This is a genomic window from Aeromonas sp. 601039, assembly GCF_049174415.1.
Taxonomy (GTDB): domain Bacteria; phylum Pseudomonadota; class Gammaproteobacteria; order Enterobacterales; family Aeromonadaceae; genus Aeromonas; species Aeromonas veronii_A.
In genome coordinates this window covers 173,015-288,357 of record NZ_JAAKTL010000002.1, presented here as the reverse complement: position 1 = coordinate 288,357, position 115,343 = coordinate 173,015, and the positions used below count along the sequence as shown (strand labels likewise).

Genomic DNA, 115,343 nt, shown 5'->3' with positions numbered 1-115,343 from the left:
GGCAACACGGTGGCCAGTGTGCTGTTGGCCCGCATTAATCGGGGCTGGGAGGGCGAGCATGCTGTTTAATCCGCTTCCCTCCATACTGCGGCTGGGTTTTGCCCTGCTCGGATTGGCGATGCTGGCCACTTACGGCTGGAGCCTCTCTCATCAGGATGTGCCGATGGATCTGCTGGCGCGCCAGCAGCCCCCCTCGCTGGCCCACTGGTTCGGCACCGATCAGATGGGGCGGGATCTCTGGTTGCGGGCCTTTCAGGGCACCCTCACCAGTCTGGAGCTGGGGATCAGCACGGCGCTCTGTAGCGGGTTGCTGGCCATGGTGGCGGCAAGCGTATCGCTCATTCACCCCAGATGTGATGCGGCGGTACGAATGGTGATCGACGCCATGCTGGCGCTGCCCCATATGCTGCTCTTGATCCTTATCTGCTTTACCGTGGGGGGCGGTATGCGCGGGGTGATCCTGGCGGTGGCGCTCACCCACTGGCCCAAACTGGCGCTCATTCTCCGCGCAGAAGCGCGGCGGATCGCCTGCAGCGACTATGTGGTGCTGGCCCGCTGTCAGGGGATGGGGGCGCTGCGTCGCTGGCGCACCCACCTGCTACCGGGCCTGTTGCCCCAGTGGTTTATCGGCACCTTGCTGATGTTTCCCCATGCGGTATTGCATAGCGCGGCTTTGAGCTTTCTCGGCTTTGGCCTAGCGGCCCACGAGGCCTCGCTGGGTCTGCTGCTGGCCGATGCGCTGCGTTATCTGGCCGGTGGCGGCTGGTGGCTGGCCCTCTTCCCGGGGCTGATGTTGCTGCTGCTGGTATTGCTGTTTGATCAGGCAACCCGCGCTCTGCAACAGCTGTTGTGGCACAGGAGTGAACCATGCTGAGTTTTGATCAGGTGACCATAGAGGCGGCCCACTACTCTTGGCTGGGACGGCGCAGTTGGCAGCCATTGCTGACCGATATCAGCCTGCAACTGGCGCCCGGCGAAATCGTGGCGCTGGTGGGGGGGAGCGGCGAGGGCAAGAGCCTGTTGCTGCAAAGCGCCCTGACCCTGCTGCCGGACAACCTGCGGATGCGCGGCACCATCTCCCTCGATGGCACTCCTCTGTGCGATGCCAGCCGGGCCAGTTTGCGCGGGCACACCCTCTGCTATGTGCCACAGGGGGTAAGCGCCCTCAATCCATTGCTGACGGTGGAGCGCCAGCTGGGCCGGGCGGCGCGCCTCTGCGGCCAGAGCGGTTCTCGCGAGCGGCTCGGCGAGCAGCTGCTGCGCTATCAGCTGCCCGCGACCACCCTGGACAGGTACCCGCGCCAGCTCTCCGGCGGCATGGCCAAGCGCATTCTGGCCTGCACCGCGGCCCTTGGCGGTGCTCGCTACATTCTGGCAGACGAGATCACCGCCTGGCTCGACGAGGGGCTGGCCTGTCTGCTGCTCGGCCAGTTGCGTGAATTGGCCAATCAGGGCAGCGGTATCCTCTGGGTGACCCACGATCTGGCGCTGGCGGCCCGTTTTGCCGATCGCATCGTGGCGCTGCATCAGGGCCAAGTGAGCGATACCTTGAGTTGCCACCATCTGCGCCAGGGGCAGGGGAGCGAGATGCTCCGCGCCCACTGGCAGGCGCTGCCGGAGTTCAACGCGCTCTTCTCTGTGCCGGAGGTTTCCTGATGTTTGAAGTACGAAATCTCACTATCGCCCAGGGGGAACGTCCCCTCTGGCAGGGGTTATCGCTGACGGTGAAAGCGGGGGAGCGGCTCGGCATCTCCGCCCCGAGCGGTTATGGCAAAACCACGCTGGGACGGGTATTGGCGGGTTGGCAACCGGTTGGGGCTGGCGGGCAGATCCTGCTGGATGGGCAACCGGTGCCTGAACAGGTAAAAGGTTATAACCCCATCCAGCTGGTGCCCCAGCACCCGGAGCTCACCTTCAATCCCTATCGCACCACCGGGCAGGCGTTGTGGGACGTATGGCGCCCCGATGAGGCCATGCTGGCCCGCTTTATGGTCAAGCCTGAATGGCTTGGCCGCAAACCCGGTCAGCTCTCCGGCGGCGAGCTGGCCCGCATCGCGCTGCTGCGCGCCCTCGATCCCCGCACTCGACTGCTGATTGCCGACGAGGTGACCGCCCAACTGGATCCGCAAATCCAGCGCCAGCTCTGGCAGGAGTTGATGATTGAGTGCGAACAGCGTGGGCTTGGCATGGTGATTTTCAGCCACCAGCAGGCGCTGCTGCGCCAGATCTGCCATCGGGTGCTGCGCTTTGGTGAGGCGCCTGCGGAGCAGGAGGCGATGGCCCGTAGCGTGGCCTGAGGATTGGCTTCCCCCTCATCCCCAGCCCTTCTCCCGCAAGGGGAGAAGGGAGCAGAAGGTGCCATTTCGCCAGGCTCGGGGTTTAGGGTTTGGAGAACCTTGGGGTTTGAAGATATGGCTGGTTGTTATGCTCGAAGCCCCCTGAGGGGTTTGAGGGCGTCGTATAGCCGCGGCATCCACAAACCGGTTCCCTCTCCCTGGGGAGAGGGCCAGGGTGAGGGGAAGCGAGTGTGGGATGCTGGCCATTTTGGACGGATAGCATGACCGACAAGGTCTACAGATAAAAGAGAGGGAGGCATCAGCCTCCCTCTCTTGCTATCCGCCGTTGGTAACGGCATTTAACCGGTTCTGGTTCAGGCCGTGGCCAGCCAGTTAAGCCAGGCATCCATCCCTTCGCCGGTGGTGGCGCTGACCTGGATCACCTGGATATAGGGGTTGACCCGTTTGGCGTTCTCGATGCAGCGGGCCACGTCAAAGCTGACGTAGGGCAGCAGATCGATCTTGTTGATCACCATCAGCTGGGCGGCGGCGAACATGTCCGGGTACTTGAGGGGCTTCTCTTCCCCCTCGGTGACGGAGAGGATCGCCACCTTGTACTTCTCGCCGAGATCGAAGCTGGCGGGGCAGACCAGATTGCCCACGTTCTCGATAAAGAGGATGCCCCCTTCATTGGCGGGCAGCTGGTGGCAGGCGTCGTGAACCATCTTGGCATCCAGATGGCAGCCCTTGCCGGTGTTGATCTGCACGGCAGGGACGCCGGTGGCACGAATGCGATCCGCGTCGGCACTGGTCTGCTGATCCCCTTCGATCACCGCGCAGGGGCGCTTGTCGGCCAGCTGGCGCAGGGTTTCGCACAGCAAAGTGGTCTTGCCTGAACCCGGGCTAGAGACGAGATTGAGCACCAGCTGGGCCGCCTCGTCGAAGTGCTCGCGGTTGTGGGTTGCCAGCGCATTGTTCTTGGCCAGCACATCCATCTCAATGGCGATCAGCTGACGCTGCCCCATGCCGGGCACCGACAATCCCGCTTCCCCTTTGCCGTAGTGCAGATCACCGTGCTGATGGTCATGGTCATGGCTGTGATCATGGGGGTGTGCGTGGGAATGGCCGTGGTCATGAGACTGGGCGTGATCATGATGATGGTCGCGGGGGTGATCATGACCCTCATGGCTTATGGGGGCTCGCACCCCGTGGTAGTGGTGATGGACATCTCCCTGATGGTGGTAGTGGTGGTGAATGATCAGGGTGCGTGGCGCACTCTGCTCGTGATCATGATGGTGATGGGCGTCATGAGCATGATGATGGTCGTGCTTATGATCATGTTCGTGATGATGCTCATGATCGTACTCATGGCCGGCAATCCGCGCCTGGCCGCATCCGCATACGCTACACATATCAACTAACCTCGATGTCGGTGATGCGCAGGCTATCACCCTGCGCGACTCGTAATTTGTATCCGCCACACCCGGGGCAGGCCTGCCCGCGCTCGGTGAGGGTGACCGTCTGGTTGCAGTCGTAACACCAGGCCTCTGCCGCCTTGTGCTGAAAGTGCAGTTGGGCCCCTTCGACGGCGGTGCCCTTGGCGGCTGCCTCGAAGCAGAAGGCAATGGTGTCCGGGTCGACGCAGGAGAAGCTGCCAACCTCGAGCCAGAGGGCGGTCACCCTGGTAAAGCCCCGCTGGGTGGCCTGCTCGGCCGCCAGATCGATGGCAGCCATGGCCAGAGACATTTCGTGCATGGTGACTCCTTAACCGATATGGGGAGGAGCAGTGACTCCTCCCTGTAATTGACAGAACGGCATGGCCGCTCAACAGATCCGCGGCAGCAGCTCCCCTTGCGGCAGCTCCAGATAGCGGCGGCTGCCCCAGGGGTTGTTGAGGATCACCTTGTGGCGATCGCTCGCCTGCACCACGCCGATCTGGCTGGCGGCGGGGTTGAATTGCCGCAAGATGCCCAGCGCGTCCTGCGCCTGTTCGGCAGGCAGGGCCAGCACCATGGTTCCCTCGTTGGCGAGATCATGGGGCTCGAAACCGTAGAGCTCGCACAGGCCGCGCACCGGATCGCACACCGGAATGGCTGATTCCTCCAGCTCGATGGCAACACCGGAGGCGCTGCTCCACTCGTTGAGCACGGCGGCAAGGCCACCGCGGGTGGCATCGCGCAGGGCGTGAGGGGTAATCCCCGCTTTTAGCAACGCTTCTACCTGCGGCCAGAGGGTGGTGCAGTCGCTCTTGAGATCGGAGCCCAGTTGCAGGGCGTCACGGGCCATCAGGATGCAGGCGCCGTGGCTGCCGATATCCCGCGACACAAGAATGGCGTCACCGGCTTTGAGGTTGCGTACCGAGATGCCCCGGCTCTGCTCAGGCCGCGGAAAGGTGCCGACCCCGCTGGTGTTGATAAAGATCTTGTCGGCCGCCCCCTTGGGCACCACCTTGGTGTCGCCGCAGACTATGCGGGCACCGCTCTTGGCAAGTTCGGCCGCCATCGACTCGACGATGCGGGCGAGATCGGCGTAGGGGAAGCCTTCCTCGATGATAAAGCTGCAGCTCAGATACTCGGGCTTGGCCCCCATCATGGCGAGATCGTTGACCGTACCGGCGATGGCCAGCTTGCCGATATCGCCCCCCTCGAAGAAGAGCGGCGAGACGGTAAAGCTGTCGGTGGTGAAGGCGACGGGGCCGTTTACCGGCAGCAGGGCGGCATCTTCACCGCGCAGCAGGATCTCGTTGCCAAAGTGGCGAAAGAAGAGCTGATTGATCAGCTGGTTCATCTCCACACCGCCGCCGCCGTGGCTTAACTGAATTTCTCTCATTGGATCCCCATATATCGGTAGTAGGCATTGCAGGCCCCTTCGGAGCTGACCATGCAGCTGCCCATGGGCTGGGTCGGGGTGCAGCCCCGGCCAAAGACTTTGCACTGGTTTGGCTTGGCCAGGCCGCGCAGGATATCGGCGCACTGGCACGCCTTGTGGTCATCGATGGGAGTCTGATTAAGCGCAAAGTGACGCTCCGCATCGCGCTTGGCGAAGGCATCGCGCAGGCGCAGGGCGGAGGCGTTGATATCCCCCAGACCTCGCCAGCGAAAGTGCTCGCGGGTCTCGAAAAAGCGCTCGACCAGCCGCTGGGCGGCTTTATTGCCACTGGCGGTGACGGCGCGGCTGTATTGCACCTCCAGCGCGTAACGACCCTCCACCTTCTGGCGCACCATCATCAAGAGCGCCTCCATCACATCCACCGGCTCGAAACCGCTCACCACCACCGGCACCTGATAGCGATCGACGATAGGCAGGTAGATATCGGCGCCGGTGATGACGCTGACGTGGGAGGGGCCGATAAAGGCGTTCACCTTGGCGACCCCGTCGGCCATCACCGCATGAATGGCGGGGGGCACCAGCACATGGTTGATATGAAACAGCAGGTTCTCAATCCCCTCAGCTTCAGCCGCAGCCAGCAAGGCGGCGGTCATGGGGGTAGAGGTCTCGAAACCGATGGCGAAGAAGACCACGGTTTTGTCCGGGTTCTCACGGGCGATGCGCAGGGCATCGAGGGGGTCATAGACCGGGCGGATATCGCTCCCCTTGGCCCGTTGCTGGGCCAGCGTGCCTTTGGAGCCCGGCACCCGGATCATGTCCCCCAGGGTGACCAGAATGACATTCGGTTGACTCGCCAGCTCGATGGCCTGATCGATGCGTTCTTTCGGCATGATGCAGACCGGGCAGCCGGGGCCGTGGACGAACTCAATGCTGGCCGGCAGCAGCTGGTGCAGGCCGTACTTCATGATGGTGTGGGTATGGCCGCCACACACCTCCATCACCCGCAGCGGTTCGGGCAGATCTTTGGCCAGTTCGGTGATTTGGGCGGCGAGGGCGCGGATCACCTCGGGCTGGCGAAAGCCCTGAAACAGGTCATTGAGGGTCAGCATGGCAAGATATCCTGTTTGGGCATCAGGGCCACCATCTGGCGGAAGCTCTCGAGGCTGGCCTGCGCCTCCTCTTCGTCAATCTTGCTCATCACAAAGCCGATATGGAGCAGCACATAGTCGCCAATGTTGAGAGGCTCTTCGAGCAGCATGCAGCTGACGCGCCGCTGCACCCCCAGGGTATCGACGGTGACGCAGTTGTCTTCGGGGTGCAGCTGCACCACCTGAGAGGGGATGGATAGACACATGAATTTCAGGACTCCGACAAGGTGGCACAGCCGGTGGTGACAGGCTGATGCGTGGCAAGATGGTGGATGGCAAACCAGAGCTGACCGGCGGCGATGCCACCGTCATTGAGCGGCAGGGTTTCGCTGGTCAATACCTGCCGACCGGCCGCTTCGAGAGCGGGAACAAGTTGGTCCATCAGCACCCGGTTTTGAAAGACGCCGCCCCCGAGCGCCACCGGATAGTCGGGGAGGCGCTCGGCCAGGGCAACCACCAGATTGCTGATGGCGCGGATAAAACCGGCGGCCAGGCTGGCGGTGGCGGTGCCTTGGCGCCGCTCGCTGACAAGGGTATTGATGAGCTCGGCCCACTCGATCTGCAGCGGCCCCTCTGTTGATTGGCTGAGATCAAAGGCAAGGGGTAAGGGCTGTTCATCAGGGGCCAGCTGCAAGGCAGCCGCCTCCAGCAATAGCCCCGCTTCGCCCTCGTAATCGGGGGTGTCGATCACTCCCAAGATCGCTGCCACCGCATCGAACAGTCGACCGATGGAGCTGGTGTAGGGGGCGTTGCGACCGAGATGCCAGAGCTGGTGCAGGTTGCTGATCCGCTTAAGGGGCAGTTGCTTGATCAACGGAATATCGAGGGCACTGATCTCCTCAGGGCTGTGCGATTCAAACAGCAGCCCCAGCAGCTGGCGCACCGGCTCGCGAATGGCAGCCTCGCCGCCGATCAGCTTGAAAGGCGCGAGGTGGGCAACACGATCGAAGCCCTTAACGTCTGCGATCAGCAGCTCGCCGCCCCAGAGGGTGCCGTCATCGCCAAGGCCGGTGCCATCGAAGGCAACACCCAGCACCGAGCCCGTGATGTTGTGCTCGGCCATCACCCCCAGCAGGTGGGCGTGATGGTGCTGCACCTCGAGGTGGGTCGCACCCTGATCCTGGCAATAGCTTTTGGCCCACTGGCGGCTGAGGTAGCCGGGGTGGCGATCCGAGACCAGAACTTCGGGTTTGAGATCGTAGAGATTGCGAAAGGTGGCCAGGGTCTGCTCGAAGTGCTCCTGCATCGGCAGGCTGTGCAGATCGCCGATATAGGGGCTGTAGATGCGCTGGCGGCCGAAGGCGAGCGCCAGCTGGTTCTTCTGCTGCGCCCCGACCGCCAAGAGCGGCACCCTGACCGCCTCTTTCAGGCTGGGGGTGCAGGGGGCATAGCCTCGGGCGAGGCGCAACGTCTGGCGTCGCCCGCCCGCCCACTGCACCAGACTGTCGTCGCACGGGTGCAGGATTGGGCGGTTGTGATCCAGGATGCCGTCAATCTCGCTGCCGAGTTCCCTGACCACCGCCTCGCACTCGATGAGGATTGGGCTGCCACGACCATTGGCGCTGGTGGCCACCAGCGGCATGGCGCAGGCGTCCAGCAGCAGCTGATGGAGCGGGGTATAGGGGAGCATGATGCCAAGGTAGGGGATGCCGGGGGCGATCCCCTCGGCCAGCGGCGCCGTTGTCAGTTGGGATTCTGACGGCCGATCATCGCTTTTTCGCTTGCGCAGCAAGGTGATGGGTCTGGCCTGAGAGGCGAGCAGTTGCCACTCGTCTTCGCAGCCGGTGACATGGAGCTTGGCCTCGGCAAGGGAGCCCATCATCACCGCCAGCGGCTTGCGTGCGCGCCGCTTGAGTGTTCGCAATGTAGCCACACTCTGTTCATTGCGAGCATCACATATCAGGTGATACCCCCCCATCCCCTTGACCGCAATCAGCGCCCCCGCCTGCAGGGCGCTTGCAGCTGCTTGCAGGGCATCCTCGCGCTCGGCCAGCGCATCGCCGTGGCCGCTGCGCCAGCTGAGATGGGGCCCGCACTCGGGGCAGCTCACCGGCTGGGCGTGGTAGCGTCTGTCCAGCGGGTTTTCATAGGCCGCCGCACAGCGCGGACACATGGCAAAGCCCGCCATGGCAGTGTGGGGTCTGTCGTAGGGGAGGCGGTGGATGATGGTGTAGCGCGGGCCGCAGTGGGTGCAGTTGGTAAAGGGGTAGCGATGGTGGCGATCCGAAGGGTTGGCCACGTCCGTGGCGCACGCCTCGCACATCCCCTGATCCGGCGAGATGGCGACCGTGGCCGCGCTCTGCTGCTGGCTCGCTTTAATTCGAAACTGGCCATGAAATTGGCCATCAAAGTCGGGATCATGAGCAAGGGGCAGCTCCCGCTCGCTGAAATGATCGATGCGGCTAAGCGGCGGCGCCAGTTCCCGCAGTTCGCGGGCAAAGGCTGTGAGCTGCTCAGGGGATCCTTCGGCGCCAATGGTGACGCCGTTGGCATCGTTCAAGACATAACCGGCAAGGCTGTGGCGCAGTGCCAGCCCATAGACGAAGGGGCGAAAGCCGACCCCCTGAACGATGCCGTCGATATGAAATTCGCGGCGCAGCCGGTTGGCCACAGGATTGGCAGAGCCAGAGGGGGCGATGGTGGCGCTCATGCCAGCTCCATCTCATCTTGAGTGGCTGGCAGACGCAGCACCCGGCGCTCGTTCTCCTCGCGCCGTACCCAGCCATCCATCTCCATGCGCAGGCAGAACGGAATGGCGTATTTACGCGACAAACCGGTGATCTCCTTGAGGGATGCCATGTCGATCAGATCTCCCACCTGCTGGCCCGCCAGCACGGCGGCGACCATCTGGTTGTAAAGCTCGGCGTCGTAGTAGATGGGGCCATCGAGCTGCACCAGATACTTGAGTCGCGCCAGATTGCGCAGCTGCTTTTGCAACGCGCCTTTTTGCAGCAAGCCCTGCTGCAGGGCCGCGGGCAGCTTGCGGGTGATAAAGGGATCCAGCTCCACGCCGCCGGGGCCCAGTTTACCGGGCTCGTACCCCTCCTTGCCTTGATCTCGCACCACCTTGAGCACCAGCTGTGCCTCCTCCCCCAGATCATCTTCCGACTCGCCGTTGCCCGGTTGCCACTTGTCATGGTGCAGGCGAATAAGCTGCTCGCTCTTGAGCTGCTGGAGCAAGGCCTGAGTGACCGGCAGGACGATGCCAAAGCGGGTTGCCAGCTCGGCGGCACTCAGCGGTTCGCTGGCCAGCGTGGCCAGCAGTTGATCGCGGCTCTGGGCCAGCCAGCAGTTATCCAGCAGCCACTCACCGAGGGGAGTGACCAGCTCTGGCCGCTGGTCAAAGCGGCTGGCCAGCACATAGCCGTTGAGCCCCAGTTGCAGGGTGGCCGGGTTGTAGTGTTCGAGCTCATCTGGCAGCTCGCCCAGCAGGGCGTGCAGCGCCTTGCGTCTGGCGGGGTGGATGTCGCCGCACCAGACGATGCGGGCGCCGTGCAGCAGTTCGCTACTGCCGTGGCGAATGATGGCGAGTGGCTGGCCGAAGAAGCAGGGGATGGGGCTGGTAAAGATCAGCCGCGCCAGCCGGGTATCCTTGATGGGCACGAAACGGGCCCGGCCATGCCAGCTGCCAAGGGCCACCTCGACCTCCTTGTTGTGCAGAGAGGGGCGCAGTGTCTTGCTACTCAGGCTCTCGGCGTTGAGTCGCACGATAAGGTGGGTTGCCGCCTCGCACTGGCCAGTGGCGCTGGTGAGGCAGTGACCGCGTGCCACCTCCTTGTGAGGCACTTTTTTAAGGCCCACCGCCACCCGGCAGACGGCGCCAATCTCGTCGACGCTCTGGTGATAGGCCTGCAGGGAGCGCACCTGCACCTCCCGATCGGCGGGGTAGAGGCGCAGCTTGTCTCCCACTTTGAGGCTGCCCTGCTGCAAGGTGCCGGTCAGCACAGTGCCGGTACCGTTGGCGGTAAAGACCCTGTCTACATAGAGGCGCGGGGCGGCCTGCTCGCGGGGGACATGATGCTCGGCCATATCCCCCAACTGGCGCACGATGGCGGCGTGCAGGGCTGCCATATTCTCGCCGGTTTTGGCGCTGACGCTGACGATGTCGGGCACCATGCCGCTCTCGTCCATTACCCGCTCCAGCAGGCTCTCTTCCAACAGCAAAAGCTCGTCAGGGGAGACCAGATCGCACTTGTTGATGCAGACCAAGAAGCGCGGCACCCCCATCGCCTTGAGCAGGCGCAGGTGATCGCCGGTCATTGGCATCCACCCCTCGTCGGCGGCAATCACCAGCAGCACCAGATCCAGACTCCAGAGCCCCGCCACCATATTGCGGATATAGCGCTCGTGGCCGGGCACGTCGATGACGCCTATGGTGTTGCCCTGACCGTCGTCGAAGTGGGCAAAGCCGAGATCCTGGGTCATGCCGATGGCCTGCTCGTGGGCACGGGCGGTGGTGATGCCGGTGAGGGCCTTGATCAGCTGGGTCTTGCCGTGATCCACGTGGCCGGCAAGGCCGATAACGGCGCGATAGGGGGTCATGGGATCAGGGCTCCTCGGTCGCATTTGTTGCATTGAACGGGGCGGGCAGCAGCAATTCCATGAGTTGGGCGATCAACAGCTCCATCTCCGCCGGCAGCAGGGTGGCCATATTGAGCAGCACCTTCTGCTGGCGTACGGTGGCGATGACCGGCACCGGCAGTTCGCGCAAATCATCGAGCAGCTGCTGGGCCGGGCGCGGGTCGGTGCACTCCAGCGCAGGGGCCGGGTAGAACTCGTCCGGCAATGTGCCGCCGCCCACCACCAGCTGGGCGGGGACGGGTACAAAACAACCGGGCAGGGCGGACATCAGCTGGTCGGCTCTCGCCTGCATGGCGGCCGGATTGCTCAGGGTGCGCTGGGCGATACCCTCGCCGACGGGAGATTTGTTGAGCTTGTGGATGAGCAGGCGTTCGAGCAGGGAGTAGACGATGCGGCTCGGGCGGAAGGTGCGCATCATGGGGTGTTTTTCCAGCCGCTTGATAAGGTCGCTGCGGCCACTGATGATGCCTGATTGCGGGCCACCCAGCAGCTTGTCGCCGGAGTAGCAGACCAGATCTGCCCCCGCCTTGATGTACTGACGCACCGAGGTTTCATCCGGCGCAAACTCTTCGCTGGTCAAGCCGGAGCCCTGATCCACTGCCAGCACCACGTGCTCGGGCAGGGCGCGGGCCACCTCGCCGATATCGGGTGATTCGGTAAAGCCGCGAATGGCGAAATTGGATCTGTGCACCATCAGTACCAGCGCGGTCTGATCGGTGATGGCATCGAGGTAATCTTTGGCGGTAGTGATATTGGTAGTGCCTACCTCCACCAGTTTGGCGCCGGAGAGCGCCAGAATATCGGGGATGCGAAAGCCGCCGCCAATCTGGATCTGCTCGCCGCGCGAGACGATCACCTCGCGCCCCTTGGCCACCTCCTGCAGCAGCAAAAAGAGCGAGGCGGCGTTGTTGTTGACCACCAGCGAATCCTCGGCCTGGGTGAGGCAACGGAGCAGGGGCGCGATCAGCCCCTTGCGCCCGCCGCGCTTGCCGGTGGCGAGATCCAGCTCCAGATTGTTGTAGCCGGTGTTGAGGTCACGCACCTCGTCCCACAGCTCGTGACTTAATGGCGAGCGCCCCAGATTGGTATGCACCAGGGTGCCGGTGGCGTTGATCACCCGGGTTTGACGCTGGCGCAACTGCTGTCGGCAGCGCTTGGCAATCAGCGCCTCGATCTGCTCGGGGGCAACGCCATGATGGCGAAAATCTTCGCTCTGGCGCAGCTCGCTCAGGGTGTCGCGCACCGCCTGAGTCACCAGCGGGCGGCTCAGCGTTTCGATAAAACCGGCGAGAAAGGGTTGCTGCAGCAGCTGTTCCACTTGCGGCAAACGGCGCGTTGGTTGCTGGCCGGGCTGTTGCTGTGAATCTGGCAGTGAATCGTCGGCAGCCGTACCTGATGCGGGCTGGCGGTGGGGGATGGCTGACGCGTGAGACGAGTTCGGCATGGGATTACCAGTGCAGTGCGTGGGTTCGGGATGCGCACCGGTTTGCCGATAGAGAGGCCGAGCTGACGGGTTATGGCACTGCTGGCGATTTGCGGATGAGTGCAAACTGGGTGCATAAATGAGCGGGTATAAATTAATGCTGCATCGATGCTGATAAATTAATTTTTGGCCAGCGAGATAACCTGAGTTCGGATTATATTGGCAAGCGGCAAGCACCTTTTTTAAGGTATTACTTCAAACATGTTGAACAAACAATGGAAATAACATCCAGGCCAAAAAATTCAGCGGGAGAGTATTTGTTCAATAGATAAATTTGGCGGAAGAGGCAGGAATCGAACCTGCCAAAGCCTTCTCGGCTCACATCGGTTTTGAAGACCGAGGAGGCCACCAGACCCCATCAACTTCCGTAACGGTCGCCATTTTGTGGCAAATTTCTGTGACTGGCAACGCTTTTTTTGTCATAAAAAAGCGAGAGTTAGCGATTTTTTGAAAAAATCAAAGAACCTTGTTTTATATCAAATTCAGCACAATTAGCCCGATGTTTTTAATTTAACATCGGGCCTCGATCACATTGCCGGAACCGTCGGTCAATAACGGTCGTTAACAACTCGATAAATAATCACCGCTTGGCGTTGGCAATATTCCACGGATCCAGTTTATCTATTAACAGACTGGTGTCACTGGCGGCATCAAGATGCTGATAAAGATAATCCATCGCCTCGCTCACCATCTCGGTCATCGGGAAGGAGAACGCTACGATGGCCGGTTGTACCCCGACAAAGATCACCTCGGGGACAAAGGTCTTGAGCTCGTCGATCAGGAAATTGAGCGGCATATTGTGGGTCGAGAAGATAAACATCTCGGCGATGGTCTCGGGGGGGATCACCTGCAGGGTACCCGCCTTCTCGCCGATCTCGGCGGCATCCACCAGCACCACCCGCTCAGGTTGCAGCTCCCGCACCTTGTAGACCACATTTTCCGGCGCGATGCCGCCGTCGATATGGATCCAGCCGGGCAGGGGGGCGGCCTGCAGTTTGTCGGCGAGATAGGGGCCGGCACCGTCGTCCCCCATCATGGCATTGCCCACGGTCAACACGAGATTGCAGCCCATCAGCGGCTCCTTACCATCAGGTACATATGGGGGTCGTTAAAGAGGGCGGTGAGCTGATCCATAAAGGTATTGGTCCAGCCCAGCTCCTGCTCATCGAGCAGATTGTCGGCTTTGCGCAGTCGGTCGAAGGCGCAGGCCAGCATATGGCAGTGCTCGCGATAGATGGTGATCTCGCCAAAGGTGAGAAACCCCTCCATCTTGCGGCGCGCTTCGCTCCCCTCTGGCAGCTTGGCCACCCAGTCGCGATAACCGGTCAGCGAGCAGACCAGGTCTGCTCGCAGGCAATCGACGATGCCGAGGTGATGGCCGATGGCGAGGCTGTAGTACATCACCTCCTTTGCTTCCTCGGGGACGTCGAACTGCTCGTCGACGAACTTGCGCGAGAGGCGATAGAAGAAAACCTCGTCAGCCATGTACCGCCTCTCCCTTGCCGGCTGCCCGGTTAAGGCAGGCGTTTGCGAGGTTGTTGACGATCTCCGCCAGGCGCGGATCGTCGTGCTGATCGAGGTAGCTCTGGATGCGCAGATCCACATCCTGCTGGGTCGCCCCTTCGAGCAGGGCCATGAACTCGTCGGCGATGATCCGCCCCTGCCGGTAACCGGCCATGCGGCGCGCCTCGCGTTCGATCATCACCCGGATTTCATTGGGGATGCCGGTGTGGCGCAGTTCGACCCGCTCACCCGGTTGCACCTCGTGGCTGGTGGCTTTGAGTTTCTGCTCAAGCAGACCGAGCGCCACCGCAAAGCCGTAGATGGTGGCTGCCGGTGTGGGGGGGCAGCCGGGGATATAGACATCCACCGGCACGATCTTGTCGGTGCCGCCCCAGACGCAGTAGAGGTCGTGGAAGATGCCGCCGTCACAGCCGCAGGCGCCGTAGGCGATGCAGATCTTGGGATCGGGCGCCGCCTCGTAGGCGCGCAGGGCCGGTACCCGCATTGCCCGGGTCACAGCGCCGGTAAAGAGCAGGATGTCGGCGTGGCGGGGGGAGGCAACCACCTTGATGCCGAAACGCTCGGCATCGAACAGCGGGGTGATGGTGGCGAAGATCTCGATCTCGCAGGCGTTGCAGCCGCCGCAATCGACCCGGTAGACATAGGCCGAGCGGCGAATGTCCTTGAGCAGGGTCTTCTTGAGTTTGGTGATCTCGGGATCCTGTGCCAGCGGCACGGCGCGGGTATGGGCATGGCCGACAACCGGTTCTATGCCTTTGATCTTGCTCATCACATCCACTCCTGTTGTGTGGCTATCGGTGTGATCAGGGCCGAGTCAGGCTGGCTCAGCATGCTCTGCTTTCGTTTGCAGTCGGGGCAGTGGTGCAGCCGCTCCGGGTTGGTCAGCGGTGTGCCCGCCTGCTTGAGGGTGTCCTCCACCAGCGTCACCAGCTTGCTCGGGGCAAAGTAGGTGCCGCACAGGGTGCAGGGGGCCAGCGCGAAGCGCGCCTCCTCATAAAGATCCGCCTTGTTGGTCACCGCCAGTTCGAACTCGGGGGAGAGGGCGATGGCGCGGGTCGGGCAGACCTCCTCGCAGCGGCCGCAGAAGATGCAGCGCGCCATGGAGATCTCCCAGCGCCGTTCGCCGGTCTCCATATCCACTTCCATCACCAGCGCGTTGGCCGGGCAGGCCTTGGTGCAGGCGGAGCAGGCGATGCACTGATCCGCCTGATATTTCGGTTTGCCGCGAAAATCCCGATTTACCTCGTAAGGGGCGAAGGGGTACTTGGCGGTCGGGGTGCCAGCCTTGAGGATGGTCTTGAACAGCTTGATCATGATGACCCCTTATTTCAGCGGAGAGTTTTTGCGATCGATGCCGTAGCGCTCGATCTCCTTGTAGGAGACCACGGTGGATTTGCCCTTCTTGGGGTCGACCAGAGTGACCCGGTCGGTACAGGAGTAGCAGGGATCCAGACTGCCGATGATGAGCGGTGCATCCGCCACGGTATTGCCGCGCAGCATGTAGCGCAGGGCGGGCCAGTTGGCGTAGGTGGCGGCGCGGCAGCGCCAGCGGAACAGTTTCTGGTTGTCCCCGGTCATGCTCCAGTGGACGTTCTCGCCGCGGGGCGCCTCGGTAAAGCCCAGCGCAAACTTGCCCGGCTGGTAGGTGAAGCCTTCGGTCAACAGCGGCCCCTCCGGCAGGTGCTCAAGGCCGAACTCAATCATGTCGAGGGAGTCGTAGAGCTCGTGGATCCGCACCAGCACCCGGGATTGCACGTCGCAACCCGCCTTGGTCTGGATCTCCATCGGCAGCTCGCGGTAGCCGGCAAAGTCGTGGACCCGGCGCACGTCACGTTTGAAGCCGCTCGCCCGCACCATGGGGCCGACGCAGCTGAAATCGCGGGCAATCTGTGGCTCGAGCTTGCCGATACCGATGAGGCGGGAGGAGATGTTGGCGGTATCCAGCAGCATGGCCACCAGGGGGTTGAGCTCATTACGGAGCTCGCGCACCAGCTGGGCACCCTTGATGCGATCTTCCTTGAAGATATCGCGGCGTACCCCGCCAATCAGGTTGAGGCCGTAGGTCTTGCGGGCGCCGGTCAGCAGCTCGGCCAGGGTCATGGATTTCTCCCGCACCCGGAAGAACTGCATAAAGCCGGTGTCGAAACCGGTGAAGTGGCTCGACAGGCCGATGTTGAGGATATGGCTGTGCAGGCGCTCCACCTCCAGCAGCACGGCGCGGATCATCTTCGCCCGCTCCGGCACCGGAATACCCATGGCGTTCTCTACCGAGGTGGTATAGGCGACGCTGTGGGTAAAGCCGCAGATGCCGCAGACCCGGTCGGTCAGAAACGCCACTTCGTTGTAGCCCATGCGGGTTTCCGCCAGCTTCTCCATGCCGCGATGGACATAGAAGAGGCGGTAGTCGGCATCGATGATGTCTTCCCCATCGACGAACAGACGAAAGTGGCCCGGTTCATCGGAGGTGATGTGCAGCGGACCGACCGGCACGATGCGGTTGGCATCACTGCCCAGCTCGTTGACGAAGGGGTAGGTCTCGGTGTCGGTGGTGGGCATCGGGCGCTGGCGGTAATCCATGGCGTCCTTGCGCAGTGGATGGATATCCTCCGGCCAGTCATCCGGCAGTACCAGACGGCGTTCGTCCGGCAGGCCGATGGCGCGCAGGCCGTACATGTCGCGGATCTCCCGCTCGCCCCACACCGCCGCCGGAATGGTCGGGGTGATGGAGGGGTACTCCTGGGTATCGGCATCCACCAGCACCTTGACGGTGATCCAGCACTTGGGGTCGCCCTCCATGGAGAAGACGTGGTAGACGGCGAAGTGGCCGTTGAGGCTGCGCTCGTCATTGGCAAAGGAGAGCGGAAGCCAGCCCCCCAGCTGATGGAAGATCAGGCTGGCGGTCTCGACCAGACTGGTGGGTTTGACGGTGATGGTGGCCTGATCGGCGGTTTGCCACTCCTCGTCGACGATGGCGTGGGGCAGTTGTGCTCGCACCTGCTGGATGTAGTCGCAGCCGATGCGATCCGAAATGGCGATGGTCATGCAGTTCTCACTTTAATGTTCGGGAATGAGCATTCGGTAAAGGTGAAATCGGAAAAAGTTGCTGTGCTGGCGGGCATGATTCAGATCCCGACCAGATAGGCGAGCAGCGCCAGCAGGGCCAGCCCCAAGCCGTAGCGGGTGAGCTTGTGGGTGCGCACGAACTGGGTACGGGCCATGGCGTTTTCGATGATGCCGGCCAGCAAAAAGGCCACCAGCAGCTTGCAGGCGAGGATCAGCGCCGCGCCGATGAGCGCAGGCAGACTCCAGTTGGCCGCCTTGCCGAAGGGCAGGAAAATGACCAGAAAGAGCTGCACCACCACCAGTTGCTTGAGGCCGATGGAGAGCTTGAGCAGGGCCAGGCCCGCACCGGAATACTCGGTGAGCGGCCCCTCTTGCAGCTCCTGCTCGGCTTCGGCGCAGTCAAAGGGCAGCTTGCCCATCTCGACAAACACCGCGAAGGCGCAGGCGGCACCCGCCAAGAGGGTAGCGATGGGGGCGGCCAGTGGCTGGGTCGCTACATAGCTGCTGATATTGCCCAGATCCGAGCTGCCCACCATCATCGCCATGATGAAGCAGGCGAGCACCAGAATGGGCTCCACCAGAATGCCGAGGGTCAGCTCGCGGCGGGCGCCGATCCCTGCAAACATGCTGCCGCTGTCGAGCCCCGAGAGGGAGAAGAAGAAGCGGAAGATGGCGAACAGATAGATATCGGTGATGAGATCCCCGGCAATGGGGAAGGGGGACTCATGAGTCAGGGTCGGCAGCGCCATCCCTACCAGCAAGAGGGCGGCAATGAGCAGCGCAGGCATCAGGTTGAAGATGATGCCGGCAGGCTCGGGGCTCACCTCCTGACGGCGCAGGAGCTTGGCGATATCCCGGTAATCCTGCAGCAGGCCCGGCCCCTGACGGGAGTGCATCTTGGCCCGCAGCACCCGGTTGAAACCGGTGGCGAGCGGCGCCAGCGCCAGCATGGCGATGGCCTGGGTCAGGGCGAGGGCAACCATGCCCCAGCTCGGCATTTCAAGAACAGGCATATCAGACTCCTACAGCCATCAGGATAAAGAGCGCCAGCACAAGGCCGTGCAGCAGCCAGCCGGTTGTCCCGCTGGTATCGCTCACCCCGTGCAGGGCGCTGGCCAGATCGAGCTGCGGTTGCTTGCGATAGAGCGGCGCGCAGAGTTGGCGCAAGGTGTGGGTGACACCGCCCGAGGTGAGGCTCATGCGCTCCTCGTAGGCGTAACCACAAGCCCACGGGGTGCCAGCGTGACGACGACCCAGCTTGGGCCCCTTGAAGATGGCCAGTACCAGCAGCGGGATGAGGAACAGACCCAGCAAGGTGATGGCGATAACGGGCGGGGAGAGGATCGCTTGACTGCTATCGAGCGGCAGCAGGGTGGCGCCGGTGGCGACACTCATTTGGCTGGCAACCAAGGCTTGGCCATAGCTGGCGATATGGGGGGCAATCCAGGGGGCGCCCAGACCCAGCACCAGACAGACCGCGGCCAGCAGCAGGGTGCCTGCCACCATGGCGCCCGGCACTTCGCGGGCGTGACTCGCTTTCTCGCTGCGCGGGGCGCCGCAGAAGCAGATGCCGTACACCTTGACGAAACACATCACCGCCATGGCGCCGGTTACCGCCAGCATCACTACCGCGAGCGGCGCGACGACGGAGGTGCCGAGCTTGGTCATGGAGAGCAGGGATTGGTAGATAAACCACTCGCTGACAAAGCCGTTGAGCGGCGGCAGCGCCGAGATGGCCATGGCACCGATGAGAAACGCCAGCGCAGTCCAGGGCATCAGCTTGGCCAGCCCCCCCATCTTGTCCATGTCACGGGTGTGCAGGCGGAACATCACAGAGCCGGTACCCATAAAGAGCAGGCTCTTGAAGATGGCGTGGTTGAGCAGGTGATAGAGGGCGCCGAGCAGCCCCAGCACCACCAGCGCCGGTTGCTGGTTGGCGATGCCGATCATGCCGATGCCCATCCCCATCAGGATGATGCCGATGTTCTCCACCGTGTGGTAGGCGAGCAGCCGCTTGAGGTCGTGTTCGGCCAGCGCAAACAGCACCCCGAGCACCGCCGAGCAGGCACCGAAGATCAGCACCACATAGCCCCACCAGAGCTGGCTGGCGCCGAGAAAATCGATGCAGACCCGCAAAATGCCAAAGAGACCCAGCTTCACCATGACGCCGGACATCAGCGCCGAGATATGGGACGGCGCAACGGGCTCGGCCACCGGCAACCAGCCGTGCAGCGGCACGAAACCGGCGCGCAGGCCAAAGCCGCAGAAGCTGAGCAGGAACACCAGGGATGCCAAACCGCCCGCCAGATGGTGCTCGCGCAGCGCGGCGAACTCCAGCGAGCCGCTTTCGCGGCAGAGCAGCCAGAAGGCGACCAGCACCAGCGCCATGCCGATATGGTTCATCACCAGGTAGAGGCGGCTCTGTTTGGCAGCCTCCGGGTTGGTCTTGACCAGCCAGTAGGTGGTGAGGGTCACCAGCTCGTAGCAGAGCAAGAAACCGAGCGCGTTGTCGGCCAGCACCATGCCCACCATGGCAAAGAGGAAGAGGTTCATCAGCGCGCCGATGGCCACATCCCCCTTGCCCTGATATTCGCGGATATAGGCAAAGGAGTAGAGGGCGACGGCGACGCCGACGGTGCTAATCACCAGCAGCATCAGCGCGGCCAGCATATCCAGATGCACCGAGCCCAACAGCCAGAGCTGGCCGTCGACGGGCGCGCCTTGGGCAAAGATCTGGATGGCGGCGACCAGACCCGCGAGCGAGCCCAGCAGGGCAAAGCCGCTATTGAGACGGTTGGCCAGTGCGGGCAGTTTTTGCAGGAGCAAACCGGCGGCAGCGCCCAGCAAAAAGAGCAGGAGCGTGGCCATGACAAGGGGGGACAACATCAGCGAACTCCCTCTGTGGTAGATAAATCGGATGCAGGGAGCGCCGTGGCAGGCGCCGAGAAGGCAGAGGCCCCTTGCGGGTTGGTGTCGGCCGCTTGCTGGCGACGGATACGGGCGGCGCGTTCGGTGTCGCCGTCATTGACCAGCTTCAATGCCTGGGAGGGGCAGGCTCCGACACAGGCCGGGCCATCGGCGCGAAACTCGCACAGGTCGCACTTGACGGCGATGCTGCGCACCCCCGGCTCCCAGCTCAGCAGATCCTCGCCAAAGCAGCGCAGGCCAGCGGAGGTGGAGGGGTTGCTGGAGCGGATGGAGCAGGGGATATAGGTGTCGTAACTGGTGGCCACGGCCACCGGACGGCTGCCGCCGCTCTGGATAGCGCCAAAGGGGCAGGCCACGGCGCAGAGGTTGCAGCCGATGCAGAGCGACTCGTTGAGTTGCACGCAATCGCCGGTCTGGCGAATTGCCTCGACCGGGCACACCTTGATGCAGGGGGCATCGTCACAGTGACGGCACTGAACCGGCATGGTCGCCTGCTCGTGTCGCATAACGGTTAAACGGGGGGCTTGCTGCAAACCTTGTGCCTTGTGTACCTCGCTGCAGGCCGCCATACAGGTGCCACAGCCGATACAAAGCTTGGGGTCAGCGATAACGAAGCGGTTCATAGCCTACCTTGTCGTGTCGCGAACGGAGAAAGTAGGGGCAGGTTGGCAAGATACGGGCCAGAATGGTTTTTGCTGCGAAATTGGTTTTAAGTGGCTGTTTTTAAATAAATAAAAATCTTGGTGTGGTTGAGTGAAGGTGCGAATGTGGCTGTCGAACTGTGACGTTCGTCACTTGTGACGAAGCCGCCCGGAGGGTTCGTCACCTTGGAAAACGCAGCATAAGTAGGGTGCAAAGAACGCAGTGAATTGCACCGCTTTCAAATATGTTCGCGGTGCACGGCGCTGCGCTTGTTGCACCCTACGGTGGGATGTCTGAGGGGGCGATGTGGTTTGCTCCCTTCTCCCCTTGCGGGAGAAGGGCTGGGGATGAGGGGGGAGGTCAGCCATATGTTCGCGGTGCACGGCGCTGCGCTTGTTGCACCCTACGGTGGGATGTCTGTGGGGGGCGATGTGGTTTGCCCCCTTCTCCCCTCGCGGGAGAAGGGTTGGGGATGAGGGGGCCGGTAACTGAGTTAACGGAAACAAGAGAGGGAGGCCCATGCCTCCCTCTCTACTTGCTGAGGTTTTCTATGCCTTTAAGAGGCCATCAACACGCCATCAGATATCCACCTGCGAACCCAGCTCGATAACCCGGTTGGGCGGGATCTCGAACTGATCCGGGGCGCGCAGGGCGTTGCGCTGCAGCAGCATAAAGAGCTTGCCGCGCAGATAGAGATACCAGGGGCGGTCTTTCATGATGAGTGACTCGTGGGCCATAAAGAACGAGGTCTCCATCATCCGGCAGCTGAGCCCCTCGGCGTTGCAGCGGTGGAAGATCTCCTCCACGTTCGGAGTTTCGCGCCAGCCGTAGCTCGCTACCACCCGCCAGAAGGTGGGGGAGAGCTGCTCGATGCAGACCCGGCGCACATTGTGGACGTAGGGCACATCCTCCACCCGCAGGGTGAGCAGGATGATCCGCTCGTGCAGCACCTTGTTGTGCTTGAGGTTGTGCAGAAGCGCATGGGGGATCACATTGACCACCCGCGACATATAGACCGCAGTGCCGGCCACCCGGGTTGGCGGGGATTTCTCCAGCGAGGCGATCATTGGCTCCAGCGAGTTGCCGTGCTCGTTCAGGCGACGAATAAGCTGAAAGCGCTCGCTCTTCCAGCTGGTCATCACGGTGAACATCACCGCGCCCAGGGTGAGCGGCAGCCAGCCGCCGGAGAAGATCTTGGCGAGGTTGGCGGCAAAGAGCGGCACATCGATACAGAGCAGCGCGGCAAACAGGATAGCCACCAGATACTTGTTCCAGTGCCAGCTGTTCTTGGCTACCGAGCAGGAGAGAATGGAGGTGAGCACCATGGTGCCGGTTACGGCGATGCCGTAGGCCGCCGCCAGATTGCTGGAGTGCTCGAAGCTCATGATGACGATCACCACCGAGATATAGAGCATCCAGTTGATGACCGGAATATAGATCTGGCCGGACTCCTGCTCGGAGGTGTGAACGATGCGAATGGGGGAGAGATAACCGAGGCGCACCGCCTGCCGGGTCAGCGAAAAGACCCCGGAGATCACCGCCTGCGAGGCGATCACCGTCGCCATGGTTGCCAAGAGCAGCAGCGGCACCAGCGCCCATTTCGGCGCGAGCAGGAAGAAGGGGTTGGCAATGGCGGCGGGGTTGCTCAGCAGCAGCGCCCCCTGACCGAAGTAGTTGAGCACCAGGGAGGGCAGCACCACGATAAACCAGGCGAGGCGGATTGGATTTTTGCCAAAGTGACCCATATCCGCGTAGAGCGCCTCCACCCCGGTGATGGCCAGCACCACGGCGCCGAGGGCAAAGAAGGAGGTGGTCTGGTACTGGACAAAGAAGCGCACCGCCCAGACGGGGTTGAGCGCCCCCAGCACCTCGGGGTTGTGGATGATACCGCGCAGCCCCAGCACCGCCAGCGTCATAAACCAGATCAGCATGATGGGGGCAAACAGCTTGCCCACCATGGCGGTGCCATGTTTCTGGATGGCAAACAGCAGGGTCAGCACCAGCACCGAGAGGGTGACGATATAGGGGTCGAGGGCGGGGGTGAGAATGCTCAGACCCTCAATGGCCGACATCACCGACATCGCCGGGGTGATCACCACCTCGCCATAGAAGAAGCTGCCGCCAATCAGGCCGAGGATGATCAGCAGCGGCGTCCAGCGGGTGGAGGCGTTGCGGGTCGCCAGCGACATCAGGGTGAGAATGCCACCCTCGCCGGCGTTGTCGGCCCGCATCACAAAGGAGAGGTACTTGACCGACACCACCAGGATCAGCAGCCAGAAGATCAGCGAGAGAAAGCCGAGAATGGAGGCCGGCTCGACGCCGAATCCGAATTGACCTGACAGGCACTCGCGCAAGGTATAGAGCGGGCTGGTGCCGATATCACCATAGACTACGCCAATCGCCGCCAGCATGACGCCGGACATGGCTTGTTGTTTATCACAGTTCATGAGTTCATCTTGTCAGTTTGATGTTTACACGTTTGCCAACGCACAGCTGCCCGACCTACCAAGAGAGTCGTGATATTTAATCGGGAGAAAATTAATGGATTGCGATGGGAAAGGGCGCTAACGGAATAGTGATCTGCTTGTCATGGAACACAGTCTGTTCATCTGTCATTAAGCTTATAATGACACACACTTTGCGGGAGTATGCTCAGTTATAAATAATCAAAAGTTCAATTTGAGTAAGGGAATTAATTATCCGGCGATTGAAATATATGGCGGGGAATCGGGCAACTGTTTGTTTTATCTAGCGAAGTGGTTTGGCTGGAGTCTTTTTCCAAACGGATAATAAATAGACGATAAAGTAATCGCTAATTAATTGCTGGCAGGATGGCAAAGGGGATGCTGTTAAGCCGCGATGGAGTCTTTATGTGTCAGAGGAGAAAGGTAGGGTGCAATGAACGAAGTGAATTGCACCGCTAATTAAAAATGCAAGAGGTGCAATGCGCTGCGCTTATTGCACCCTACAGTAATTACTACTCTCCATGATAGTGCTTCAATAAAAAGTAGCGGTCAGGACTATTTTTAACGCCGCTTACTTTACCGACTATTTTAAATCCCATTTTTTCATAAAATTTGGGTGCCTGAAATGAGAGGGTGTCGACTTGAGCAGCAATACATCCCCGTTTTTGTGCCTCGCGTTCAGCAATCTCCATTAATTGAATGCCGAGCCCCTGTCCTCTCTTCTCATTGTGTACCCAAAGTACTTCGATCAACAGTTGATGATAAATAGTACGTCCGGCAATACCACCGACAACTTCGTCATTATCATCATGAATGGCAACAATTAAAGGTTGGGAGCGCTCCTCTCCCATTTTATCAAAGTTAAATTGTCTAAGGTTATCAACGAGTACATTGAATATGTCATCTTTATGTTCATTATGGATTTTTATATTCATCAAATCTTACTCCATTAAAATGTAATCGTAGGGTGCAATGAACGAAGTGAATTGCACCAAATACTAAAAGAGGCAAGAGGTGCAATGCGCTGCGCTTATTGCACCCTACGGTACTATATAATAATTTAATCAGTTCTTATAAGTGCTGTTGCAATATGGATGTGTAAGTTGCGCATTATCATAGTTTCCCATCCCGCCATCTTCTTTTCTAACCTTATGATCAATTGAAATTGACTTTGAATGTAGAAGTCCACCACATATCTTACATTTTGGTGCTAAAGATATAGCCTCAGAGATATATGCAGCACTCTTCGTTGACTTTGAGAATGATGCTGATTCTGTATCTGATTGGTATACTTCATCTATATTTATATAGGAAAACTCAGTTGACTTCCCTAACTCTAGTAAAACGTCGTCCACTTCTGTTTCGGTTGATAACTTTTCTAGTATTACATGTAAAAACCTAACGAGAGGTATTACGGCTTTGTTAGCCTGCCTTGCTTTTCTAACTATTTGCTGAATCAAAACATCTGATTTTACAATTATACTTTCAAATTCTGAACGATATTTTGTAAAAATATTTAGTTTATTGTTTTCAGAAAGCTCTTTTGTGAAAATAATCACTGCATGGAAGCAACTAACTCTGAAATTTCCTGATTGACTGTATATGTATATAGCTGGATGAAGTCCTAATGATGAGGGATGGTTATCATTAACTAGTTGGAGGGATTTTCTTATGTCAATTAATGCTTTCAGTGTTTCTTCACCGGTTTTATCTTCATCATTGCTACTTGCGCCAAGTAATTTCACCAATTCGAAAACCATAGATAGTGAATTACTAGCATGATTTTTTCCACCCAGTGGCAAATCAAGAGTTTTTATCGGTGTTAGTAGCTGGGGCTTAAATATTAGATCATTAATCACTTCCGCTTCATGCTGAATTTTTTGTGATAAATCTGGCTCAAAAACATTCCAGTATTTATATCCTTGACCACCTCTTAAAATAGCTCTGGAGCATAGGCCTACAGGCTTTCTTCTTGCCTCTAGTATTGATATTTCAGTATCGCTGATGGGTGTGGATTTTTGATTTATTTTAAAGAAGCTACTTTCTGCTTTCTTTGAATCACCATCAACCCACTGCAACTGCAATGCTCTAGTTCCGAAGTTTTTAAGTCTTTTCCTGACGTGTTCTGCTGCTACGTCTGGTTCATATAGCGCGTCTTTAAAGTCTTTAAAAGAACCGATTTCATTATTGATCAGTTGACGAGCCTTTTTAGCAGCTTCAATTTGTTGCTCAGGAATTGCGTTATCAAAAAATTTTCTTGATATTTTACCATCACCATAGTCATCATTAACCCATGCTGCTATAGCACTAATCCTGTGCGCACCATCAATTACAAAAGTATAACTATCAGCATACTTCCAAAGAATTATTGCAGGAACCAAATCACCATCAAGAAAACTTTCAACCAAGTCTTTTACTTTTTCGACATCCCACTCATTTGTTTCCCGTTGAAAATCTGGTTTGCGTAATGATGAGAAAAAGAAACCTGGAATTTCAAAATCCCCATAGCTGAGAGTAGTTTTATGTGGGCCTTGAGAATTATGTGCTTGATCTTGCACTTCAAAATCATCCCTTCCTATTAGGGCATCCAAGAACAGCTTTTGAGACATATTTATTCCCTTTTTAAAAATTACAAGAAAACCTATTCGAATTATATTGATCACAAGTACTATCTCTAGTTCTTGTGAGGTCTAACAACCGCTGTTGTATTCACCAAGAGGAATTTGAGACCAATAGAGCTGGTTGCCAAGTGAGCCATAGTAACTGGACAGTAGAAAAACTGAAGGAGCAGGAGTTGAAAATCCGCGCTGGCTCAATAAATTTATCAATATGTGCTGGTTTATTATTCAGCCTAGCTTGATGCTGCTGGACTGGCGCGATAGTAAAACCAAGCAACTAGCGGCCTCGACATCCTTTTTGATGGTGTTGTTTATTCCCCGCGTTTATCGCGTGGGGCAGGGGTTGGTCAGCCGGTGTCGAGCTCGTCACTTTTGTCGTGTCGATCACACTTCCCATCCCGTCGTCACCTTCGTCAGGGGCGGCAATCCGCACGTATTCCTTTCTGATTACTCCTTTATTTTCAGTTGCTTGTAAATTTTTATCGCACCCTTTGCCCGTTTTGGTCTGATAAATGCTTTGTGGGGGGCTGGCCGCCTCTTTGCCTGTCGGCGGGCGGCCCGGTGTAACGAACCATTTAGGATCCCTCTCTATGAACAGCTTCGTGATTGCAGATCCCAGTCTCTGTATTGGGTGTCGTACCTGTGAGGTGGCCTGCGCCGTTTCACACCAGTCAGGGTCTTGCAGCGGGACCCTTGAGCGGGAGGGCGGCCTGCATCTTGCCATCGAGGATGGACATCTGGTCTCCAAGGACAGCTACTTTCAGCCGCGCCTGAAGGTGATCGTGGGCAGCAAGGTGACCACGCCGGTGCTCTGCCGCCAGTGTGAAGACAAGCCGTGCGCCATGGCCTGCCCGAACAATGCCATCGTCAGCGAGGATGGTTGCGTCAAGGTGTTGCAGGAGCGCTGCATCGGCTGCAAGTCCTGCGTGGTGGCATGTCCTTACGGCGCCATTGCGGTGGTGCTCAAAGAGGTGCCCCCGGCTGTGGATTCGCTCTTCAAGCGTCCACAGACCAAGGCGCAGGCGCTCAAGTGCGATCTCTGCCGTCACCGCGAGGCGGGCCCGGCCTGTGTCGAGGTCTGCCCGACCCAGGCGCTGCGGTTGGTCACGCCGGAGCATCTTGAAACCCTGAACCGGCAGAAGCAGCTGGCCAGTGCCGAGGCACTGCTGGCGATGCCGGCGCGGGTGTGAGCGGGCTTGCCGAGCCGTTTTTCGTTAACAAACAAGAGTGTGAGTCATGAAAAAAGTCATTACCGTGTGCCCCTATTGCGGCACCGGTTGCAAAATCAACCTGCTGGTTGAAAACGACAAGGTGGTGGGGGCCGAAGGCGCCAACGGCCGGACCAACGAGGGGCAGCTCTGCCTCAAGGGCTATTACGGTTGGGATTTTTTGAACGACACCAACCTGCTGACCCCCCGTCTCAAGAGCCCGATGATCCGCCGCGAGCGCGGTGGCAAGTTCGAGGCCGTCTCCTGGGATGAAGCGATCGCGTTCGCCAGCAGCCGTCTCTCCGCCATCAAGGCGAAATATGGCCCGGACGCCATCATGACCACCGGCTCTGCCCGTGGCCCCGGCAATGAAGCCAACTATGTGATGCAAAAATTTGCCCGTGCGGTGATTGGGACGAACAACGTCGACCACTGCGCGAGGGTGTGACACGCACCCTCAGTCTCCGGTCTGGAGACAACTGTAGGCAACGGCGCCATGAGCAACGCCATTCCCGAAATTCAAGAGACCAAGTGCCTGCTGGTGTTTGGTTACAACGCTGCTGACTCTCACCCCATCGTCGCTCGCCATATCCTCAAGGCGAAGGCAAACGGGGCCAAGGTGATTGTGTGTGATCCCCGCATGGTGGAGACCGCCCGTATCGCCGATCAGTGGCTGCCGCTCAAAAACGGCTCCAACATGGCGCTGGTGAACGCCTTCGCCAACGTGTTGATCAATGAAGGGCTCTATAACAAGGCCTTTGTCGCCAACTACACCGAAGGGTTCGAGACCTTCAAGGCGACGGTGGCCAAGTACACCCCGGAATATGTCGAAGGTATCACTGGCCTCAAAGCCGCCGATATCCGCGCCGCCATTCGCACCTATGCCGAGTCGCCTGCGTCCATGATCCTGTGGGGCATGGGGGTGACCCAGTACGGTCAGGCGGTGGACGTGGTCAAGGGGCTGGCGGGTCTGGCGCTGCTGACCGGCAACTTCGGTCGCCGCGGCACCGGCTGCGGGCCGGTACGTGGTCAGAACAACGTGCAGGGCACCTGTGACATGGGGATGCTGCCCCACCAGTTCCCGGGTTATCAGTCGGTGGCCGATCCCGCCATCAGCGCCAAGTTCGCCAAGGCGTGGGGCGTGGAGTCTCTGTCCCAGAAACCCGGCTATCGCCTGACCGAGCTTGGCCATAAGGTAGAGGAGGGCAAGTGCAAGGCCTTCTACATCTTTGGTGAAGATCCGGCTCAGACCGAGGCAGATCTCGGTCAGTTCCGTCGCACTCTGGCGGGGATGGAGCTGGTGATCGTGCAGGATATCTTCATGACCCAGACCGCCGAGATGGCCGACGTCATTCTGCCCGCCACCAGCTGGGGCGAGCATGAAGGGGTCTACAGCTCGGCTGATCGCGGCTTCCAGCGCTTCTACAAGGCGGTGACGCCCCCCGAGAACGTGAAACCGGACTGGGCCATCTTCTCGCTGATGGCGACCGCCATGGGTTATCCCATGGAGTACCACAACACCGAAGAGATCTGGGACGAGATGCGTGCGCTCTGCCCGCTCTACGCCGGGGTCAGCTACGACAAGATGGCCGATCTCAAGAGCGTGCAGTGGCCTTGCCCGACCGAGGATCACCCGGGCACCAGCACCCTGTTCGAGGGAAATGTGTTCACCACCCCGAGCGGCAAGGGTCAGCTGATTGCCTCCGAGTGGCGGCCGCCGCTGGAGCAGCCCTGTGCCGAGTACCCGCTGGTGCTCTCCACCGTGCGCGAGGTGGGTCACTACTCCTGCCGCTCCATGACCGGCAACTGCTCGGCGCTGCAGACCCTGGCCGATGAGCCGGGCTATGTGCAGATCCACCCGAGCGATGCCAAAAAGCTTGGGGTGAAGGATCAGGCGCTGGTCTGGATCTCGTCGCGCCGTGGCAAGGTGATCACCCGCGCCAACTACAACGACCGGGTCAACGCCGGGGTGGTCTACATGACCTACCAGTGGTGGATCGGGGCCTGCAACGAGCTCACCATCGAGCACGTCGATCCCGTCTCCCACACGCCGGAGTACAAGTATTGCGCGGTGAAGATCGAGCGCATCGACAATCAGCCTGAGGCGGAAGTGTACGTCCAGACTGAATACAGCGCGCTCAAGGCGAAATTGCGCAGCGCAGCCAAGGGCTGATCGCCCTAAAAACGAGGTTCTGCACAAATAAGGGAACCCGACTCGGATTTATCGAGTCGGGCACCCTTTTATTACCCAAAAAAAGGGGAGTAAATGATGCAACATGAAATTGGTCGCTTATTCGGACTTTTCTATATTGGCACCTATCTGGCGGCGATATTGCTGGGAATAGGTTGCTATATTTGGCGCGACGAGATGATATTTCTGCTCGGCTTCGGTTTTTTCGGCTGTTTTATGGCGGCACGGCTCGCCATGAGCAGCGTATTTTCTGCTTTGAGTATTTCCAGTGCCTGGCTGATCGGGTTTATCTCCACCACCTTGATCAACGGCCTGCTGCTGGGGGTGATCACCCTGCTGGTCTACCTCACGCATCAGAGCGTCACCGCCGAGCTTGCCGACAACGCCAGCTGGCTGCTGATGGCCTTCCAGAGCTTGTCGGCCCTCTTTATCTTCGGTGGCCTGAAGTGCTGCCACAGCCGGATCATCACCTCGTAAATTGCCGATGGATGGGCAGCAAACGCCATCTCGAAACCCGCAGCCAGCGAAGAGGAAAGGGCAGATCTGACAGTTGACGGCGGCCCACTTTTCAGGCGCCTTAATTGAGATCAAGAACTGATGAAATAACCGGTTAAATATGGCCATCAGATATATTAAATCGGATTGTAATGAAATTTGAGCTCATCTATGATGAGTCGCCATTCCAATATATCCCCCGATAACGATGTTACTTTTTGTTGTCGTTCGTTAATAACAACTCTGGAATTGCAACATGCGACAATTTTCGTCACCGCTTTTCTTATTGGCAGCCGTTTTTACGGGCTGCGGCTATTTATTTTGGTGACGGGTGCTTGTCGTGATGCGATGGCATGGACAGCCTGACTGGTGACTAAATCGATATAACGTGAGGCCGCAATGCTAAATGTGAGTGCCATCCCCCTGGACGAGATCTCTCCCATCTGGGACGACGGTTTCCTCCTGCTCTCCAAATCCCTCCTGTCGGCCGTGACGCTCGATGATTTTATCCACAAACTCAACAAGATAGATGCCAGCTTCGGCGGCGTGACCCGGGTCAACCTGATCCTCAACATGGGTGCGGACGAGGAGGCCATCTTCTACTTCATGGGACATTCCGGCCCAAAGCATCTGGTCTGCCCCAAGGCAGAGCTGCACCTCTCCCCCCGTCCTGCCAAAGAGACCCCGGAACAGGCCATCATTCTCGCTGCCGCCCGCTTTGAGAATCGCTGCCCGGCGCTGGATCGCGAAGGGGTCTACGGGGGGCTGCGCTCCTACTGCCAGCTCCCCATCACCACCGCCCGCAGCCACCTTGGCGGGGTCGAGTTTATCAACACCCAGCTCGACAGCTTCACCATGGAGACCCTGGCCAAGCTGACCCAGCTGGCGGCCATTATCGCCATTGCGCTGGAGAACGTGCTCGACAAGGAGCGCACCCTGGAGCAGGCCAACTCCCTGCGCCTTGAGCGCGACAGCTGCAAAATTCTGGTGGATGTGACCAACGCAGTGATCAAACTGGTGCGTATCGCCGAGCTGCCCAAGAGCCTGTTTACCATCCTGCACCACCACTTTGGCATCAGCAGTTTGTGTCTGGCGGAGTACAACGCCACCTCCGACAGCTTCAAGAGCTATCTGGTCAACCAGCAGCAGAGCGATCAGCCGGGCATCATCGATCACTCCTGTTTTGAAAAGAAGTGTCTGCAGGGGGCCCTTGGCCACAGCGAGCCGTTTTTTGTCTATCGCGAACACGGCCACGGCTGCAGCAATCGCTGCCGTTTTACCTCCCAGATCCTGCCGCCCGAGGCCGACAGCTCCTGCATTTTGCCGCTGCGTTATCGGGGCAATCTGCTGGGGGTGTTGATCCTCTCGCACCCCAACGCCGACTTCTTTGCCGATATCGATATCTCCTTGCTGGAGCAGGTGGCGGCGCGCACGGCGATTGCCATGAACAACGTGCAGGCGCAGCAGGAGATCTCCAACACCAATGGTGCCAAAGAGAAGACCATTCGCATCAACGAGCCGCAGATGCAGGGGGAGTTCCCCCACATCATCTACCAGAGCGCGGTGATGGAGAGTGTGCTGGAGAAGGTGCGGCTGGTGGCCGAGAGCGACAGTACCGTGCTGATCCTCGGCGAGACCGGCACCGGCAAGGAGCTGATCGCCCAGGCCATTCACGCCCTGAGTGCCCGCCACGATCACGAGATGGTGAAGGTGAACTGCGCCGCCATCCCGACCGGCCTTATCGAGAGCGATCTCTTTGGCCATGAGAAGGGGGCCTTTACCGGGGCACTGAGCCAGCGCATCGGCCGCTTCGAGCGGGCCCACAAGGGGACCCTGTTCCTCGATGAAGTGGGGGATATGCCGCTGGACTTGCAGCCCAAACTGTTGCGGGTATTGCAGGAGCACGAGCTGGAGCGGGTGGGTAACAGCAACCCAATAGCAGTGGATGTGCGGCTGGTGGCCGCCACCAACTGCGATCTGCTCTCCATGGTCAAGAACAAGCGCTTTCGAAGCGATCTCTACTACCGCCTCAACGTCTTTCCCATCGAGCTGCCGCCCCTGCGCGAGCGGCGCGAGGATATTCCGCTGCTGGTCAATTTCTTTATCAAGAAGATCGCCAAGCGGATGCGCCGCACCATCACCTCCATCCCCGCCGATGCGATGAAGATGCTGGTGTCGCTGCCCTGGTACGGCAATATTCGCGAGCTGGAGAACGTCATCGAGCGCGCCGTGGTGATGACCCGCGGCCATGTGCTCAACCTCTCGCCCGATGAGCTGATGCCGCTCAAGGGTTACCACAAGATTGAGACCCTGGTCTATGACGAGCCCGCCACGCCGCTCTTTGCCGAGGAGGGGCCGATTGATGAGCGCGAGGCGATCATCGCCGCCCTGCGCGACTGCAACGGCATAGTCGCTGGCGAACGGGGGGCAGCCAACCGCCTCGGCATGAAGCGCACCACCTTGCTTTCGAAAATGAAGCGGCTCGGCATTTCGGCCAGAGATCCCGAGATCATTGACGGGGTCGCACCATGAGAGAGGCCATAGAGCTTGAGATGCGGAGTGAGCAGAGAGAATCGAGCGAACAGAACGAGCTGGCCCGCTGCGCTATCCACCGCGAGGTGGTGCACTACCGCGCCGATGCACTGACCTGCGACAGCGAAATGGCGCTCCCCTCCGAGACGCCGGTGGCGCTGGTCTACAACGGTATCGCCCACAGCGTGATGATGTGCTCGGCCTCCGATCTGGAGGATTTCGCCATCGGGTTTTCGCTATCCGAGGGGATCATCGACAGTCTGCTCGATATCCATGACATCGAGCAGATCGACGGCTGTCAGGGGATTGAGCTGCATATCACGTTGGCCAATCGCTGCGTCCATCGCCTTAAAGAGAAGCGGCGCACGCTCGCGGGGCGTACCGGTTGCGGCATCTGCGGCAGCGAGAGTCTGGAGCAGGTGATCCGCACCCAGCCAAGCGTGCCCGACAGCCAGCGTCTGGCGGTAGGGCATATCGACAAGGTATTGAGCGCGCTGCGCCCGCTCCAGTTGCTGGGTCAGCGCACCGGCGCCACCCATGCGGCAGTGCATCTGGATGGTGAGGGCAATATTCTCGCCATCCGCGAGGATGTGGGGCGCCATATTGCGCTGGACAAGCTGGTGGGCCATCTGTGCCGCACGGGTCGCCGTGACGGTGCCATTCTGGTGACCAGCCGCGCCAGCTTCGAAATGGTGCAAAAGTGCGCCAGCGCCGGGGTGGAGATCTTGCTCGCCATCTCCGCTGCCACCGAGCTTGCGGTCGAGCGGGCCGAGCAGACCGGGCTCACTCTGGTGGGCTTTTGCCGTCCCGGGCGGGCCGAGATCTACAGCGGGTGCCAGCGAATCCTGCTCAAGTAACGGCAAGCGTGAGCGCAAGGCTGCAAACCCGCTAAACGGGTCACGAAAACAGGCAATGAAAAAGGGCGGGGAGTGTGACTCCCCGCCCTTGTTGTATCTGCTGCTGTAGCGGATTAGCGCGCCAGCAGGATACGCAGCATGCGGCGCAGCGGCTCGGCGGCGCCCCACAGCAGCTGGTCACCCACGGTAAAAGCGGCCAGATACTCCGGGCCCATATTGAGCTTGCGCAGACGACCAACTGGAATGCTGAGGGTACCGGTGACGGCCGCCGGAGTCAGCTCGCGGGCGGTGATGTCGCGATCGTTGGGGATCACTTTCACCCAGTCGTTGTGGGCAGCCAGCAGCGCTTCGATCTCCGCCAGCGGCACATCTTTTTTCAGCTTGATGGTGAACGCCTGGCTGTGGCAGCGCAGGGCACCGATCCGCACGCACAGACCATCCACCGGAATGACAGCGTTCTCGATACCCAAAATCTTGTTGGTCTCGGCCTGACCTTTCCACTCTTCACGGCTCTGGCCGTTGTCGAGCTTGGTGTCAATCCAGGGGATAAGGCCGCCGGCCAGCGGTACGCCGAAGTTGTCCACCGGCAGGGTGCCGGAGCGGGTCTTCTCGGTGATCTTGCGCTCGATGTCGAGGATGGCGGAGGCAGGGTCTGCCAGCTCGACCGCTACTTCGTCGCGCAGCATCCCCATCTGGGTAACCAGCTCGCGCATATGACGGGCACCGCCACCGGAGGCCGCCTGATAGGTGGCCACACTCACCCACTCCACCAGATCGGCCTTGAACAGGCCGCCTAGGGCCAGCAGCATCAGGCTGACGGTGCAGTTGCCGCCAACGAAGGTCTTGATGCCATCGTTCAGGGCCTGTTCAATCACATCGCCGTTGACCGGATCCAGAATGATGACGGCGTCTTTCTCCATCCGCAGGGAGGAGGCGGCGTCAATCCAGTAACCCTGCCAGCCGGCGGCTTTCAGGCGCGGATAGACATCCTTGGTGTAGTCGCCGCCTTGCGCGGTGATGATGATATCCTGCTTGGCCAGCGCCTCGATATCGAAGGCGTCTTGCAGAGTACCGGCATCGACGCCGAAGTTGGGAGCGGCCTCACCGGCCTGGGAGGTGGTGAAGAATGTGGGTTGAATATGGGCGAAATCCTGCTCTTCCTGCATCCGGCTCATCAGAACCGATCCCACCATGCCACGCCAACCGACCAAACCTACTTTTTTCATATTGTCCTACCCTGGATTGCTGCTAAAGAAACTTGCGATGACACCCGTAACCCCTTGTCTGGCGACGCCTGTTTACAAGCGGTTTACAGGCCATTTAAAAAATATGCGCTGCGAAAAATGCGTCTATCCACATTACGGATTGTGACGGCTTGCGCAAGTCGAATTGCGCAATATTCTGTGCCGTTTGCTGCATTAACCGGCAGCCAGACTACCGCTCAGGCAGACGGGGAGGGAGAAGGTCAACATCAGACGAAAAGGCCACCGTTATTGGCGGTGGCCTGTCAATAAAGCGGTTGAGGACGTCCTCTGCTGTTGTCTGAGGGCTTAGTTGGCGAGTGAAACAGCCCGACAGCTTGGGCGCTTAGCCGTAACGGGCCAGAGTGAGCCCCTCATCGCTGATGGCGGGCTCGCTGCCGCTGATAAGATCGCACAACAGCTGACCCGAACCGGCCGCCATGGTCCAGCCCAGGGTGCCGTGGCCGGTATTGAGCCAGAGGCCGGGAATGGGGCTCGGCCCCACCAGCGGGGTGCCATCCGGCGTCATGGGGCGCAGGCCGGTCCAGAACTCGGCTTGGCTGATATCGCCCCCCTCGGGGAAGAGATCGCCCACCACCATCGCCAGGGTGTCGTGGCGCCTCGGATTAAGGGCGAGGTTGTAGCCCGACAGCTCCGCCATGCCGCCGACCCGGATCCGCTCGTCAAAACGGGTGATGGCCACCTTGTAGGTCTCATCGAGCACGGTACTGCGCGGCGCGGCCTCGGCATTGATCATCGGCAGGGTGAGGGAGTAGCCCTTGACCGGATAGACCGGCAGTTCGAGCCCGAGCGGGCGCAGCAGCGGCCGTAGAAAACCGGTGGCATAACTGCCGAGCGCGCAGACGATGGCATCGGCGCGATAGCGCTGCTCGCCCGCCCGCACCGCCACGGCGCGGCCGCGTGCTTGCTCAATCTCGTCGATATCGCAGTTGAAGACAAACTTGACCCCGAGCTTCTCGGCTTCAAGGGCAAGGGCCTTGGTGAAGCGGAAGCAGTCGCCGGTCTCGTCGCCGGGCAGACGCAAGCCGCCGACGATTTTTCCGCGCACCCGTGCCAGCGCAGGCTCTGCCGCTTCGCAGCCGCTGGCATCGAGCGACTGGTAGGGGACGCCATACTCCTCCAGCACCTCGATATCGCGCTGACTGGCATCGAGCTGGGATTGGCTGCGAAACAGCTGCAGGGTGCCGAGCTGGCGCCCTTCGTAATCGATGTTCAGCTCATCACGCAGCAGCTTCATGCAGTCGCGGCTGTATTCGGCCAGACGCACCATGCGCCCCTTGTTGGTGGCATAGGCGGTCGGGGTGCAGTTGGCGAGCATTCTGAGCATCCAGCGTAGCTGGAAGGGGTCGGCAGTGGGGCGCACAGTGAAGGGGGCATGCTTTTGCAGCATCCACTTGGCGGCCTTGAGGGGAATGCCGGGGGCCGCCCAGGGGGCCGCATAACCCGGGGATATCTGCCCGGCGTTGGCATGGCTGGTTTCAAGGGCGACGCCACCTTGTCGCTCCAGCAGGGTCACCTTGTGACCCGCTTTGGCCAGATACCAGGCGCTGGTTACCCCTATCACGCCGCCACCGAGAACCACTATCTCCATATCGTCTTTCCTTGACTGATCTCCTGATGTGGCCACCACCATAATCAGCCGCCACAGGATATTCAACCGCTCTGCGCAGGATTGGGATCTCCGTCTGCTTGCCTGTCACAAGCTGGTGTTTGGTGCGATGGTGAGCCTGATTGCCAGCGTAAATCGCTGCGCTGTTGTCAGTGTGAATGTGCCAGGGGACATGGCCCGCTTACAACTGCTCCAGCTTGATCAGGTACTGCTCCGCAGTGGCCAGAATGGCCTGCTGCTGCGCTGCGGCTTGGCCATCCCAGTTGGCATAGGGGAGGGCGAGGCGGGGATTGCCGCCAAGTTTGTCCCGATTGCGCCAGAGAAAGTGCCAGTAGAGGCTGTTGAAGGGGCAGCTCCCATCGCCGTGGCGGGCTTTCACCTGATAGTGGCACCCCTTGCAGTAGTGGCCCATCCGCTCGAGATAGGCGCCGCTACTGGAGTAGGGCTTGCTGCCCATCAGGCCGCCATCGGCAAACTGGCTCATGCCGCGGGTGTTGGGCAGCTCCACCCACTCGATGGCATCCACATAGATACCGAGATACCACTGATCCACCTCGTCAGGATCGATCCCCGCCAGCAGGGCAAAGTTACCGGTCACCATCAGCCGCTGGATATGGTGGGCGTAACCGTGCTCAAGAGACTGGCGAATGGCGTGACGCACGCAGGCCATCCTGGTTTCGCCGCTCCAGAAGAAACCGGGCAGCGGCCGGTTGGCCTCGAGAAAATTGGTCTGCTTGTAGTCGGGCATCTTTTCCCAGTAGAGGGCGCGGACAAACTCGCGCCAGCCGAGGATCTGGCGGATAAACCCCTCCACCTGCGCCAACGTGATGGTGCCCTGATTGGCCTGCCAGTGGGCTTCGGCGGCCCGGATCACCTCAAGCGGATGAAGCATCTTGCTGTTGAGGGAAAACGACAGGCGGCTGTGAAACAGGCTCCAGCCCCGCTCGCTCAGGGCATCCTGATAGCGGCCAAAGTGGGGCAGGCAGTGGGCCAGAAAATGGGCCAGCAGCTCGCGACTCTGGCGTCTTGTGATAGGCCACGGCAGCTTGCTGACATCCGCCTTACCGATGGTGCTGACCCCGTGGCGGGTCAGCATGGCGTCAATTTCGCTCACCTCGTTGGCAAAGGTGAGGGGCGCCGGGATGGGCTGGCTCGCCGGCAGCTTGGCGCGATTCTCGTCATCAAAATTCCAGCGCCCGCCAAGGGGTTGGCCGCACTCATCGAGCAGCACTTGGTATTGCTTTCGCAGGGCGCGGTAGAAGAACTCCATCCGGCTATGGGGATAGCGCTGCCAGCCATCGCGGGGAGTGAGAAAATGTTCGCTCTCCACCTCGGTAGCAGGGATGGCAAGGCCAGCCGTCCAGCTTTTCAACTGGCTGGCGAGGCGCCACTCGTCCGGGCTCTGCCAGGCAAAGCTGCTGGCCTGATGTGCTTCGAGCTGAGCCTCCAGCAAGCCGGGCAAATCGGGCCAGCGGGCGCTCTCATCCAGGGTCAGGTAACAGACGCGGTGGCCAGCTTGGGTGAGGGCTGCTGCGAAGGCGCGCATGGCGGCAAAGAAGGCCAGCACCTTCTGGCGATGGTGGCGGCAGTAGTCGGTCTCCTGGCGCAGCTCCGCCATCAGGTAGCAGATCGCCGGATCTGGGGTGCGAAACCAGCTGTGACCGGCGTTCAGCTGATCGCCGAGAATCAGGCGCAGCTCCATCAGACTCGCTCCCCCTCAGGTTGCTGGCTGCTGTGACGAGCGTGGCGACAGCGCTCGCTGCAGTAGCGAACCACTTCCCAGCTGCGCGCCCACTTGCGCCGCCAGCTGAAGGGGCGTTGGCAGACGGGGCAGATCTTCTCGGGGAGATGGGGTTTGCGATGCATGATGGCTTCCGGCCTTGGCTGATGGGGGATGTGGCGTGTGGGTAGGGAGAATAACGAACCGGGGGCGCGGGCGGATCAACCTCACTGCCAGTTTGCCGCTCAGATGCCCACTTTGTGAGCGGGCGCACAGCCCGTCGGTGCCCCCCTTGTTTGCCAATTAACCAGCCGTTAACGTGGCGAGGCTGCCTGTTGGCAGCACCCATCAATGGACATGGGTTCATCGACATAGTTGGCCACCGACTGTCTACAACCGATATGGAGGGGAGTGATGCCAATCATGACAGCTACGCCCCGGGCAGCTTGCCTGCTCGCCCACTGGTATACCCGGGATCCCATTCTGACCTTCGACTTTCCTCACCGCTGATTGGTGGCACCCGCCGTTTGAATTTGTCAGCCGGACGACCCTGATCGCCCCGGCCTCTTTGCCAATCCCGATTTCAAACACACTGGCCTTGCGCCGGTGAGGAGTCTTTTATGCGTCGTATACCCGAGCCGTTTCGTATCAAGATGGTCGAGCCCATCAAACAGACCACTGGCGCCGAGCGCCGCGCCGCCCTCGAGGCTGCTGGCTGGAACCCCTTCCTGCTGCTGGCCGAGGATGTCTATATCGATCTGCTGACCGACAGTGGCACCGGAGCCATGTCCGACCGCCAGTGGGCCGGTATCATGATGGGGGACGAGGCCTATGCGGGCAGCCGCAACTTCGTCGAGCTGGAGCGCACGGTGCGCGACATTTTTGGTTACCAGCATGTGATGCCCACCCACCAGGGGCGAGGGGCCGAGCAGATCCTCTTCCCCGAGTTGGTCAAGCGCTGCAAGGGCAAGGCGCCGGTGTTTATCTCCAACTACCACTTCGACACCACCAAGGCCCACGTGGAGTTGGCTGGCGCGCGGGCCATCAACCTGCTCACCCCGAAGGCCCTCGACACCACAGCCCCTTATGCCTGGAAGGGGGATTTTGATCTCCCTCGTCTGACCGACACCATCGAGACCCTGGGGGCCGACAACGTGGCCGGTATCATCATCACGGTCACCTGCAACAGCGCCGGTGGTCAGCCGGTCTCCATGGCCAATATGGAGGCGGTTTCCGAACTGGCCCGTCGTCACCATATTCCGGTGGTGATCGACGCCGCCCGCTTTGCCGAGAACGCCTGGTTTATCAAGGAGCGGGATCCGGCTTATGCGAAGTGCAGCATCAATGAGATAGTGCGCCAGATGTTTGCACTGGGGGACATCTTCACCATGTCGGCCAAGAAGGATGGGCTGGTCAATATCGGCGGACTCTGCTGTTTCAAAGAGGATCTCGACCTGTTCCGCGCGGTGCAGGTGCGCTGTGTGGCGATGGAGGGGTTTGTCACCTATGGCGGCCTCGCCGGACGGGACATGGCGGCGCTCGCCATTGGCCTGCGCGAGGGGATGGATGAGGAGTATCTCACCTATCGTATCAGTCAGGTGGCCTATCTCGGCGAGCGGCTGGCCGAGGCGGGGATCCCGATCCAGACCCCCACCGGCGGCCATGCGGTCTTTGTGGATGCCAAGAAGCTGCTGCCCCATATTCCGGCCGAGCAGTTCCCCGCCCATGCGCTCGCTTGCGAGCTCTATCTGGAAGGGGGTGTGCGCGGGGTGGAGATTGGCTCCCTGTTGCTCGGGCGCGATCCCGCCACCGGCAAGCAGGAGGCGGCGGACTTCGAGCTGCTGCGTCTCACCATTCCGCGTCGGGTCTACACCCGGGATCACATGGACTATGTGGCCGACTGCCTGATCGCGGTGAAAGCGCGGGCCAGCGACATTCGCGGGCTCACCTTTGACTACGAGCCGCCGCTGCTGCGCCACTTCACCGCGCGGCTGAAACCTGTCTGATCAGCAACCGGTCAGACTGGGTGATCAACCGCGCCAAGCAGTGAGGATCACCGGCTGCTCCCGGTTAAACGGCCCAGTAAAAAAGCCCCCGCACCAAGGTGCGGGGGCTTTCGTTTATCTAAGCAAAGTCGGGTCAGACCGCCTGATACTCCAGCTCGACCGAGCCCAGCGCCTTGAGGGTGGACTGGGCGGAGTCACGCTGGCTGATCTGGCCGTTTTTGTTCTCCAGCAGCACGGCGCGGCGGATGGTGGCGAGATCTTCGCCGTTAAGCACCGCATGGGCGCAGGCCATCTGCATCGGCGGCAGGCTGGGGTTGAAGGCGGCGTTCTCGGCGTAGCGGCCAGAGAAGATGCGGCCATCGGCAAACTGCAGCGCCACCGCGGCATAGCCCTGGCTATAGGGGGCGTAGCTTTGACGGGCTGCGGCCAGCGCGGCTTGCCACAGCGGATCTTCGCTTTGAAGTTCAAGCTCTGCGTGATCCTGCGGGCTCATCAGCGCATCAGTGATGTCGAGATCTGCCGGGCCAAACGAGTGGGGTAGGAAGGATTGCAGGGCGCTCAGGTCATCGGGCAGGGAGACTTTAAGGATCTTGGCGGTGCTCAGCTCGTTCATGAACTGACGGCAGTGGCCGCAGGGGGTGTAGTTGACGGTGATTTCAGAGATCCCGGTCTCGCCACCCAGCCAGGCGTTGGAGATGGCGGACTGCTCGGCGTGGACCGAGTGGAACAGACCTTGCCCAGCAAACTCCATGTTGGCACCGAAGTACCAGGTGCCACTCAGGCCGCAGGCGATGGCACCGACGTAAAATTTGGAGATGGGCGCCACCGAGCAGGCGGCGGCCAGCGGCAACAGGGCGAGGCGCAGGGCGCGATCGTCAAGACCTGTGGCGGCTTTCAGGGTGGCGACTTGCTCCGGCGTGAAGCGGGCGTTGAAGTCGGCACTATCCAGCATGGGCTGCACGGCTGCTTTGAGCGGGGCAGAGAGGGTATCGAATGGCTTGGCAAAACGGGGATGCATAGTGTGTCCTCAAAGGCCAATTGGGCGGCCATTGTAGGGAGCAAGCTCGGGTAAATGTGTGAGCAGGCTCACGCCCTGATGGGCAAACGGAGGGGGATGGTAATGGAAACGTTTGTCTTGTGCAAATTGTGCGGCAGGTCGCACCCCGACAGCGCTGCAGAGCTGTCGGGGTGGCTAATCATCGGTCAGGTGAGCCAGTGATAGATGGCAAAAAGGAGGGGCGCGACGGCAGCGGTGAGGATACCGCACACCACCATGGCGAGCGAGGCAAAGGCGCCTTGGGTGATCCCCTTCTCGGCGGAGGTGGCGGTGCCGATGGCGTGGGCACAGGCCCCCATGGCGAGCCCTTGTGCTTCCGGGTCGGTCACTTTGAACAGTTTGAGCAGCGGGTAGCCGATCAGGGCACCGACAATCCCCACCACCACCACCACTGCGGCGGCGATAGCGGGAATGCCGCCGATGGACTGGCTGACGCTCATGGCGAGCGGGGTGGTGATGGATTTGGTCGCCAATGAGGCGAGCAGCGCCGGATCTGTGCCCATAAAATGACCGATCAGCAGGGTTGTGCACACCGAGATCAAGACGGAGGCTAGGGTACAGATTAGGATGGGCTTGAGCTTGGCCTGGATCTGGCGCGCCTGTTGATAGAGTGGCAGCGCCAGTGCCACTACTGCGGGTTCCAGCAGCATGGTAATGGGGCTGCTGCCGCGCTCGTACTGCTCAAGGGGCAGATCGAGCCAGAGCAGCAGGCCAATGATCACCGCGGTCGGCACCAGCACCGGATTGATGATGGGCCAGGGCAGGCGTCGATAGAGGGCGCGGGTGGCGAAATAGAGCGCGAGCGTTAAGGGAATTGCGAGCCAGAAGATCATTTGTTCATCCTCTGGTAGAGCCGACCGACGGTGGCGAGGATCAGCACGATCCCGAGCACGATGCAGAGCATGATGACGCCGAAGGATTGGCGCAGGGGCTCAAGCCAGGCCACCAGTCCGACCGCAACCGGCACGAACAGCACGCCCATGTGGCGCAGCAGCAAGCCTGCCCCCAGCTCGACCCAGTGCAGCTTGATCAGTTGCAGGGAGAGCAGCACAAACAGCAGCAGCATGCCGATGATGCTGCCGGGAAAGGCGAACGGCAGGATGGCTGCCACGGATTTGCCTGCCAGCAGGCAGGCGACGATGACCATAAAGTCACGAAAGTACAGCAAGGCGCGTTGCGCGATCACGTGAACCTCATCGACTGTGATGAAAAATCGCAGTTTACCAGAGAGGCCGGGTCGCGGCATTAAAACAATAACAACTGAAATCAGTTCATTTGAAGCTGATTTGTATGCAGATTATCTGTTGAACATCGTCTGATAGAACCCTTTTTCGAACTACAAGGAGTAGTGATGACATCCCTCTTGTCCCGAGTTCGCCAGCTGGCGAACGATACTGCGTTGCCACCCCAGCTGTTGCAAACCCGTCAGTGGGAAGGGCCCCTGTGCCGGGGGCGACTCGACAACACCGGTTCTGATGCCACCCCGGTCGAGCGCTGGGTGCTGTTTGACGGCAAGCTTGGCCTGCCGGTGGAGAGCGCCATTTATGGCGAAGGATTCCAGATGCTGGCCCAGACCATGGGGTGCTGGCAATCACCGCAACATGTCGGCCGTTGTCCCGATGCCAGCGTTTATCGCATCACTGATGACAATGACTATCACACCATTCACAACCTGTTGCTGGTGGAGCATGGCAAGGGGTGGCTGCTGCTCGCCTTTGCCAGCTGCCACCGTTTTGGCGGGGAGTTTCGCCTCTACCCCGATGGTCGCTTGCAGATCCTGATGAACTGCGAAGGGCGAAAACTTGCGGCCGGTGAGCATTGGCAGAGTGAGGCGCTGATCTGCCTCGAAGGGCCGGAGCGCGAAGATCTGCTGGCTGAGTTGGCACGGCTGATCGAGGCCGAGCATGGCTCGCTGATCGGCAAGGTGAGTGATCGCCCGAGCGGTTGGTGCTCCTGGTATCACTACTACGCCGAGGTAAGTGCTGCCGATATTCGCGAAAATCTGCAGGTGCGTGCCGAGCGTTTCCCAGCCCTGCGTTACGTGCAGATCGATGACGGCTATCAGGCCAAGATGGGCGACTGGCTCACCCCGTCGGCCAAGTTCGAGCAGGGGGTGGCATCACTGGCTGAGGAGATCAAACAGGCTGGCTGCGAGCCTGCCCTCTGGGTCGCTCCTTTTATTGCAGAGCCCGGTTCGCAGGTGTTTCAGGATCACCCCGACTGGTTTGTGAAGGGGGATGACGGCTTGCCGCTGCCCTCAGAGCGGGTTACCTATGGTGGTTGGCGCTGTACCCCCTGGTATGTGCTGGATGGTACCCACCCCGAGGTGCAGGCGCACCTTGAGCAGGTGTTCCGCACCCTGCGCGAACAGTGGGGTATCCACTACTTCAAACTCGATGCCAACTTCTGGGGCGCCATCCACGGTGGCCGTTTCCACGATCCGGCTGCCACCCGGGTTGAAGCCTATCGGCGCGGTATGGCCGCCATCCTGCGTGGTGCAGGTGAAGGCGCTTTCCTGCTCGGTTGCAATGCCCCCATTTGGCCAAGCCTTGGGTTGGTGCACGGCATGCGGGTGAGCGATGACGTGGAACGCAACGGCCACCGCTATCGCCAGATCGCTCGCGAAGCCTTCTGCCGCGCCTGGCAGAACGACAAGCTCTGGGCCCTCGACCCCGACTGCATCTGCCTGCGGGATCTACCGAGCCAGCAGGCAAGCAAGGCGGATTACAGCTTCCATCTGGCAGCGCTGGTGGCGAGCGGCGGCATGATGCTGGCTGGTGATCGACTGCAAGATCTCGATGAGGAGCAGGCGGCGCAACTGCATAAGCTGCTTGCGCTCTGCGCAGCCCGAGCACCCTCTGCCCGTTTCGAGTCGATGGACTTTGCCTGCGGTGAAGTGAGCCTTCCCGAGGGCGGCACTCTGCTCTGTCTGTTCAACTGGGAGGGGCAACCACAGGAGTTTCTGCTGCCAGAAGGGGGAACTGATTTTTGGCATGGGCAGGCAGTCGGTACGGCCATGACCCTGCAAGAGGGCGAAGGGCGGGTGATCCGCTACGCCTGATCACAACCTCACCATAAACAATTCAGGCTCCATCACGGAGCCTGAATTGTTTCAATCAGCAGTTATCAGTCACGTTTTTCAGTAACGCCACTCAAAACCAACGGCGTATTTGGCAGAGCCATAGCCCGGGATATCACTGCCGGAAGCGATCGCCTTGAGGGTTAGCAACGGGGTGATGGGCACCCCCAGACCAAAACCGATGGCCAGCTGATCATTGGGGTTCCCCATCAGATCGACCCGCATCACCCGATAAAGGGACATATCCTCGCTCAGGTGCATATAGGCTTGCGAAGCGCGGTTATAGACCTGACCAAACACCTCCAGCTGGAAACCTGACTGGGCGCTGATGGCCAGCGGTACCCCGACAAACTTGTAGAGATGGGAGCCGTTGAAGTAGCTGTTGGTGATCAGGGGAGTGAAATCAGTCTGCTGATAAAGGGTATTGAAGTTCTGTTCTACGATGCGATAGGTCTGCTCGGGCAGGCGAGCAAGATAATCCGGCACATCGAACCGGTATGCGGCGTTGGCTGCCAGCGGCAGCAGGGCCAGTAATCCGAGCAGTGCGTGGTGACGAGGCATCAGCAAATGGCTTCCGTTCGGCCAAAGAGATCTCTTGCTTGTGAGACATCCGCTCAGGATGTTGCAAGATATTGGTTTTTGGGGAAATCCCCTTCGTCATTATGACCTGAAGAAGGGGATGAGCGGGGAGGATTTATTGTGAAACTACTCACAACTCATAAATCTTCCAGATAGTGATAGAGACTCTTTAGAATCGCGAAGTTCCGTTCGTTACTCTGGTTCTGCTCGGCCAGCGCCTCGAGACGGGGCACATAGTCCGGCAGACGGCGGCTGAAGTAGTCGCTGCAGTGCAGGCGCCAGCGTTTCTGCTCTGCTTCGCTCAAGGTGTGTGGCCAGTTGCGGGCGCGGTAGCGGAACAGCATCTCCGGCAGCCGCGCGTCGGTAAAGGCAAATTCCCGCTCACCCAGCAGATCCGCGGGGGTGGCACGCACCAGATCCATGGTGGACTTGTCGCCATGGCCAAAGAATCCGGCGTAGAGCTGGGTATCGGGGTCGCTCTCATTACTGCCGGCGAACTCCTGATTGAACACTTCCACCAGTTTTTCCCGTACCTCGGGGTGGGCGCGCAGCAGATCCAGGCTCTTGCGGCACTGCTCCCGATTGATGCCGAGCTCGTCGGCCCGTTCCGCGGTCAGGGTGGCGGCCGGCGCCAGTACCGGGCACTTGTTGATGTGCACCAGCTTCACCGGAATGCCCGCCAGATCCCCCAGCTCCTCTTTCTTGGTATAGAGGCGCTCGCGGATCTCCTCGCTGGTGAGTTCAATGAGCGGGGTGGGGTCACGGGTCAGATCCACCATGATCACCGCGTTCTGGTTGGTGGGGTGCCAGGCAAGTGGCGAGACCCAGCTTGCACAACCCTGCCAGGGGGAGAACATGCCGGAGACGTGCACCAGCGGCTTCATGGTCACCACGTCAATCAGCGCCTTCACCTTGTTTTTGTTACGCAGATCAAAGAGATAACCAAACAGCTTGGGTTGGGCTTTTTTCACCAGCTTGGCTATCTCGATGGTGGCCAGCACGTCCGAGAGTGCATCGTGAGCATTGGCGTGGGCGACGCCGTTGGCGACCGTCAGCTTCTCCAGCCGGAAACTCGGCTTGCCCTCATCGTCAAAGGCCCACTCGATCCCCTCCGGGCGCAGGGCATAGCAGGCTCGCAGCATGTCGAGAATATCCCAGCGGGAGTTGCCGTTCTGCCAGCTGTAGGCATAGGGGTCATAGAAGTTGCGATAGAGGGTATAACGAGTCACTTCATCATCGAAGCGGATGCTGTTGTAGCCAAGCACACAGGTATTCGGCGTGGCGAGCTGCTCGTGGATCTGGCGAATGAAATCCGCCTCGCACAGCCCATCCTTCATCGCCTTTTGCGGCGTGATACCGGTAATCAGGCACGCCTCCGGATCCGGCAGATAGTCCGCCGGCGGCTTGCAGTAGATGACCAGCGGCTCGCCAATGATGTTGAAATCTGCATCAGTACGGATACCGGCAAATTGCGATGGCCTGTCCTTGGCGGGGCTGATGCCGAAGGTCTCGTAGTCGTGGAAGTAGTAAGTGGGCTGGGTGGTCTGCTTCGCTGATGTGCTCATGTGTTCTTGTGTGTTCGCGCTTCTGATTGATTTTTCAGGGTTTAGTGCCGTTCTGGTGAGGTGAAAATTCCGAAGACACTTTCATCGTTCACCCAAACCTGACGTTGTTCAATGGCCTGCTGGTACATTATCTGGTACAAAATACCCCATGAGAGTGGTACAAAATTTTAATGGGGTAGCAATGGCGTTATCAGATAGCTGGCTTCGAGGGGTGAATGGTAAACCATATGCTGGCCCGAGCGAAGTGAGCGACGGTGATGGGTTGAGTGTCCGGGTCTCACCGAAGGGGTAGTTGCGTTCCAAGTTCGGCATGTGGTCGACGGGAAGCGGGTTCGGACCTCTCTTGGTCGGTACCCGATTCTGACCTTGCGAGAGGCCCGGATAAAGGCCGATAAGCTCAAAAGCGGTGTTGCGCGGATCAGTGCCTCGGGCGACGAGCCTACGCCTGCAGCCTTGTTTGATGAGTGGTTCGAGAAGTACGTGATGCGGGAGTGCCGAGAAGGCACCCAGAAATACTATCTCTATACCTTCTCGTCAGTGAAGAACCGCTTGCCTGACCGGCCAATCAACCAGATCACCATGGACATGTGGTTGAGCTATTTCGATACCATAAGTGAGCGGGCACCAGGGGTAACCCGGGCTGTGATCACGGCATTGAAGGCGTGCTTCAACTGGCAGGCTCGCCGCGGCACGATCTACATGCCCAACATGATGAGTCTGCGGGCCAGGGATGTTGGCGCTCCCGCTAAGACCGGTCACCGGGTGTTGACGGTGCCAGAGGTTGCGAAGATCTGGCGGGCCATCGAGGCCAGTCGGACTGGCACCGGCAACAAGGTGATTCATCTGCTCTGCCTGGTCTATGGGTGCAGGCTTTCCGAGGCCAGAACGCTCAGGCGTCAGGACCTGGATTACGAGTCTATGGTCTGGACCGTGCCGGCGGAGATCAGCAAGACCGGCAGGCCTATCCGCCGCCCCATCACATCGGTGGGCAAGCAATTGTTCGAACGAGCCGCCATGGCTTCGGTGGACCCGGTCTATCTGTTCCCCGGTCAGGGGGAGGGGAATGGTCCGCTAGAGATCCACTCATGTAATCGGTTGGTGAGCCGCTTGCGCAGCAGCCTGGGGATCCCCCATTGGCGGATTCATGATGCTCGTCGAACGCTGTCGACCAGGCTATCGGAATTGGGGGTGTCGCCCCATATCACCGAAGTGATGCTGGGGCACACCCTGACTGGCGTGATGGCTGTTTACAACAAACATGACTGGCTTGAGGATCAAGCGGCTGCCTATGAGCGCTGGTGGACAGTGATCCAGCGGGAGCTAGGCGTTGCCACTGATCCGGTTGTGGCTGTCAATCCAGGCCATGATGTGTGACTTTATCCAGCGCAGTGGCTGGTGGTCGATGGGTTTGGGAAAGGTGGTATCCCTCATGCGCAAGTGTGTACAGATCTAGTTATCACCTGACACCGGCCTCAAGCCGGTGTCTTGTTTACGCTACTTTAGAGCGCACTTCCTTCGGTATCAATTTCAGACCCTTCTTGAACATGCTGTAGGGCGTCAGTCCCTCCATCATCCTGCCCTGATGCGGCCGCTGGGTGTTGTAGTGCGCTAGGTAGCTACCCAGGTCTGTCTGCATCTGCTCTATCGACTCATACCAGGTCGTCCTCCCCTTGATACGGAAGTGTTCATCCAGCAGTGTGCGATGCAGCCGTTCGATAAAGCCGTTGCTCTGCGGCCTGCGTACCTTGGTTGTCCGGTGCTCAATCCCCTCCAGTTGCAGGAACAGCTCGTAGGGATGATGGTCTGGGCGCCCACAGAACTCGCGCCCGTTATCCGACAGAATGGTATAGACCCGTGCCTCGTGGGCCTCGGAAAACGGCAGTACCGTTTCATTGAGCACATAGACCGAGGTCACCGGCAGCTTGCTGATGTAGAGCCGTCCCCAGGCGTGGCGGCTGTAGCAGTCCAGCACGGTTTGCAGATACACCTGCCACCCCCTTGGATCGCGCCGACGAAGAAGGTGTCGACAGCCACCAGTTCTCCGGTGTAGTGGACCTCAATCTGACGTTCTCGAAACTCTGGGCTGAGACGCTCGAACAGGCGAATTTACTCGTCATTGAGCTCAATGGTCAGCTCCCGGTGCGTTTTCTCAAGGCGCAGCAAGCGGTCGTGTTTGGAGAGCAAGTCGTGCCGTTGCCACACGCCACGCACACCGCCCGCACTGACGTTGATGCCTTGCAGAGCCAGTTCTTGTGCGACCCGCTGCGGGCCATGAGTTAGTCTGGTGAGGGAGTAATCGAGGATGGCCTGTTCAATCTCGGGCGCAACCCGGTTGGGATGAGCCCCTTTACAGCCGGGCAATTTGTCGAGCAATCCCTCGGCGCCATAGGTCTGGTAATTACGGCGAATTTCGTAGAACTGCTGACGGCTGTAGCCGATGAGCTTGCAGGCTTTGCTGACATTATTGAGCTCTTTGGCAAGCTCTAGCAGGCTGAGTTTACGACGTGCTACTTTCTCGTTGGTGGTAATATGGTGACTCAAGATAACACGGTAGGGGTACCGTTTTGTTATCCGGTTTGAAGCCGTATGACCACTCCCTTTTGTGGGCAACTGTCAGGTGAATACCATTTCCATACAGCATAACCTCTCGCCTGTTTTTCATATCTGAAACCTCTTCAGCCATCCGAAGCACCGCGCGACTGCATTTAGCTGCAATAACGAGCTTTGTTTAACACCAGTGTGCGGAACCTTATGGTGTCGCGACTGCTCGCACATGCTGTGCGATGACCGCTTTTATCCTTCTACGCCGGTTGGGTGTATCCCGGCAATCCCATCGAGCAGCAGGTCTTGTTCGCGTGAAAGAGGCCCGGTTGAGCGGTAGTAGGGATACAAGGGCTCTATAAGCCTCTTTGCACTGCTTTTTGCAAAACCGTGATGAGGTAAACCATGGGATTAATGACTAGATTTATCAGTAGCAAGGAGTAAAACGACACCCTTGCATAATCACAAAAAAGCATGGGACAGGGATCATGAACAGAGCGCAGGAAGCCGGTTCGTGCTCGCTTCAGGTGGATCTCAGACAGGTCGTTTATGCCTTGTCTGCGTCACTGGATCTGGTAGGAATTGGCGATGTGGCCCATGGTAAACGGGTCGGGATCATGGCGGCCGAGTGTGGTCGGGTATTGGGGCTGGATACAGCTGAATGTTGTTTGTTGTTTGAGCTCGGCGTGCTGCACGATATTGGTGTCTCCTCGACCATCACCCATCACCATCTGGTTAGTGAGTTCGATTGGGAGTCCTCCCAGCGTCACTGCGAGGTAGGATATCAGCTGCTCAAGGATTTCCGCTTGCTGGCCCCGTTGGCACTGCCTATCCGTTATCATCATACCCACTGGCATCTCTTGCGCGAGATGGCCGATGTGGACCCCCGGGTTGCTCGTCAGGCCAACCTTATCTTTCTGGTGGATCGTTGCGATGCGCTGGCTGCCCCATTCTATGGCGATGGCTCATTGTTAATGCATACACACGAGATCCGTGCACGCCTGCAGGATTGCCGTGACGAGTTCTTTGCCACCGATCTGTTGGATGGTTTTCTCCAAGCCTCCCGCTCGGAGGCGTTCTGGTTGCAACTGGAGGCGCGAGCCATCAATGATTACATGCACGAGATGCTGAGGCAGCGGGAGTCCTGCATCACCGATAATGGTGAGCTAAAAGCGTTGGCCAGGATCTTCTCGGGTATCGTTGATGCCAAAAGTCCATTCACTATGACACACTCCCTCGGAGTGAGCCGTCTTTCGCGTGCCCTGGCTGAGCGGCTGGGGGTTAGTAGTGTCCATTGTGACATGCTCGAAATTGCAGGGCTGTTGCATGATCTCGGCAAGTTGAGGGTTCCTGATGAAATATTGGACAAACCTGCCGGCTTGACGCCGGAGGAGCGGGCAATCATCAATACCCACAGTTTCGAAACCTACCAGATCCTGCGTCATATCGAAGGGTTTGAGGAGATAGCCTGCTGGGCGGCCTATCACCATGAGGAGCCTGACGGGGAGGGCTATCCGTTCCATCTGCCGGCATCCGCCATGGCGCTCGAAGCGCGCATCCTGCGGGTAGCCGATATTTTCCAGGCCATGGTGCAGGACAGACCTTATCGACGTGGGCTGCCTGCTCGTGATGCTCTGGCCTTTATGCAACAACTGGCGGCTCAGGGTCGGGTAGATCCTGTCGTGGTGGCGACGTTAGCGGATCATCTGCCACAGATGATGGCTGCGGCCATGCCGGCCAATGAAAACAGATATGCAATCGGTTGATGGGGGAGGAGAGGCTGACCCATCCGGCAGTGAGCCAGCTATGCTTGGAGCAAGCCGTGCGTGGTGCCGGTACTGACGCGCAAGACGCCAGCCTGATTGGACTATGGATAGGGGAATTGATATGGAATCGCTAAAAGCCAGGGATTATATGCAGAGCAGACCTATTACCTTCACTGCAGACATGATGGTGCAGGCTGCGGTCGAGAAATTTTTGAACAGTCATCAGTTGGGAGGGCCAGTGGTGGATGGGCAGGGACACTTGATCGGCTGGATCTCCGAGCAGGATTGCATTGCAGTGATGCTCAAGGAAGCTTATCACTGTGAGCAGGTCGCTCAGGTCAAGGATGTGATGCGCAAGGAGGTACTGACGGTTGAGCCAGATACCAGCATCCTCACCCTGGCGGAGATGATGATGGGACAGAAACCCAAGATCTATCCGGTGGTGGAGGAGGGCAGGCTGCTCGGGGTAATCAATCGCCATAATGTGATGCAGGCTATCCATGCCCAGTTGACCACCTGTTTTGTACACAATCACGGCTAAGGGCTGACCGGATGCAACATGCAACAGAAGCAGGCCAATGGCCTGCTTCATTGTTTTGGGAGATGGTGCGTTCACCCATCCGTAGCCTGGTATGGAGGCTAATTTGCCTCTCCAGTGTCTCATGTTAAGGCTTGCACCTGCTGTCTGTGCTCTTTAGGATCTCCCCAAGCTATCGATATGGCCCCCTTGTCGGGCACTCTTTTAAGGAATTCGTACCTTGTCTCTCTCTATCGAGGCGCTGCGCCGCCGTCTCTCTGCCTGCATGAACCTCGACGCCCGCCGTCTCTCCAGCCGTCTGCACGGTGCCAAGAAGTTGCCCGAGGGCAAACAGGCTGCGGTACTCGAGACCATTGCCGCCGATCTGGATGCGGCGCAGGCGCGTTACCAGTCCCGTTTGGCGGGCGTACCCAAGGTCACCTATCCGGACAACTTGCCGGTCAGTCAGAAGCAGGTGGAGATCGCCAAAGCCATTGAAGAGCATCAAGTGGTGATCATCGCCGGCGAAACCGGCTCGGGCAAAACCACCCAGATCCCCAAGATCTGTCTGGCGCTGGGGCGCGGGGTGAAGGGCTTCATCGGCCACACCCAGCCGCGTCGTCTGGCGGCCCGCACTGTGGCGGCCCGTATTGCCGAGGAGATGGAGTCCGAACTCGGTCACTACGTGGGTTACAAGGTGCGCTTTACCGATCAGGTTAGCGAGCAGACCCATATCAAGCTGATGACCGACGGTATCCTGCTGGCGGAGATCCAGAACGACCGGATGCTCACCCAGTACGACACCATCATCATCGATGAGGCCCACGAGCGCAGCCTCAATATCGACTTCATCCTGGGCTATCTCAAGCAACTGCTGCCCAAGCGCCCGGATCTCAAGGTGATCATCACCTCGGCCACTATCGACCCGCAACGCTTCTCCCGCCATTTCAACAAGGCGCCGGTGATAGAGGTCTCTGGCCGCACCTATCCGGTAGAGGTGCGCTACCGCCCGCTCACCAGTGATAAAAGTGAAGGGCTGGAAGAGCGCGATGAGCTGCAGGGGATTTTCGATGCGGTGGAAGAGCTGGCTAGAGAAGGTTTAGGAGACATCCTTATCTTCATGAACGGCGAGCGGGAGATCCGCGATACCGCCGATGCCCTGCGCAAGCTCAACCTGCGGGATACCGAGGTGCTGCCGCTCTACGCCCGCCTCTCCAACGCCGAGCAGAACAAGGTGTTCCAGCAACATGCCGGACGGCGCATCGTGCTCGCCACCAACGTTGCGGAGACCTCGCTGACGGTGCCTGGCATTCGTTACGTCATCGATCCGGGCACCGCCCGCATCAGCCGCTACTCCTGGCGCACCAAGGTGCAGCGCCTGCCCATCGAGCCGGTCTCCCAGGCCAGTGCCAACCAGCGTAAAGGTCGTTGCGGCCGGGTGGCGGACGGTATCTGTATCCGCCTCTACTCCGAGGAGGATTTCAACGGCCGTCCCGCTTTTACCGACCCCGAGATCCTGCGCACCAACCTAGCATCGGTCATCCTGCAGATGCTGGCGCTCGGCCTTGGCAATATGGAGGCGTTCCCCTTCGTCGAGCCACCGGAGTCCCGCCATATCAAGGATGGCCTGACTCTCTTGAAAGAGCTGGAGGCGGTGCGCGAGCTGCCCGCCACCGGCGAGCGCGAAGCCAAGTTACAGCTGACCGAGACCGGTCGCCAGCTCTCGCGCATCCCCCTTGATCCGCGTTTGGCGAAGATGGTGATCAGCGCGGCGCAGACCGGCTGCCTGAGCGAGGTGATGGTGATCACCGCGGCCCTCAGCATTCAGGATCCCCGCGAGCGGCCCATGGAGAAGAAGCAGGCCGCCGACGAGCAGCACAGACGCTTTGAGGACAAGGATTCCGACTTCCTTGCCTTCGTCAATCTGTGGAATTACCTGAAAGAGCAGCAGGATACCCTTGGCAGCAATCCGTTCCGCCGCATGTGCCAGAAGGAGTTTCTCTCCTACCTGCGGGTGCGCGAATGGCAGGATATCCATTTCCAGCTGCGTCAGACGGTGAAAGAGCTTGGTTTTAAAGCCAACCATGAACCGGCAGATTTCAAGACGGTGCATTGCGCGCTGTTGACCGGCCTTTTGAGTCATATCGGCAACAAGGATTTGGAAAAGCCCGAGTTCCTCGGTGCTCGCAATGGCCGTTTCCACCTCTTCCCGGCCTCGGGTCTGTTCAAGAAGCCGCCCAAGTGGGTGATGGCCGCAGAATTGGTGGAAACCTCGCGCCTCTACGCCCGTATCAACGCCAAGATTGAGCCCGAGTGGGTGGAGCCGCTGGCGGGCCATCTCATCAAGTTGCACCACAGCGACCCCCACTGGTCGAAGAAAAATGGCGCCGTGATGGCCAAGGAGAAGGTGACCCTCTATGGTCTGACTCTGGTCAATGAGCGCACCATCAACTTCAGCCGCATCGATCCGGCGCTGTGTCGCGAGCTGTTTATCCGCCGCGCGCTGGTGGAGGGAGATTTCGAGACCCGTCACCGTTTCTTCAGCGATAACCGCAAGCTCTTGGCCGAGGTGGAGGCGCTGGAGCACAAATCCCGTCGGCGCGACATCCTGGTGGATGACGAGGACTTGTTCCGCTTCTACGATGCTCGTTTGCCGGAGGAGGTGATCTCCTCCCGCCACTTCGACAAGTGGTGGAAAGAGGCGCAAAAGCGGGATCCCGAACTGCTCAACTTCGAGAAAGAGATGCTGATGAAGGGGGATGCGGCCCACATCAGCGATCTCGACTACCCCAACTTCTGGCAGCAGGGGCGCCTCAAGCTCAAGTTGACCTATCAGTTCGAGCCGGGGGAGGCGGCGGATGGCGTGACCCTGCATATTCCGCTGCCGCTCCTGAATCAGGTGGAGGTGAAGGGATTCGAGTGGTTGATCCCCGGGCTGCGTCACGAGCTGTTGGTGGCTCTCATCAAGTCGATGCCCAAGCCGATGCGCAAGAACTTCGTGCCAGCGCCAAACTACGCCGATGCGCTGCTCGCCAGCATCAACCCCGAGCAGGGGCCGCTCTTGGACGAGATGGAGCGCCAGCTGCGCCGAATGACTGGTGTGACCGTGCCCCGTGAATCCTGGGACTGGGCTGCGGTGCCCGATCACCTGAAACTCACCTTCCGGGTGGTGAACGATAAACACAAGAAGGTGGCGGAAGGCAAAGATCTGGAGGCCTTAAAAGAGTCGCTGCGCGGCAAGGTGCAGGAGACTCTGTCACAAGTGGCGGACGATGATATCGAGCAGTCCGGTCTTACCCTGTGGAGCTTTGGCGAGCTGCCGCAAGAGTACAGCCAGAAGCGGGGCGGGTTCGAGGTGAAGGCCTATCCGGCGTTGGTAGACGAGAAGGATTCGGTCGCCATCCAGCTGGTGGAGAGCCCGGTGGTGCAGCAGCAGCTGATGTGGGCCGGTCAGCGTCGGCTGGTGCTGCTCAACGTGCCATCTCCCATCAAGTACCTGCAGGAGAAACTGCCCAACAAGGCCAAGCTGGGGCTCTATTTCAACCCCTTTGGTAAGGTGGCGGAACTGATTGACGACTGCATCGCCTGCGGCTGCGACAAGCTGATCGAGCAACATGGCGGGTTGGCCTGGGATGAGGCCGGTTTCGAGGCGCTCAAGGAGTATGTTCGCGCCGAGCTCAACGATGCGGTGGTGGAGGTGGCCAAGCAGGTGGAAGCCGTGCTGACGCTCTCCCATGAGATCAAGAAGCGGCTCAAGGGCAAGATGCAGCTCGACACCGCCTTTGCCATGTCAGATATCCAGCAGCAGCTCGGCAACCTTATTCACAAGGGCTTTGTCACCGAGACCGGCTGGCAGCGGCTGCCTGACTTGCTGCGTTACCTGCGGGCCATCGAGCGACGTCTGGAGAAGCTGGCCATCGATTCCAACCGGGATCGGGTCTACATGCTCAAGGTGCACAGTGTGGAGTCGGAGTACAAGGCGCTGCTGGCCAAGATCCCCAAATCCCAGCTGGTGCCCACCGAGGTGGCCAATATCCGCTGGATGATCGAGGAGCTGCGGGTGTCGTTCTTCGCCCAGAATCTGGGCACCCCTTATCCGGTCTCCGATAAACGGGTGCTTAACGCCATCGCTCAGTGCTAAGCTGCTATCTAACTGTTTTAACAGCATGATAGCGCGTGATAAGAAGGGGTTGCCGGTCAGGTAGCCCCTTCAAACCGCAAGTCAGGGAGGCAAGGATGCTGGGGGTCTGGTTGAGTGTGGCGCAGGTGGTGATCAGCGGTTATCAACCCATTGCGGAACAAACCTGGGTGCAGTTGAACCCGGAATATTACCCGCTGGCGCGCACGCCACCAGCGATGTTTGTGGCCTGGCGTGGCAATCAGTTTCCGCCGCTGGCCCAAAAGCAGAAGCATGGTCGCTGGCAGATCCTCTTTCCCGCTCGGCTGGTCCCCCCTTTCGATCTGTTCGAGGGGGAGGCGCAGCTCTCCAAAACCTATCTGGCAAGATTGCGGCGCATCGACGAGATGGCTTACGGGGTCGCCCCCGGCCAGGTCGCTGCAACCGTGCAGCATGGCAGTGTTTCACCTTTTGAGCCATCGCAACTCATAGCGCCCTTTATCGCCGAGTTCAACGTTCCTCGTGCCATGCCGGTTCAGTTGGCGGTCGCCCCCCGCTACGAAGCAGAGCCATTGCTGGCGTTGCTTGGTGCCGCAGTTGGCGAGAGGGGGAGTCGCAGTGATGGTCTGCTGGCGGCCAGCGTGTCATCTGATAGCACCACACTGACACTCTCTGCGCCGGCGGTTGGCGAGGGGCGCTCAGTGTGCCATCGGGTCGCGGCGGGTGAGACGCTGTGGCGCATCGCCAATCAGCTATCCAGCAGGGTGGGGGCAGATACTTACAGCTATCTGCTGGCCTTGGCCGCAGAAAACAGGGCGGGCCTCGGTAACAGTATCCGGGTCAAAACCGGGGAGGGGCTCTACTGTCCTCGCGCCGAGACGCTTGCGCAGTTTGATGCGTTGAGTCCGGCCCAGCGGCAACAGCAATTTGCTCGTCTTGAGCAGGGGCGTTAAAGCGCGGGATGAGCCTTGTATCCGCTATTGGCCCATGGTAGTATTCGCGCTCGTTTTGCGAGGTGCTGACCGGTCGCAGTTTGCACCATACATTCCTTTAAAAGAGATACATACTATGTCTTTCGTATTCCAAGCTGAAGTCCGTTCTGACCTGGGGAAAGGTGCGAGCCGCCGCCTGCGTCAAGCTGACCAAGTTCCTGCCATCGTTTACGGTGCAGGCAAAGAAGCCCAGTCCATCACTGTTGACCACAAGAAATTCATCCTGGCCCAAGAAAAGCCGGAATTCTATGAGTCCGTACTGACTCTGGTTATCAACGGCGAAGAAGTTAACGTGAAAGTGAAAGCTATCCAGCGTCACCCGGTACGTTACAAGCTGGTTCACCTGGACTTCGTTCGCGTTTAATCACGAACCGTCAGGTAGCAGAAAAGCCACTCTCAGGAGTGGCTTTTTGTTATCTGAAGCATGAGAAGGGGATCTCACGGCCCCCTTCTTTAACGACCCAGTTGCTGCAATGCCTGTTGACAGCGCCGCTCCGCGGCATCCAGCTCCAGCAGCACCATCCTGATATCTTCCATCTGCTGCTGCAGCGTCTCCCGCTTTTCGGTAACCAGCCCGAGCATGGTTTGCAGCTGGGTGCGGCTGCTCTTGTCGGCATCATAAAGATCAAACAACTCCCGGATCTCGGCCAGACTGAAACCGAGCCGCTTACCACGCAGGGTCAACTTGAGACGAACCCGATCCTGCTTGCTGTAGATGCGGGTCTGCCCTTCTCTGGCGGGATTGAGTAACCCTTGATCCTCATAGAAACGGATGCTACGCGTCGTAATATCAAATTCCCGAGCCAGTTCACTGATGCTGTAGCTCCGGGCTTCATCCTTGTTTTTGTTCATATAAACTTCTTGGCGAGCTAAATCCTGCTGGCACCTTACCTAAACGTAAACTGCACTGCAACTCTTGTTCCCATGGCATAGAAAACCTATGTTATGACCAAGTAACTAAAAGAGGCGGGCAAATGGATATTGCAATTGTGGCGGCAAAACGTACGCCAATGGGGGCGTTTCAAGGGGCACTGGCAGAGGTGGCGGCCCCGGAGCTGGGGGCCTGTGCCATTGCCGCTGCGTTGGCACAGGGCGGGCTTGTTCCCGAGCAGATCGATGAAGTGTTTATGGGCAATGTGCTCTCGGCAGGTGTGGGACAAGCGCCGGCAAGGCAGGCGATGTTAAAAGCGGGATTGCCAGAGAGTGTGCCTGCTACCACGGTCAACAAGGTGTGTGGCTCCGGCATGAAGGCGGTGATGCTGGCGGCAGATTCCCTTCGTCTGGGCGATAACAAGGTTGTGGTGGCTGGGGGGATGGAGAGCATGAGCAGGGCCCCCTATCTGCTGGATAATGCCCGCAATGGTTTTCGGATGGGCCATCAACAGCTGTTTGATCACCTTTTCCTCGACGGATTGCAGGATGCCTATGATGGCCAGTTGATGGGAATACACGCCCAGCGCAGCGCCGATCATGCCAGTTTGACCCGCATTGCCATGGATGAGTTTGCCCTTGCGTCGTTGCAGCGTGCCCGCGCTGCGCAGCAAGCCGGCGCGTTTGCATCCGAGCTGGCAAGTGTCTATCGCGGTGATCGCTTGTTGCTGGCCGAAGACGAACAACCGGGCAAAGGGAGGCCGGAGAAGATCCCGACCCTGAAGCCTGCATTTGGTAAAGATGGCACCATTACGGCGGCCAATTCGAGCTCCATCTCGGACGGCGCGGCGGCGCTGATATTGATGGATGGTGCCACTGCGCAAGCTTGGCAGGTACCTGTATTGGCGCGGATCGTCGGTTATCAGAGCCATGCGGCATTGCCGGCCGAGTTCACTTCCGCTCCCGTTGGCGCAATATCCAGACTGCTGGCTCGTCTCGACTGGTCAGTGGATGAGGTTGACCTGTTCGAAGTCAACGAAGCCTTTGCCATGGTCACCATGCTGGCCATGAGCGGGTGCGGGATCCCCCATCACAAGGTGAATGTTCATGGTGGCGCCTGCGCATTGGGTCACCCGCTTGGCGCGAGTGGAGCACGTATTCTGGTGACGCTGATCTCGGCATTGAGGTTGCGGAGAGAGAGACGAGGCATTGCGTCTCTTTGTATCGGTGGCGGAGAGGCGACCGCTATTGCGGTAGAGATCCCTTAATCGCCGGTATCCATCGCTTGCAGTTGCTCGTTCACCCAGGTCGTTGCCGCGAGATAAAGGTGGCTTACCTTATCTTCATTCAACCCCAGGCGGGCTGTTCGGGCCGTGACTTTGGGCCAGTTGGCATTCTCGTAGTCTTCACAAAATGCGAGATAGAAACCGAGAGTGCCTTTGCGCTCGAGCAGCGCCAGCCGGATATCCTCGATCAGGGGGATAGTCCCCAGCAGCTTGTCCATCGGCTGCTCCATAAGCACATCCAGTAGCGAAAAGAGACCGGTGATAAACGCTTGCTGAGCCTGTAGGGTCGGCGCATGGGTATGCGCCAGCAACTCGCAGAAACGGGCACGGATCATCGACATCTGGTAGAGCTCGGCACTTTTCCCCTTGCCTGCACTGGTCGCAGCCACCAGTGAAACAAAACGCTTTAGCTGGGTATTGCCCAAGTATATCGCAGCCTGGCGAAACGAGGAGATGGGGTTGGCATGGCCTTTGAGATGATTGACATAGCGCAGCAACTTGAGTGACAGAGAGATATCCTGGCTGAGCAGTTGCTCGATCTTGTTGATATCGGGTTCTGTCTCGTTGACCACATTGAGCAACTGCATGACCACGACCTGGGCGGGCTCCATAGTGGCTTGTTTGACCATCTCGGGGCGGCTGAAGAAAAAGCCCTGAAACAGCTGGATCCCCAGCTTTTTGGCTCGTTCGAACTCAGCCTTGTCCTCAACTTTTTCTGCCAGATAGGTGAGTCCCAGCGCCTGATGGCGCTTGATGAACACCCTGATCTGCAACAGGGGCGTGTCACGCAGATCAAACTTGATGATGTGGATAAACGGGAGGAAGCGCTCCCAATCCGGCGACATGGTGAAGTCATCGAGTGCCAGCTGATAGCCCAGTTTGTGCAACTGCTTCACCTTTTCCAGCAGGGCATCATCCGGAGGGGCATCCTCCAGAATTTCGATCACCACCTTTTCGGGTGGCAGGCACTCGGCCAGTCCTTCCAGTAACAGTGAGTGGGGGAAATTGATAAAGCAGGGGCGGCCACCCAACAGCTGATCGATATTCTGTTGCAGAAACTGCTCGACCACCAACCGGGAGGTGGCTTGTTGTGAGGAGATGCTCGGGAAGACATTATTCAGGCTATCGCGAAAGAGCAGCTCATAGGCATGGGTATTGAGGTCTCTGTCGAGGATCGGCTGTCTGGCTACGTAGGAATACATGCCTTGCTCCAGTATGGGTACTGGGTTGATTTTATGGTGTTGCAGAACACTATGCCAGTTTTGACCCTGTTCGGTAAGGCAATAATTGGCATAGTGTTTTTCTGCAGGGAGGGAACTTAGAAGAGATAACTCATTTGGGCGCCAGCCAGCCAGGCATCTCCCTCGGAGGTGCCCTGGAAGGTGGAGGTGCTCTGCGGGTTGCCCGGTTGCAACTCCATTTTTTCAGTAACATCAACCTTCTTGCCATCGATCAGGGTTAACCCCAGATCCATGGTCAGGTTGGGGGTGAACTGATAACCCATCCCCAGGCTGTACCAGATCCGGTCGGCATCAGGAATGGAGATAGTACGGCGATCCGCTGGTACCGGGCTCGCATCGTAAGCAACTCCCGAGCGCAGCTGCCACTGGGGAGTCAGTTGATAGGTCATCCCGATCGCATAGCGCCAGCTATCTTCCCAGTGTTCATCCTTGATATGCATGTTGGGCAGTGTATCCAGATCGGCTTCCAGCTGGACAAATTTGCTCCAGTTGGTCCAGTTCAGGCTGCCATGGATCGCCAGTTTTTCGGTCAGCTGGTGAAATGCAGCAAGCTCTGCCGTTGCGGGTAGCGGAAGATCCAGAGAACCTGTGTCTTTTAGCTCCTTGCCGTTGGGCAGGCCAAGAATGGCATCACCCGAGAGTGTCAAATTGACATCGTGGCGGTATGAGAGCCCAATCCGGGTTTGCTCCGACAACTCCAGCAAGGTGCCGACATTCCAGCCCCATGCCCAGCCATCCCCTTGCAGATGTTTTGCTATCAGATTGCGAGAGGGGAAGGTGCCACCGACTTCGCCCTCGCCCTGAATAGCAGAGATCCCTGCGCCAATTGACCACATCTCATTGATGCGATAGGCAAGAGAGGTTCCCAAATCCATGGTCTTGATATCGGAAACATTGCCAAAGTGGCCGGCACTGTAGTTATCCGGCATCTTGATGCCAAGACCATAGTAAGAGGTGGCCGAGAAGCCGAGGCGCCACTGCTCATTCAGCGGGATGATGAGATAGGCGTTGGGCACCCAGGCCGAGGCCGCGATATCGTGTGCACTCGCATCGGAGGTGACGATGCCGGCTTGCGTCGGCAAACGTGTGTGGCCTTCGATATTGACGTCAGGGCTAACATAGATAGCTCCGCCAGACAGCGCCATCTGATCGAAACGGGTCATGGCTGCGGCATTGCGGGAGAGTACGCTGGCGTTATCCGCAATGGCGGCTTCACCGGCAAAAGCGCGTCCCAGGCCCGTGGCGGATTGTTCAGCCAGCTGGAACCCGGCGGCATGGGTTTGACCCGCGATCACCAGCAGGGCGATGGCGGACGGTTTGATGATGGAATGCATGGGAAAATCCTTGCTGTTACCCGAGGTTTCAATAGGTCATATGGATGGAGGCAGGATTTTATATGGTATGACCAGTAAGGCAACGCTCATGGTGGTTATCCGGAGAAAACAAGATTTAATGCTGGGATGATGTAGTCTAATAGCTTGATTGAAAAAGAAAAATAAACACGTGTGTGCTACAGCTGTGCGCTGAAACTGTTTTTTCGGATAAAAAAAGAGCGCCTGTCGGCGCTCTTTTCGGTGGCGTTCTAATCAGAACTTCATATTGAACTGGGCAGAGGCCAGGAAGGCATTGCCGTGGGAGGAGCCTTTCCAACGCAGAGGGTCTGAGTGGTTACGCAGACCTTCGTTGACATCAACCTCTTTACCGTCCAGATAGGCCATACCAAAGTCAATGCTCATATCAGTATTGATATGGTAGGTCGCGCCAGCGCTATACCAGACACGGTCAGAATCCGGGATGCTCAGGCTGCGGTATTCGGGCTCGATTGGGCTGTTGTCATAAGCAAAGCCAATACGCGCTTCCCAAGCCGGGTTGATATACCAGGTACCGCCGATTGAGTAACGAGTAGAGTCTTTAAACTTCTCATCCTTTTGCAGACATACGCCGCCAGCGCATTGGCCGCTGGTTGCTTTCAGCTCCTGGAAGGCACTCCAGTCAGTCCAGTTGACAGAGTAGTGAACGGCGAATTGCTGATTCAAACGGTGATAACCGGCAAACTCGGCCTGAGCAGGGAGATCCAGTTTCAGATTGCCATCAACAGTGCGGTTCCCTGAAGTGAGCCCCTGGAAGTCACCATCAAAGCTCATATCGACCTGTGAACGGTAGGTCAGAGCAAAGCGATGGTTCTCATTGACTTCGTACAGAGTGCCAACGTTCCAGCCAAAGCCCCAGGTATCGCCTTTCAGGTGAGCCAAGCGAGTATCTGTTGCCAGCGGGCCACCCTGGCTCGGTGGGTTCAGCGGACCCAGCAGACCAGCATAGCGGTTGAGTTCGGCAGCACCGTAAACGGCGTTGATACCGGCACCCACACTGAAGTGCTCATTGATGCGATAGGCGATGTTCGGGTTGATATTGAGAGTCATCAGTTCAGTATCACCGGCACCGGCACCAGCCGGGAAGGTTTTGGAGTACTCGGTAGATAGCCCGTAATTTGAGAAGAGGCCGATACCCCAAGCCCACTGGTCATTCAGCGGCTGAATAAAATAAGCGGCAGGAACGAATGCTGACGGAGCAATACCTGATTCGCTGGCAGGAACTGTACCCAGAGGCGTAGCAACGCTGCCATTCACATCGACATCCGGCTTGATGTAGGTGCCGGAGACAGAAACCGCCATCTTGTCGAAGGTGGTCATGGCAGCCGGGTTACGGGCCAGCACGGAGGCGTTGTCGGCGATAGCCGCTTCACCGGCATAGGCGCGACCCAGACCGGAGGCCGAGTGCTCGTTCAACTGGAATGCCGCGGCATGGACTTGACCGGTGGCCAGCGCGATGGTGGCGGCAATCAGGCTCTTCTTGAAAATAGTTGTCGTCATGGTGTTCTCTCTTGTAGGCAGATTTTTTTGCCGATATTGGCTGCACGTTCAATGCAAACCTCGACAAAATCCGTTTTTATTTCAGCTTCTTCCCAATCAATTCTGGCGTGATTCTATGGATCTGGTAGGAGGTAAGAAATCAGACCAGTGACAGCAGAATACATAAAAGTGATCGATGTGTTAATCATTTGTTTTAACTTGCTGTTTAATTCATCATTTTCAGGGTCTAAAGGCGGAATATTGACCTGGATTGCCGATCTCCGTCACAAAAATAATTTTGTCAATTTTTCGAAATCTTGAGGCAAATGAGTGACAAAGGGGAGTAAACAGGGAGGGAACAGGCAGCGTCTCGTGACCGCCGCCTGCTATTGAGGATGGCTCTGAGGTTGTTAACCAGCGATGTTAAATGTCCCACTGCAGACGTGACTGCAGGGCGTTGGCAACAGGGGCAAGTGGCTCTTTCATCTCGCCAATCAGTACCATATTGGCGCCTTTGAGCTGGACTATCTCCCCTTTGAGGGTGCCATCATCAAAGGTGTCCTGTTGCAGGGTTAATGGCACATGTTTGGGCACTAAAAAGAGAGTGACTGGCCCCATCTTTCCCTGGATCACCATGTGCAAGGCCGGTCCCTGATAAAACGAGCAGTGATTGACATAGGTCACCTTAAGCCCATCCATCCCGCTTAAGGTGGCGCCATACTTCTCCATCTTGGCATTGATGCTATGCAGATTGACCTGCTCATCGACACCTTCAATAAAGGGTTCTTCACCATAGACATGAGCCATCGCCACCTGTGCGAGGGAGAGGGCCGCAGGAGCCGTTTCTGGCCGCGTGATCCAGCGGGTGCTCATTCCCAGCAGGAAGGCGACCGATGCAGCCAGGGCGATCTGGCGCCAGGATGTCGATGTCCGGATCTTGACCGGTGCCGTGCCAAGGGGGCGGGATGGCGGCATATCATCTGGCGCGTCACTGTCTTGCAGCATGGCTTGCCTGAGCAGGATCCGCTCGGCCAGTCCGGCGGGAACCTCAACCTGCATGGCGTGCTTGAGAGTTCTGTCGAACTGCTTCATCTCGTCGAGGTAGTGCCGATTGGCCTGGCTTGCGTCAGCGGCTTTGAGAAAATCCGGCAGTTTATCGTTGGGCTGGATCATGGCGTTGCGGCGAAATTCGAGTTCATCCATGTCCGTGTCCTCTTGCTTGGTTCTTCTGCTCCATCGCCTCCTTGATCTGGTTGCGGGCGCGAAACAGTCGGGTCATGACGGTGTTCTTATTGAGGCCGAGCATCTCGGCAATCTCCTCACCACTGAATCCTCCCACGACTTGCAGCAGCAGTGGCTCCTGGTACTCCTCGGGCAACCGGGCGATGTGACGGTGCAACCACTCGTTCTCCATCTCCTGTTCGCTGTGCAGCGCATCGTGCTGGGGCTGAGGGTGATCGTCGAGATCCACCAGCTCCAGCTGTTTGCGTTCAAAGCGGCGGGCGTTCTCCCGTCTGAGGATGGTGATCAGCCACCTTTTGGCCGCCTTATCATCCTGCAGGGTGTCGATAGCCTTCCAGGCACGCAGGAAGGTCTCTTGCACCAGATCTTCCGCCACGTTGGGATCCCGGGTCAGCCAGTAGGCATACCGATAGAGATCGCCATGCAGCGCATGAACCAGTGCTTCAAATTTGGTTTGTTTGTCAGCCATGGGATCAGAGACCGGCGAAGTGGCCGGATCATTTCCACCAATATGCTGCTGAGCACGTTTTTTTCTAAAAAACAGCAGTGCCATAGGGCAATCCTTGTCAGGGGGCGTGGCGGCGGGAGCGGGAACTCCCGTGCGCCAGCAGGTAAATCAGGTACGCAATACCGGCCGTTTCATCAGCCCTGAGGGTTCGCGCCAGAGCGCGCCACTCGATGGGCGGGCCAGAAGAGGGCCGTGCAAAACAGGCTCGCTCGAGTGCGGCGAGCGCGTTGCCGAGCCGATTATGCCCAGCGTCGGGCAACTGGCCTAATTGATAATAGGAGACCTGCCAGCGCAAGGTCGCCCATCGGATCAGTGCCTTGCGACTGGCATCCGGCTGGTGTTGGGCAAGGGCACGTTGCAGTTGATAGAAGGCGCGCCAGCGTGGCACGTTGCGCCATAGTGCACGCAGCGTTATGGCCAGCACGACCCACCAAAGGCTCTCTCGCAGTGCCACCTGCGATGTCTGCTGATCAGGTTGCCGATTTGTCGTTGCCTGAAACGTCAGCGTGATGGCAGGCAGGCTGGCCTGCTCAATCCGGCCGCTTTGGGTATTAAACCAGGGCAGATCAATGGGGGGGAGCTGATAGTCGCCGCTTTGCTCCGCAACCAGAGTCTGGCGCCACTGTCGCTCAAACAGCAGCTTGCCATCACGGTAACGCTCCTGCTGTTGCTCGCCATCGGGATGTGCCTGTATGCCGCCTGGCAGTTGATGGGCCATCAGGGGGGCAAGCTGTATCTGGGCACTGTCACCATTTTCCATGGTCAGGGTGAGGATCCGGATCAGCGGTTCACCCACTTCCCCCTTGGTGGCTGGTTCAAACCGTTGACTCAGGGTCAGCCGGGTGGCCACCGGCGTGGCGGGGGCCTTGTCGACCCTCACCTCTAGCGGTGCCGCGCGGGCCGAGAGTTTTTGCGGCTTGCTCCCTTGCTGCGTGAGCTGCCCCTGCAAGCGGGGCGAGTCGAGGAGCCATAGCCCAGGCGCTTTTGCCTGAACGAGCCAGCTGCGGGTGAGCCGGCCGGGTAGACCAGCCTGAGATGGGGCGATCCTCTCGTCGCTACCGAGGCGACGGATGGTAAAGTGGGCAGAGCTGAGCTCGCTCAGCGCCGGGTTTTGCATGCTGGTGGGCAGCCAAAGAGTCAGGCGATAGATCACCGGCTGGCCGGGATAGAGCGGGCCCTGATGATCAAGGCTGGCCTGCATCTCGAGGGGCGAGGGTGCCTCGGGCTGTGGCAGCGCGGCTGTTTTCGCCTCGCTCAATGGTAGGGTGAGCGAGGGGGTGAACTCATTTCCCAGCTTGAGCGGGGCAATCACCACCTCGGAATTTTGAGGTGAACCGCTCTGGTGCAGCGGGATCTGCCAGCGAGTCAGTTGTTGTACCGGGGTGGTGACCCGGCTCATGGTCACTCTGCCTACTGCAAACTGGCGCAGTAAGGGGGTGATCTCCAGTTCGCTGCTCTGGCGCTCGCCATCCGCTTCGATGATCAGCAGCCAATCGCTGGGATCGGCCCCCGGCAGCAGCTCTGCACGGGGGGGTAAGGCCCAGCAAAGTGGACTCGCGAGTGCGAGCAATAACCCCCATCCTGCCCGTGTCACCAGGGCTCCTCCACCTTGATAAGGTCCCGGCGCAGCGCCTCTTTGCGCAGTCGCTGCTCCAGCAGCAATACGGGTGGCGAGGGGGGCAGGGGCATTGCCGTCGCCTGCTGAGCTGCCGATGGCTCGGGCTGCTTGCTGTTGCTGGTATCGGGAGCGGCGACCGTACCGCCTTGCAACAGAGAGAGGTTATAGAGCGCATCTTCATGGCCGGGTTCCAGCGCCAGGGCTGCCAGATAGGCCTCCTTGGCCGCGGCAAATTCCCCCAGTTGCAGCAGGGCATTGCCGCGGTTGTAGTGGGCGGTGGCGCTCGTCGCTTCCTGATAGGCTGCGATGGCTTGCCGGTAGGCACCGGCCCGATACCAGGCGTTGCCGCGCCAGATCGGATCGTTGAAGGTGCGGGCCGCCCGCTGAAAATCCCCCTCTTGATAAGCCTGCATCGCTTGCAGGTCTCCCCTCTCTGCCGCTTGCAGGTTTTGTGGCGCCAGCAGCTGAGCACCCACCATCAGCGCCATCATCAACCGGGTGCCGACTCTGGCCAGCAAGGCCAGCGCTAACAAGGGGAGCAGCAGCCAGGGGCCTAAATCGAGAGGCGCCGGGGTGAGGGCCGAGGTAGTCGTGGGCAGCGGCGCAAAGCGAGGGATGTCGCTGCCAAGCCACTGCAGCTCACCGCCGAGGCGATTGGCCAGTGCGGCAATGGCCTGACTATCGGGGGCGGGCAACTGCGCGGGCATGCGGGTGGCAAACCCCAACTCATTGGCCGGAATGGCGGGCATGGGGGCCGGTTGACCACTGCTGGCAAGCAGAATATCGAGGCGTGCCGACTGGGTGTCGCGGCAAAGAAGGCGTTGCTGGCAGGGCCACAGGGCGGCGATTTGGGTCATCTGATTCTGGGTGAGGTCGTCGGTGATCAGCAGCAGACGCGCTTGTTCTCCAGGGGCCAGCTGCTTCATGGCAAGTTCCACCGCCCGTGCCGGGTTGCTGCCCTGCAGCGGCATGATATCGGGGTGCAAGTCGGGCAGTAGCAGCGAAAGGGCTTGATGATCACGGGTTGGTGGCATGGCGAGGTAGGCATCGCCCGCGTAGAGGATCAGCGCAATGCGCTCTCCCTTTGCGCGGCTCAGCAGCTGCTGCAACTGCCATCTGACCCGGGTCGCCCGATCTGGTTTGAGGTCGGTGGCGGTCATCGAGCGTGACAAGTCCAGCAGCCAGATATCGAGCGGCGCCGCAGGCTGCTGTTGCAGCTCGCCGCGCAGTGCGGGACCACTCAGGGCTAAAATGACGGGCAGGGTTGCCAGCCAGAGCCAGGGGCGCTGAGGACGAGATGCTGGCAGCAGATAAGCCTGCATAGCAGGTGCGAGCAGCGGGGGCTGGCGACGATGGTGCCACCCTTGCCAGAGCCAGGGGATGAGTGCGATCAGCCACAGGGGGCGGAGCAAGATCAGCTCCATCTGCGCGTGCCTCGTGCCAGCCAGTTACGCACCATGCGAAACTCCAGTCTGCCGTGCCCTGATGGCAGAAGCAGCAAGCCACAAAGCAGTGCCAACGGCCAGGGATAGAGCTCGATCACCGGCTGGTACTGGGCAATCGGCATGGGGGCAGGTTCAAGGGCATTGAGAGTCGCATTGATGGTATCGAGATCGCTTTGGGTGCGTGCCCGAAAGTAACGCCCCTGGCCTGTCTCGGCCAGCTCTTTCAGGAGCGGCTCGTCAAGTTCGCTGCTGGGATCGGCCTGACCGCTGCCCGCCTCATCGTAGGGTTGGATAAAGGTATCGGGATCGGCCCCGACCCCCAGCGTGTAGATCCGTATTCCCTGCGCTGCGGCGAGTTTGGCCTCCTGCAGCGGATCGGCATTGCCTGCGGTATTGCGGCCATCAGTGACCAGCAGCAGGGCGGTGGGGCGACCCGGATCCCCATGCTGACGTGCCAGTTGGATCGCCTCGCCAAGGGCGGTGGTACGGCCGACCAGATCAAAATCGAGCTCGTCGCTCAAGGTCAACAGCGCCGGGATCTCCTGAGTGAGGGGAGAGAGCAGATAGGCGTGATCGGCAAAGACGATGAGGCCCACCCTGTCACCGGCCCGCTTGGCGATCAACGCCTTGATCTGCTGGCGCACCGCCGTCAGGCGCGCTTGCTGTTCGCCGTTGTCGAGCATATCCGGAGTACGCATGCTGTCTGACAGATCCACCGCCAGCAGCAGATCCCGACTCCCTTCATATTGGATAACCGGTGCCCCCCACCACTGGGGGCGGCAGAGGGCGAGGATAAGGGCTCCCCAGAGCAGCATGGCGCGCCAGAGCGGCAATCCGGCCTGAGGGCGCAGCAGCGCAAACCCGGGGTGAGCCAGATAACCGCGGCGCAGGGGCGGCAAGCCGAAGCGCACCAGCAAGGGCAGCACCAGCGCCAGCGCAAACCAGGGCCAGGCCAGGATCATGAATGCCTCCGTGCGGTTTTACGCCCCGAGCGGGGGGAGAGTTGCAAGAAGAGGGTCTGACCCCAGCGGCGATAATGTTGCCGCAGTTGTTCGCTCTGCTCGCGAGTCGGGTTCTGGCTGCCATAGAGCCAACTGCTCCAGTGAGACGAGAACTGGCTAAAATCGCTGCCGCCGTGACGATCGACGAAGGCGAGCCACGCCTCACCTTGCAGTTGGCGCGCCTCGGGCCAGCGCTGTAGCGCTTCATGACGCAGGGCCTCCTGTATTTGCGCCACCAGCAGCGCCGGATCCCCCTCCAGCTGGCGACACCAGCGGCGGTAACGTATCACCCTGCGGGCAATCAGGACGAGCAGCAGCAGAAGAAAACCGGCGATCAGGAGCCACAATAGCGCCTGCACTCGGGGGTCAAGACTCTGTTCAATCAGATCCGGCCCCGGGTGGATGTCGCGCATCAGGGCGGCCAGTGGCGGGGTGATGGCCTCGGAGGCGGGGCTGGTAATGTCGACGTCGGCGTGCGTGATCATCCCTGATGACATAACCCCTCCTGCCACTGCTGTTGCAGCGTCTGGCCGTTATCGAGCAGATAGAGGCGCTGCACCAATGGCAACAGCAACTGTTTGCCGTGGGTCAGTTGCTGTTCGGCGGCATACCGGTAGCGCTGGGAGAAACCGGCATGGCCCCCATCCAGCCAGCCCTGATAGTGTTGCCCTGGCCGATCAATGGCCACCGGCAGTTGGCCATCAGAGGGAAGGGCTGCCTCGAGGGGGTCACGGATCTGCCAATAGTGAATATCGTGGCGACGGGAGAGCAGTTGCAATTGCTGACAGAGCGCCGACTCGCAGGGTCTGTGATCGGTGATGATCGTCAGCTTGGCACCGTGAGGCAGCTTCACGCCGGACAAGGTGTCGCCCAGCGAGTGAGAAAGCGCCCGGCGGGCCAGCCCTTGCTGATAGTGATGGCAGAGGGATTCGAGCAGGGGCAGCACGCTGCCGCGCTGGCTCTGGTGATTTGGGATAAGCCCGTGGCAGATCAGGGTGTTGTGCAGCTTCTCCCCTTGCCAGATCAGGGCTGCAGCCAGCTCGCACCCCAGTCGCGCCTTGAGCTGCAGCGTGGAGCCGAAATACATGGCGGGGGAGAGATCAAGCAGCAGCCAGTGCGCCTGATCCAGCTCTTCACTATAGAGACGGGTATAGGGACGACCGAGGCGAGCCGTCACTCGCCAGTCGATATGGCGCACCTCGTCACCAGCCTGATAGGCGCGCAGCTCCCGAAACGTGAGTCCGGGAGAGCGGACCGGTTTGCCGCGTTCGCTGCTGCTTCTGCCTGCGTGAGGTGGCTTCCTGGCCTTGGCCCATAGCCGGATATTGAGCAGCCGTGGCAGCGACAGGGCGATATCGGGATGCAGACCGGGTTCTAGGGGCATGGCACCTGATCCAGCAGTTGGGCGATCAGGATATCGTTATCCAGATTGTCGGCCAGTGCCTGATAGCTGGGTATAAGGCGGTGGCGCAGCACAGGATAGGCTTGCAGCTGGATATCTTCCGGCAGCACATAATCACGTCCGGCGAGCCAGGCGCGGGCGCGGGCGGAGCGAGCCAGCCCCAGCGTAGCCCGAGGGCTGGCCCCCACGGCAATCAGCGGCTCGAGGGCAGGGCATAGACCACTGCCCGGGCGGGTAGCGCAGACCAGCTCCACCAGATAGTGCTCCAGTCTGCTTTGCATGGTGACCGCCAGCACTTCGCTGCGAGCACCTTGCAAGGTGGTCTGGCTCAGAGTCACTGGTGCCGCGCCAAGCTGTTCGCCGCTGGCGTTGAGCTGCAAGATGGCGAGCTCCATGGTGGGGCTTGGGTAATCCACCATCAGCTTGAGCAGAAAGCGGTCTAGCTGCGCCTCCGGCAGGGGATAGGTACCCTCCTGCTCGATGGGGTTCTGGGTGGCGGCCACCATAAAGAGAGGCGGCAGTCGCCAGCTCTTTTTGCCCACGGTGATCTGGTGTTCGGCCATGGCTTCCAGCAGCGCTGATTGTACCTTGGCTGGCGCCCGGTTGATCTCGTCTGCCAGCACCAGATGGTTGAAGAGGGGGCCTGGCTGGAAAACAAAACTGGCATCCTGCGGGTGAAACACCTCGCTGCCGGTGAGATCGGCAGGAAGCAGGTCGGGGGTAAACTGGATACGGGCAAAGCGCCCTTCGACGGCGCCAGCGAGCGCCTTGACGGCGCGGGTTTTGGCAAGGCCGGGGGCCCCTTCGATTAACACATGTCCTTCACATAACAGGGCAATCAGGAGCCCTTCTATTAGCTCCTCCTGCCCCAGGATCTGACTGCCAAGATAGTCCCTAAGTGCTCTGAACTCGGCCGCTGCCATGCGATAAACCCGTTGTTTTTATGGAAGTTGATCTTTTTATACTCCAGTTGCTCCCCAAGGGCGAGCAAAGGGGCCTTGCCGTGCTTAATTTAGTTTCAATCAGCTGTATGAAACTTGTGATTGGATTGTTAATATGTGGCGCAATGAGGTCAGACCTCTGCCTTTTAAACCAAGGAGCCAGGATGAAACAGCCATTGAAACTGACGACTCGCCAGGGCGAACGGATTGCCGTCGTGGCGGGGCTGCGTACCCCTTTTGCCAAGCAGGCAACCGCCTTTCATGGCGTCCCTGCAGTCGATCTCGGCAAACTGGTGGTGAGCGAGATGCTTGCCCGTACCGATCTCGATCCCAAGCTTATCGACCAGCTGGTGTTTGGCCAGGTGGTTCAGATGCCGGAAGCCCCCAACATTGCCCGCGAGATCGTGCTCGGTACTGGCATGAGCGTCAATACCGATGCCTATAGCGTCTCCCGCGCTTGCGCCACCAGTTTTCAGGCGGTGGCCAACGTCACCGAATCCATCATGGCCGGTACCGTAGACATCGCCATCGCCGGTGGTGCGGACTCCTCCTCCGTGCTGCCCATCGGAGTGAGCAAGAAGCTGGCCCGTGCCCTGGTGGATCTCAACAAGGCGCGCAATCTGCAGCAGCGCTTCAATATTCTGCGTCAGCTGCGGGTCAAGGATCTGCTGCCGGTACCGCCTGCGGTGGCGGAATACTCCACTGGCCTCTCCATGGGGCAGACCGCCGAGCAGATGGCCAAGAGCCACCAGATCAGCCGTGAAGCGCAAGATGCGCTGGCGCACCGCTCCCATACCCTGGCCGCGCAGGCTTGGGCTGATGGCAAGCTCAGCGGTGAGGTGTTTACCGCCCATGTGCCGCCCTACAAGTCGCCGCTCGAGCGGGACAACAATATTCGTGAAAGCTCGGATCTCGCGAGCTACGCCAAGCTCAAGCCGGTTTTTGACCGGGTTCATGGCACAGTGACTGCGGCCAACGCCACGCCGCTGACCGATGGCGCCGCCGCCGTGTTGCTGATGCGCGAAGGTCGGGCGAAAGAGCTTGGCCTCGAACCGCTTGGCTTTATCCGCAGCTTCGCCTTCTCGGCCATCGATGTCTGGCAAGACATGCTGATGGGCCCCTCCTATGCCACGCCGCTGGCGCTGGACAGAGCCGGCATCACGCTCAGCGATCTGACCCTGATCGACATGCACGAAGCCTTTGCCGCCCAGACTCTGGCCAACCTCAAGATGTTTGCCAGCCACGAGTTTGCCCGTGACAAGCTGGGTCGCGATCAGGCCATCGGCGAGGTGGACATGGAGAAGTTCAACGTCCTCGGCGGTTCGCTGGCCTATGGCCACCCCTTTGCCGCGACCGGTGCGCGGATGATCACCCAGACCCTGCACGAGCTGCGTCGTCGCGGTGGGGGACTGGGGCTCAACACCGCCTGTGCGGCGGGTGGATTGGGCGTGGCTATGGTGTTGGAGGTTGAATAATGAGCGCTAAGACTTTTTCCCTTGATGTTCGCAAAGATGGCATCGGTATCCTCACCATGGATGTGCCGGGCGAGAGTATGAATACCCTCAAGGCTGCCTTTGTGGAGGAGATCCGCACCGTGCTGGCCGAAGTGAAACGTAACAAGGATTTGATCGGTCTGGTGATCACCTCCGGCAAGAAAGACTCCTTCATCGCCGGCGCTGACATCACCATGCTGGCCGCCTGCACCAGTGCCAAAGATGCCGAGACCCTGTCGCGGGAAGGGCAGGAGATCTTTGCCGAGATCGAGGGGCTGACCATTCCGGTGATCGCCGCCATTCATGGTCCCTGCCTCGGTGGCGGGTTGGAGCTGGCGCTGGCCTGTCATGGCCGGGTGGTGACCGATCATGGCAAATCTGTGCTGGGATTGCCGGAAGTGCAGCTCGGTTTATTGCCGGGTTCTGGCGGTACCCAGCGTCTGCCGCGCCTTATCGGGGTGGCCAAGGCGCTGGATCTGATGCTGACCGGCAAGCAGGTTCGTGCCAAACAAGCCAAGAAATTGGGGCTGGTGGACGATGTGGTGCCGCCGTCAATCTTGCTGGATGCTGCCATCAAGCTGGCCAAGAAGGGTAAACCGCGCCATCAGTTGAAGCGGGATCTGCAGGGCAAGGTGCTGGAGACCAACAAGCTGGGCCGCAAGGTGCTGTTCGATCAGGCCAGCAAGGGGGTGAAAGCCAAGACCCGCGGCAACTACCCGGCGCCGGAGCGGATCCTGGATGTTGTGCGCATCGGCGTGGAGGAGGGGATGAAGGCCGGTCTGGCTGCCGAATCCCGCCACTTTGGCGAGCTGGTGATGACTGCTGAGTCTGCCGCCCTGCGTTCCATCTTCTTTGCCACCACCGAGATGAAGAAAGAGGTCAACTATCAGGGGGCCGAGCCGCGCAAGGTGGCCCATGCTGCTGTGCTGGGCGGTGGTTTGATGGGGGGCGGCATCGCGTTCGTCACCGCTACCAAGGCGGGCGTGCCGGTGCGGATCAAGGATGTGGCAAGCTCCGGGATCGGCAATGCCATGCGCTACAGCTATGACATTCTGGCCAAGAAGCTCAAGCGCCGTCACATTCTGCGCAGCGAATTGGAAAAGCAGATGAGCCTGCTGACCGGCACCCTCGACTACTCCGGTTTCCACCGGGTGGACATGGTGGTGGAGGCGGTGTTTGAAGATCTCGCGCTCAAACACCAGATGGTGAAAGACGTAGAGCGTGAGTGCGGTGAGCATACAGTGTTTGCCTCCAATACCTCGTCACTGCCCATCAATCAGATTGCGGCAGAGGCGGCACATCCGGAGCGGGTCGTGGGGCTGCACTACTTCAGCCCGGTGGACAAGATGCCGCTGGCGGAGATCATCCCCCACGCTGGCACCAGTGCCGAGACGGTCGCCACCACCCTGGCCTTTGCCCGTGCCCAGGGCAAAACGCCCATCGTGGTGAAGGACGAAGCCGGTTTCTACGTCAACCGCATCCTCGCGCCCTACATGAATGAAGCGGCGCGACTGGTGCTGGAAGGTGAGCCGGTGGAGGTGTTGGACAGCGCGCTGCTGGACTTTGGTTTCCCGGTTGGTCCCATCACCTTGCTCGATGAGGTGGGGATCGATGTGGGTGCCAAGATCTCCCCCATTCTCGAGAAAGAGCTGGGCGGCGAGCAGTTCCAGGCACCCAAGGCGTTCGACAAGCTGCTGCAAGACGATCGCAAGGGGCGCAAGAACGGCAAGGGCTTCTATCTCTATGGCAAGGCGGCACCGCGCAACAAGCTGACCGGCAAAGAGGGCAAGAAGACGGTGGACGAGAGTGTCTATGGCGTGCTCGGCATCAAACCTTCCGCCAAGCTGGCCCGTCAGGAGATTGCCGAGCGTTGTGTGTTGCTGATGCTCAACGAAGCCGCCATGGCGCTGGATAGCGGTGTGGTGGCCTCGGCCCGTGATGGCGATATCGGGGCCATCTTCGGCATCGGCTTCCCGCCGTTCCTCGGCGGTCCGTTCCGCTATATGGATACACTCGGGATCGATCATCTGGTTGGTCGTCTGGAGTATTACCAGAAGCGCCACGGCGACCGGTTTGCTCCCTGTGCCCGCCTCAAGGCGATGGCCGCGGAGCAGCAGACCTTCTACTGATAATCGCTGCAGAGTGACCGCAAGGCAAAGAGGCCCGCACACCATGCGGGCCTCCTTCTATGTTGTGGTTTGTTCGGGTTGTACGGCTTGGGCAGCGCTCATGCTGGCAGAAGCAACCGATTAAAAAACGGCCCACCGAAGTGGGCCGTCGAGATATCGGGTCACGGGTCAGATCCCCGGTTTGCGCTCCGGGCAACGACCTATGATATCGGGCGGCAGCTCGCCGTTATCCTGCTCCAGCACTACATCAAACCCCCACAGCTGATGGAGGTGTTTGAGCACCTCATGGCGTGAGTCGCCAAGGGGGATGCGGTTGTGGGGCACATAGCGCAGGGTGAGGGATCGATCCCCCTTCACGGCGACGTTGTAGACCTGAATATTGGGCTCCAGATTGCTGAGATTGTATTGAGCTGACAGGGTGTTGCGCACCTGACGGTACCCCTCGTCATTGTGGATGGCGGAGACCTTGATGTAGTTCTTCAGATCGTCGTCATCAATGGCGAACAGCTTCATGTCGCGCATCACTTTGGGGCTTAAGAACTGGCTGATGAAGCTCTCGTCCTTGAAGTTTTGCATGGCAAAATGAAGGGTCTCCACCCAGTTGCTGCCGGCATAATCCGGGAACCAGTATCTATCCTCCTCGGTTGGGTTCTCGCAGATGCGGCGCAGGTCGGTAAACATGGCAAACCCCAGCGCATAAGGGTTGATCCCCGAGTAGTAGCGACTGTTGTAAGCCGGTTGATAGACCACGTTGGTGTGGCTGTGCAGCACCTCCATCATGAAGCGATCGCTCAGCTTGCCCTCGTCATAGAGGTGGTTGAGGATGGTGTAGTGCCAGAAGGTGGCCCACCCCTCGTTCATCACCTGAGTCTGCTTTTGTGGATAGAAATACTGGCTGATCTTGCGCACGATGCGTACCACTTCTCGCTGCCAGGGCTCCAGCAAGGGGGCATTCTTCTCGATGAAGTAGAGAATGTTCTCCTGAGGCTCGGCAGGATATCGTCTGTCCTCCACCCCTGCCGCTTTATGCTGCTTTGGCAGGGTGCGCCATAGCTCGTTGACCTGAGTCTGCAGATAATCTTCCCGCGCCTTCTGACGCCGCTTCTCCTCCGCCATCGAGATCTTCTGGGGACGCTTGTAGCGATCGACCCCGAAGTTCATCAGGGCATGGCAGGAATCGAGCAGCTGTTCCACCGCCTCGATGCCGTGCTTCTCTTCACACTCGGTGATGTATTTTTTGGCAAACAGCAGGTAGTCGATGATGGAAGAGGCATCGGTCCACGCCTTGAACAGGTAGTTGTTCTTGAAGAAGGAGTTATGACCGTAGCAGGCGTGGGCCATCACCAGCGCCTGCATCGGCATGGTGTTCTCCTCCATCAGATAGGCAATGCAGGGATCGGAATTGATGACGATCTCGTAGGCCAGTCCCATCTGTCCGCGCTTGTAATTGCGCTCGGTATGGATAAAACGCTTGCCGAACGACCAGTGCTGATAGCCGATGGGCATGCCGACGCTGGAGTAGGCATCCATCATCTGCTCGGCGGTGATCACCTCGATCTGGTTGGGGTAGGTGTCCAGCTTGTAGAAACGGGCGACCCGGGCGATCTCCTGGTGATAGGTCTCCAGCAGATCGAAGTTCCAGTCTGGTCCGTCATCCAGTGGCGCTACACGTTTTTCAGTTTCGATCATGTGACCTCCTCACGCCGCTTGTTTCTTGAACAGCTCGCGGAACACCGGATAGATATCCTCGACCTTGCGAATGTGCTCCATCGCAAAGTGGGGGAACTGGCTGGCTACCGACTCATATTCGTGCCACAGGGTCTGGTGGGCACGGGTAGTGATCTCGATGTAGGAGTAGTACCGCACCCTTGGCATGATGTCCCGCACCAGGATCTCCCTGCATTGCGGTGAATCATCTGCCCAGTTGTCACCATCCGACGCCTGCGCCGCATAGATATTCCACTGGTTGGCGGGGTAACGCTCGTTGATGATGTCATTCATCATCTTGAGGGCGCTGGAGACGATGGTGCCGCCGGTCTCCTGGGAGTAGAAGAACTCGTGTTCGTCCACCTCCTTGGCCTGGGTGTGGTGGCGGATATAGACCACCTCGACGTTCTTGTAGGTCCGGCTCAGGAACAGATAGAGCAGGATATAGAAACGTTTTGCCATCTCCTTGGTGGCCTGATCCATGGAGCCCGAGACGTCCATCAGACAGAACATCACTGCCTGACTGGAAGGGACGGGCCGTTTGACGAAGTTGTTGAACTTGAGATCGAAGGTGTCAATAAACGGCACCGCATCGATCCGTCGTTTCAGCTCCCTAATCTCCTTCTCGAGCAGGGCGATTTCGGCAAAGTGCTCGTTGGGATCGGCGGCCAGCAGAGCCAGCCTATCTTCCAGTTCATGCAGTTGGCGCTTCTTGCCCGCTTGCAGCGCCATGCGCCGCGCCAGTGAATTTTGCAGGGAACGCACCACGTTGATATTGGCGGGCACCCCGTTGGAGGTGTAGCCCGCCCGATAGGTTTTCACCTCCATTAGCTGGTTGAGCTGGGTTTTCTGCAGCCTGGGCAGCTCCAGATCTTCAAACAGCAGATCGAGATACTCATCCTTGGAGATCTGGAACACGAAGTCATCGGCCCCTTCACCCTGATTGGATGCCTGCCCCTCGCCGGAACCCTGTCCGCCGCCCCCTCCTTTGGGGCGGTCAATCTTGTCGCCGGAGACGAATTGATCATTACCGGGATGCACCATCTCCCGTTTACCGCCGTGTCCCTGATGAAAATGGGGCTCGCCGATATCCTTGGTCGGGATGCTGATGCTCTCACCCTTGTCTACGTCCTGAATGCTGCGCTTGGAGACAGCATCCGAGACCGCTTGTTTTATCTGCTTCTTGTAGCGGCGGATGAAGCGCTGCCGATTGACAGCGCTTTTGTTTTTGCCGTTGAGCCTGCGGTCGATAAAATGCGCCATAACTCCCCCTTGAACAGTCAGGGTCAGGATGACTTGCGTACCCTGAGATACCATTCGGAGAGCAGTCGCACCTGTTTACGGGTGTAGCCTTTCTCCATCATCCGTTCGACAAAGTTATCGTGCTTCTTCTGCTCCTCAGCCGAGGTTTTGCTGTTGAAGGAGATAACCGGCAGCAGCTCTTCCGTGTTGGAGAACATCTTCTTCTCGATCACGGTGCGCAGCTTCTCGTAACTGGTCCAGTTGGGGTTACGGCCTGCATTGTTTGCCCGGGCACGCAGCACGAAGTTGACGATTTCGTTACGGAAATCTTTCGGGTTGCTGATCCCGGCAGGTTTTTCAATTTTCTCCAGCTCGCTGTTGAGGGATGCTCTGTCAAAAAGCTGGCCGGTTTCGGGATCACGGTACTCCTGATCCTGGATCCAGAAGTCGGCGTAGGTGACGTAGCGATCGAAGATGTTCTGCCCGTACTCGGAGTAGGACTCGAGATAGGCGGTCTGGATCTCCTTGCCGATGAACTCCACATAGCGCGGGGTCAGATAACCCTTGATGAACTCAAGGTAGCGATCGTGCAGCTCTTGCGGGAACTGCTCGCGCTCGATCTGCTGCTCCAGCACATAGAAGAGGTGCACCGGGTTGGCGGCCACTTCCGCGTGGTCGAAGTTGAAGACGCGGGAGAGGATCTTGAACGCAAAGCGGGTAGAGAGACCATTCATACCTTCGTCTACACCGGCGTAGTCGCGATACTCCTGATAGCTCTTCGCCTTGGGGTCGGTGTCTTTCAGGCTTTCGCCATCATAGACCCGCATCTTGGAGTAGATGCTGGAGTTTTCCGGCTCTTTCAGCCGTGACAACACAGAGAACTGGCCCAGCAGCTCGAGGGTACCCGGGGCACACTTGGCCTCGGTCAGCTCGCTGTTGATCAGCAGCTTCTCGTAGATCTTCACCTCTTCCGAGACGCGCAGGCAGTAAGGCACCTTGACGATGTAGACCCGGTCGAGGAAGGCCTCGTTGTTCTTGTTGTTGCGGAACTGCTGCCATTCGGATTCGTTGGAGTGGGCCAGCAAAATGCCGTCAAAGGGGAGGGCGGAGAGCCCCTCGGTGCCGTTGTAGTTCCCCTCCTGTGTTGCAGTCAGCAGCGGGTGCAGCACCTTGATAGGCGCCTTGAACATCTCGACAAACTCCATGATCCCCTGGTTCGCCTTGCACAGCGCACCGGAGTAGGAGTAAGCATCGGCATCATCCTGGGCGAAGTGCTCCAGCATGCGGATGTCGACCTTGCCGACCAGTGAGGAGATGTCCTGGTTGTTGTCATCACCGGGTTCCGTTTTGGCGATGGCGATCTGGTCGAGGATGGAGGGGTTGACCTTCTCCACCTTGAACTTGGTGATGTCGCCGCCAAACTCGTGCAGGCGTTTGGCCACCCAGGGGGACATGATGGGACGCAGGTAGCGGCGTGGGATGCCGTACTCTTTTTCCAGGATCTCACCATCCTCTTCGATATCGAACAGGCAGAAGGGGTGATCGTTGACCGGTGAGCCCTTGATGCGATAGATGGGCACCTTCTGCATCAGGGATTTGAGTTTCTCTGCCAGCGATGATTTACCGCCGCCAACGGGGCCCAGCAGATAGAGGATCTGTTTCTTCTCCTCCAGCCCCTGGGCGGAGTGTTTGAGGTAGGAGACGATCTGTTCGATGGCCTCTTCCATCCCGTAGAAATCCTTGAAGGCGGGATAGCGTGCCACGACACGGTTGGAGAAGAGTCGGCTCAGTCTGGGGTTGGCTGAGGTGTCTACCATTTCTGGCTCACCGATGGCGGTCAGCAGACGTTCGGCGGCAGAGGCGTAGCAGGCTTTGTCCTGCTTACACATATCCAGGAACTCCTGAATGGTATATTCCTCTTCTCTCGCTTTTTCATATCGCTGTTGGTAATGCTCGAAGATGCCCATAACTTTGCCCTCGTTATAGTCGCTTACCCTGAAAAAAGTGGATAACTGTTTTTGTGTTGTCCGCTGTTAAAGCCTAGTCAACAGCCTCCAGTAATCCATCACGGTTGATAGGTTAAATTCTGAAGAAACCTGCCCGATCCTTGTGCGGGGAGGATCAGCCAACAACACCGCTATGTTACTGACTGTTAAATTATTTTTGCCACGATAGTGAGGTAAATGTCAAAGACATAAAAAATAAATGTTTTTCGGAAAATGAAAACGGATCGAATAAAGAGAAGGGATAATAAGCAGAGGGTCGCCACAGTGCGGCTTGGCAGGCATATAGACAAGAAAGTCATTACGTGAACGTCAACGTAAATTGTTTTATTTGGAGTTTTGGCTCTAATTTTTACATTGACGCTACATTTCGGGTGCCATAGATTGGCGATGTGTGAGCAGCAAGACGCTTTAGCAAGAGAGTTGACTGTTGCCTCACCAAGCTCTGTTTAAGCACGTTTCCGTTGGCTTGACCCTCGCAACCGCGAGGGTCTTCTTTTTCTGTGTCTGTAAACGCTTGTTTCTGCTGGTGGCTATTGACGCCGCCAGAACTCATCTAGCAAGGGTAGGCTTGTTGCACTGCCGCCAAGACGCGGGCAAACGGGTGCGCGGCCAACTGGCCTGCGCCTGCCAGCGATTTGGCCTTGACCCGGCTGGTCAGCGGTGTGGCGATACCACACAAAAAACGGGCCAGAACACGAGCATCCACCGAACCTGTCTTGGCAATGAGCGGATCGCACCAGGCGCGGATCCCCGCCTCGTTTGGCATGGTCAGTTGGGGCAGGGGAGGAAGATGTACCACCTCGCCGCGACAAACCGAACAGTGGCCACAATGAACCGGCGCCACCTCATCGGCAAAATAGCGTGCGAGGCGGTGACTCAGGCACTCATCCGAGGTGAAAAAGTCGAGCATGGCTTGCAGTCTGGCCAGCTCACTCTGCTCTTTTTGCAGGAACAGGGCGTGCAGGGCATTTGCTTCCTGCTCGTTGTCCCACCCCTGACGGGTGATCCGGTAGACCTCGGTCATCTGTTTGCTTTCAAGCTCGATCCAGCCTTGCTGCTGCAGGTAGTCGAGCGCCGCAACGGCCCGCTGCCGCTCCCCCTGATAGCCCTGCCAGAGGGCGTCAAAGTCCATGGTGCACCAGCTGCGCGCTTGCGGGGCGCAGGCGAACAGCTGCTCCAGAAACTGGCGGCGATCCGGATTGAAGCGGCTCACTATCTCGCCTTTATCCAGCACAAACTTGAAGCGGTAGTCGGCGTAGTAGCTGTAGGCCGGGGTGATGATGCCTGCCATCTCCAGATAGACCAGCAGGGTTTTAAGGGGCAACTGGCGGATATTGGTGTCGTTGGAGAGGCGCAGCAGGGTGAATTCCCACTCGCTCCCGCTCTGTTTGATGAGGGCAAGTAGCTGGAGGATGGCACTCAAATCTGGCGTATCGCCGTAGACGAAGTTCTCCAGCACCGGCAGCTGGCTCTGGTTGGCCAGCACGATACAGCGCGATGGCTGGCCATCCCGTCCGGCGCGGCCAATCTCCTGGCTGTAGTTCTCGATGGATTTGGGCAGATCGTAGTGAATGACCCGCCGGATATCCGCTTTGTCGATGCCCATGCCAAAGGCGATGGTGGCGACGATGCAGTCCACCTTGCCCGCCATGAAGTCGTGCTGGATCTGACTGCGCAGCGCCGAGTCGAGTCCGGCATGATAGGCGCGGGCGTTGATCCCTTCTCTAATGAGTTGCTCGGCACAGGCTTCTGCGGTGTGTTGCAAGGTGACGTAGACGATGGTGGGGGCCGCCGGATCGTTGGCCAACTCCTGCGCGAGCCAGCTATCCCGCGCGTCGGGCGCCAGGGGAATGACCGCCAGATCAAGATTGGATCGGTAGAAACCGGTGACCACGACCCCCTCCGGTTCGATGCCGAATTTGGTCTGCATATCCTGAATCACCGCTGGCGTGGCGGTAGCGGTCAGCAGCAACACCTGCGGGATCTTCAGGTCATGACGATAGCTCGGCAGCTTGAGATAGTCGGGGCGAAAGTTGTGGCCCCACTCCGAGATACAGTGCGCCTCATCGACGACCAGCAGCGAGAGCGGCACTTGCTGGATAAAGCGGCGAAAGCGCTCGTTCTTGAGTCGCTCCACCGAGATCATCAGGATCTTGAGCTGGCCATCCAGCGCCTGCTGCATCACTCGTCGGCTCTCCTCCGGGCTCTGGCTCGAGTCGAGGGTGGCGGCGCTTATTCCCTTGCTTTTGAGGAAGGCGAGCTGATCGTGCATCAGCGCCAGCAGCGGAGAGATAACCAGGGTCAGGTGAGGCAGGGCGAGGGCAGGCAGTTGATAACAGAGCGACTTGCCGGAGCCGGTGGGAAAGATGGCGGCGGCACTCTGACCTGCCAGCACCCGGCTGATCACCGCCTCCTGGCCTGGCCTGAGTGCGGAGAAACCAAAATATTGGTTGAGCAGGGATGGGATCATGGCAAGGCTCCACGGCAAATGGGGGATGATAGCACAGCGATGCCGGTCACGGGTGACACAGGAATGGTCGTGAGGGTAAGGGCAGAGAGTGTCGATAAAACGTACAAAAATGGGTGGTTGCGCTGTGGTTAAGGTTTTGTTGCGGTTTTTTGTGATGGAAACGGGATATTTTTTGGTGAGTCTCTGGAAAAAAAAGATGGCGAATGGGATATTCCGTCATGCAATCCGGTGACTGGCGGATCGGCCCGACAGAAGGCTGGCCACAGACACTACATTCGGGCGACAGGGGTCTCCCGATGAGTGGTTGCAGACAGGACTCATGATTCATGCACTACGGTGCTTAGGGACTTTTTTGATGACACAACAACACCCCCTCCTTCGGCTGGTCAATAGCACCAGTCTGGTCAGCCAGATCCTGGTTGGTCTGGTATTCGGTATCTTGCTGGCACTGTTTGCGCCCGAGTGGGCAAAAACGGCAGGTCTGCTCGGCAGTCTGTTCGTTGGTGCACTGAAAGCGGTAGCCCCGCTGCTGGTATTCGTACTGGTGATGGCGGCCATCATTGGTCACAAGCAGGGCCAGAAGACCAATATTCGCCCGCTGCTGGCGCTCTACCTGTTTGGTACTTTCTCTGCGGCCGTGGTCGCGGTGATTGCCAGCTTCCTGTTCCCCTCCAACCTCCATCTGGTGGCCAATACTGCCGAGATCACCCCGCCAGGCGGGATCACCGAGGTGCTGCAGACCTTGTTGTTCAATGTAGTGACCAACCCGGTCAAGGCGTTGATGGATGCCAACTATATCGGGATCTTGGCGTGGGCCATCGGTCTGGGTATCGCCATGCGCCATGCCAACGAGAGCACCAAGGCGCTGATCACTGACCTGTCTCACGGTGTCTCCGCCATCGTGAAAGCGGTGATCCGCTGTGCCCCGCTCGGGATCCTGGGTCTGGTTGCCTCCACGCTGGCAGAGACCGGCTTCGATGCCCTGTTTGGCTATGCTCAACTGCTGGTGGTGCTGATCGGCTGCATGCTGTTTATCGCCTTTGTGGTCAACCCGCTGATCGTGTTCTGGAAGATCAAGCGCAACCCCTATCCGCTGGTGCTGACTTGCCTCAAAGAGAGCGGCGTTACCGCCTTCTTTACCCGCAGCTCTGCCGCCAACATTCCGGTCAACATGGCGCTGTGTGAAAAACTGCGCCTGCCCAAAGATACCTACGCGGTCTCCATCCCGCTGGGTGCCACCATCAACATGGCGGGTGCGGCCATCACCATCACTGTGCTTGCCATGGCGGCGGTACATACCCTGGGGATGGAAGTGGACATGGCAACGGCCGTGCTGCTCTCCGTGGTTGCCACCGTCAGTGCCTGTGGCGCGTCCGGTGTCGCCGGTGGCTCTTTGCTGCTGATCCCGCTGGCCTGTAGCCTGTTTGGTATCAGCAACGACATCGCCATGCAGGTGGTGGCCGTCGGCTTTATCATCGGCGTGTTGCAGGATTCTGCCGAGACAGCGCTGAACAGCTCCACCGACGTGCTGTTCACCGCCGCTGCTTGCATGGCCGAAGATGAAACCCTGCTGGATGTGGCTCCGGTACCGAGCCGCGAAGCCTGATCTCGCAACGGTCAGTTTCGCAACACACTTGCGCCCTCTTCGGAGGGCGCTTTTTATTGCCGGATTTGCTCTCTTTTCCTCTTTAAGCAGGCTCTTTGGCTGATGTGCCGGACACTCTGTCGACCTTGTCCAGGGCGCTGCCTTATCTTTATCCCTTGGAGTTGTGCTTCCTCCTTCTGTTGTGCGTTACACATTTTTGTCTGTTCTGCTAACAGCCGATTGCTATGGCTGACCCCAGATCTTCAGGACAATCACAGCATCACAGCACCAAAGAAGAATGGAGGTGGCTGGCTGCGGCAGATGAACCCGTCCTATCAGACACGCCATCATGGTTTGGTGAGGGGGAGTAAACGTGTTGGCGATACTGAGCTGCGGGCATGAGGGGTCATGTTGATACCCGACGTGCTCAGTCATGGTGCTGGTGAGCATGCAGATATCCAACAAGGTGAGGAGAGTAGCAGGGCAATCGCGGATGCACAGATTGCAGAGATAAAAAAGCCAGCCGAGTGTTCGGCTGGCTTTTTGCTATCAGTGGCAGGTGAGGGATTAACCGACCAGCTGATAGAGGATGGCGGAGATAGCGGTCAGACCCATCACGGTTACGAAGACGTTGCTGATATGACCCTGATACTTCGCCATGGCCGGTACGCGCTTGATGGCGTACATCGGCATGATGAACAGGATGGTAGCGATGATCGGGCCGCCCAAGGATTCAATCATGCCCAGGATGGAAGGGTTGGCAATGGCAGTGCCCCACAGGGTCAGGATGAAGAAGGCGATGATGAACATCTCGACTTTCTTGGCGTTCGGCTCTTTGCCTGACTTGCGCATGTTCTGCACGATCATCCCTTTCAGACCTTCACGGGCACCCAGATAGTGGCCGAAGAAGGAGGAGACAATGGCTACGAACGCAACCAACGGACCGAAGTAGGAGATGATGGGGCTGGCATGCTGGTTAGCCAGATAGGAGAGCACGGCGATGTTCTGAGCCTTGGCTTCTGCCAGCTGGGCCGGTGTCAGGCTCATAACGCAGGAGAAGACGAAGAACATCACGAAGCCCAGCAGCACCATGGCGGTACGCTTGAGGATGGCATCGGCTTTCTCGACAGCCTGATCACCGTGGTCGCGGCGCTGGGCCAGAGAGAAGCTGGAGATGGCCGGGCTGTGGTTGAAGGAGAAGACCAGTACCGGGATGGTCAGCCACAGGGTAGTGGCGAAATCCTTGGCAGAGGGCACTTGCTCCAGCGCCGCGCCGGTCCAGTCCGGGATCAGGTAGAGGGAGATTCCGGCCAGAATGGCGATCAGCGGATAAACCAGCAGCTCGGTCACTTTCAGCATCAGCTTTTCACCGGCCAGCATCACCGACATCATGCCCATGATCAGCACGATGGAGAGGATCCAGCGCGGCGGGGCACTCATCTGCAGCTGGTTGACCATAAAGCTTTCGACGGTGTTGGTGATACCCACGCCGTAGATCAGCACGATGGGGTAGATGGCGAAGAAGTAGAGCAGGGTGATTAATTTACCAGCACCCACGCCAAAGTGCTCTTCCACCACTTCGGTGATGTCTGCATTTGGCTTTTTGGAGGAGAGCACGAAGCGGGCCAGGCCACGGTGGGCCAGATAGGTCATGGGACCTACCAGCAGCGCCATGACGACCAGCGGCCAGAAACCGCCCATACCCGCGTTGATCGGCAGGAACAGGATCCCCGCGCCAACCGCGGTCCCGAACAGACTGATGACCCAGGTAGAGTCGCGTTTTTCCCAACGAGTGGTTTGAGTAGAGCTGATCCCTTGCTCTGTTGACGCCGCAACTCCCTGCGTGCCAGTGACTGTGTTTGACATCTATCTCACCCCGAATGTGTGGTTCTTATTAAGTCGGCGCAAGGATACGGTTTTTCTAATCAAAAATGTTGATCAAATTCATCTTTACGGCACGAAAAACCGCACTTTCTTATGGAAATGTGATCAAAACAAGAAAAATTCAATTATTGTTTATCAATTGGCACGTTATTTTAGTGTTAATGATTAAATCTCGCTCAGACAAATGTAGGTAAATTGTTATTTTGCGAGATGCTGGGCTAGCTGGTTAATCATGCTGGCGGTGGCCCCCCAGATAAAGTGCTGTTGCCAGGGGATCCAGTAGATGGTGTGTGCTTTCCCCCCCCTGTAAAGGGTCAGGGGGATGTGGTTGCGCCGATCCAGCAGATGGGTCAGCGGCACTTCGAAGGCGTGATCCACCTCATCCGGACTAAGGATGAGGGGATAGTTGCCATTGAGCAGCCCCAGCACCGGCAGTACCTCGAATCGTGACACGGTATTGAGCGGGTTGAGGGTGCCGATCACTTCAATCAGTCGGGCCGGAATGCCGAGCTCCTCTTCGGTCTCCCGCAGCGCCGTGGCAATCAGGTTTTCGTCGCCGGGATCCTGTCGCCCGCCGGGGAAGCTGATCTGCCCCCCATGATGACGCAGCCGTGGGCTGCGCCGGGTCAATAACACGCTGAGCCCCTCATCGCGCATCACCACCGGGATCAACACTGCCGCCGGACTGAGCCCGCCAATGGCGAGGCGATGGGCCGGGGCGGGTCGCTGCAACTGGAAGCGGGTCAGCAGTTCGTGGCGATCCATGGCGGGGAGCTCTCCTGTGCGTTGGCCTGACAGTGGGGAGGGTTACAGCGCCGAGAGGGGCGGCAGGATGCGGGCAACCTTGTCATAGGTCTCCTGATATTCGCTGTCGGCGTCGGAGTCGGCGATGATGCCGCCACCGGCCCAGCAGTGCAGGCGACCCGCTTCGGCGATCAGGGTACGAATGCAGATGCTGGTATCCATCCGGCCATGCTGGCTGAGATAGCCGATGCTGCCGCAATAGGCGTTGCGGCGCTGGGGCTCCAGCTCTTCGATGATCTCCATAGCGCGGATCTTGGGTGCGCCGGTGATGGAGCCACCCGGGAAACAGGCCCGCAGCAGATCGACCCCTTGCCAGTGTGCATCCAGCTCACCGTGGATGGTGGAGACCAGATGATGTACCGCCGGAAACGACTCCACCGCAAAGAGATGAGGCACGCTGACCGAGCCCGGCCGGCTGACCCGACCTATATCGTTGCGCAGCAGATCAACGATCATCAGATTCTCTGATCTGTCCTTGTCCGCCTGCGCCAGCTCCTGCGCGACTTGTCGATCGGTCGCCGGATCGGGGTGGCGAGGGCGAGTGCCCTTGATGGGTTTGGTTTCGATATGACGGTCATCAAGCAGCAGGAACCGCTCGGGGGAGAGGCTCAGCAGCGCGCTCTCCGGCAGGCGGATAAAGGCAGAGAAAGGGGCCTTGTTGGCGGTTGCCAGCAGGCAATAGGCCTGCCACTCATCCCCCTGATAGGGGGCGCTGAAACGCTGGGTCAGGTTGATCTGGTAGCAATCCCCTGCGGCAAGATATTCCTGAATACGGGCAAACTTCTCGTCATACTCGGCGCGGCTCATATTGCTCTGCCACGACCCCTGCAAGGCAAAAGCGGGGGTCGGTTTGGCCTGCTGCTGTTCAAGCCAGGCCAGCCGATTGGCAAGTCCCGCTTCATCCCCCCAGTGCACCAGCTGCCAGTCGCCGGTCGCCACATTGCGCAGCAGCGCCCAGTCGTAGATGCCCACCGCCATGTCCGGCACCGCGATATCGGCGGCGGCCTGCTCCGGCAGTCGTTCGAAGCGGCGGCCGAGATCATAGCCAAACAGGCCGAGGGCGCCGCCAATAAAGGGCAGGTGAGTGGCGCACAGTTCCAGCTCCCCCAGCAGCTGTTGCTGGGTATGAGCCAGCAGGGCGAGGGGATCTTCGTGGTGTTTGCTGATATTCGCCCCGACACGCAGAGTGGTCACTTCGCCGCGGGTTTCGAGGGTCGCCAGTGGATCGGCAGTGATGATATCAAAGCCGTTATCGGCGCCGAGTGGCCCCGCCGATTCCAGCAACATGGCCCACGGCTGATGTTGCAGGCGGGCAAAAAGCTGATGGAGTTCAGCACTATGGTCTAGATGATGGATATGAAGTGTTGGCGTCATTTTATGTTACACAGGCAACAGTTTGGTTCCCGAACCCTAGTCGGTGCTGGTGGGCAAGCGTATCATAGGTGTCGGTGACTTAAGAAAAAACTGCCGTGTCGTTCGTTTTTTGCTGGTTGATAGTTTTTAGCCAGCACGTCAGCACGGCCCATCATATGGAAGCCCTTGCCCTGCTCCGTGGCAGAGACAAGGACCAGTGAGGATGATATGAGCATTATAAAAAAACAGGATTTCATCGATTCTATCGCAGATGCCCTCCAGTACATCTCCTATTACCACCCGTTGGATTTTGTTCAGGCTGCCAAAGCGGCGTATGACCGTGAGGCCAACCCGGCCGCCAAAGATGCGCTGGCCCAGATCCTGATCAACTCCCGCATGTCCGCCGAAGGTCATCGCCCGCTCTGCCAGGACACCGGCATCGTGACCTGTTTCGTCAAGATTGGCATGCAAGTCCAGTGGGACAGCGACATGACGGTGCAGGAGATGGTGGACGAAGGGACCCGTCGTGCCTACACCAATCCTGACAACCCGCTGCGCGCCTCCGTGCTGGCCGATCCGGCCGGCAGTCGCAAAAACACCAAAGACAACGCCCCTGCCGTGGTGCATATCGACATGATCCCCGGCAACAAGGTGGAAGTGAGCATCGCGGCCAAAGGTGGCGGCTCCGAGAACAAATCCAAGATGGTGATGCTCAACCCCTCTGACGATATCGTCGAGTGGGTGCTGAAAACCGTGCCGACCATGGGCGCAGGCTGGTGCCCGCCCGGCATGCTGGGCATCGGCATCGGCGGTACCGCCGAGAAAGCGGCGGTGCTGGCCAAAGAGGCCCTGATGGAGCACATCGACATTCAGGAGCTGATCGCCCGTGGCCCGCAAACCACTGAAGAGAAGCTGCGGGTCGAGCTCTACGACAAGGTCAACAAGCTGGGGATCGGTGCCCAGGGTCTGGGCGGCCTCACTACCGTGCTGGATGTGAAGGTGAAATCTGCGCCGACGCATGCCGCTTCCAAGCCGGTGGTGATGATCCCCAACTGCGCCGCCACCCGCCACGTTCACTTCGAGCTGGATGGTTCAGGCCCTGCCGAACTGACTCCGCCGAAACTGAGTGACTGGCCGGAGATCACCCGTGAAGCGGGTGGTAATGTGCGCCGCGTCAACGTCGATGGCATCACCAAGGCCGAGCTGGCCAGCTGGAAGAGCGGTGATACCGTGCTGCTCTCCGGCAAGATCCTCACCGGTCGCGACGCCGCCCACAAGCGTATCGCCGACATGCTGAAAAATGGCGAAGGGCTGCCTGAAGGGGTCGATTTCACCAACCGCTTCATCTATTACGTTGGCCCGGTCGATGCGGTGCGTGACGAAGTAGTTGGCCCGGCAGGCCCCACCACCTCCACCCGGATGGACAAGTTCACCGACATGATGCTGGGTGAGACTGGCCTTATCGGCATGATCGGCAAATCCGAGCGCGGCCCGAAAACCGTCGAGAGCATCAAGCAGCACAAGGCCGTCTATCTGATGGCCGTCGGTGGCGCAGCCTATCTGGTGGCCAAGGCCATCAAGAAGGCCCGCGTGGTGGCCTTTGCCGATCTCGGCATGGAAGCGATCTACGAGTTTGAAGTGGAAGATATGCCGGTGACCGTTGCGGTCGACTCCGAAGGCAACAATATCCACGAAACCGGTCCGGCCTACTGGTCTGCGAAAATTGCAGAGCTCGATGGCAAACTCTCCTCCTGAGTGACCGTTTCCGCTGCCGGTTAACGGCATCGGCCATGTAAACAAGGCGCGTCCATTCGGATGCGCCTTTTTGCTTTGGCTGGCTTGTTATGGACTCAGGTTGGCCGTTTGCGGCAAGCGGGTATAAAAAAGGATGGCGTGACGCCATCCTTTTTCGTTGTGCTTGTGCTCTGGCAGCAGACAGTAGAGCAATCGCCCTAGGCTTAGGCCTTTTTCAGGTAGGCAGCAACCAGTACGATCTGCACGCCATTGACCTTGCCTTCGATATGAAGCGGGTTGTTGGTCAGACGGATGCCCTTGACCAGGGTGCCGCGCTTGGCGGTGAAACCGGCGCCTTTCACGTCCAGATCCTTGATCAGGGTAACGGAGTCGCCCTCTTGCAGCACGGCGCCGTTGGAGTCAACGGTCGGTACGCTGTCGTCATCTTCGTCAGCAATACCAGCTTCAGCCCAAGCCTTGGCTTCGTCTTCCATGTACATCATGTCCAGCAGATCCTGAGCCCACACTTCACCCTTGCCGGAGAGAGCTTTCAGCTGGCGCCATGCCATCACCTGCACCGCAGGCACCTGGCTCCACATGCTGTCACTCAGGCAACGCCAGTGGTTGACCACCAGGGTCTCCGGTTGTTCCAGCTGACCACGGCAGGTGTCACAGATAGCAACGCTGTGATCATCGTCGCTGGCGGGGGAGTGAGGCACCACGAAGGCGGTCAGCGCCTGCTCGGCGCTGCACAGTTCACACTTGGCGCCCGCGCGCGCTTGCAGAATGGCGTTGATGGTCATGTTGTTGGTCCCATAGCTAGTGTAAAGCGACCCGCGTTGGGCGGGGCGCGTGAAAGAGGGGGCGGAATATAGCATAAAACCCCGTACTTTGTCAGGTCTGCCCTGGGTCACAGGGTTGGCGGTGCTGTTGTGCGGCACAGATCGTCAGGTATTGAGAGTGCAATTTGAAGCGGGATCGCTAGAATGAGCCTCCTTTTTGACTGCAAGGCAGGGGCATTCGTGCTGGCTCAACGTTTTCAACAACTGGATCGACTGCTCACCCGCTACCGACGCTGGTGGCAATATCAGCCATATCATCATCTGACCATGGCCTTTGCCGATGAGGCGCCCGAACTGGCGGCACTGCTCAATGGGCTGACCCTTGCCCAGTTGGCAGAACTCGATGCAGATATGGGCGCCCTCAGCAGTCTGCTTGCCCCCTGGATTGCCGAGGGAGCCGAGCTGCAGCAACTCAGCCAGCTTGCCCCGTTTACCCCGGAGCCCATCAGCTGCAGCAAGGAGATGGCGCTGCATATGCCGGGGCGCAAGCAGGCCCAGATCGAGGCGTTCACCGCCTGTTTGCCGGCCCATCAGGGCCCCTATCTGGAGTGGTGTGCCGGCAAGGGCCACCTTGGGCGGCTGGTGTCACTTCATCGACAGGCTCCGATCCTCAGTCTGGAGTTGCAAGGGCAGCTTTGTGACGAAGGTCGGCTGCTGGCCGAGCGGGATGGCGCGAATATGACCTTTACCTGCGCCGATGCTTTTGCCCCCGAGTCGGCGGCGCTGATCGCCCCCGAACATCACGCTATGGCACTCCATGCCTGCGGCGAGCTCCACACCCATCTGCTGGAGCGGGTGGCCGAACGCAGTGCCCGCGGCGTGACTATCTCTCCCTGTTGTTACCACCTGATCCGTACCAGCCACTATCGCCCGCTGTCGGCCGCGGCCAGCGCCAGCGAGCTTGTGTTGAGCAAGGCGGATCTCAAGTTGCCGCTACAGGAGACGGTCACCGGCGGTGCGCGGATCGCCCGCTTGCGTGAGCAGGAAGTGGTGTGGCGTCTCGGGTTTGACTGCCTGCAGCGTCAGGTGCGTGGCATAGATGAGTATCTGCCGGTGCCCAATATGCAAAAGAGCCTGCTGACCGGCACCTTCGAGGCATTCTGCGTTTGGGCTGCTGAACGCAAAGGGATTGTGCTGCCCGCCGGGCTCGACTATCCCGCCTGGTTGGAGCACGGGGAGCGTCGCTTTGGTGATGTCGCCCGCATGGAGCTGGTGCGTCATCTGTTTCGCCGTCCTCTCGAGATCTGGCTGGCGCTGGATCGCGCGCTCTTTTTGCAAGAGCAGGGTTATCGGGTCGAAGTGGGGGAGTTCTGTGCCAAACCCATGACCCCGCGCAATATCCTGATCCGTGCCGTGCGCGCCTGACAGCGAGCTCTTTGTGAGCGTTATTTGAACATTGTTGATGGCTGACTGGTGAAGCGGGTCAGCCATTTTTTTCATCACGAACAATGACCGTATGGCAGGCCACCTGGCCGTCTCAACTGTTCTAAAAATGGGCGAAAGATCACGCTTTGGCGTTTTCGTTTGGGTTCTATTTCTTTGTTTCAGCTGCACTGAATATCACAAGGTGAAATGGTTCACAAATTATGCGTATTTCTTAATTTTCATCGTGAATTTAGTTGTTGGAACACCTACTCTTGGAGCGCATTAATTCAAACAAGGACGATAAACATGTTCAAACCCAAGCGTTGTGCCTGGCTGATCGCTGCCGCTTGCGTATTGCCCAGCTATGCCGTAATAAGTGCAACCATGAATATTCAACCCGATCCACAAAATGCGGGAGGATATGTGATTGCGGCCCCGGATCTGGCCGCGGTGGAAAAGGCCAAGACGGCCAACCCCATGTATACAATATGGGCCAAGGCACTGGCCACCCGGTCAAATAAAATAGTCGATGCCATTGAACCGGGTCTGGCAAGCAATCCTGACAACGTAAAACGGGTTGAACGGGTATTTCCCCAATCTGAATGGGAATATTTAACCAAGATGGCCGCGCCGGAATATACCTATGTCCGCTTCTTGCGGGCCATCGGTAAATTTCCTGCGTTCTGCGGCGAATATAACGACGGGCGCGATTCTGATGCGATCTGTAAAAAATCCATTGTGACGGCCTTTGCCCACTTCTCTCAGGAGACCGGCGGCCATATTGCCAAGGAGAACGTCTCCGATAACCCGCTGGGGCTGGAGGAGTGGCAACAGGCGCTAGTGCATGTGCGGGAGATGGGCTGGTCAGAGGGACAGACCGGTTATACCACCGGCTGTGGCCAGAACGACTGGCAGAACAAGAAGTGGCCCTGCAGTACCGGACAAGGTTACTTTGGCCGCGGCGCCAAGCAGCTTTCTTACCACTTCAACTACGGGGCCTTCTCCGAGGCGATGTTTGATGGCGATGCCTCAGTGCTGCTCAACAACCCGGGGCTGGTGGCGGACTCCTGGCTCAACCTCGCTTCTGCCATCTGGTTCTTCCTCACCCCGCAGGCCCCGAAACCGGCCATGCTGCACGTGATTGATCGCACCTGGGTACCCTCCAAACGGGAAGCTGACGCCGGTATCGGCTATGGCTTCGGTACCACCATCAACGTCATCAACGGCGGTATCGAGTGTGGTGAACAGAACAAGGACAAAGGGCAGCCGGTCAATCGCATCCGCTACTGGGAAGGGCTGGCCAACCACTACCAGATCCCGGTCAAGGCGGATGAGAAGAACACCTGCTGGCAGCAGACTCCCTATGGCAGCCTCAATCTCAACGGCGCTACCGACGTGCTCTACACCAACTGGGATGGCAACTGGAAGTACTATCCTGATCGCCCGGGCGGTTACTCCTTCGAGTGTGAGCTGGTGGGCTTCCAGACCGCTTATTCTGCGCTGGTGCCGGGTGATTACGAGAAGTGCGTGACCAACTTCTACGGTTCCCACGCCAACTGGCCGAAAGTGCGGATCGTCGCCAAGCTCGATCCTGCCCCGGTCGATCCGGTTGACCCGCCCATTGATGGCCAGCCTGCCTGGGAGGCCAGCAAGGTCTATACCGCGGGCAACAAGGTGAGCTACAAGGGCGCCGTCTATCAGGCCAAATGGTGGACGCAAGGGGATGATCCCGCCAAAGGTGGCCCCTGGGCTGTGGTGGTGACCAAATAAGGTTGCCGTTGGGATCATGGTCAATCACCATGATCTATCGGTAGTGGAAACAAGCAGGCAGCAGGGAGGAGATATCTCCCTGCTTTTTACCCGTTATCGGCCTGTTGTCGCCCCATCAGGCGGGATCAGAAACGGTAGTTGAGACCGACACTGACCCCTTTGACATCGAGTCGAGGCATGGGGATATATTGGTACTCCGCATTGAGTCCGATACCCGAATCAAAGCGATATTGCCAACCCGCAGCGCCATAAAAACCGACCCCGGAGTTGCTCTGATCTTCCTTGTTGATCGTGTATTCGACTCTGTGGGCGTTGGCACCCAGTTTGGCATAAAAGCTGTTGCCGGAAGAGACCGGGAATTGTGCATACAAGGCAGAGCGGATCCCTTTGTAATGGATATCTTTTACGTCATTGAGGGTTGCATCGAAGAGGGCGCTGACTACGCCACCGGTACCAAACAATATTCCTGAATCGATACCGATATAATCGTTGAACATATAACGGTAATAGAGATCGGCAGTCATATTGTCACCGCCATCGGCCTGATCCCCATTTTGTGCTTTGAATGACTGGGTGCCATAGCCAAGGGTGGCGCCGACGATATGGGGAGAGGGGGTTGCTATCGCCACGGAAGAGAAGATCGCCGTGGCAACCACCAGGGGAGTGAATAACTTCATCATGCAGGTTCCAATTAAATAGCGTGGAATATGGCTGCGACGAACAGATTTATATGGGCTCGGGTGAGCTTGTCTTATATTCGCAGGCCAGTAGTGAGTGGCAATATCTCATATTGTCAGCGGGATGAATAATCAGAGCCCCCATAACCGTTATGATGGGAGGTGAGAGTGGTTATCTTCTGTCTGAACAATGGTGAACTGTGTCAATACTATCTGAAACGGGCGCTGATAAATCGCAAATTTCATTGGTTTTCTGCACTAATCAACTTAGTGTAACGGGATGTTAGGCTGGCAATATATGCCTTCAAACGTGGACTGGATGGTAAACAAGATGGTGATTTCTCGTGACGGTATATTAGAGGGGGGTTGCCATTGTGGTGCAATCCGCTACAAGGTGCTAGCTGCTCCCTTTGCTACCGATTTTTGCCACTGCCGGGATTGTCAGCGCACGACCGGCGCTCCGGTCGGCGCCTGGATGGATTTTCGGGTGAAACAGGTGCAATGGCTATGCGGCGTATTGACTGAGTACGCCTCGTCGGAGGCGATTCGACGCGGCTTTTGTGCAACCTGTGGCGCCACCCTCAGCTATCGCAGCATTCAATACCCCGAGTACCTGACGCTGGCTATTGTCTCACTTGATAACCCCGAAACGGTCGCACCAACCTATCACATCCATACCGTCAGCCAGCTCTCCTGGTTGCCGATCCAGGACGATCATCCCCGTTATCCGAAAGGGAAGTAGTTTTGCGATATTCCACGTAGAAAGAGGAGTACACCATGGAGCTGATAGTGATCCGCCATGGAGAGACTCACGCCAACGCCGAGGGGCGCTATCAAGGGGCGTTGGATATCGGGCTCAACCAAGATGGCGCGTGGCATATATGCTGACTGGCCGATGAGATGGTGACCACACTGGCCCCGTTCGATCGGTTGCTGGCGTCGCCCCTGCTGCGAACAAGAGAGAGCGCCGCGATCTTCTCACGTCAGTTGGGCTTGCCTGTGGAACTTGCTCCGGACTTTCGTGAACGGCATGTCGGCCTGTTCGAGGGGCTGACGCAGGCAGAGGCGAGAACACGCTATCCCGAACTGCGGGCACGCAACATCACCCGGCGCTGGGCTGAAGCTCCTCCTGGTGGTGAAACCATTGATGAGGTGATAGCCCGGATCTCGCAGGGACTCACGGAACTTGCTTCGACCATGAAAGGAGAGCGGATACTGCTGGTGGCGCACGGTGTGGTCGCCAAGGTGATCCGAGCCCTAACGACCGCCGGATTTGATGACTTCTTCGCGTGGCAGTTGCCCAACGGCGGCATGCTGGTGGTCAATATTGACTCCTTTATATCACCATTGCGATTCAAGCGACCGGTTGGGCAGAGTTAGTTTGTGCGCTGCTTTTTCTACTCTTCGATATCCAGCAACACCAGAATGGCGCTGTCGCCGCCCCATTCGCGGGGAGCCTGATGGAAGGCGCGCACATTGGGGTGCTGGGCCAGCCAGCTGGGAATGCGCTGCTTGAGAATATGTTTGCCGATGCCGTGCATCACCGAGGCGACGTGAATGTTTTCTTTTTGGCAGAGGGTGAGCAGGGCGGCCAGCTCCTGTTTTGCCTGCTGCTGGTTCATGCCGTGCAGATCGAGATAGATCTCCGGCGGATAAATGCCCCGCTTGAGCTTTTTCAGCTCAAATTTTGACACATCTTCCCGCACGTAACGGGTCGGCCCATCATCGTCGAGATGGGGCTGATACTCATCGCTGAAATAGTGGTCAACCCCAAGCTTTTCGCGGGTTTCGCGCAATTCGCGTTTCTGCTTGACCGGGCGTAACTCGGCCCTTATGGTATCTTGCTTGATTTTCCGGGTACCTTTTATCGCATCGCGGAACAGCAGGGTTTCCTCGTCTGTCGGTGAGGGCGTTTTTTTCATCAGATGCTCATGTATTAGGTATGCGTCTTGCCCGTCAGGTAAACGGGGCTCGGGCCGGATATTACTCGACTTGGAGGTGGATTTGGACAAGATATTTATCGATGAGGTGGTTGCCGAGATGCACACCATCCAGGACATGTTGCGTTGGGCCATGAGTCGTTTCAACGACGCCGGGATTTTTTACGGTCATGGAACCGACAACGCCTGGGATGAAGCTGTGCAGCTGGTACTGCCCGCGTTACATCTGCCACCGGATGTAGACCCGGCCATGCGCCACTCCCGTCTCACCAGCAGCGAGCGTCACCGTATCGCCGAGCTGATTATCCGCCGCGTACAGGAGCGGGTACCCGCCGCCTACCTGACCAACAAGGCCTGGTATGCCGGTTGGGAGTTCTACGTGGACGAGCGGGTGCTCATTCCCCGTTCCCCCATTGCCGAGATGGTCGCCAACCGTTTCGCGCCCTTCCTCAAACATGAACCGACCCGGATCATGGACTTGTGCACCGGCTCCGGCTGTATCGCCATCATCATGGCCCACGAGTTCCCGGAAGCGGAAGTGGATGCCATCGACATCAGCGTCGATGCGCTGAACGTGGCCGAGCGCAACATCAACGATCACGGGCTGGAGCAGCAGGTCATTCCGATCCGCTCCGATCTGTTCCGCGATCTGCCGGCGGGCGACAAGTACGATCTCATCGTCTCCAACCCGCCCTATGTGGACTCCGAAGACATGTCGGATCTGCCGGAAGAGTTCCGTCACGAGCCCGAGCTGGCGCTGGCGTCCGGCTCCGATGGTCTCAAGCTGACCAAGCGTCTGCTGGCCCATGCCGCCGATTTCCTCAAGGATAACGGTGTGCTGGTGGTTGAAGTAGGCAACAGCATGATCCATCTGGAAGCCCAGTTCCCCGAGATCCCCTTTACCTGGGTTGAATTCGAAAACGGCGGTCACGGCGTCTTTGTGATGACCCGTGAAGAGCTGGTGCAGTATCAGGATCATTTCGCCATCTACAAGAACTAAGCAGGAGCGCGCATGGCAGGGAACAGTTTTGGTCAACTCTTTCGGGTCACCACCTTTGGCGAGAGCCACGGCCTGGCGCTGGGCGCCGTGGTCGATGGTTGCCCGCCTGGGCTGGAGATCAGCGAAGCGGATCTGCAGGGGGATCTGGATCGGCGCAAGCCCGGCACTTCCCGCTACACCACGCCGCGCCGCGAGCCGGACGAGGTGAAGATCCTCTCCGGGGTGTTCGAGGGCAAGACCACCGGCACCTCCATCGGGCTGCTCATCGAGAATACCGATCAGCGCTCCAAGGATTACTCCGATATCAAGGATCTGTTCCGGCCGGGTCATGCTGACTACACCTACCACCAGAAGTATGGCCAGCGGGACTATCGTGGCGGTGGTCGCTCCTCGGCACGCGAGACCGCGATGCGAGTGGCGGCGGGGGCGATTGCCAAGAAGTACCTGAAACAGGTACATGGCATCGAGATCACCGGTTTTCTCTCCCAGCTCGGCCCCATCAAGGCTGAGGCGTTTGACGCGGCGCAGATTGAGCAGAATCCCTTCTTCTTCCCCGATGCGGGCAAGTTGGAAGAACTGGATCAATACATGCGTGACCTGAAAAAAGAGGGCAACAGTATCGGTGCCAAGGTGCAGGTCATTGCGCGCAATGTGCCGGTGGGCCTGGGTGAGCCGGTGTTTGATCGTCTCGACGCCGACATTGCCCATGCCATGATGGGCATCAATGCGGTGAAAGGGGTGGAGATCGGTGATGGCTTTGCGGTGGTGGAGCAAAAAGGCTCCGAGCATCGCGACGAGATGACCCCGGCGGGCTTTGCCAGCAACCATGCGGGTGGCATTCTGGGCGGCATCTCGTCGGGTCAGGATATTGTGGTGAGCATGGCGCTCAAACCGACTTCCAGCATCACTGTGCCGGGCAAGACCATCAATACCGAAGGTGAGGCAATCGAGATGATCACCAAGGGGCGTCACGATCCCTGTGTCGGCATTCGCGCCGTGCCCATCGCCGAAGCCATGCTGGCGCTGGTGTTGATGGATCACCTGCTGCGCCATCGTGCCCAGAATCAGGGGGTGTTGACCCATACCCCACAGCTGCGTTGATCGCTCTTGCTGCACATCGACTGATCGCACCCTGTTCAGGGTGCTGGTTCGTCAACCAAATCAAAGGCGACCTTCGGGTCGCCTTTGTTCTTATGCTCTGCGGTACTTCTATCACTCGTCGGTTATCAAGAGTGATCAGCGTCCTGCGGATCGGTATCGAGACGGCAGTTGGGGGGAGAGAACTTCCCATGGTGTTTGGGCATAGCGTGAATGGCCTCGTTGACCTTGAGGAGCTGCTCTTCGCTCATGCTGTTTTTGGCAAACATCAGGCTGACCGGCTGGTGGTGCAGCAACAGCTGACAACTGATAAACCCCTCGGCGCCCAATTGGGAGAGCCGATAGCGTGCATATTGCCACTCCATAATGATGCCATCGAGACGGCGGGCCAGCAGCAGTTCGATTAGTCGATCATCGGCATTGTACTCGGTCGCCCCCTTGAGGGCAGGACACTCGTCCATTTGATGAATGGGGCGAGTACCGCGCAGTTTGCCAATTTTGAGCTCCTTGTTGTGGCACAGTTTGGACAAGGTATCGAGCTTTCCCCAGCGATCCTGATGGCCTGGAATCGGGTTATTACTCAACAGCACATAGGCGCTCTGGCGATAGGGTGCAGAGAAGCGGGCATACTTCTGCCGCTCCGGCAGGGGGAGGGCGGCCATCGCCACATCCAGCTGATCGTGCTCCACCAGATGGAGTGCCCGCGCCCAGGGGATCTCACGAAATTTGGGGGCAAAGCCCGCCTGGGTGAGGATCTGGCGAGTCAGGCTGACATCCAGCCCGTCCAGCTCACCCCTGTTGTTGATTTGACTGAAGGGGGGCCAGTGGCTCCAGGCCACGGTCAGGGTCTGACTGGCCTGCAGGGAAGGGGTCAGCAAAAGCAGCAGCAGGCAGAGCTTGGCCTGCCAGTTGCCGTGGGGACGATATTGCGTGCTCATAGCTTAACCTCGTTATTCTGCTTTTTGTTCTCTGCTATCCCGTGCGCCTGCGACCCGCGCATCACGATGGCGGGACAGGTAATAAGTTGTCAGTTAATAGTGTGGTGCGTGCTTCACTGGTCAACGGGATTATTCGGTGGAGAGCAGAGGGCTTTTCTGTGCGTGCTGGGAGGAGCATCACATTTTTCTCGTTTATCCGGCACAACTCCGTTAGACTGCGCCCCTATTCTTTCCCCTTTGCTCTGCTCCCCGGGGAAATCGTTGTGTTCTCAACAGGCCCGAGTCTGGCGAGATGGCATCGGCTCAGCAGAGGAGCCCCATCCCGGATTGTCGGCGCCCCTATCCCTAGCAGGTAACTATGAGTTTTACTTCCCTCGGTCTGGCCGAACCCTTGTTGCGTGCCGTTGCCGAACAAGGCTACGACACCCCGTCTCCCATTCAGCAACAAGCGATCCCCGCCGTTCTGGCTGGCCGCGATCTGATGGCGGCGGCCCAAACAGGGACCGGCAAGACCGCAGGCTTTACCCTGCCGATGCTGCAACGTCTGATGGAGAGCAAGCGCAAGGTCTCTCCGAACCGCGTCCGTGCGCTGGTACTGACCCCGACGCGCGAGCTGGCCGCCCAGGTGGGCGAGAGCGTGCGCAACTATGGCAAGCATCTGCCCCTGCGCAGCCACGTGGTATTCGGTGGCGTGAGCATCAACCCGCAGATGATGGCGACTCGCCGTGGTCTGGACGTGCTGGTGGCCTGTCCTGGCCGTCTGATCGATCTCTACAACCAGAATGCCGTCAAGTTTGACGAAGTGGAGATCCTGGTACTGGACGAAGCGGATCGCATGCTCGACATGGGCTTTATCCGCGACATCCGCCGCATCCTGACCCTGCTGCCGAAGAAGCGCCAGAACCTGCTCTTCTCCGCCACCTTCGCCGATGAAATTCGCGAGCTGGCCACTGGCCTGCTGGACAACCCGGCTGTCATTGAAGTTGCCCCGCGCAACAGTACCGCCGAGCGTATCGAGCAGCTGGTGCACCCGTGCGACAAGGCCAACAAGATTGCCCTGCTGAGCCACCTGATCTCCAGCAACAACTGGCAGCAGGTGCTGGTCTTTACCCGTACCAAGCACATCGCCAACCGCGTTGCCGAGAAGCTTGAAAAAGACGGCATCAGTGCTGCCGCCATTCACGGCAACAAGAGCCAGGGCGCCCGTACCCGCGCGCTGGCCGGTTTCAAGGATGGCAGTGTGCGCGTGATGGTGGCGACCGACATCGCGGCCCGTGGCCTCGATATCGACAAGCTGCCGCAGGTAGTGAACTTCGAGCTGCCGAACGTGGCGGAAGATTACGTGCACCGTATCGGTCGTACCGGTCGTGCCGGCGCGGCCGGTCACGCCATCTCCCTGGTTGCGGCCGATGAAGGCAAACTGATCAAAGCCATCGAGCGTCTGACCAAGCAGAACATCCCCTGCGAGCAGGTGGCTGGTTTTGAAGCGTCCCGCGAGACCCTCGACAACATCGCCCGTGGTATCGGCGCGCCGCTGCGCAAAGAGCCCCGTGATCCGAGCGAGCAGCGCCGTGCGCCGCGTCCGCAAGGTCAAGGCCAGCGTCAGGGTGCCGCTCGCTCCGGCAACGGCGGCAAGCCCAAGCCCCAGGGGGGTCAGCGTCCGGCTGATGGCGCCGCCAAGCCGGCTCAGGCCCGTCGCCCCCGTCGCGCCAGCCATAACCAGTAAGGGCAAGGAGAGCCACTCTCCCACCCTGATCGGTTAAACGAAAAGCCCTGCCATATCGGCAGGGCTTTTCTATTTCTGCTTCTGCGGCTCCGCGTTTGGCTGACCTGCTCTGGTCAGGAGAGCAGGGCGGTGATCAGGAGACAGGCCGCACTCAGCAAAATGACGGTGAAAGTCAGCCCCATTCCCACTATTCGATAGCGGAAATTCTCCGGCGTGCGGCTCATGCCGAAGGCGTGACAGAGGCGACCAAGCAACAGGGCACTCCCTAGCAGATGAACCAGCCAGGGGGCATGGCTGCCGGTTTCGACGAAATAGATGAGCAGCAGGGCGAGGGGGACATACTCGGCAAAGTTGGCGTGTACCCGCATGGCGCGCAACATGGCGGGGTCATCCCCATGCCCCAGCGCCACCTTGCGGCTATGGCGGGTGCGAATGGTACGAATGCTCAGCAACACAAACAACAGGGCGAGCAGGGCCGCGTAAACAGGCAGTATGGTCATGGTATCTGGCTCCTTGTGTGATGATAACGAGTGGCTGGTGTTCAGAGACGCGATATTGCTCGGCATCTCAATGGCTTGCCTTGAGGGTAGCAGCAAACTGCCTTAGCACGACCGTCATCCACTCACTCGCCATCTGCCAAGCGCAGGCGCAAACAAACAGCCCTGCCGAAGTGGCAGGGCTGTATTTTGACCGTGTTGATGGTGGGCTGCGCCCCGTCATTACCCCTCGTAAGGGAGGGAGGAGTGGTGCAGCACGATGCGCACCTTGCCATCATCCCCCTTCTTGAAACCCCAGGTCTTGTCGACAGTGGTCTCCTTGTTATCTCGATCTACCAGATGTACCTTGCCCATGGTCAGCGCCATGTCGCCGTTGATATAGACGGCGGCATTGTCATAGCGATAGCTCTGCCAGTTTTTCAGGGCGAACCCTTTGTCGGTGGGGTAGGCGCTGTTGTTGCCGACAAAGTAGGCCAGCGCCCCCTCGCGGTTGGTGCGGAAGGTCTGCTCGCCACCGGCAAGAGTGGGTTTGAACAGCACCGGCCCCTGCTGGTAGCCATAAGCGCTGTCGAGCACCGACTCGGCAGTCGCCTTGGCGCGCTCAATCCCACCGGCGCGATAGTCATCGCTGATCTTGATAAGCGCCGTGCCCCAACTATCCTGCGCGGCCTTGATCTCCGCCTCGGTAATATTGTTGTTGGCGATTTCGGCGGCGCTAAGTGCGCCGCTGGCGGCAAGCAGGATGAGGGCAAGGGTGCTCTTCTTGAGGTGCAACATCATTGTTTTCAAACTCCTGAACGCGATAAACGAGCGGGCAGTGTAGCGAAGGGGCATGAACGGTTTTTGAACTGATTATTCAGGGTCGGGTAGTAAAAAGGTCGGTATATAGCTGAAGGTTTGGGGGGGGCATGGCTGATGGAGGGGTTAAGAGCTGGTGTTAATGTGCTTGCATATTCTCATTCGCTCCACAGCTGATTATTATCAAAAGACTGAACGAAACCAGCATGACAAATAACTTTTCACTCACTAAGCTGATATGCGTTTGATATAATCCCAGTCAAAATATAATGATGTTGAGACTCGGTAAATTACAAATAGATAACATTATTATTGGTTGCTATGAGGTATTGTTGGCGTTTTTGTGATATGAAGTTTTTGATAGCAAATCAATCATAACGAGAAAAATGGAACCATCTTGGCTTTCCAATATTTAGTGGGTATTAAATGGTATTTTTAACTAACTTTAAAAATTGGAGATTGGGTAAATGGCTTGGGAAGATACACCACCTGAAATTTTGCGACTCGCAACATTCTTGAATGATTTTTATAAAGAGTCTGATAGAGGGGCTGTGTTGATGGCAGGCTCTATTCTTGATGAGGTGCTCGCGGGTATGATTTCTGCCTTTCTTATAGACTCTACAGAAAGTAAAAAATTACTTGAAGGATTTAATGCTCCTTTAGGTACATTTAGTTCTCGCATTCTGGCCGCGTATTCACTTGGACTAATAGAAGAACAAGAGTTTTCTGAAGTTGAGGCAATACGGAAAATTCGAAATATGTATGGACATGCTTGGAATGGCATTGATTTTAATCATCCTAAGGTAATGGCCCAGCTTGAAAAGTTACCTTTTAGTGATGAGACCGCTCGTGTGCGACTAAATCATACCGTAGCTAATTTATTGGGTGATTGGTTATGGCGAGAAAGTTACATCATAGAAGAGAAAAGGAAGATGCGTACTTGGCCAAATAAATCCGGTTTTGGACGTCACCATTCGAAAAAATGAATTAAATGGAGTTAGTTGAGTGTAAAAAGCCCCGCCAATCAGATTGGCGGGGCTTGGCTATTTGGGGCATTCAGTATCGGGGATTACAGCGCTGGCAACATTCCAAGGCTGACGCTGATCTGTACGCCAACAATCAGCACGCCCATGGCGGCGGCCACTCCCAGCGCCACTACGCCACCCGGGGCGCGGTAGTGATGGGCAGGCGCCTGCTTGCGGCTCTGCCATACCAGCGCCACCGGCAGCAGTACCGCGAGGATCGCCAGCGCAATGGCAGCGTAGCCGAGGGCCATGATAAAGCCCTGCGGGAAGTAGAGGGCAAACAGCAATGGCGGCACAAAGGTGATAAGGCCAGTCTGGGTGCGGCCCTGCCAGTTGTCCTTGCGGCGGGTCACCTTGGCCATAAAGTCAAACAGTCCCAGCGTTACCCCGAGGAAGGAGGTGGCGAGCGCCAGGTCGGCAAACAAGTGCATCGCCTGATTAAACACAGGCCAGCTCACCAGTTTGCCGACGTTTGCCAGCAGGCTGTCCAGCGCACCACCGGTTTGCAGCAGGGCTTGTTGGCCGAGCAAACCAAGGATCGCTACCTGCCACAGCACGTAGAGGATCAGTGGCAGGGCTGAGCCCCAGACAAAGACCCGACGCAGCTGTTTTGGGCAGTCACCGAGGTAGAGCATCACGCTCGGAATGGAGCCGTGAAAGCCAAACGAGGTGAAGATGACCGGCAGGCCCGCCAGCAACAGGCCCTGACCCAGCGGCATCGAGAGCAGATGCTGCCCTTCGGTGCGGGGCAGCAGCAACGCCAGCACCACCACCATGATCACCAGTTTGACGGTGAACATCAGTCGGTTGAGGTAATCCACCGAGCGGGTGCCGACACAGACCATGCCACCAAACAGCAGGGTAAAGGCCCAGGCGGCCTGCTCCTGGCTCAGGGTGATGCCGGCATCGGCCAGCGCCTGTGCCAGCAGGCTGCTGCCGCCGCTGATGTAGGCGGAGGCCAGCGAGTAGAACAGCATCAGGATACAGAAGGAGGCGATACGCTTGCCCCAGGGGCCGAGCAGATGGTCCGCCAGCTGGTGCAGGTACCATTTGCCGGTGTTTAGGCTTGCCTCTACTTGCAGCATGGCGGTAAAGGCCATCAGGGCCCAGAGGCCGACCATCAACATCAGGGTGGCGGGGCCGCCGAGGGAGGAGGAGGCCAGCGGCAGGGCCAGCATGCCGGCACCTATGGTGGTGCCGGCAATCAACAGGGTACAACCCAGAGTTTTGGTATTCATGTTATCCATCCGAACATAGCGGTATCAGTGCAAACAGGCGATGTCAGCAGTGACGTCAACAAGAGGGGGCCGATTGGCGTTATCAGAAGGTGCCTCCGGTGATTGGGCCGGAGGCTAGCAATATCGGAACGGGAACATCTGTACCTAAAACCTGTCAGTTGTAAAAGATGGTTGCCACGTTAGCGGATCAAAATAGCGGAAACAACCCCCTTTATACGGATCTTGTGCTGGCTTGTGCCAACAAGTGGAAATAAATGATGACAGCGGTAGCTGATTGCAGAAAAAAGCACCGAAAAAATGATTGGCAGGGGCTCATTGATACAGGTCAGCCAAGTGGTTGCAGCACGGATGGGGGAGTGCCTTGTCGTGGCGTTGGCGTTTAGTTGCGGGGTGAAAGGAGTGTGGAGGCCGGTTGTTTAGTCGGCCAGACGGTAGAGAAAGCAAAGCGGGCGGGTAGGGTTGTGGGGGAAAACAATAAAGCTGCCGATGCCGGCAGCCTTATTGTCATCTGTTCGTTTTACCCACCCATTGACAGCAAATCGGGTCTGCTTCGAGCAGGTTAGCGGCGGCGCTTGAGGGTGCGGCTCACATAGTGCAGCCCGCTCTGGTATTTGCCGTTCACCGCCTTGAGCGCCAGATCCAGCGCCTGGCTCGCCAGCGCGTCGTGCTGCTGGGGCAGGGAGTTGATGCCAAAAGGGAGGAAGTCGAGCAGGCGATCGTCCCCGAAGGTGGCCATGGCGAGCTGGCTCATATCGATCTCTTGCTCCAACAGGTAGTCGAGTACTCCCTCCATCAGGATATAGGAGGTGGTGATCAGCGCTTCGGGCAACTGGCCCAGCTGCTGGTGCAGGTCTTTGATCAGGCGATACCCCTCAAGGCGGGAGAAGTGATCTCCCTCGCACAGGTGGCGAGCCGCGCTGTGACTGGCGACCGCCTGCTCGAAACCGGCTTTTCGCTCCTTGCTGATCGTGAGTGCTGGCAGCGCGGTGATCAAGGCGATATGGCGCAGAGTCGGGGTGAGCAGGGAGCTGGTGAGATCAAAGCTCGCTTTCTCGTTTTCACTGGCGACGGTGACGAACTTGTCGGCTGCCATCGCCCGGTCGATGGCGAGGATTTGGCTGCCTTGCGCCTGCAATTTGCCGTAGAAGGGGTCGTCCGGTGGCAGGCAACTGGCCACCAGCAGGGCGTCTACATGGCGGCTCACCAGCATCTGGGCCAGCTCTTTTTCGGTGGAGGGATCATCCTCCGAGCAGACGATGAGCAGCTGATAGCCCTGCGCCCGGGCACCCTGTTCCAGCCGTTTGGCCAGCTTGGCGTAACTGGCGTTTTCAAGGTCGGGCAGGATAAAGCCGAGGGTCTTGGTCTGGCCGCCGCGCAGGGAGGCGGCGCGGCTGTCCGGCTGATAGTTATGGGCGGTGACAACGGCCATCACCTTGTCGCGGGTGGCCTGACTGATGCGGTATTGATCGGCCTTGCCATTGATCACATAGCTTGCCGTGGTGCGCGAGACACCGGCGAGGGCGGCGATTTCATCCAGTTTCATCATATTGGCTCTGTTTGAGTTGCAAGGCCCACGGTCACTGCCGGGTGAGGGCACCGAAAAGTGTGCGCGGGATCATATCATTGAAAAGCACTCTTTGTGGGTACTTGATCAATTCGCTGAAACGATTCAGTCTGAGTGTAAGTGAAACGATTCAGCCTGTCAGCAACGAAGAGACCCAGTGGCCTGAAAATCAGGCTCCGATCACAGTCAACCGTGTTCGGGTCTATTGTCAGCTGGCGAGTTATCCGAATGTTCAATTGTGACGTACCGGCGCGGCCGGAACCTGATGGAGAGTCTCTATGTTGAAGTTGGCGCGAGAGCAGATCTTGCTGGGACAGTCGGTGGCAACCAAGTCGGACGCCATTGCCCTGCTGGCAGGCAAACTGACCGAAGCCGGTCTGGTGGAAGCGGGCTATGTGGATGGGATGCTGGCCCGTGAAGCGCAGCATGCCACCTATCTTGGCAGCGGCATCGCCATTCCCCACGGTACCACCGACACCCGTCATCTGGTGAAGAGCACCGGCGTCATGGTGGCCCAGTTCCCCAATGGTATCGAGTGGGATGAGGGGCAGATCGCCTACGTTGCCATCGGTATCGCTGCCAAGTCAGACGAGCATCTGGGCATCTTGCGCCAGCTCACCCACGTGTTGGGTGACGAGCAGGCGGCAGCCCAGCTCAAAGAGGCCACCGACGCCGACACCATCATCAATATCCTGACCGGCGCCACTGCCGCCAAAGAGGTGCAATACCTGACCCTGGCCGACTTCCCGGCCGATGATCGCGACCAACTGCTGCTGGGAGCCGCTGCCCGCGCCAAGTCCGCCGGTTGGGGTGATGCCGCCATGGTGAGCGCCCTGCTGGCAAGCGACCCTGCCTATCTGGGCGAGGGCGTCTGGCTGGCCCGCGCGCAAGCAGCCCAGACCGGCTGGGTGCTGGCAACGCCCAGCAGCGAACTTCGCGCAGGGGATCTGCCGGTCAGCGCCATGCTACTGCTGTGCGCCGCAGATAGCGGCCATCTGCCGCAACTGGAGAATCTGGCCAAACTGGCGGCCGCTGGTCAGCTGGCAATGCTGGCGGGTGGCGAGGGGCTTGCCATGTTGCAGGCAGGGCCAGCGAGCGGTCTTAGTGAAACCTTCACCATCATCAACCCTCACGGCCTGCACGCCCGTCCGGGCGCCATGCTGGTCAAGGTGGCCAAAGAGTTTGAATCAGATATCCGGGTTGCCAATCTGGATGGTAGCGGCGAAGCGGTTTCCGCCAAGAGCCTGATGAAAGTGATCGGTCTTGGGGTCAAATGCGGGCACCGTCTGGCGTTTCGCGCCGAAGGGGCTGATGCCGAAGCGGCTCTCAAGGGGATCGGTGAGGCGATCGCCGCTGGTCTCGGCGAGGGGGCGCATTGATGAAGATTGTCACCATTACCCTCAACCCCGCCCTGGATCTCACCACTCGTTTGGACGCGATGAGCCTTGGCGAGGTCAATCTGGTGAGCGAGGCCAACCTGCGTGCGGCGGGCAAGGGGATCAACGTCGCCATGGTGCTCAAGGATTTGGGCCGCGAGGTAGGCGTCACCGGCTGGCTGGGCGCTGACAATGAACAGAGCTTTGTCTCCCTGTTTGCAGAGCGGGCGCTGGATGATCACTTTGTCCGTGTTGCGGGCAGCACCCGTATCAACGTCAAGATCTCCGAGCAATCCGGTCGGGTCACCGATCTCAACCTGCCGGGGCTCACCATTGAGCAAGGGGAGGTGAGCGCGCTGGAGCAGGCCATCGACGAGTTGGCTGCGCATGCTGAGTGGTTCGTGCTGGCGGGCAGCCTGCCCAAAGGGGTGGCCCCCGATTACTGCGCCCATCTGATCCGCCTGCTCAAGGCCAAGGGCAAGCAGGTGATCTTTGATTGCAGCGGCGCGGCGTTAAGCGAAGGGATCAAGGCGGCGCCGACCCTGGTCAAACCCAATCTGGAGGAGCTGAGCCAGTGGGCAGGCCGCCCCATCAAGACCCTGAGCGAGCAGGCCGAGTGTGCCCGCGCGCTGCAGGCCAGCGGGATCCCCAACGTGGTGATCTCCAACGGCGCTAATGGCCTCATCTGGTTTGCCCCGGATGCCGTCTGGCAGGCCATTCCGCCGCGGATGCAGGTGGTCAGCACCGTGGGTGCTGGCGATTCGCTGGTGGCCGGTCTCGCCCATGGTCTCAGCCTTGGTTGGACGCCGGAGCAGACCCTGCGGCTGGCCACCGCCGTCTCGGCGCTGGCGGTCAGCCAGGTCGCGGTCGGCTTTGACGATATCAATGTGCTCAACCCCTTGCTTGAACAGGTGCGCGTAGAGCGTCTGGATGCGCTGGCACCGGTTCAATGCCATACCCCCTCAATGGAAAACTCAGGAGATGCCCAATGAAAGCAATCTTGGTTACGGCTTGCCCGGCGGGCATTGCCACCAGCTTTCTCGCTGCAAAACGGATAGAACAGCAGGCCAAACTGGCTGGCTGGGAACTCACCCTCGACGTCGGCTCCAGCGTGCAACCCCGTCAGGTGCCGAATAAGGAGCAGATTGCCGCCGCCGATCTGGTGCTGGTCGTCGCCAGCGCTCCGGTGGATCTCGCTGCATATGATGGCAAGCAGGTCTATCAGGGCAGCATGGATCTCGCCCTGCAGGATCCGGCCGCCTTGCTGGAAGCCGCCAGCAGCGGCGCCAGTGTTTATCGTCATCAAGCCGACTCCGCCGTTGCCAATGCTGCCGCCAAACCGGCCGCCGCAGGCAAGCGCATCGTGGCGGTGACCGCCTGCCCGACCGGGGTGGCCCACACCTTTATGTCGGCAGAAGCGCTGGAGACCATGGCCAAACAGCTGGGTTATCAGATCCGCGTCGAGACTCAAGGCTCGGTCGGTGCCCAGAATGCCCTGACTGCCGAGGAGATTGCATCCGCCGATCTGGTGTTCCTCGCCACCGATATCGAGGTGGACATGGCCCGTTTCGACGGCAAGCCGGTCTATCGCACCAGTACCGGTGCGGCGCTCAAGAAAACCCGTGCCGAGCTCGACAAGGCGTGGAACGAGGCGAAAACCTATCGCCACAGCGGCGCCAGCCAGCCCAAGAAAGAGGAAAAAGCAGGCCCCTACAAGCACCTGCTGACCGGTGTCTCCTTCATGCTGCCGATGGTGGTGGCGGGTGGCCTTATCATCGCGCTCTCGTTCGTGTTCGGTATTGAGGCGTTCAAGGTGGAAGGCACTCTGGCCGCCGCCCTGATGAAGATCGGTGGTGGCTCCGCCTTTGCCCTGATGATCCCGGTGCTGGCCGGTTACATTGCCTACTCCATCGCTGATCGTCCGGGTCTCGCTCCCGGCATGATCGGCGGCATGCTGGCAAGCTCCTTGGGCGCCGGTTTCCTTGGCGGCATCGTGGCCGGTTTCCTGGCCGGTTACAGCGCCAAGTACCTGAGCGACAAGGTGCGCCTGCCGGTGACCCTGGAAGCGCTCAAGCCCATCCTGATCATTCCGCTCTTTGCCAGCCTGTTTACCGGTCTGGTGATGATCTACGTCGTGGGTGGCCCGGTGGCCGGCATCATGAATGCCATGACCACCTTCCTCAACAACATGGGCTCTGCCAACGCAGTGCTGCTGGGTGTCATCATCGGCGCCATGATGTGCTTCGACATGGGGGGCCCGGTCAACAAGGCGGCCTACGCCTTCGGGGTTGGCCTGCTGGCCTCCAAAACCTACGCCCCGATGGCTGCGGTGATGGCCGCCGGTATGGTGCCGGCGCTGGGGATGGGGATCGCCACCTTCCTGGCCCGCACCAAGTTCATCAAGGCGGAGCAGGAAGCGGGCAAAGCCTCCTTCGTGCTGGGTCTGTGCTTTATCTCCGAGGGGGCTATCCCGTTTGCCGCCAAGGATCCGATGCGGGTCATCCCGGCCTGTATGGTGGGCGGCGCCCTGACCGGTGCGCTCTCCATGCTGTTCGGCTGCGAACTGATGGCACCCCACGGCGGTCTGTTCGTGCTGTTCATCCCGCACGCCATCAGCAACGTCATGATGTATATCGTTGCCATTGCCGCAGGCTCGCTGCTGACCGGTGTCTCCTACGCCATGCTCAAACGCGGCGAAGAGCAGGCCAAGCTGGCCACGGCATAAGCCTCGCCACCCGGCAAGACGTCATAACCAAGAGCGGCCTGTGGGCCGCTTTTTGTTTTGTCGGGAGGATAGGTAACCTGTGAGGGGAAGATAGGGAGTGGTTAAAACTCCCAGCCTTGTTGTTCTGGCAACTGGGGTTGCGCTCCTTCCAGCGCTTTGCGCCGCGCAGCCTCAACCCGCGCCTTGCGGGCGCGACACAGACGCATTACATCCTGTTGCTGGGCCGGGCTCATTTTCTGCCAGTTGAAACGCTCCTCGCGATTGCGCAGGCATCCTTTGCAATAGCCCTTGTTGTTCACCTCGCAGACCCCGATACAGGGGCTCTGCAACGGGAATATTTCGAGCTGTTCCATCCATTACCTCGCATATCCTGTCACCTTGTTATAACCCAGCATCCTCCCTTTGGAGAAATCTCTCTTCAAGTGATTGATGTCGTTTGCTTTCCCCCTGCAAATTTGGCATCTTGCCGCCGAGCAGGACTCTTGGTGTTAAATGAGGACATATGAACAAACACGGATTCTGGCTGACCGCGATAGTGCTGGGGTTGGCCGGGTGTGCGGGTAACTCTGACAAAGCAGAGGTGCCAAAAAAACAGACTGATGACAGATGTTTTCTCAACTGCGAGGTGCCGGAAAATCTGGGCAAGCAGTATCTGGACGGTACCTTGCCGGGGGATCTGGTGCGGGTCGAGCGGGTCAACAGTCGTGCCAGTGCCGATTACAGCAAGTTTGGCCCCCAGAGTCGCATTGTCATGCAGCGTTCAGGGCGGATGGCGAGCCGTTATGGCGAGCTCTATCACCAGCTCTCCCGCTGGGTGGCGGGCGGCGGCAATCCTGCCGACATCACCCGTTACGGTATCAGCCTGGCTCAGCTGGGCGGCGCCGATCGCATGGGTAACGTGCTCTTTACCGGCTACTACTCGCCGGTGCTGGAGGTGCGTCACCGCCCGGATGCCGAGTATAAGTACCCCATCTATGCCATGCCCAACTGCGGCAGCCGTTGTCCGACCCGGGCACAGATCCACCAGGGCGCCCTTGCCAACCGCGGGTTGGAGTTGGGTTACAGCAAATCCCTTATCGACAACTTCCTGATGGACGTGCAGGGATCGGGCTTTGTTCACTACGGTGACGACGATAGGCTGCAATATCTGGGTTACAGCGGCAAGAACGGCCACGGCTATGTGAGCATTGGCCGGGTGCTGATCGACCGCGGTGAAGTGCCCAAGGAGCAGATGTCGATGAAGGCCATCAAGGAGTGGGCCAACCAGCAACCTGAGCACAGGGTCAAGGAGCTGGTAGAGCAGAACCCCTCCTATGTCTTCTTCGAGCGTCGCCCGACTAATGATGTGATCGGTGCCGCCGGTATCCCGCTGCTGCCGCTGGCGGCCGTCGCTGCCGACAAGACCCTGCTGCCGATGGGTACCCCGATCCTGGCCGAAGTTCCCCTGCTCGATAAAGAGGGCAACTGGACCGGCAAGCACCAGCTGCGCTTGTTGATTGCGCTGGATGTGGGCGGGGCGGTGAAGAAGGGTCACCTCGATCTCTACCACGGCATGGGTGAGAAGGCAGGTGTCGCGGCCGGTCACTACAAGCACTTTGGCCGTGTCTGGAAGCTGGGCCTGCACCACGGGCCGACTGCTGCTCCCTGGTTGTAATACTCTGAGGGTTTGGGCGTCTGTCATCGGGCGCTCGAGCAAAGATGAAGAGACAAAAAAGCCGCCGGATTGCTCCGGCGGCTTTCTATTTTGTGCGAGTTGCCAGTCTGTGGCTGCGTCAGCTCTTCTGGATATCCAGCTTGATGGCGCCGACCGGTGTGCAGCAGCAGGGGAGGCACTCCCCCTGGGCGACAAATGCCAGCGGCACATTGGGGTAGTGCACCTTGCCAGCCATCAGCGGAGTGCGGCAGGCGCCGCAATAGCCGCTGCGACACTGGAACTCCACATGATGACCATGGCGCTCCAGGGTCTCCAACACACTTTCGCCGGGATGGGCGTGCAGCACGGCACCATCCCGGGTATGTACCCGTGGTGCCACGACCGCCTGCTGTTCGGCAGCAGCGTGCGGGGCAGGGGTCAGCGTGTTGGTGGCGTCACTCACAGCTCGAAATCACCCAGGTCATCGGCATTTACTTCGCTGTCGATCTGACCCACCAGATAGGAGCTGACCTCCACCTCTTGCGGGGCGACCTGCACGTTATCGGACGACAGCCAGGTGTTGATCCAGGGGATCGGGTTTTGCTTGGTGCCGGCAAAGGCTGGCTGCAGGCCGACCGCGGCCATCCGCAGGTTTGTGATGTACTCGACATACTGGCAGAGGATGTCTTTGTTCAGGCCGATCATGGAGCCGCCCTGGAACAGGTACTCGGCCCACTCTTTCTCTTGAATGGCGGCCTCTTTGAACAGGTCGAAACAGGCTTGCTCGCACTCCAGCGCGATCTCGGCCATCTCCGGGTCGTCCTGACCGCTGCGCATCAGATTCAGCATGTGCTGGGTGCCGGTCAGGTGCAGCGCTTCATCGCGGGCGATCATCTTGATGATCTTGGCGTTGCCTTCCATCAGTTCGCGCTCGGCGAAGGCAAAGGAGCAGGCGAAGCTGACGTAGAAGCGGATCGCTTCCAGCGCGTTGACGCTCATTAGGCAGAGATAGAGCTTCTTCTTGAGCTCGCGCAATGTGATGGTCACTTCGCGGCCCGCGACGGTGTGGGTACCTTCACCGTGCAGGTTGTAGAGGGCGGTCGCTTCGATCAGGTCGTCGTAGAAGTGGCTGATGGAGCCGGCGCGCTTCAGGATCTGCTCGTTGGTCACGATGTCGTCGAACACCTGGGCGGGGGTGTTGACGATATTGCGGATGATATGGGTGTAGGAGCGAGAGTGGATGGTCTCCGAGAACGCCCAGGTCTCAATCCAGGTTTCCAGCTCCGGAATGGAGACTAGCGGCAGCAGTGCCACGTTGGGGCTGCGCCCCTGAATGGAGTCCAGCAGGGTCTGGTACTTCAGGTTGGAGATGAAGATGTGCTGCTCGTGGGGGGGCAGGGCCTGATAGTCGATGCGATCACGGGAGACATCCACCTCTTCCGGGCGCCAGAAGAAGGAGAGTTGCTTTTCGATCAGCCGCTCGAACACTTCGTGCTTTTGCTGGTCATAACGGGCTACGTTGACCGATTGGCCAAAAAACATCGGCTCTTTGAGCTGGTCGTTTTGGGTTTGGCAGAAAGTTGAATAGGCCATGGTTACCAGAATGTCTGTATGGAGAAAACAGGAGAGCGGGAGCTTGTCGCTCCCGCCCGGTTATCAGATCTTGCCGTGACTTAGATTTTGCAAGCCCCGCCAGCACAACCGTCATCTTGCAGGTCGGTCTGGGTGTCGTCTGCACCATCACGGGTGTTGTGATAGTAGAGGGTCTTGAGGCCGTATTTGTAGGCGGTCAGCAAGTCCTTCAGCAGCTGCTTCATCGGCACCTTGTTGCCTTCGAAACGGGCCGGATCGTAGTTGGTGTTGGCGGAGATCGCCTGATCCACAAACTTCTGCATGATACCGACCAGCTGCAGGTAGCCGTCAACGCTCGGTTGCTTCCAGAGCAGTTCGTATTGATCTTTCAGGCGATCATACTCGGGCACTACCTGTTTGAGAATGCCGTCTTTGGACGCCTTGACCGAGACCAAACCGCGCGGCGGCTCGATACCGTTGGTGGCGTTGGAGATCTGGCTGGAGGTCTCGCTCGGCATCAGGGCGGTCAGGGTGGAGTTGCGCAGACCCACGGATTTGATCTCTTCGCGCAGGCTTTCCCAATCCAGATGCAGCGGCTCGTTGCACAGCGCATCCAGATCCTTCTTGTAGGTGTCGATCGGCAGAATGCCCTGGGCATAGGTGGTCTCGCCAAACAGCGGGCAGGGGCCGAATTCGCGGGCCAGCTGCACGGAGGCTTTCAGCAGGTAGTACTGGATCGCCTCGAAGGTGCGGTGAGTCAGCGCCAGACCGGAGCCGTCGGAGTAACGGGCACCGTTCTTGGCCAGGTAGTAGGCGTAGTTGATGACGCCGATACCCAGAGTACGGCGACCCATGCTGCCACGCTTGGCGGCGGCAATCGGGTAGTCCTGATAGTCGAGCAGGGCATCGAGGGCGCGCACGGCCAGATCCGCCATCTCTTCCAGATCTTCCAGTTTGTCGATGGCACCCAGGTTGAAGGCAGAGAGGGTGCACAGAGCGATCTCGCCGTTCTCGTCGTCGATGTTGTTGAGCGGCTTGGTCGGCAGCGCAATCTCGAGGCAGAGGTTGGACTGGCGTACCGGCGCCACGCTCGGGTCGAACGGGCTGTGGGTGTTGCAGTGATCCACGTTCTGGATGTAGATGCGACCGGTACCGGCACGCTCTTGCATCATCAAGGAGAAGAGGTCTACCGCTTTCAGGGTCTTCTTGCGAATGGCCGGATCCTGCTCGTACTTGACGTAGAGCTCTTCGAACTTGTCCTGATCGGCGAAGAAGGCGTCGTACAGACCCGGCGCATCGGACGGGGAGAACAGTGTGATGTCACCGCCCTTGATGAGGCGCTGGTACATCAGCTTGTTGATCTGCACGCCGTAGTCCATGTGACGAACACGGTTCTCTTCCACGCCGCGGTTGTTCTTCAGCACCAGCAGGCTTTCCACTTCGGTGTGCCACAGCGGGTAGAACAGGGTGGCCGCACCGCCGCGCACGCCGCCCTGGGAGCAGCACTTCACGGCAGTCTGGAAGTATTTGTAGAAGGGTATGCAACCGGTGTGGAACGCTTCGCCACCACGGATGGGGCTGCCAAGACCGCGGATGCGACCGGCGTTGATGCCGATACCGGCGCGCTGGGAAACGTAACGCACGATGGAGCTGGCGGTGGCGTTGATGGAGTCCAGGCTGTCGTCGCACTCGATCAGTACGCAGGAGCTGAACTGACGGGTCGGGGTGCGCACGCCGCTCATGATCGGGGTCGGCAGGGAGATCTTGAAGGTCGAGACCGCATCATAGAAGCGCTTGATGTAGTCCAGACGGGTATCCTTCGGATACTTGGAGAAGAGGCAGGCCGCTACCAGAATGTAGAGGAACTGCGGGCTCTCGTAGATCTCGCCGGTGACGCGGTTTTGTACCAGATACTTGCCTTCCAGCTGCTTGACCGCCGCGTAGGAGAAGTTCATGTCGCGCCAGTGATCCATGTGCGCGTTCAGCTCTTCGAATTCGGCCTGGGTGTAGTCTTCCAGCAGGTGTTTGTCGTACTTGCCCATGTCGACCAGACGAGCCACGTGCTGGTAGAGGTGGGGCGGTTCGAACTGGCCGTAGGCCTTCTTGCGCAGGTGGAAGATGGCCAGACGGGCTGCCATGTACTGGTAGTCCGGGGTCTGCTCGGAGATGAGGTCAGCCGTCGCCTTGATGATGGTTTCGTGAATGTCGGCGGTACGGATACCGTCATAGAACTGGATGTGGGACTTGAGCTCTACCTGGGAGACCGACACGTTGTCGAGCCCTTCGGCGGCCCAGTCCAGCACGCGGTGAATTTTATCCAGATCGATGGGTTCTTTGTGTCCGTTACGCTTCGTCACAAACAAGTTCATTGGCTGATGACCTTCAGTTGATTCCCGAAAAACCATCGCACAATGACACCACCCCTGGCCCCAGCGATGTGCAGGTATTGGGTAGAGATTGTGCGATGAATCACAAGATGTAGTGTTATTTTAAGTTCGAGCTACAAGATAGTGAGGTCAGCCCGCCATTGCAATGTGTGGATAAGTGACGAGCTGTGGATAAATTGTGAGTCTTGCCCCATCAGTTAGTGACCGCTCACAGTGAGCGGGTTTTCATTCGTCCGCTCCGCTAAATGCAAGTCTCCCGATCGAAGATGGAAAATTTAAATAACTTTTTTTGCTTGCGAAACGGGGGGCTTTTTACTAGCAAACGGCGGCTGATTATCCCTTATGCAACAAGGGTCAAAAGCTGTCCAGTTGTCGCAGCCGCGGGCTCAGCGTGGCAAGGGCTTTGCATCAGATGAGGGTGGTTTGTGGCCGCTTTGTGACGGCTGCGAGCTTGTCAAATGGGTATCTAACAGGCAGAAAGCTGCCTTTATTATCCATGAATAGACGAGTGATGGTGGCGCAGGTCGCGGAAGCGTAAAGGAAGAGATGCAAGGGGCGGAGAGTCTCTTCGCCCCGTTATCGCATATCAGCCGGTAAGGCTGCGCGTTACGCATTGGCCGTCAACTCATAGCGCAGCCAGTGGTGCAGGGCCTGCACGGTATCAAAGTGCAGATCGGCGCCCCACTGGGCGGGATCTTCCTCATCATTGAGA

94 protein-coding genes, 1 tRNA gene and 3 pseudogenes (2 of these 98 running past the window's edge) are annotated in these 115,343 nt (G+C 58.9%); 35 read left to right on the top strand and 63 right to left on the bottom strand.

The window, feature by feature from the left end:
• The 4 genes in view from G5195_RS03145 to G5195_RS03130 are tightly spaced (each overlapping or abutting the next) and all read left to right on the top strand, a layout consistent with a single transcriptional unit that may run on beyond the window.
• A protein-coding gene (locus tag G5195_RS03145; RefSeq protein WP_421235822.1) for an ABC transporter permease crosses the window boundary here: on the top strand, positions 1-69 show its 3' end. Its footprint begins 942 nt before the window's first position; only the last 69 of its 1,011 coding nucleotides appear in the window; its start codon lies off the left edge, out of view; the stop codon is at positions 67-69.
• Positions 59-874, top strand: coding sequence for an ABC transporter permease (locus tag G5195_RS03140; protein WP_421235821.1), 816 nt, complete (start codon positions 59-61; stop codon positions 872-874). The genes G5195_RS03145 and G5195_RS03140 overlap by 11 nt, the downstream gene beginning before the upstream one ends.
• The gene (locus tag G5195_RS03135) at positions 868-1,656 is read left to right on the top strand and encodes an ATP-binding cassette domain-containing protein (protein ID WP_421235820.1); all 789 of its coding nucleotides are present in this window, start codon (positions 868-870) and stop codon (positions 1,654-1,656) included. The genes G5195_RS03140 and G5195_RS03135 overlap by 7 nt, the downstream gene beginning before the upstream one ends.
• The gene (locus G5195_RS03130) at positions 1,656-2,297 is read left to right on the top strand and encodes an ATP-binding cassette domain-containing protein (RefSeq protein ID WP_421235819.1); all 642 of its coding nucleotides are present in this window, start codon (positions 1,656-1,658) and stop codon (positions 2,295-2,297) included. The genes G5195_RS03135 and G5195_RS03130 overlap by 1 nt, the downstream gene beginning before the upstream one ends.
• A 353-nt stretch (positions 2,298-2,650) precedes the next feature.
• Here G5195_RS03130 and hypB read toward each other — a convergent pair whose 3' ends face one another.
• Positions 2,651-3,481: a hydrogenase nickel incorporation protein HypB gene (gene hypB, locus G5195_RS03125; RefSeq protein WP_421235818.1), complete on the bottom strand. Its 831-nt coding sequence runs from the start codon at positions 3,479-3,481 to the stop codon at positions 2,651-2,653.
• Between hypB and G5195_RS03120 the strand changes: the two genes are divergently transcribed.
• Positions 3,368-3,697: a hypothetical protein gene (locus G5195_RS03120; protein WP_421235817.1), complete on the top strand. Its 330-nt coding sequence runs from the start codon at positions 3,368-3,370 to the stop codon at positions 3,695-3,697. The two genes, hypB and G5195_RS03120, sit on opposite strands and share 114 nt — an antisense overlap.
• Here G5195_RS03120 and hypA read toward each other — a convergent pair.
• The 19 genes from hypA to G5195_RS03025 form a co-directional block, all read right to left on the bottom strand.
• On the bottom strand, positions 3,690-4,031 hold the full coding sequence (gene hypA, locus G5195_RS03115; RefSeq protein ID WP_421235816.1) for a hydrogenase maturation nickel metallochaperone HypA: 342 nt from the start codon (positions 4,029-4,031) through the stop codon (positions 3,690-3,692). The two genes, G5195_RS03120 and hypA, sit on opposite strands and share 8 nt — an antisense overlap.
• Before the next feature lie 69 nt (positions 4,032-4,100).
• Positions 4,101-5,105: a hydrogenase expression/formation protein HypE gene (gene hypE, locus G5195_RS03110; RefSeq protein WP_236317687.1), complete on the bottom strand. Its 1,005-nt coding sequence runs from the start codon at positions 5,103-5,105 to the stop codon at positions 4,101-4,103.
• The gene (gene hypD, locus G5195_RS03105; RefSeq protein ID WP_042053817.1) at positions 5,102-6,214 is read right to left on the bottom strand and encodes a hydrogenase formation protein HypD; all 1,113 of its coding nucleotides are present in this window, start codon (positions 6,212-6,214) and stop codon (positions 5,102-5,104) included. Before hypD ends, hypE begins: the two co-directional genes overlap by 4 nt.
• The gene (locus tag G5195_RS03100) at positions 6,208-6,459 is read right to left on the bottom strand and encodes a HypC/HybG/HupF family hydrogenase formation chaperone (protein WP_043819819.1); all 252 of its coding nucleotides are present in this window, start codon (positions 6,457-6,459) and stop codon (positions 6,208-6,210) included. Before G5195_RS03100 ends, hypD begins: the two co-directional genes overlap by 7 nt.
• A gap of 5 nt (positions 6,460-6,464) precedes the next feature.
• Positions 6,465-8,903, bottom strand: coding sequence for a carbamoyltransferase HypF (gene hypF, locus G5195_RS03095; protein ID WP_421235815.1), 2,439 nt, complete (start codon positions 8,901-8,903; stop codon positions 6,465-6,467).
• Positions 8,900-10,795, bottom strand: coding sequence for a selenocysteine-specific translation elongation factor (selB, locus tag G5195_RS03090; RefSeq protein ID WP_421235814.1), 1,896 nt, complete (start codon positions 10,793-10,795; stop codon positions 8,900-8,902). Before selB ends, hypF begins: the two co-directional genes overlap by 4 nt.
• 4 nt (positions 10,796-10,799) lie before the next feature.
• A complete protein-coding gene (gene selA, locus G5195_RS03085) occupies positions 10,800-12,278 on the bottom strand; it encodes an L-seryl-tRNA(Sec) selenium transferase (protein WP_421235813.1) in 1,479 nt (492 codons plus the stop codon).
• A 314-nt stretch (positions 12,279-12,592) separates the two neighbouring features.
• Positions 12,593-12,684: transfer RNA gene (locus tag G5195_RS03080), tRNA-Sec, on the bottom strand.
• A gap of 213 nt (positions 12,685-12,897) precedes the next feature.
• On the bottom strand, positions 12,898-13,389 hold the full coding sequence (gene hycI, locus G5195_RS03075) for a hydrogenase maturation peptidase HycI (protein ID WP_421235812.1): 492 nt from the start codon (positions 13,387-13,389) through the stop codon (positions 12,898-12,900).
• Entirely contained in the window at positions 13,389-13,802 is a 414-nt protein-coding gene (locus G5195_RS03070; protein WP_011706331.1) for a formate hydrogenlyase maturation HycH family protein, read from the bottom strand. The genes hycI and G5195_RS03070 overlap by 1 nt, the downstream gene beginning before the upstream one ends.
• Positions 13,795-14,610, bottom strand: a complete 816-nt coding sequence (locus tag G5195_RS03065) for an NADH-quinone oxidoreductase subunit B family protein (RefSeq protein WP_005301886.1) — start codon at positions 14,608-14,610, stop codon at positions 13,795-13,797. Before G5195_RS03065 ends, G5195_RS03070 begins: the two co-directional genes overlap by 8 nt.
• Complete coding sequence (locus G5195_RS03060; RefSeq protein ID WP_421235811.1) at positions 14,610-15,155, bottom strand: formate hydrogenlyase complex iron-sulfur subunit; 546 nt, start codon at positions 15,153-15,155, stop codon at positions 14,610-14,612. The genes G5195_RS03065 and G5195_RS03060 overlap by 1 nt, the downstream gene beginning before the upstream one ends.
• 9 nt (positions 15,156-15,164) lie before the next feature.
• The gene (locus tag G5195_RS03055) at positions 15,165-16,883 is read right to left on the bottom strand and encodes an NADH-quinone oxidoreductase subunit C (protein ID WP_421235810.1); all 1,719 of its coding nucleotides are present in this window, start codon (positions 16,881-16,883) and stop codon (positions 15,165-15,167) included.
• 80 nt (positions 16,884-16,963) lie between these two features.
• Positions 16,964-17,917: a respiratory chain complex I subunit 1 family protein gene (locus G5195_RS03050; RefSeq protein WP_421235809.1), complete on the bottom strand. Its 954-nt coding sequence runs from the start codon at positions 17,915-17,917 to the stop codon at positions 16,964-16,966.
• Between the two features lies 1 nt (position 17,918).
• On the bottom strand, positions 17,919-19,790 hold the full coding sequence (gene hyfB, locus G5195_RS03045) for a hydrogenase 4 subunit B (RefSeq protein WP_421235808.1): 1,872 nt from the start codon (positions 19,788-19,790) through the stop codon (positions 17,919-17,921).
• Positions 19,790-20,455 (bottom strand): 4Fe-4S dicluster domain-containing protein, encoded by a 666-nt coding sequence (locus tag G5195_RS03040; protein ID WP_005351526.1) that lies wholly within the window; start codon positions 20,453-20,455, stop codon positions 19,790-19,792. The genes hyfB and G5195_RS03040 overlap by 1 nt, the downstream gene beginning before the upstream one ends.
• A 597-nt stretch (positions 20,456-21,052) precedes the next feature.
• Entirely contained in the window at positions 21,053-22,921 is a 1,869-nt protein-coding gene (gene kup, locus G5195_RS03035) for a low affinity potassium transporter Kup (RefSeq protein ID WP_075114750.1), read from the bottom strand.
• Between the two features lie 530 nt (positions 22,922-23,451).
• Complete coding sequence (locus G5195_RS03030; RefSeq protein ID WP_421235807.1) at positions 23,452-23,874, bottom strand: GNAT family N-acetyltransferase; 423 nt, start codon at positions 23,872-23,874, stop codon at positions 23,452-23,454.
• Between the two features lie 129 nt (positions 23,875-24,003).
• Positions 24,004-25,548, bottom strand: coding sequence for an HNH endonuclease signature motif containing protein (locus G5195_RS03025; RefSeq protein ID WP_421235806.1), 1,545 nt, complete (start codon positions 25,546-25,548; stop codon positions 24,004-24,006).
• 599 nt (positions 25,549-26,147) lie between these two features.
• Between G5195_RS03025 and G5195_RS03020 the strand changes: the two genes are divergently transcribed.
• From G5195_RS03020 to fdhD, 5 genes are all read left to right on the top strand, one after another.
• On the top strand, positions 26,148-26,747 hold the full coding sequence (locus G5195_RS03020) for a 4Fe-4S dicluster domain-containing protein (RefSeq protein ID WP_421235805.1): 600 nt from the start codon (positions 26,148-26,150) through the stop codon (positions 26,745-26,747).
• 46 nt (positions 26,748-26,793) lie between these two features.
• On the top strand, positions 26,794-28,938 hold the full coding sequence (gene fdhF, locus G5195_RS03015; RefSeq protein ID WP_139435270.1) for a formate dehydrogenase subunit alpha: 2,145 nt from the start codon (positions 26,794-26,796) through the stop codon (positions 28,936-28,938).
• A gap of 96 nt (positions 28,939-29,034) precedes the next feature.
• Positions 29,035-29,433, top strand: coding sequence for a hypothetical protein (locus G5195_RS03010; RefSeq protein WP_005351584.1), 399 nt, complete (start codon positions 29,035-29,037; stop codon positions 29,431-29,433).
• Between the two features lie 417 nt (positions 29,434-29,850).
• Positions 29,851-31,983 (top strand): sigma 54-interacting transcriptional regulator, encoded by a 2,133-nt coding sequence (locus G5195_RS03005; protein ID WP_421235804.1) that lies wholly within the window; start codon positions 29,851-29,853, stop codon positions 31,981-31,983.
• A 20-nt stretch (positions 31,984-32,003) separates the two neighbouring features.
• Positions 32,004-32,840: a formate dehydrogenase accessory sulfurtransferase FdhD gene (gene fdhD, locus G5195_RS03000; RefSeq protein WP_421235855.1), complete on the top strand. Its 837-nt coding sequence runs from the start codon at positions 32,004-32,006 to the stop codon at positions 32,838-32,840.
• A gap of 113 nt (positions 32,841-32,953) precedes the next feature.
• Here fdhD and asd read toward each other — a convergent pair whose 3' ends face one another.
• The 4 genes from asd to G5195_RS02980 all read right to left on the bottom strand — a co-directional run bounded on the left by asd (position 32,954) and on the right by G5195_RS02980 (position 37,577).
• On the bottom strand, positions 32,954-34,066 hold the full coding sequence (gene asd / locus G5195_RS02995) for an aspartate-semialdehyde dehydrogenase (RefSeq protein ID WP_005345266.1): 1,113 nt from the start codon (positions 34,064-34,066) through the stop codon (positions 32,954-32,956).
• Positions 34,067-34,427: 361 nt separating this feature from the next.
• Positions 34,428-35,735 (bottom strand): D-amino acid dehydrogenase, encoded by a 1,308-nt coding sequence (locus G5195_RS02990; protein WP_323670585.1) that lies wholly within the window; start codon positions 35,733-35,735, stop codon positions 34,428-34,430.
• 157 nt (positions 35,736-35,892) lie between these two features.
• Positions 35,893-37,413 carry a cryptochrome/photolyase family protein gene (locus G5195_RS02985; protein WP_421222487.1) on the bottom strand — a complete coding sequence of 507 codons (1,521 nt, stop codon included), beginning with the start codon at positions 37,411-37,413 and terminating at the stop codon, positions 35,893-35,895.
• Positions 37,413-37,577 (bottom strand): DUF2256 domain-containing protein, encoded by a 165-nt coding sequence (locus G5195_RS02980; protein WP_421222486.1) that lies wholly within the window; start codon positions 37,575-37,577, stop codon positions 37,413-37,415. Before G5195_RS02980 ends, G5195_RS02985 begins: the two co-directional genes overlap by 1 nt.
• A gap of 474 nt (positions 37,578-38,051) precedes the next feature.
• Between G5195_RS02980 and G5195_RS02975 the strand changes: the two genes are divergently transcribed.
• Positions 38,052-39,437, top strand: coding sequence for a tryptophanase (locus G5195_RS02975; RefSeq protein ID WP_421222485.1), 1,386 nt, complete (start codon positions 38,052-38,054; stop codon positions 39,435-39,437).
• Between the two features lie 133 nt (positions 39,438-39,570).
• On the opposite strand, the gene cdd is transcribed toward G5195_RS02975, so the two are convergent.
• The 3 genes from cdd to G5195_RS02960 form a co-directional block, all read right to left on the bottom strand.
• Complete coding sequence (cdd, locus tag G5195_RS02970) at positions 39,571-40,455, bottom strand: cytidine deaminase (RefSeq protein ID WP_005333283.1); 885 nt, start codon at positions 40,453-40,455, stop codon at positions 39,571-39,573.
• A gap of 185 nt (positions 40,456-40,640) precedes the next feature.
• Positions 40,641-41,327, bottom strand: coding sequence for an LrgB family protein (locus G5195_RS02965; protein WP_104014718.1), 687 nt, complete (start codon positions 41,325-41,327; stop codon positions 40,641-40,643).
• On the bottom strand, positions 41,324-41,680 hold the full coding sequence (locus tag G5195_RS02960; protein WP_005333279.1) for a CidA/LrgA family protein: 357 nt from the start codon (positions 41,678-41,680) through the stop codon (positions 41,324-41,326). Before G5195_RS02960 ends, G5195_RS02965 begins: the two co-directional genes overlap by 4 nt.
• 165 nt (positions 41,681-41,845) lie before the next feature.
• Between G5195_RS02960 and G5195_RS02955 the strand changes: the two genes are divergently transcribed.
• On the top strand, positions 41,846-43,555 hold the full coding sequence (locus G5195_RS02955; RefSeq protein WP_421235803.1) for a glycoside hydrolase family 36 protein: 1,710 nt from the start codon (positions 41,846-41,848) through the stop codon (positions 43,553-43,555).
• 78 nt (positions 43,556-43,633) lie between these two features.
• Here the strand turns inward: G5195_RS02955 and G5195_RS02950 are convergent, their stop codons facing one another.
• Both G5195_RS02950 and sbcB read right to left on the bottom strand, forming a co-directional pair.
• A complete protein-coding gene (locus G5195_RS02950) occupies positions 43,634-44,134 on the bottom strand; it encodes a hypothetical protein (RefSeq protein ID WP_005360277.1) in 501 nt (166 codons plus the stop codon).
• Positions 44,135-44,289: 155 nt separating this feature from the next.
• Complete coding sequence (gene sbcB / locus G5195_RS02945) at positions 44,290-45,717, bottom strand: exodeoxyribonuclease I (RefSeq protein WP_421223393.1); 1,428 nt, start codon at positions 45,715-45,717, stop codon at positions 44,290-44,292.
• A gap of 312 nt (positions 45,718-46,029) precedes the next feature.
• Between sbcB and G5195_RS02940 the strand changes: the two genes are divergently transcribed.
• Positions 46,030-47,091, top strand: coding sequence for a tyrosine-type recombinase/integrase (locus G5195_RS02940; RefSeq protein ID WP_421235802.1), 1,062 nt, complete (start codon positions 46,030-46,032; stop codon positions 47,089-47,091).
• A gap of 115 nt (positions 47,092-47,206) precedes the next feature.
• Here G5195_RS02940 and G5195_RS02935 read toward each other — a convergent pair.
• Both G5195_RS02935 and G5195_RS02930 read right to left on the bottom strand, forming a co-directional pair.
• Positions 47,207-48,246 (bottom strand): annotated as a pseudogene (locus G5195_RS02935) (IS481 family transposase).
• Between the two features lie 135 nt (positions 48,247-48,381).
• Positions 48,382-48,526: pseudogene (locus G5195_RS02930) on the bottom strand (IS5/IS1182 family transposase); the annotation flags it as partial.
• Positions 48,527-48,746: 220 nt separating this feature from the next.
• Between G5195_RS02930 and G5195_RS02925 the strand changes: the two are divergent.
• The 5 genes from G5195_RS02925 (at position 48,747) to rplY (ending at position 56,014) form a co-directional block, all read left to right on the top strand.
• Positions 48,747-50,024, top strand: coding sequence for an HD domain-containing phosphohydrolase (locus G5195_RS02925; RefSeq protein ID WP_421208466.1), 1,278 nt, complete (start codon positions 48,747-48,749; stop codon positions 50,022-50,024).
• Between the two features lie 121 nt (positions 50,025-50,145).
• On the top strand, positions 50,146-50,565 hold the full coding sequence (locus G5195_RS02920) for a CBS domain-containing protein (RefSeq protein ID WP_227342797.1): 420 nt from the start codon (positions 50,146-50,148) through the stop codon (positions 50,563-50,565).
• A 217-nt stretch (positions 50,566-50,782) separates the two neighbouring features.
• Positions 50,783-54,682: an ATP-dependent RNA helicase HrpA gene (gene hrpA, locus G5195_RS02915; RefSeq protein WP_421235801.1), complete on the top strand. Its 3,900-nt coding sequence runs from the start codon at positions 50,783-50,785 to the stop codon at positions 54,680-54,682.
• A 95-nt stretch (positions 54,683-54,777) separates the two neighbouring features.
• Positions 54,778-55,611, top strand: coding sequence for a hypothetical protein (locus G5195_RS02910; RefSeq protein ID WP_421223400.1), 834 nt, complete (start codon positions 54,778-54,780; stop codon positions 55,609-55,611).
• A 115-nt stretch (positions 55,612-55,726) separates the two neighbouring features.
• On the top strand, positions 55,727-56,014 hold the full coding sequence (gene rplY / locus G5195_RS02905; protein WP_005345280.1) for a 50S ribosomal protein L25: 288 nt from the start codon (positions 55,727-55,729) through the stop codon (positions 56,012-56,014).
• 89 nt (positions 56,015-56,103) lie between these two features.
• Here the strand turns inward: rplY and G5195_RS02900 are convergent, their stop codons facing one another.
• Positions 56,104-56,502 carry a MerR family transcriptional regulator gene (locus tag G5195_RS02900; RefSeq protein ID WP_216953528.1) on the bottom strand — a complete coding sequence of 133 codons (399 nt, stop codon included), beginning with the start codon at positions 56,500-56,502 and terminating at the stop codon, positions 56,104-56,106.
• A gap of 122 nt (positions 56,503-56,624) precedes the next feature.
• Here G5195_RS02900 and G5195_RS02895 point away from each other — a divergent pair, with 122 nt between their 5' ends.
• Positions 56,625-57,788, top strand: a complete 1,164-nt coding sequence (locus tag G5195_RS02895) for an acetyl-CoA C-acyltransferase (protein WP_421223402.1) — start codon at positions 56,625-56,627, stop codon at positions 57,786-57,788.
• On the opposite strand, the gene G5195_RS02890 is transcribed toward G5195_RS02895, so the two are convergent.
• The 11 genes from G5195_RS02890 to G5195_RS02840 form a co-directional block, all read right to left on the bottom strand.
• The gene (locus tag G5195_RS02890; protein ID WP_216953530.1) at positions 57,785-59,008 is read right to left on the bottom strand and encodes an EAL and HDOD domain-containing protein; all 1,224 of its coding nucleotides are present in this window, start codon (positions 59,006-59,008) and stop codon (positions 57,785-57,787) included. The two genes, G5195_RS02895 and G5195_RS02890, sit on opposite strands and share 4 nt — an antisense overlap.
• Positions 59,009-59,124: 116 nt before the next feature.
• Positions 59,125-60,381, bottom strand: coding sequence for an OmpP1/FadL family transporter (locus G5195_RS02885; RefSeq protein WP_227342804.1), 1,257 nt, complete (start codon positions 60,379-60,381; stop codon positions 59,125-59,127).
• A gap of 252 nt (positions 60,382-60,633) precedes the next feature.
• Entirely contained in the window at positions 60,634-61,917 is a 1,284-nt protein-coding gene (locus G5195_RS02880) for an outer membrane protein transport protein (protein ID WP_227342806.1), read from the bottom strand.
• A gap of 402 nt (positions 61,918-62,319) precedes the next feature.
• Complete coding sequence (locus G5195_RS02875; RefSeq protein ID WP_421223404.1) at positions 62,320-63,099, bottom strand: DUF3379 domain-containing protein; 780 nt, start codon at positions 63,097-63,099, stop codon at positions 62,320-62,322.
• Positions 63,092-63,691, bottom strand: a complete 600-nt coding sequence (locus tag G5195_RS02870) for a sigma-70 family RNA polymerase sigma factor (RefSeq protein ID WP_421223406.1) — start codon at positions 63,689-63,691, stop codon at positions 63,092-63,094. The genes G5195_RS02875 and G5195_RS02870 overlap by 8 nt, the downstream gene beginning before the upstream one ends.
• A 13-nt stretch (positions 63,692-63,704) precedes the next feature.
• On the bottom strand, positions 63,705-65,216 hold the full coding sequence (locus G5195_RS02865; protein WP_421223408.1) for a hypothetical protein: 1,512 nt from the start codon (positions 65,214-65,216) through the stop codon (positions 63,705-63,707).
• 20 nt (positions 65,217-65,236) lie between these two features.
• Positions 65,237-66,688, bottom strand: a complete 1,452-nt coding sequence (locus tag G5195_RS02860; RefSeq protein WP_421235800.1) for a VWA domain-containing protein — start codon at positions 66,686-66,688, stop codon at positions 65,237-65,239.
• Entirely contained in the window at positions 66,679-67,671 is a 993-nt protein-coding gene (locus G5195_RS02855) for a VWA domain-containing protein (protein WP_421223412.1), read from the bottom strand. Before G5195_RS02855 ends, G5195_RS02860 begins: the two co-directional genes overlap by 10 nt.
• Positions 67,668-68,207 (bottom strand): DUF4381 domain-containing protein, encoded by a 540-nt coding sequence (locus G5195_RS02850; protein WP_421223414.1) that lies wholly within the window; start codon positions 68,205-68,207, stop codon positions 67,668-67,670. The genes G5195_RS02855 and G5195_RS02850 overlap by 4 nt, the downstream gene beginning before the upstream one ends.
• On the bottom strand, positions 68,192-69,094 hold the full coding sequence (locus tag G5195_RS02845) for a DUF58 domain-containing protein (protein WP_421223415.1): 903 nt from the start codon (positions 69,092-69,094) through the stop codon (positions 68,192-68,194). Before G5195_RS02845 ends, G5195_RS02850 begins: the two co-directional genes overlap by 16 nt.
• The gene (locus G5195_RS02840; protein ID WP_064337904.1) at positions 69,085-70,035 is read right to left on the bottom strand and encodes an AAA family ATPase; all 951 of its coding nucleotides are present in this window, start codon (positions 70,033-70,035) and stop codon (positions 69,085-69,087) included. Before G5195_RS02840 ends, G5195_RS02845 begins: the two co-directional genes overlap by 10 nt.
• 182 nt (positions 70,036-70,217) lie before the next feature.
• On the opposite strand from G5195_RS02840, the gene fadI reads away from it, so the two are divergent.
• Positions 70,218-71,528, top strand: a complete 1,311-nt coding sequence (gene fadI, locus G5195_RS02835) for an acetyl-CoA C-acyltransferase FadI (RefSeq protein WP_309506605.1) — start codon at positions 70,218-70,220, stop codon at positions 71,526-71,528.
• Complete coding sequence (gene fadJ / locus G5195_RS02830) at positions 71,528-73,675, top strand: fatty acid oxidation complex subunit alpha FadJ (protein WP_337072200.1); 2,148 nt, start codon at positions 71,528-71,530, stop codon at positions 73,673-73,675. Before fadI ends, fadJ begins: the two co-directional genes overlap by 1 nt.
• 168 nt (positions 73,676-73,843) lie before the next feature.
• Here fadJ and G5195_RS02825 read toward each other — a convergent pair whose 3' ends face one another.
• From G5195_RS02825 to G5195_RS02810, 4 genes are all read right to left on the bottom strand, one after another.
• Positions 73,844-75,364, bottom strand: coding sequence for a SpoVR family protein (locus G5195_RS02825; RefSeq protein WP_236345989.1), 1,521 nt, complete (start codon positions 75,362-75,364; stop codon positions 73,844-73,846).
• A 9-nt stretch (positions 75,365-75,373) separates the two neighbouring features.
• Positions 75,374-76,645 (bottom strand): YeaH/YhbH family protein, encoded by a 1,272-nt coding sequence (locus G5195_RS02820; protein WP_064337906.1) that lies wholly within the window; start codon positions 76,643-76,645, stop codon positions 75,374-75,376.
• A 23-nt stretch (positions 76,646-76,668) separates the two neighbouring features.
• Positions 76,669-78,591, bottom strand: coding sequence for a PrkA family serine protein kinase (locus tag G5195_RS02815; RefSeq protein WP_005345315.1), 1,923 nt, complete (start codon positions 78,589-78,591; stop codon positions 76,669-76,671).
• 592 nt (positions 78,592-79,183) lie between these two features.
• Positions 79,184-81,100 carry a RecQ family ATP-dependent DNA helicase gene (locus G5195_RS02810; protein ID WP_216978741.1) on the bottom strand — a complete coding sequence of 639 codons (1,917 nt, stop codon included), beginning with the start codon at positions 81,098-81,100 and terminating at the stop codon, positions 79,184-79,186.
• Between the two features lie 355 nt (positions 81,101-81,455).
• On the opposite strand from G5195_RS02810, the gene sstT reads away from it, so the two are divergent.
• Positions 81,456-82,706, top strand: coding sequence for a serine/threonine transporter SstT (gene sstT, locus G5195_RS02805; RefSeq protein ID WP_005345324.1), 1,251 nt, complete (start codon positions 81,456-81,458; stop codon positions 82,704-82,706).
• A 546-nt stretch (positions 82,707-83,252) separates the two neighbouring features.
• On the opposite strand, the gene G5195_RS02800 is transcribed toward sstT, so the two are convergent.
• From G5195_RS02800 to pabB, 3 genes are all read right to left on the bottom strand, one after another.
• Complete coding sequence (locus G5195_RS02800; protein ID WP_164536753.1) at positions 83,253-84,551, bottom strand: serine/threonine transporter; 1,299 nt, start codon at positions 84,549-84,551, stop codon at positions 83,253-83,255.
• A 216-nt stretch (positions 84,552-84,767) separates the two neighbouring features.
• Positions 84,768-85,334: a CoA pyrophosphatase gene (locus G5195_RS02795; protein ID WP_139407623.1), complete on the bottom strand. Its 567-nt coding sequence runs from the start codon at positions 85,332-85,334 to the stop codon at positions 84,768-84,770.
• A gap of 42 nt (positions 85,335-85,376) precedes the next feature.
• Positions 85,377-86,660: an aminodeoxychorismate synthase component I gene (gene pabB / locus G5195_RS02790; protein WP_421223419.1), complete on the bottom strand. Its 1,284-nt coding sequence runs from the start codon at positions 86,658-86,660 to the stop codon at positions 85,377-85,379.
• Between the two features lie 294 nt (positions 86,661-86,954).
• On the opposite strand from pabB, the gene G5195_RS02785 reads away from it, so the two are divergent.
• A complete protein-coding gene (locus tag G5195_RS02785; RefSeq protein WP_005351759.1) occupies positions 86,955-88,481 on the top strand; it encodes a fumarate hydratase in 1,527 nt (508 codons plus the stop codon).
• Between the two features lie 203 nt (positions 88,482-88,684).
• Here the strand turns inward: G5195_RS02785 and G5195_RS02780 are convergent, their stop codons facing one another.
• Positions 88,685-89,263 carry a PhnA domain-containing protein gene (locus G5195_RS02780; RefSeq protein WP_421223421.1) on the bottom strand — a complete coding sequence of 193 codons (579 nt, stop codon included), beginning with the start codon at positions 89,261-89,263 and terminating at the stop codon, positions 88,685-88,687.
• 183 nt (positions 89,264-89,446) lie between these two features.
• Here G5195_RS02780 and G5195_RS02775 point away from each other — a divergent pair, with 183 nt between their 5' ends.
• Positions 89,447-90,667, top strand: a complete 1,221-nt coding sequence (locus G5195_RS02775; protein ID WP_421223422.1) for a methyltransferase — start codon at positions 89,447-89,449, stop codon at positions 90,665-90,667.
• A 306-nt stretch (positions 90,668-90,973) separates the two neighbouring features.
• The gene (locus G5195_RS02770; RefSeq protein ID WP_421223424.1) at positions 90,974-92,437 is read left to right on the top strand and encodes a chitinase; all 1,464 of its coding nucleotides are present in this window, start codon (positions 90,974-90,976) and stop codon (positions 92,435-92,437) included.
• A 125-nt stretch (positions 92,438-92,562) separates the two neighbouring features.
• On the opposite strand, the gene G5195_RS02765 is transcribed toward G5195_RS02770, so the two are convergent.
• Positions 92,563-93,117, bottom strand: coding sequence for a porin family protein (locus G5195_RS02765; protein WP_227342831.1), 555 nt, complete (start codon positions 93,115-93,117; stop codon positions 92,563-92,565).
• Between the two features lie 328 nt (positions 93,118-93,445).
• On the opposite strand from G5195_RS02765, the gene G5195_RS02760 reads away from it, so the two are divergent.
• Positions 93,446-93,856, top strand: a complete 411-nt coding sequence (locus G5195_RS02760) for a GFA family protein (protein ID WP_421223426.1) — start codon at positions 93,446-93,448, stop codon at positions 93,854-93,856.
• A gap of 35 nt (positions 93,857-93,891) precedes the next feature.
• Positions 93,892-94,494: pseudogene (locus G5195_RS02755) on the top strand (histidine phosphatase family protein).
• A 17-nt stretch (positions 94,495-94,511) separates the two neighbouring features.
• Here the strand turns inward: G5195_RS02755 and smrB are convergent.
• A complete protein-coding gene (gene smrB, locus G5195_RS02750; RefSeq protein ID WP_005333198.1) occupies positions 94,512-95,036 on the bottom strand; it encodes an endonuclease SmrB in 525 nt (174 codons plus the stop codon).
• 82 nt (positions 95,037-95,118) lie between these two features.
• Here smrB and prmB point away from each other — a divergent pair, with 82 nt between their 5' ends.
• Both prmB and aroC read left to right on the top strand, forming a co-directional pair.
• Positions 95,119-96,054: a 50S ribosomal protein L3 N(5)-glutamine methyltransferase gene (gene prmB / locus G5195_RS02745; protein WP_266135036.1), complete on the top strand. Its 936-nt coding sequence runs from the start codon at positions 95,119-95,121 to the stop codon at positions 96,052-96,054.
• A 12-nt stretch (positions 96,055-96,066) separates the two neighbouring features.
• Positions 96,067-97,155 (top strand): chorismate synthase, encoded by a 1,089-nt coding sequence (gene aroC, locus G5195_RS02740; RefSeq protein ID WP_021230156.1) that lies wholly within the window; start codon positions 96,067-96,069, stop codon positions 97,153-97,155.
• Positions 97,156-97,280: 125 nt separating this feature from the next.
• Here the strand turns inward: aroC and G5195_RS02735 are convergent, their stop codons facing one another.
• The gene (locus G5195_RS02735; protein WP_421235799.1) at positions 97,281-98,090 is read right to left on the bottom strand and encodes a substrate-binding periplasmic protein; all 810 of its coding nucleotides are present in this window, start codon (positions 98,088-98,090) and stop codon (positions 97,281-97,283) included.
• Positions 98,091-98,448: 358 nt separating this feature from the next.
• Between G5195_RS02735 and G5195_RS02730 the strand changes: the two genes are divergently transcribed.
• Entirely contained in the window at positions 98,449-99,816 is a 1,368-nt protein-coding gene (locus tag G5195_RS02730) for a DEAD/DEAH box helicase (protein ID WP_421235798.1), read from the top strand.
• A gap of 113 nt (positions 99,817-99,929) precedes the next feature.
• Here G5195_RS02730 and G5195_RS02725 read toward each other — a convergent pair whose 3' ends face one another.
• Together G5195_RS02725 and G5195_RS02720 are read right to left on the bottom strand one after the other, a co-directional pair.
• A complete protein-coding gene (locus G5195_RS02725; RefSeq protein WP_421235797.1) occupies positions 99,930-100,316 on the bottom strand; it encodes an MAPEG family protein in 387 nt (128 codons plus the stop codon).
• A gap of 219 nt (positions 100,317-100,535) precedes the next feature.
• The gene (locus G5195_RS02720; protein WP_106843351.1) at positions 100,536-101,093 is read right to left on the bottom strand and encodes a hypothetical protein; all 558 of its coding nucleotides are present in this window, start codon (positions 101,091-101,093) and stop codon (positions 100,536-100,538) included.
• A 485-nt stretch (positions 101,094-101,578) separates the two neighbouring features.
• Between G5195_RS02720 and G5195_RS02715 the strand changes: the two genes are divergently transcribed.
• The gene (locus G5195_RS02715; protein WP_181222411.1) at positions 101,579-102,097 is read left to right on the top strand and encodes a transcriptional regulator; all 519 of its coding nucleotides are present in this window, start codon (positions 101,579-101,581) and stop codon (positions 102,095-102,097) included.
• An 83-nt stretch (positions 102,098-102,180) separates the two neighbouring features.
• Here G5195_RS02715 and G5195_RS02710 read toward each other — a convergent pair whose 3' ends face one another.
• Positions 102,181-103,374 (bottom strand): aromatic amino acid transport family protein, encoded by a 1,194-nt coding sequence (locus G5195_RS02710; RefSeq protein ID WP_421235796.1) that lies wholly within the window; start codon positions 103,372-103,374, stop codon positions 102,181-102,183.
• A gap of 559 nt (positions 103,375-103,933) precedes the next feature.
• Complete coding sequence (cra, locus tag G5195_RS02705; protein ID WP_421235795.1) at positions 103,934-104,920, bottom strand: catabolite repressor/activator; 987 nt, start codon at positions 104,918-104,920, stop codon at positions 103,934-103,936.
• A gap of 296 nt (positions 104,921-105,216) precedes the next feature.
• Between cra and fruB the strand changes: the two genes are divergently transcribed.
• From fruB to fruA, 3 genes are read left to right on the top strand one after another with little or no spacing between them, the layout of a single operon-like run.
• Positions 105,217-106,317 carry a fused PTS fructose transporter subunit IIA/HPr protein gene (gene fruB / locus G5195_RS02700; RefSeq protein ID WP_421235794.1) on the top strand — a complete coding sequence of 367 codons (1,101 nt, stop codon included), beginning with the start codon at positions 105,217-105,219 and terminating at the stop codon, positions 106,315-106,317.
• Positions 106,317-107,306, top strand: coding sequence for a 1-phosphofructokinase (gene pfkB / locus G5195_RS02695; protein ID WP_190284274.1), 990 nt, complete (start codon positions 106,317-106,319; stop codon positions 107,304-107,306). Before fruB ends, pfkB begins: the two co-directional genes overlap by 1 nt.
• Complete coding sequence (gene fruA / locus G5195_RS02690; protein ID WP_190284275.1) at positions 107,303-109,039, top strand: PTS fructose transporter subunit IIBC; 1,737 nt, start codon at positions 107,303-107,305, stop codon at positions 109,037-109,039. The genes pfkB and fruA overlap by 4 nt, the downstream gene beginning before the upstream one ends.
• A 101-nt stretch (positions 109,040-109,140) precedes the next feature.
• Here fruA and G5195_RS02685 read toward each other — a convergent pair whose 3' ends face one another.
• Positions 109,141-109,392 carry a DUF1289 domain-containing protein gene (locus tag G5195_RS02685; protein ID WP_216953548.1) on the bottom strand — a complete coding sequence of 84 codons (252 nt, stop codon included), beginning with the start codon at positions 109,390-109,392 and terminating at the stop codon, positions 109,141-109,143.
• Positions 109,393-109,541: 149 nt separating this feature from the next.
• Here G5195_RS02685 and mltA point away from each other — a divergent pair, with 149 nt between their 5' ends.
• Positions 109,542-110,693, top strand: a complete 1,152-nt coding sequence (gene mltA, locus G5195_RS02680) for a murein transglycosylase A (protein WP_421173214.1) — start codon at positions 109,542-109,544, stop codon at positions 110,691-110,693.
• 118 nt (positions 110,694-110,811) lie between these two features.
• Here the strand turns inward: mltA and yfaE are convergent, their stop codons facing one another.
• The 4 genes from yfaE to G5195_RS02660 all read right to left on the bottom strand — a co-directional run.
• Complete coding sequence (gene yfaE / locus G5195_RS02675; protein ID WP_421221794.1) at positions 110,812-111,135, bottom strand: class I ribonucleotide reductase maintenance protein YfaE; 324 nt, start codon at positions 111,133-111,135, stop codon at positions 110,812-110,814.
• Positions 111,132-112,265 carry a class Ia ribonucleoside-diphosphate reductase subunit beta gene (nrdB, locus tag G5195_RS02670; protein ID WP_216953550.1) on the bottom strand — a complete coding sequence of 378 codons (1,134 nt, stop codon included), beginning with the start codon at positions 112,263-112,265 and terminating at the stop codon, positions 111,132-111,134. Before nrdB ends, yfaE begins: the two co-directional genes overlap by 4 nt.
• Before the next feature lie 80 nt (positions 112,266-112,345).
• Entirely contained in the window at positions 112,346-114,613 is a 2,268-nt protein-coding gene (gene nrdA, locus G5195_RS02665; protein WP_005345365.1) for a class 1a ribonucleoside-diphosphate reductase subunit alpha, read from the bottom strand.
• 624 nt (positions 114,614-115,237) lie between these two features.
• Positions 115,238-115,343: the 3' portion of an HAD family hydrolase gene (locus tag G5195_RS02660; RefSeq protein WP_421209061.1), read on the bottom strand. The gene runs 590 nt beyond the window's last position; the window shows 106 of its 696 coding nt (coding positions 591-696); the start codon falls outside the window, past its right edge; it ends in the stop codon at positions 115,238-115,240.

Bases quoted from the DNA above. Each gene is read 5' to 3' on its own strand.
- G5195_RS02800 (WP_164536753.1), bottom strand. From the start codon at position 84,551: ATGTCAAACACAGTCACTGGCACGCAGGGAGTTGCGGCGTCAACAGAG.
- hypE (WP_236317687.1), bottom strand. From the start codon at position 5,105: ATGAGAGAAATTCAGTTAAGCCACGGCGGCGGCGGTGTGGAGATGAAC.
- G5195_RS03030 (WP_421235807.1), bottom strand. From the start codon at position 23,874: ATGAATATAAAAATCCATAATGAACATAAAGATGACATATTCAATGTA.
- sbcB (WP_421223393.1), bottom strand. From the start codon at position 45,717: ATGAGCACATCAGCGAAGCAGACCACCCAGCCCACTTACTACTTCCAC.
- G5195_RS02950 (WP_005360277.1), bottom strand. From the start codon at position 44,134: ATGCCTCGTCACCACGCACTGCTCGGATTACTGGCCCTGCTGCCGCTG.
- G5195_RS03040 (WP_005351526.1), bottom strand. From the start codon at position 20,455: ATGAACCGCTTCGTTATCGCTGACCCCAAGCTTTGTATCGGCTGTGGC.
- G5195_RS02725 (WP_421235797.1), bottom strand. From the start codon at position 100,316: ATGACCATACTGCCTGTTTACGCGGCCCTGCTCGCCCTGTTGTTTGTG.
- fruB (WP_421235794.1), top strand. From the start codon at position 105,217: ATGTTGAAGTTGGCGCGAGAGCAGATCTTGCTGGGACAGTCGGTGGCA.
- nrdA (WP_005345365.1), bottom strand. From the start codon at position 114,613: ATGAACTTGTTTGTGACGAAGCGTAACGGACACAAAGAACCCATCGAT.
- pfkB (WP_190284274.1), top strand. From the start codon at position 106,317: ATGAAGATTGTCACCATTACCCTCAACCCCGCCCTGGATCTCACCACT.
- G5195_RS02760 (WP_421223426.1), top strand. From the start codon at position 93,446: ATGGTGATTTCTCGTGACGGTATATTAGAGGGGGGTTGCCATTGTGGT.
- G5195_RS02720 (WP_106843351.1), bottom strand. From the start codon at position 101,093: ATGATGTTGCACCTCAAGAAGAGCACCCTTGCCCTCATCCTGCTTGCC.
- G5195_RS02785 (WP_005351759.1), top strand. From the start codon at position 86,955: ATGAGCATTATAAAAAAACAGGATTTCATCGATTCTATCGCAGATGCC.
- G5195_RS02770 (WP_421223424.1), top strand. From the start codon at position 90,974: ATGTTCAAACCCAAGCGTTGTGCCTGGCTGATCGCTGCCGCTTGCGTA.
- G5195_RS03070 (WP_011706331.1), bottom strand. From the start codon at position 13,802: ATGGCTGACGAGGTTTTCTTCTATCGCCTCTCGCGCAAGTTCGTCGAC.
- sstT (WP_005345324.1), top strand. From the start codon at position 81,456: ATGACACAACAACACCCCCTCCTTCGGCTGGTCAATAGCACCAGTCTG.
- G5195_RS02885 (WP_227342804.1), bottom strand. From the start codon at position 60,381: ATGCATTCCATCATCAAACCGTCCGCCATCGCCCTGCTGGTGATCGCG.
- G5195_RS02710 (WP_421235796.1), bottom strand. From the start codon at position 103,374: ATGAATACCAAAACTCTGGGTTGTACCCTGTTGATTGCCGGCACCACC.
- fdhD (WP_421235855.1), top strand. From the start codon at position 32,004: ATGCGGAGTGAGCAGAGAGAATCGAGCGAACAGAACGAGCTGGCCCGC.
- G5195_RS02850 (WP_421223414.1), bottom strand. From the start codon at position 68,207: ATGTCATCAGGGATGATCACGCACGCCGACGTCGACATTACCAGCCCC.
- G5195_RS03005 (WP_421235804.1), top strand. From the start codon at position 29,851: ATGCTAAATGTGAGTGCCATCCCCCTGGACGAGATCTCTCCCATCTGG.
- selA (WP_421235813.1), bottom strand. From the start codon at position 12,278: ATGCCGAACTCGTCTCACGCGTCAGCCATCCCCCACCGCCAGCCCGCA.
- G5195_RS03100 (WP_043819819.1), bottom strand. From the start codon at position 6,459: ATGTGTCTATCCATCCCCTCTCAGGTGGTGCAGCTGCACCCCGAAGAC.
- G5195_RS02810 (WP_216978741.1), bottom strand. From the start codon at position 81,100: ATGATCCCATCCCTGCTCAACCAATATTTTGGTTTCTCCGCACTCAGG.
- hypA (WP_421235816.1), bottom strand. From the start codon at position 4,031: ATGCACGAAATGTCTCTGGCCATGGCTGCCATCGATCTGGCGGCCGAG.
- G5195_RS02855 (WP_421223412.1), bottom strand. From the start codon at position 67,671: ATGATCCTGGCCTGGCCCTGGTTTGCGCTGGCGCTGGTGCTGCCCTTG.
- G5195_RS02685 (WP_216953548.1), bottom strand. From the start codon at position 109,392: ATGGAACAGCTCGAAATATTCCCGTTGCAGAGCCCCTGTATCGGGGTC.
- G5195_RS02840 (WP_064337904.1), bottom strand. From the start codon at position 70,035: ATGGCAGCGGCCGAGTTCAGAGCACTTAGGGACTATCTTGGCAGTCAG.
- G5195_RS03130 (WP_421235819.1), top strand. From the start codon at position 1,656: ATGTTTGAAGTACGAAATCTCACTATCGCCCAGGGGGAACGTCCCCTC.
- G5195_RS03020 (WP_421235805.1), top strand. From the start codon at position 26,148: ATGAACAGCTTCGTGATTGCAGATCCCAGTCTCTGTATTGGGTGTCGT.
- selB (WP_421235814.1), bottom strand. From the start codon at position 10,795: ATGACCCCCTATCGCGCCGTTATCGGCCTTGCCGGCCACGTGGATCAC.
- aroC (WP_021230156.1), top strand. From the start codon at position 96,067: ATGGCAGGGAACAGTTTTGGTCAACTCTTTCGGGTCACCACCTTTGGC.
- asd (WP_005345266.1), bottom strand. From the start codon at position 34,066: ATGAAAAAAGTAGGTTTGGTCGGTTGGCGTGGCATGGTGGGATCGGTT.
- G5195_RS03050 (WP_421235809.1), bottom strand. From the start codon at position 17,917: ATGCCTGTTCTTGAAATGCCGAGCTGGGGCATGGTTGCCCTCGCCCTG.
- G5195_RS02985 (WP_421222487.1), bottom strand. From the start codon at position 37,413: ATGGAGCTGCGCCTGATTCTCGGCGATCAGCTGAACGCCGGTCACAGC.
- G5195_RS02815 (WP_005345315.1), bottom strand. From the start codon at position 78,591: ATGGGCATCTTCGAGCATTACCAACAGCGATATGAAAAAGCGAGAGAA.
- fadI (WP_309506605.1), top strand. From the start codon at position 70,218: ATGAAACAGCCATTGAAACTGACGACTCGCCAGGGCGAACGGATTGCC.
- G5195_RS02860 (WP_421235800.1), bottom strand. From the start codon at position 66,688: ATGGAGCTGATCTTGCTCCGCCCCCTGTGGCTGATCGCACTCATCCCC.
- G5195_RS03060 (WP_421235811.1), bottom strand. From the start codon at position 15,155: ATGATCAAGCTGTTCAAGACCATCCTCAAGGCTGGCACCCCGACCGCC.
- kup (WP_075114750.1), bottom strand. From the start codon at position 22,921: ATGAACTGTGATAAACAACAAGCCATGTCCGGCGTCATGCTGGCGGCG.
- G5195_RS02920 (WP_227342797.1), top strand. From the start codon at position 50,146: ATGGAATCGCTAAAAGCCAGGGATTATATGCAGAGCAGACCTATTACC.
- G5195_RS03055 (WP_421235810.1), bottom strand. From the start codon at position 16,883: ATGACCATCGCCATTTCGGATCGCATCGGCTGCGACTACATCCAGCAG.
- fruA (WP_190284275.1), top strand. From the start codon at position 107,303: ATGAAAGCAATCTTGGTTACGGCTTGCCCGGCGGGCATTGCCACCAGC.
- G5195_RS02900 (WP_216953528.1), bottom strand. From the start codon at position 56,502: ATGAACAAAAACAAGGATGAAGCCCGGAGCTACAGCATCAGTGAACTG.
- G5195_RS02715 (WP_181222411.1), top strand. From the start codon at position 101,579: ATGGCTTGGGAAGATACACCACCTGAAATTTTGCGACTCGCAACATTC.
- hycI (WP_421235812.1), bottom strand. From the start codon at position 13,389: ATGGGCTGCAATCTCGTGTTGACCGTGGGCAATGCCATGATGGGGGAC.
- hypD (WP_042053817.1), bottom strand. From the start codon at position 6,214: ATGCTGACCCTCAATGACCTGTTTCAGGGCTTTCGCCAGCCCGAGGTG.
- G5195_RS02735 (WP_421235799.1), bottom strand. From the start codon at position 98,090: ATGAGCACGCAATATCGTCCCCACGGCAACTGGCAGGCCAAGCTCTGC.
- G5195_RS02890 (WP_216953530.1), bottom strand. From the start codon at position 59,008: ATGTATTCCTACGTAGCCAGACAGCCGATCCTCGACAGAGACCTCAAT.
- G5195_RS03135 (WP_421235820.1), top strand. From the start codon at position 868: ATGCTGAGTTTTGATCAGGTGACCATAGAGGCGGCCCACTACTCTTGG.
- pabB (WP_421223419.1), bottom strand. From the start codon at position 86,660: ATGTTGCTGGAATCGGCGGGGCCACTCGGCGCCGATAACGGCTTTGAT.
- G5195_RS02990 (WP_323670585.1), bottom strand. From the start codon at position 35,735: ATGGTGGTGGCCACATCAGGAGATCAGTCAAGGAAAGACGATATGGAG.
- G5195_RS02795 (WP_139407623.1), bottom strand. From the start codon at position 85,334: ATGGATCGCCACGAACTGCTGACCCGCTTCCAGTTGCAGCGACCCGCC.
- G5195_RS02780 (WP_421223421.1), bottom strand. From the start codon at position 89,263: ATGACCATCAACGCCATTCTGCAAGCGCGCGCGGGCGCCAAGTGTGAA.
- G5195_RS02880 (WP_227342806.1), bottom strand. From the start codon at position 61,917: ATGACGACAACTATTTTCAAGAAGAGCCTGATTGCCGCCACCATCGCG.
- G5195_RS03140 (WP_421235821.1), top strand. From the start codon at position 59: ATGCTGTTTAATCCGCTTCCCTCCATACTGCGGCTGGGTTTTGCCCTG.
- fadJ (WP_337072200.1), top strand. From the start codon at position 71,528: ATGAGCGCTAAGACTTTTTCCCTTGATGTTCGCAAAGATGGCATCGGT.
- G5195_RS03120 (WP_421235817.1), top strand. From the start codon at position 3,368: ATGGCTGTGATCATGGGGGTGTGCGTGGGAATGGCCGTGGTCATGAGA.
- G5195_RS03065 (WP_005301886.1), bottom strand. From the start codon at position 14,610: ATGAGCAAGATCAAAGGCATAGAACCGGTTGTCGGCCATGCCCATACC.
- G5195_RS02875 (WP_421223404.1), bottom strand. From the start codon at position 63,099: ATGGATGAACTCGAATTTCGCCGCAACGCCATGATCCAGCCCAACGAT.
- G5195_RS02820 (WP_064337906.1), bottom strand. From the start codon at position 76,645: ATGGCGCATTTTATCGACCGCAGGCTCAACGGCAAAAACAAAAGCGCT.
- G5195_RS02975 (WP_421222485.1), top strand. From the start codon at position 38,052: ATGCGTCGTATACCCGAGCCGTTTCGTATCAAGATGGTCGAGCCCATC.
- G5195_RS02895 (WP_421223402.1), top strand. From the start codon at position 56,625: ATGGATATTGCAATTGTGGCGGCAAAACGTACGCCAATGGGGGCGTTT.
- hypF (WP_421235815.1), bottom strand. From the start codon at position 8,903: ATGAGCGCCACCATCGCCCCCTCTGGCTCTGCCAATCCTGTGGCCAAC.
- G5195_RS02870 (WP_421223406.1), bottom strand. From the start codon at position 63,691: ATGGCACTGCTGTTTTTTAGAAAAAAACGTGCTCAGCAGCATATTGGT.
- nrdB (WP_216953550.1), bottom strand. From the start codon at position 112,265: ATGGCCTATTCAACTTTCTGCCAAACCCAAAACGACCAGCTCAAAGAG.
- G5195_RS02775 (WP_421223422.1), top strand. From the start codon at position 89,447: ATGAGCCTCCTTTTTGACTGCAAGGCAGGGGCATTCGTGCTGGCTCAA.
- G5195_RS02845 (WP_421223415.1), bottom strand. From the start codon at position 69,094: ATGCCCCTAGAACCCGGTCTGCATCCCGATATCGCCCTGTCGCTGCCA.
- G5195_RS02925 (WP_421208466.1), top strand. From the start codon at position 48,747: ATGAACAGAGCGCAGGAAGCCGGTTCGTGCTCGCTTCAGGTGGATCTC.
- G5195_RS02825 (WP_236345989.1), bottom strand. From the start codon at position 75,364: ATGATCGAAACTGAAAAACGTGTAGCGCCACTGGATGACGGACCAGAC.
- G5195_RS02910 (WP_421223400.1), top strand. From the start codon at position 54,778: ATGCTGGGGGTCTGGTTGAGTGTGGCGCAGGTGGTGATCAGCGGTTAT.
- cdd (WP_005333283.1), bottom strand. From the start codon at position 40,455: ATGCATCCCCGTTTTGCCAAGCCATTCGATACCCTCTCTGCCCCGCTC.
- G5195_RS02955 (WP_421235803.1), top strand. From the start codon at position 41,846: ATGACATCCCTCTTGTCCCGAGTTCGCCAGCTGGCGAACGATACTGCG.
- smrB (WP_005333198.1), bottom strand. From the start codon at position 95,036: ATGAAAAAAACGCCCTCACCGACAGACGAGGAAACCCTGCTGTTCCGC.
- cra (WP_421235795.1), bottom strand. From the start codon at position 104,920: ATGATGAAACTGGATGAAATCGCCGCCCTCGCCGGTGTCTCGCGCACC.
- hyfB (WP_421235808.1), bottom strand. From the start codon at position 19,790: ATGTTGTCCCCCCTTGTCATGGCCACGCTCCTGCTCTTTTTGCTGGGC.
- G5195_RS02965 (WP_104014718.1), bottom strand. From the start codon at position 41,327: ATGATCTTCTGGCTCGCAATTCCCTTAACGCTCGCGCTCTATTTCGCC.
- G5195_RS03010 (WP_005351584.1), top strand. From the start codon at position 29,035: ATGCAACATGAAATTGGTCGCTTATTCGGACTTTTCTATATTGGCACC.
- G5195_RS02980 (WP_421222486.1), bottom strand. From the start codon at position 37,577: ATGCATCGCAAACCCCATCTCCCCGAGAAGATCTGCCCCGTCTGCCAA.
- rplY (WP_005345280.1), top strand. From the start codon at position 55,727: ATGTCTTTCGTATTCCAAGCTGAAGTCCGTTCTGACCTGGGGAAAGGT.
- mltA (WP_421173214.1), top strand. From the start codon at position 109,542: ATGAACAAACACGGATTCTGGCTGACCGCGATAGTGCTGGGGTTGGCC.
- G5195_RS02730 (WP_421235798.1), top strand. From the start codon at position 98,449: ATGAGTTTTACTTCCCTCGGTCTGGCCGAACCCTTGTTGCGTGCCGTT.
- G5195_RS03025 (WP_421235806.1), bottom strand. From the start codon at position 25,548: ATGTCTCAAAAGCTGTTCTTGGATGCCCTAATAGGAAGGGATGATTTT.
- G5195_RS02765 (WP_227342831.1), bottom strand. From the start codon at position 93,117: ATGATGAAGTTATTCACTCCCCTGGTGGTTGCCACGGCGATCTTCTCT.